Here is a 114275-nt window from a genome sequence, read left to right on the forward strand (position 1 = left end):
TGCGCGCCTTGGGATCGAAGTAGCAGACGTAATGGTCGCTGAGCAGTCGCTTCTGCACGATGTCCACGCCGGATGGCGGCAGCGGCGTGACCAGGAGATCGCAGCGGTTTTCGCGCAGCATCGCGGGCGACGGCGACTGCGAGGGGATCACGCGCAGGTTCAGGCTCCTGACCTGTCCCGCGACATGATCGAAGAACCGCGGCAACAGCAGATCGCGCTGGAAATCATTGGCGGCGACCGTCAGCGAAAGCTGCGCGCGCGCCGGCTCGAAGGTGACGCCGCCGGCAAAGCTGCGCATCTCGTCGATCAGCGCTCGCGCTTTCGCAGCCAAGGCCTGGGCATGGGCGGTGGCGACGATGCCGCGGCCGGATTTGGCAAACAGCGGATCGCCCGCGATCCGCCGCAGCTTGTTCAGCCCGTGACTGACCGCCGATTGCGTCAGACCAAGCCGCGTCGCTGCCGCCGTGACCGAGCCTTCCTCCAGCACGGCAAGGAACAGTTCGAGGGCGTGGCCGTCGAGCGCCAAATGATCGATTTCCTTCATGTAATTCATTATAATCGATCTATTTATCTTGAGAATAGATCGTCCCATTATCTCCCGATAAGCCGCGCCCCCGGACCAGGCGCCACAGGGAGAGACAACGCCGATGAATGTCCAGGCGCCAGCCTTGCAGGATCCCCGCCTCAACCGACCCGAGCCGTTCACGCCGCGCGACGGCGGCTTCTTCCAGCGCGACCATTCGATCCATCCGCCGGCGCATGCGCCCGGCTACAAATCCTCGGTGCTGCGTTCGCCGCGCCAGCCGCTCCTGTCGATCGAGAACTCGGTCTCGGAGATCACGGGTCCGGTGTTCGGCCACAACGATCTCGGCCCGCTCGACAATGATTTGATCCGCAACTACGCCAAGGATGGCGATCCCGTCGGCGAGCGCATCATCGTCCATGGCCGCGTGCTGGACGAGACCGGCCGCGGCGTGCCGAACACGCTGGTCGAGTTCTGGCAGGCCAATGCCGGTGGCCGCTACCGGCACAAGAAGGATACCTATCTCGCCCCGATCGATCCGAATTTCGGCGGCTGCGGCCGCGCGCTGAGCGACGACACCGGCTACTATTATTTCCGCACCGTGAAGCCGGGCCCCTATCCCTGGCGCAATTTCGTCAACAGCTGGCGTCCCGCCCACATCCACTTCTCGGTGTTCGGCTCGGGCTTTGCGCAGCGGCTGATCACCCAGATGTATTTCGAGGGCGATCCCCTGATCCCGGTCTGCCCGATCCTGACGACGATCCCGGACAAGGACGCGCTCGACCGCCTCGTGGCGCCGCTCGACCTCAACGCCTCGACGCCGTTCGACTCGCTCGCCTACCGCTTCGACATCGTGCTGCGCGGCCAGCGTTCCACCTATTTCGAAAATCGCACCGCGGGGAACTGAGCCAATGCCGCAGCCGCTCGACTATCTCAAGGAAACCGCCTCGCAGACCGCCGGGCCCTACGTCCATATCGGCCTGATCCCGGCCATGGCCGGCTTCGACATTTTTGAGAAGAACTTTTCTAACGTGCTGGTGACGCCGAACACGCCAGGCGAGCGCATCACGCTGGAGGGCAAGGTGTTCGACGGCAGCGGCACGCCGCTGCGCGATGTGCTGCTCGAAATCTGGCAGGCCAACGCAACCGGCCGCTATAACCATCCGGCCGATCGCCCGGCCGGCGCGGTGGACGAGGAGTTTCGCGGCTGGGGCCGCGCCGGCTCCGATTTCGAGAGCGGGTTGGTGACGTTCGAGACCATCAAGCCAGGTGCCATCATCGACAAGGCAGGCCGCAAATGCGCGCCGCACGTCAATATCTGGATCGTCGCGCGCGGCATCAACATCGGTCTCAGTACGCGACTCTATTTCTCCGACGAGGAAGCCGCGAATGCCGCCGACCCCGTGCTCAACCTGGTCGAGCCGCCGGTGCGGCGCGCGACGCTGATCGCCACGCGCGGTGAGCGCGCCGGCAAGGTCGTGTACTCCTTCACGATCAATCTGCAGGGGGCGGAGGAGACGGTGTTCTTCGACGTCTGACGATCCGCCGATCGCCCCGCAGGATCATTCCACCTGGTCGCCTCGATTGATCGATCCGCGCGTGGTGGCTTGCGGTGGTTGCGGGCGCATCTCGCGCGATCCCGGCCGCTCGGCCGGGGCGCGCCCCACTCTTGGCTTCAGCTCTGTCAAATCGATGAAGACGTCGGCCTGCCGCCGCAGTTCGTCGGCAACCATGGGAGGCTGGCTCGCAAGCGTGGAGACGACCGTCACGCGGACGCCGCGGCGTTGCACGGCTTCCACCAGTGAACGAAAATCCCCATCGCCCGAGAACAGCACGATCTGATTGACGTGCTCGGCGAGTTCCATGGCGTTCACGGCGAGTTCCACATCCATGCTGCCCCTCATCTTGCGGCGGCCGGTCGTGGCATCAACGAACTCCTTGGCGAGCTTGGTGACGACGGTGTACCCGTTATAGTCGAGCCAATCGATCAATGGGCGGATTGACGAGTATTCCTGATCCTCGCTCACGGTCGTGTAGTAGAAGGCTCGCAGCAGCGTACCTCGGCCGTGAAATTCGCCGAGCAGGCGCCTGTAGTCGATATCGAAACCGAGCGCCTTGGTGGCGGCATAGAGATTGGGGCCATCGATGAAGACCGCAATCTTCTCAAGCGAAGACATTATGCACTAATCCCCAGTTCCGCATTGAAGCCGGCAGGTTCAGCCGCCAGGGCTGTGTGCCGGCCGGAAAACGCCGAAGTCGCCGATGGCCCGCGGAAAAAGGCGGCGCAGACGGCCGGAGGGGGGGCCGTCCCGCGCCAGTTAAGGGAGGTTGCTGCTATCAGCGCCAGGATTCCGAATGCAGTCACGTTAAGGCGTGCACATGCCACACTCAATTGTACGGAGGTAAACGGCGCGTATCCAAAGGGTTGGATGCTCTATACGAAGGTAAGTGGCGCGCCGGTTCGGATCTCGACAGCCCGGCGCGATCACGAATGGCCTCAAGCTTCGCCGCCATGGAGCTGGGCGCGAAAGGCGCGCGGCGACAGGCCCGTGGCTGCGGCATAGACGCGGCTGAAATAGGCGGGATCCTCGAAGCCGAGCGCGTACGCGATCGTCGAGACCGGCAAATTGGTGTAGACGAGGTTGCGACGCGCCTCGCGGATCAGCCGGTTGAGGATCAGGTGCGAGGCGGTGTCGCCGGTCGCCGCCCGCGTCAGCCGGTTGAGATGGGTCGGCGTGATCGACAGCGCGCCTGCATAGTCCGCAACGCTCCAGCGTTCCAGATGATGCTGTTCCAACAGCGCCTCGAAGCGGCGGAACAATCCGCTTTCCGCCGTGCCGTTGCCGCCGCTCTCGCTGGTGAGCGCGCGGGCCACCAGCCCGATCATGGCCGCCGACAGTGCACGCAGCACGTGCGCGCGGCCGAAATCGCGCGCGGCGTGCTCGGCGAAGATCTGCTTCATGGTGGTGCGGATCTGCGGCGTGCCGCGCACCACGGCCGATCGGGACAGGGCGCCGCGCAGTCCTTCCGAGGCAAGCAGTGCCTCGTCCAGAATTTCCGCAGCGATGGTCAGCACCCAGCCCTGGGTATCGGGCTCGAAGCGGAACCCGTGGACATGGCCGACCGGCACATTGACGACCTGCATTGGCCGGAGCGGCACCACGCGCCCGTCGAGCGTCGCCTCGCCACCACCGCGCTCGATCAGCAGCACCTGGTGCAGCCGGGCATGGCGGTGCACGGCCAGCGTCCAGTCGTGCAGCACCGAGCGTGACGCGATCGTCTCGCAATGCACGACGTCGGGCAGATCGCCGGACTCGCCGAAGAGGTTGTAGACCCGGATTGCCGGGGCTGAGGCTGCGGTTTTCATGTTCGAATAGTACAAGACAAAGACGAAACCCTCCATCGGTTTGCGGCGGCGGATCTGCAAAAAACGCAGCGACGGGAGGACGTAAAAATGAAAGTTCAGGTCTGCATCATCGGCGGTGGGCCGTCCGGGCTGCTGTTGTCCCAGCTTCTGCACCTGAAGGGCATCGATACGGTCGTGCTGGAGAAATACAGCCGCGACCACGTGCTTGCCCGCATCCGTGCCGGCGTGCTCGAGCACGGCTTCGCCAGGTTGATGCGCGAGGCGCAGTGCGGCGAGAGGATGGACAGCGAGGGCGAGATCCACAACGGTTTCGAGATCGCGCATGACGGCGTGCTCTCCCACATCGACCTGCACAAGCATTCCGGCGGCAATTCGGTGCTGGTCTACGGCCAGACCGAGCTGACGCGCGACCTCTACGAGGCGCGCGATCGCCTCGGCGGCAAGGTCGTGCACAACGCCGAGGACGTGACGCCACACGATCTGACGTCGGACCGGCCCTACGTGACCTATCGATCAAACGACGAGATCGTCCGCATCGATTGCGATTACGTCGTTGGCGCCGACGGCTTTCACGGCGTCAGCCGCAGGTCCATCCCGAAGGACGTGCTGCGCGAATACGAGAAGGTCTATCCATTCGGCTGGCTCGGCGTGCTGTCGCGCACGAAACCAGTGTCGCCCGAGCTGATCTATGTGAAGCATGAACGCGGATTTGCGCTCTGCTCGCTGCGCTCACAAGTGCTGAGCCGCTACTACGTCCAGGTGCCGTTGACCGACAAGGTGGAGGACTGGAGCGACGATGCGTTCTGGATGGAGCTGAAGCGTCGCCTGCCGGACGAGGTCGCCGGCCACCTGATCACCGGGCCTTCGATCGAGAAGAGCATCGCGCCCCTGCGCAGCTTCGTCGCCGAGCCGATGAGCTACGGCCGCCTGTTCCTCGCCGGCGATGCCGCCCACATCGTGCCACCGACCGGCGCGCGCGGGCTCAACAGCGCCGCCTCCGACATCTACTATCTCTACCACGCCATGCTTGCGCATTATCAGCACGGTGACGATTCCGGCCTTGCGGGCTATTCCGCCAAGGCGCTTGCGCGGATATGGAAAGCGCAGCGTTTTTCGTGGTGGATGACGATGCTGCTGCATCGTTTTCCCGACCGTTCCGAATATGAGGACCGGCTTCAGCAGACGGAGCTCGAGTACCTGCTCTCGTCCGAAATGGCACAGCGGCTGCTCGCGGAGAATTACGTGGGACTGCCGTTTTAGCGACGGTTTGTGACCGCTCAGCTGACGTTGCCGCTCCAAAGGGGAGCTCTCCTCGCGGCACGAGGCGAGTTCGCCCGTCAGGCCGGTTCCCTTTCAATAAGTGGTGACGGACGCCGAAATGCTCTGTTGCCTCGTGCGATCGTTCCTACCTCCTCAACCGAACAGGAGGGCGAAGCGATGACGAACACAGCGCTTGTGGTCGGCGCCAGCGGTATTGTCGGCAGCAATCTCGCCCGCCATCTCAGCGATCGCGGCTGGCAGGTGCTTGGGCTCGCAAGGCGCCCACCAAGCGGCCTCGATGGTGTTCGTCCCATCGCGGCCGATCTGCAGGATCCGGCCTCGCTTCGCGACATCCTGGCGAGCCTTCGTCCCACTCACGTGTTTCTCGCCACATGGCTACGTCAGCCAACCGAGGCGGAAAATATCCGCGTTAACGCTGCGATGGTGCGCAACGTGTTGGGGGCACTTTCCGGCGCAGATACGCTTTCTCATGTCGCGCTGGTCACCGGGCTAAAGCATTACCTGGGACCGTTCGAGTCCTACGGTAAAGGCAGGCTGCCCGCGACGCCATTCCGCGAAGAGCAACCGCGGCTCGATGTCGAGAACTTCTACTACGCTCAGGAGGACGAACTATTCGATGCGGCCAGGCGCGGTGGTTTCAGCTGGAGCATTCACCGCCCGCACACGATCATCGGTTATGCGATAGGCAACGCCATGAACATGGGAACGACGCTTGCCGTCTACGCGACGATCTGTCGAGAAACGGGGCGGCCATTTCTCTTTCCAGGCTCGGCGATGCAATGGACCGGCTTGACGGATATGACGGATGCCAGATTGCTGGCGCGACACCTGGAATGGGCCGCGACGACGACGGTCGCGCGAGACCAGGCATTCAACGTCGTAAATGGCGATGTCTTCCGATGGAACTGGATGTGGGCGCGACTGGCCGGCTGGTTCGGGTTGCAGCCTGCGCCCTTTCCAGAGGAAATTTCGCCGCTTGAGCGTCAGCTTGCCGATTCAGGTCGTATATGGGCTGATATCGCGCTCAAGTATGATCTCGCCGAAAGCGACCTCTCCGTCCTTTCGTCGGCATGGCACACCGATGCCGACTTGGGCCGACCTATCGAAGTCGTCACCGATATGAGCAGGAGCCGTAAGCTCGGTTTCCTTGAATATCAGGCGACGGACGACAGTTTTTTCGATCTCTTCAGCAGGTTGCGTGCCGCGAACGTCATTCCTTGAGCCTTCTGACGAAGAGTAAACAACCGCTACTTTCCTTCCAGCGTATTGACCGGCGTCCACTCTGGCGATGGTGGATTTGCGGCGAGGGCTTTCGCGCGCTTGGCGAACAGCGCCGACGCCGGGTCGATCTTCGCGACGCCGTCGAACGCCTCGGCCGCCTTCGCAAACTCCCTCGCCCGCCAGCACGCCAGCCCCTCCGCATACGCTGTGGCCACCTTCGTCTGCTCGGCGCTCTCCGCGCCCTTGTCCGCCAGCGGCTCGAACACCTTGATTGCCTCGCCGCGGCCGAGCACCCTGATCGCATCGAGTTCACGCCAGGCGAAAGTGTCGCCGGTCTGCGCCATCGTCGTTTCCGAGGCCATGATGGCGGTGCCGTAATATTTGTTGGCGCCCTCGAGGCGCGAGGCGACGTTCACGGTGTCGCTCATCACGGTGTAGTTGAAACGGCGGCGCGAGCCGATATTGCCGACCACGGCTTCGCCGCTGTTGAGCCCGATGCGGTGCGACAGGCCGTGGCCTGCGAAGGCGGGATTGCTGGCATTCAATTCCACGAGCTTCTCGTGGCACTTCAGCGCGGCGTGAACCGCGTTGCGCGCGTGGGCGGGATCGTCGGCCGGCGCGCCGAACATCGCGACGATGGAATCGCCGATATATTTGTCGACATAGCCGCCATGGCTCTCGATGATGTCGGTCATGGCCGAGAGATATTCGTTCATCAGGGTCACCAGCTCGCCCGGCGTCATGGTCTCTGCGATCGAGGAGAAGCCGCTGAGGTCGGAGAAGAACATGGTGACGTTGCGCATCTCGCCGCCGAGCGCCGGCATCTTGCCGGAGGCAACCATGGTGTTGATCACTTCGGGCGCGAGATAGAAGGCAAAGCTCTGGCGCAGGAAGCGCTCGTCGCGATCGGCCAGCACGAAGCGGTAGCCGATCGTCATCGCGAGCGCGGCGAGACTTGCGAGCGCAGGCTCGGTCAGCGGCAGTGCCAGCGCGTGCACGAACGCGGTGACGGCAACGGCTGTGTAAGCGGCAGTGAGGCCGAGCCAGGCGATCATCGCGCCGCCCGGCGCGAGCATGGAGGCCGCGCAGGCGATGATCGCCGCGAACACGATCGTGAGAACGGTCCGCATGGGAAAGCCGAGCTCGGTCACGGCGTCGCGCTCGATCAGGTTTCGCACGACGGTGGCATGCACGAACACGCCGGCGATGTCGCTGCGGGCCTTCTGCGCGGTGCCGGCCGGGGCGGGCAGGGCGCAACGCGGTGCGGGCGAGCCGTCATATCCGCCGGAAAGCCGCATCGAGGTGAGCTTGCGGTCCTCGAAATTGAGGACGGTGCCGAGCAGCACAACCTTGCCGTCGAAGGCGCGGCGGAAGAAATCGCGGTCGCCTTTCTCGACGCAGGCACGCAGGTCGGCGAAAGAATAGGCCGGGACGTCGCGGCCCATGCCACGGTAGTTGAGCGTCAACGTGTTGGGGACCGCGCTCGGGATCGTGTAGCCGGGCAGCTGCATCGCGCCGGATGGTCCGTTCCCGGGCGTCGTGCCGAGCGCACGCGCGGCGAGCTCGACCGCCATCGCAGGGACAGGCTTGCCGTCGATGGCAAAGCTCAGCGGCATCCGCCGGATCACATCATCGGTGTCGGTATGCACGTTGAGGGCGCGGACATTGTTTTTCACCGCAAGTCGTTGTGCGGGGTAGGGTACGTCCGGATGGTCATTGCTGAGGATCTCGCCAAGCACCAGCTTGCCGCCGTCGGAGAGTTGCCGGAGTGCGATGAGGTAGTCCCGGTCAAAGCCCTTCAAGCGGCTGCCGAACGACGCATCGCCGAACGGAATCTCCGATTGCTCGATCGAGCTTGGAAAGATCACGTCGAAGCCGATGACCTTGGCGCCGCCTTCGGTGATGCTTCCGAGCACCCGGCCGATCTCGCGCGTCCAGGTCTGGGTCGGCGATCCCTTGAAAGGGGGAGTGTCGTAGGTCTCCCCGTCGATCGCAACCACGACGACCGGCGATGTTGCGGGATCACGGTGGTCGCCGACCAGCTTGCCGCGCATCGCGGTGAGGATGTCGAGCGAGAGACCTTGTAGCGTCTGAAGCGGCGGGGACGTGAAGACTGCGCCCGCAACGAGCGCAATCAGGATCGCCGCAACGATGTCCCGTCCCCCGATCCGCCGCATCGCCCGGTCGCAGACCGCCTATTCGAGCCGCAGCAGCCGGCCGACGATCGGCGTCGGCGATGAGGTGGCGCTGGCATCGACCTGGAAGGCGTAGCGCTTGGCGCCGAGGATGGCGAGATAGCTGCCGCCCGGGGTCAGTGTCTTTCCGGCCTTGGCAAAGTCGTAGAACTTGCCGCCGACCATCATCTCGCTCTTGAGCGGCACGCTGATCGTGGGCTCCTTGCCGTCGGTGCGTTCGATCACCAGCGTGCTGCCGCTCTTGGCCTGCACGAGCGGCGCGACGCCATAGAGCGTCGGCAGCTTGGCCGGCGGCGCTCCCTTCGCGTCCGATCGCATGGTGCGGAAGGTCGTCGCGGCGCTCTGGTTCGCCTCGCGCTCGGACAGTTTTGCTGCATTGGTATCGCAGGGCACCTTCTCGCGCTTGACCTCGCCGAGTTGCACGGTGCTCTGCTCGGCACCGACCAGGACGACGCCTTCGCTGATGGTCTCGCGCTGGCAGGATTTGAGGTAGCTGAGCGTGACGCTGGCCTTGGGCCCGAGCTTGATGATCTTGCCGGGCGCCACATAGTCCATGAACGCGATGCCGTCGACCTTGCCCTGCACATCCTCGACGATCGCGGCCGGGGTCTCCGCCAAAGCGGGGGCCGCAAGACAGAACGCGCCGATACCAGCGCCGATCAGGCTTCTCATGGGAATTCTCATCCAATTCGACCGATAAATCGCCGGTCCCCGTCCTGGTTCGATGCTTAGCATCGGCGCGTCCAGGTAAGTGTGACCGGAATCACTCTTGGTTATTGGTGCACTCTAGCAGGAACTGGTTCAAACCGGCGACCGGAGAAAAGCGAAGCCGCGGCAAGCGGTTGGCCGCATGGATCATGTCAGGCGGCCGGGACGGGCTCAGCCAACTGGTCCTCGACCGCACGGCTCTCGGCCGCACACTCTATAATGGGCGCGAGCGGCACTTCGGTCTTCTGATACGGCGTCGCCTGTTGACCGGCGGCGATTTCCACGACCTCGTCCCAGCGCGACAGGAAGGCCTCGACGCAGGCCGGGTCGAACTGCCGGCCCTGGTTCTCGACCAGATAGTCGCGCGCCACGTCGAGCGGCATCGGCTCTTTATATGGCCGGCGCGTCGTCAGGGCGTCGAAGACGTCGGCGACCGCGACGACGCGTGCGGCGACCGGGATCTCGTCTGCCTGAAGGCCGTTCGGATAGCCCGCGCCATCCCAGCGTTCGTGATGGCCTGCGGCAATTTGCGCACCGAGCTGGATCAGCTCGCAGCTGGAGTCCGCCAGGATCTTTTCGCCGATCGTCGCATGGGTGCGGATCACCGCCATCTCATCGTCGGTGAGCCTGCCGGGCTTGAGGAGGATATGGTCGGGGATGGCGACCTTGCCGACGTCGTGCAGGGGCGCGGCCAGATAGATGTCGCGGCAGAGCCGGGGTGGCAGGCCGAGCTGCTCGGCGATGATGCGGCTGTAGCGGGCGACCCGCAGCGTGTGCTCGCCGGTGTCGTTGTCGCGGTATTCGACCGCGAGCGCGAGCCGCAGGATGATCTCCTCCTCGCGCTCGCCGAGTTTCTGGGTCGCGGCTGCGACCGCGCTCGCCAGATCGGCGGCACGGTCGTTCTGCTTGCGCACGGCTGCACCAAGGCGCACCAAATTGCGCAGGCGCACCGTCATCTCGACGCTCTGTGGCTGTTTCGGTAAGAAATCGGTTGCACCAGCCTGCAGCGCTTCCATCTTGACGTCATCGGTCTGTCGCGACGTGATCATCGCGATCGGGATGTCGGCGCAGCCGGGCAGGGCGCGGAAGGCGCGGATGAAGCTGATGCCGTCCATATGCGGCATCTCGTAGTCGACCAGCACGAGGTCGAAGACGCGCTCGCGTGCGCAAGCCAGCGCCTCGACGGGATCGAGGAAAGCCGTGGCCTCGACCAGGCCTTCGGCTTCGATATGACGTTTCAGGAAATTGAGGACAGAGCGGCTGTCATCAACGAGAAGCGCTTGGGTCAGCATCGGCGGCCGGTCTCGTTCGGATGCGAGGCGTGATCTCCACGAATAGTCTTTGCGATTTAACGCGGAGCAAACGCCCGGGCTGCGGCGAACTGACTCGAGACTGCGCACAACGCATGAGAATTGAGCGAACCATGCACGCCTGCATGCATGCGCGAAGTTCTTCGGTTTGTGACCCGTAGTTGTACGGTGATGCCCATTAGGGGTTTGCACACTCTCCCAAGCGAATAGTCGTCGCGCGAGATTCGCGTCATGCGTGCAGCGAATCCCGAGGAAATCTGGGGGACGAATGCCGTCTGATGTCACTGAGCCGAAGTGGTCCCTACGGCTGCCTGCGGATTGCAGCATCGCTGCGATCCGCAGTGTCTTTGACCTGATCCGCGAAGCTTTCGGCCGGCAGGACCGGCTCGAGATCGATTGTTCGAGCGTCGACAAGGCCGACGTAACCTCGATCCAGCTTCTGCTGTCGACAGCCAGGACGGGCGAGGCCCAGGGCCGCCCGGTGGTGCTCACATCATTCTCCCAGTCTCTGCGCAACACCCTTCGCCGCGCCGGCTTCGCCAGCGATGCGATGATCGATCAGCACTTCCCGCAAAAGAAAGATGGCACCTGATGGCCACGATTCTCACGGTCGACGATTCCCCCAGCATCCGTCAGATGATCAAGGTCGTGCTCGAGCCGGCCGGTCACAACGTGATCGAGGTCGGCGACGGCGCGCAAGGGCTTGCCAAGGCGCAGGCCGGCAAGCTCGACCTCGTCATCACCGACCTCAATATGCCCGTCATGAACGGGCTGGAGCTGATCCGGGCGCTGCGCAAGCTGCCGAGCGCGGTCGGCATGCCCATCGTGTTCCTGACCACCGAATCCAACGACACGGTGAAGCAGGAAGCCAAGAGCGCCGGCGCCACCGGCTGGATTACCAAGCCGTTCAAGCCGGAGCAGCTGCTCGCCGTGGTCGGCAAGCTGGTGCGTGCATGAACGCGATGGACCCGACAGAGGTCTTTCGCCAGGAAGCCAGCGAGCTGTTCGAGGTCCTGGAAGGGGCCTTGCTCGATCTCGGCCTGCGTCCCGACGACCGCGAGCTGGTCGATTCCGCCTTCCGCGCCCTGCATACGATCAAGGGCTCGGGCGCCATGTTCGGCTTCGACAAGGTTGCCTCCTTTACCCACGAATTCGAGACCGCGTTCGACCGCGTCCGCAAGGGCGAGATCAAGCCGACGCAGGAGCTGATCTCGGTCGCGCTTGCGGCCAAGGACTATATCCGCGCGCTGATCGAGGATCCGCAGTCGACCGACGACATCATCGGCGAGGCCATCCTCGACGACCTCAAGCGCTTCGTGTTTCCTAACCAGCCTGCCGCTCCCGTCGCCGAAATCGCCGAAGCACCGCCGCTGGCCCCCGGTGAAAGCAAGCAGGCCGGCTGGCACCTGTATCTGGAATTTGAATCCCACATCCTGCGCAACGGTTCGAACCCGCTCGATCTGCTGGAAGACCTCTGCAAGCTCGGCCCGTGCTTCGTCGTGCCCGTGACCGACGGCATCCCGTTCCTCGACGAGATGGAGCCGGAAGACTGCTATCTGAAGTGGGACGTCAAGCTGCACGCCGCCTGCGACAAGGACGCGATCGACGACGTCTTCATGTTCGTCCAGGACGAGATGAAGCTGACGCTCTCGCCGCTTGAGCAGGTCGAAGCGCCCGCGCCGCTGCCGCTGTTCCAGCTCCTCGACGAGGAGCCGGCTCCTGCGGCCGAGATGGCCGCGCCGGCGGTCGAGGCTGTTGTTGCGCCTGTCGCCGCGCAGCCCGTCGCAAAGGCGGAGCCGAAGCCGGAAGCCACGCCTGTATCCAAGTCTGAACCGAAACCCGAGGCCAAGCGCGACGATCGCGGCATCGCCACCGTCCGCGTCCAGGCCGAGCGTCTCGACGAGTTGATGGACCGGGTCGGCGAACTCGTCATCGCCCAGGCGCGGCTGACGCAGCTCGCCTCGTCCGGTTCGGATCTCTCGATCAAGATGATCGCCGAGGAAATCGAGCGCCTCGCCTCCTCCTTGCGCGACACCACGATGGGCGCGCGCATGGTACCGATCGGCTCGCTGTTCGGCCGCTTCCGCCGTCTGGTGCATGATTTGTCGCGCGACCTGTCGAAGCCGGTCGAATTCGTCACCACGGGCGAGGACACCGAGCTCGACAAGACCATGATCGAGTGCCTGGCCGATCCGCTGGTTCACCTGATCCGCAACGCCATCGACCATGGCATCGAAGACACCGCGACCCGCTCCGCCAACGGCAAGACGGAGCAAGGCCGGATCGAGCTCGCGGCCGTTCATTCCGGTGCGCAGGTGCTCGTCACCGTGAAGGACAATGGCGGCGGCCTCAACACCGCGCGCATCCGCGCGAAAGCGGAAGAGCAGGGGCTGATCGCCTCCGGCGCCGTGCTGACCGATCACGAGATCCACCAGTTCCTGTTCCACCCGGGCTTCTCGACCGCGCAGACCATCTCGGCGCTGTCGGGCCGCGGCGTCGGCATGGACGTGGTCAAGCGCACCATCGAGAACATGCGCGGCACGATCGACCTGTCGACCCGGCCGGGCCAGGGCACCACGGTGACGCTGCGTCTGCCGCTGACGCTTGCGATCATCGAGGGGCTGCTGATCCGTGTCGGCGAAGGCCGCTATATCATTCCGTTGTCCGCGGTTGAGGAATGCATCGAGCTGACCGCCGAGGACGAGCGCTCCCGCGGCCGCAACTTCCTCAACGTGCGAGGCAATCTCGTGCCCTTCCTCAGGCTGCGCGAAATCATGACTGCGTCGGGCACGCCCGACCGGCACCAGAAGACGATCATCATCTCGACCGGTGAGACGCACGTCGGTCTTGTCGCGGACCAGATCATCGGCAACCACCAGACCGTGATCAAGTCGCTCTCCAAGCTGCACTCCGACGTCACGATCTTCTCCGGCGCGACGATTTTGGGTGACGGCACGGCGGCGCTGATCCTCGATGTAGCGCAGCTCGTCACGCTGGCGCAGTCGAAGGTCGAGAAACAGCATATCAGCGAGGCGGCCTGATGAACGATGGTTTGACGGGCGAGCATCACGCCGACGCGATGCAGGTCGTAATGATCGGCCTCGGCGAGGAGAAGTTCGCGCTCGACGCCGGCCTCGTGCGCGAGATCATCGATCCCGTGCCGGTGACCAAGGTGGCCGGCGCGCGGGCCTTCGTTCCGAGCGTCATCAACGTGCGCGGCAACGTCATTCCGCTTGCGGACCTGCGCATCCGCTTCGGCATGCCGCAGCTCGACAATTCGGCCGACACGCGCATCGTCGTCATCGAGCTCACGCTCGACGGCGAGCCGGTCCTGGTCGGCGTCACTGCCGACAAGGTCTACGAGGTCACCGAGATATCGCAGACCGACGTACAGCAGACGCCGCGCGTCGGCATGCACTGGAAGCCGGAATTCATCCGTTTCATCGCCAAGTGGCGAGAAGAGTTTGTCATCGTTCCCAACATGGAACGCATCCTGAATTGAAATGAGGTCTCGGGGCGAGACTGGGGTAGGGGCTGGAAATGAGATTCACGGTCAAGGCAAAGCTTGCCATCGCGTTCGGTGTGGTCCTGTTGCTGTCGATGGCGGCGGGCGGCCTCGCTTATGTGAAACTGAGCGAGATGATCGACACCGCCGACAGTCTGGTGTCGCGTGCCAACCGGATGGACCGTGCGGCGGAGATCGAGAAGGGTATCCTGCTTCAGGTTCGCGCCGAGAAGAACCTCATTCTCGCGCCTGAAGGCGAGGCGGATCGTTTTATCGCCGAAATCGCCAAGCAGCGCGAGACGCTCTCGAAGTTGAAGGAAGAGATCCAGGCCGCGGCTTCCCCCGAAGGCAAGAAACTCATGGAGAATTTCGGCGTCGCGTACGCGCGGATGAACGCCGTTCAGGACGACGCCCTCAAGACCGCCCGGACCGACAAGGCGAAAGCCGCCGAGCGCTCCATGACCGAGGTCCGCAAGGCGGTCGCCGAGGCCATGGAAGCCGCCAACGTCTGCGTCACCAACGTCAAGAAGAACATGGCCGCTCAGGCGGCCCAGGCTCACGAGGACGGCAACCGGGCCCAGTTCCTGCTGATCTCGGCCGTGCTGGCTTCGCTTGTCATCGGCCTGATCGCCGCGATCTGGATTTCCTTGAGCATCTCCCGCGGTCTCGGCCGCGCCGTCGGGCTCGCCGGCGCGGTTGCCGATGGCGATCTCAGCCAGTCGATCAAGGTCACAAGCAACGACGAGATCGGCGATCTCGTTACCTCGCTGAACTCCATGGTCGAGAAGCTCAAGCAGATCGTCGCCGAAGCACTCACCGCGGCGCAGAACGTCTCGGCCGGCAGCCAGGAGCTTTCGGCCAGTGCCGAGCAGCTCTCGCAGGGCGCGACCGAGCAGGCCTCGTCCGCCGAGGAAGCCTCGTCCTCGATGGAAGAGATGGCCTCGAACGTGAAGCAGAATGCCGACAACGCCAACCAGACCGAGAAGATCGCCGCGCAGTCGGCCAAGGATGCGGAAGCCAGCGGCGTCGCCGTGGGGCGTGCCGTCAACGCGATGCAGACCATCGCCGAGAAGATCACGATCGTGCAGGAGATCGCGCGCCAGACCGACCTGCTTGCCCTCAACGCCGCGGTCGAGGCCGCGCGCGCCGGTGAGCATGGCAAGGGCTTTGCCGTGGTCGCGTCCGAAGTGCGCAAGCTCGCCGAACGCAGCCAGGCGGCCGCGGCCGACATCGGCACGCTGTCGACGGAAACCGTGAAGGTCGCGCGGGAAGCCGGCGACATGTTGTCCAAGCTCGTGCCCGATATCAAGAAGACTGCCGAGCTGGTCCAGGAGATCACGGCGGCCTGCCGCGAGCAGGACGTTGGCTCGGCCCAGATCAATCAGGCGATCCAACAGCTCGACAAGGTCGGCCAGCAGAACGCCAGCGCCTCCGAACAGGTGTCCTCGACCTCAGAGGAGCTCGCCTCGCAGGCCGAGCAACTTCAGTCCACCATTTCGTTCTTCCGCATCGAGCATGCCGGCCGCGGCGAGGCTGCCGCGCCCGCGCCGATCGACCGTGCGGTCACCCAGCTCCGCGCCAAGGCCGCGCACATGGCGGCAGCGGACCGCGGCGTCAAGAAGCCCGCGCCCGCCCGCAAGCTGGCGCGCGCGATGAAGGTCGCCAATGGCGGCGGCTTCGCCTTCGACATGCATGACGGCGAAGACGACCGCGACGCCGAGTTTCAGCGCTGACCGCAACTTGAAAACAATCTGACTCTGGACCGTACCATGGCCGCAACCTCGCAATATCTGACGCTCGGGCTCGCCGGCGAGACGTTCGGCATCAGCATCCGCAATGTCCGGGAAATTCTTGACATGCGGCCGATCTCACGGCTGCCGCATGCGCCGAATTTCCTGCTCGGCATGATCGACGTGCGCGGCAGCGGCTATCCCATCGTCGACCTCCGCACCAAGCTCGGCCTGCCGGCCGTGGAAGCGACTGAAGCGACCCGCATCATCATCCTCGACGTGCCGATGAGGGATCGCCTGGTCGGCGTCGGCTTCGTCGCCGATTGCGTGTTCGAGGTCACCGATATCGACGAGCAGGCGATCGAGCCCATCCCCGAGGTCGGCGGAAAATGGCAGTCCGACTATGCCGCCGGCATCGGCCGCAAGGGCGAGAAATTCGTCGTCATCTTCGATCTCGCCAAGCTGATGGCGAACGACGAGATCCCGGAAGGGCGCGATACCTCTCGCGCCGCCTGAATTTGCAAGCGTGAAGCGTGGTCAAGCGTAAGCACCCCAATTCGAACCAACGAGACTGACATGAGATTCACCGTCAAAGCCAAGCTTGCCAGCGCCTTCGGCGTCGTCATCCTGCTGTCCATGATCGCCGGTGCGGTCGGCTATATGAAGCTGGCGGACATGGTCAGCACCACCGAGCTTCTGGTCAGCCGTGCGGGCCGGATGGAAAAGGCGGCGGAGCTGAAGGAAGGCATCCTGTTCCTCGTGCGCGCGGAGAAGAACGCGATTCTCGCAGCGTCCGATGCAGAGCACGAGCAATTCCAGGCCGACCTCATCAAGAACCGCGACGCGATCACCAAGTCGAAGGACGAGATCTACGCGGCTGCCAGCGAAAGCGGCAAGAAGCTGATGGAGAATTTCAACGTCGCCTTCGCCAAGCTCAACGCCTATCAGGACGAGACGGTCCGGCTCGCGAAGACCGACAAGCCGAAGGCCCTGGACCGCTCCATGCATGACGGCCGCAAGGTCGTTGCGGACGCAATCGAAGCGGCCGACGTCTACATCAAGAACGTCAAGAAGAACATGGCTGAGCAGGCCGAGCAGTCCAAGCAGGACGGTGCGCGCGCCGAGATGCTGCTGATGAGCCTGGTCATTGCCTCGCTCCTGATCGCCGCGGTCGCGGCGACCTGGATTGCGCTGAACATCAGCCGTGCGCTGGCGCAGGCGGTGGGCCTCGCTGATGCGGTGGCGATCGGCGATCTCAGCCACAAGATCGAGTCCTCCAGCAATGACGAGATCGGCGATCTCATCAAGTCGCTGAACGCGATGACGGTCAACCTCAACGCGACGGCGGCGCTCGCCAACCAGATCGCGCAGGGCGATCTCATGGTCGAGGCCAAACCGCTGTCGGACAAGGATACGCTCGGCCTCGCGCTCGAGCGCATGGTGGAGAAGCTCCGTCAGATCGTGTCGGAAGCCCTGACCGCGGCGCAGAACGTCTCCGCCGGCAGCCAGGAGCTCTCCGCCAGCGCCGAGCAGCTCTCGCAGGGCGCGACCGAGCAGGCCTCGTCCGCCGAGGAAGCCTCCTCTTCGATGGAAGAGATGGCCTCGAACGTGAAGCAGAACGCCGACAACGCGAACCAGACCGAGAAGATCGCCGCGCAGTCCGCCAAGGATGCCGAGGCCAGCGGCGCCGCGGTCGGCCGCGCCGTCAACGCGATGCAGACCATCGCAGAGAAGATCACGATCGTGCAGGAGATCGCGCGCCAGACCGACCTGCTCGCGCTCAACGCCGCGGTCGAGGCCGCGCGCGCTGGCGAGCATGGCAAGGGCTTTGCCGTGGTTGCGTCCGAAGTGCGCAAGCTCGCCGAACGCAGCCAGGCGGCCGCCGCCGAGATCGGCACGCTCTCGACTGAAACCGTCAAGGTTGCGCAGGAGGCCGGCAATATGCTCTCCAAGCTCGTTCCTGATATCAAGAGGACGGCGGAGCTCGTCGAGGAAATCACCGCCGCCTGCCGCGAGCAGGACGTCGGCTCGGCCCAGATCAACCAGGCGATCCAGCAGCTCGACAAGGTCGGCCAGCAGAACGCCAGCGCGTCCGAACAGGTCTCCTCGACCTCGGAGGAACTCGCCTCGCAGGCCGAGCAGCTTCAGTCGACGATCGCCTATTTCCGCATCGAGCAGGGACGCAGCCAGGCCGCCGCGCCGATCGACCGGGCGGTTACCCAGCTCCGCGCCAAGGCGGCGACAATGGCGGCCGTCGAGCGTCCGGCCAAGAAGCCGCAGGCGAGGCCGGCGCGCGCGGTGAAGGCTGCCGGTGGCGGCGGCTTCGCCTTCGACATGAACGACGGCGAGGACGATCGGGACGCCGATTTCCAACGCTGAGAGCGGTCAAGAGGTCGGCCCATCCTTCACCGGTGGGCCGATCCGCCGTCAGTGATCGTGTAAACGCGTGGGATTCAAGATGGCCCGTTCGGCCCGACATTCAGTGCAGGCGGCCATCGCGGATCGGGGCATTCAGCCATGATGCCCGCCGTGCAGGATACGGTCGTCCATCTGTCCGACCGCCACTTCCGGACTATCGCCGAACTGATCGAGGGCCAGGTCGGCATCAAGCTGCCGCAGGGCAAGCGGTTGATGCTGGAGGGGCGGCTGCACAAGCGCGTGCGTGCGTTGAACTTCTCCGACCTCAACGAGTATGTCGACAACCTGTTCGAGGCCGATCATTTCGACACCGAGCTGACCCATCTCATCGATGTGGTGACGACCAACAAGACCGACTTCTTCCGGGAGCCCCAGCACTTCACCTTCATGAGGGACGTCGCGATCCCGGCCCTGCTCAAGTCGCACGGGCGGAAAAACGCGAACCTGAAGATCTGGAGCTCGGCGAGCTCCACCGGCATGGAAGCCTACACCACCGCCATGGTGCTCGACGACATGACGCGGAACGGCTCGCGGTTTCAGTACCGCATCCTCGGGACCGACATTTCGACCGCGGTGCTGCGCCTTGCCAAGTCCGCGATCTACACCCGCGACGTGCTCGCGCCGGTGCCGGAGCATTTCCTGAAGCGATATTTCCTGTCGTCACGCGACAAGTCGCGCGGCGAAGTGCGGGTGGTGCCGGAATTGAGGCGCATGACGCATTTCATGAGGATGAACCTCATGGATAAGTCCTACCCCGTCGACCGGGACGTCGACATCATCTTCTGCCGCAACGTCCTGATCTATTTCGAGCGCGAGACCCAGCGCAAGGTGATCGAGCAATTGTGCAGCCATTTGCGGCCCGGCGGCTATCTCCTGGTCGGTCATTCGGAATCGATGATTCACAGTGCAGTGCCGGGTCTGAAGCAAGTTCAGCCAACCATTTTCAAGGTCTAGCCGGAGCGCAACCAGAATGCCGAGGGAGAAAGTTCGCGTACTGATCGTGGACGATTCGGCGTCGGTGCGCCAAATCCTGCAAACGATCCTCAACGACGATCCTGACATCGAGGTGATGGGGGCGGCCTCCGATCCGTTCGCGGCGGCGCGCCGTCTCCAGAACGAAATCCCCGATGTCATGATCCTCGACCTGGAAATGCCGCGCATGGACGGCATGACCTTCCTGCGCAAGATCATGGCGCAGCGCCCGATCCCGGTGATCATCTGCTCCTCGCTCACCGAGGAAGGTTCGAACGTGATGTTCGAGGCGTTCGAGGCGGGCGCGGTCGACATCGTGCCGAAGCCGAAGATCGACACCCGGCAGGCGCTGCTCGAATGCTCGACGCGGCTGCGCGAGTCCGTGAAATCGGCAGCGCGCGCGCGGGTGCGTCCGCGGGCGGAGCGCCGCACGATCGAGAGGAAGCTGACCGCCGACGCCATCATCCCGCCGCCGGTGCAGGGCAAGGTCCGGCCGACCACTGAGCGCATCGTGTGCATCGGCGCATCGACCGGCGGCACCGAAGCGCTCAACGACGTCCTCGAGATGCTGCCGCCGCACTGTCCTCCCATCGTCATCGTCCAGCACATGCCGGCAGGGTTCACCGCGGCCTTCGCCAGGCGTCTCGACAGCGTCTGCCAGGTCCGCGTCAAGGAAGCCGAGGACGGCGAGCCGGTGCTGCTGGGATGCGCCTATATCGCGCCGGGCGCCCGTCACATGCTGCTCCAGCGCATCGGCCTGCGTTACCAGATCGCGATCAAGGACGGCCCGCCGGTGTCGCGGCATCGCCCCTCGGTCGACGTGCTGTTTCGCTCCGCGGCCCAGCATGCCGGCGCCAACGCGCTCGGCGTGATCATGACGGGCATGGGCGACGACGGTGCGCGCGGCATGCTGGAGATGCGCAAGCTCGGCGCCTCGACACGCGCGCAGGACGAGGAGAGCTGCGTGGTGTTCGGCATGCCCAAGGAAGCCATCGCGCATGGCGGTGTCGAGAAGGTCGTCTCGCTGCATCATATCCCGCGCGAGATCATGCTCTGGTATCAGGCCGGACACGTTGCGGTGGCAGGTTGATTGCGATGTCCGCCATTCCGGCCAATACGCTCACCGAGGCGATCGTCGCGATCGAGGATGTCTCGTCGCGGATCGAGGACGTCTTCGCGCGCGTCGGTCACGAGCTCGGTCGCGGTCACCTCATCTTCAAGGAGCTGAACCAGGGCCTCGCGACGCTCTCGGAGGAACTCTCCGGCGCCGAGATCGAGGGCGCCGCCACCGCGCTACAGGAGATCGCCGCGCGGCTCAGCGAGCTGGCAGAGGCGCTGCCGGCCGAGAGCGCCCTGCTTGCGACCATCGGCACCAGCACGGCGGAGGCGTCCTCGCTGCTCAAGCCGCTGTTCAAGCACATCCAGATGATCACCATCATCGCGCGCAGTGCGCGGATCGAGGCGGCTTCGCTGGATGGCGACCGCGAGGGCTTTCTCGCCTTCACGCAGGAAGCCTACGATCTCGGCAAGGCGGTACAAGGTTCGATCGAGGGCTGCGCGCGGGACCAGCAGCGCCTGTCGGAAGCCGTTGCGACCGCGTCCGGCCGGCAGAGGGAATTCGAGAGCCGTTACCGGAATCAATTGGTGTCGGAGAGCGCCGAGCTCGGCGCAGCCTATTCCGGATTGCGCGGCCAGCGCCGCGACAGCAGCCAGCTCGCCGACCTCGCGAGCACCAGCACCAGGAAGATCGCCGAGGCGGTCGGCGGCGCGATCATTTCCTTGCAGGCCGGCGACAGCACGCGCCAGCGCCTCGAACATGTCTGTCATGGCCTCGGCCAGGCGTCGGAAGCTGCGCCGAGCCTCGTTCCCGAACGGGGCGCGAGCGAGGACGGTGCGCGCGCGATCTGCCAGTTGCAGGCGGCCTTGCTCAGGGACGCCCAGCGCGAATTCGGCGGCGACATCGGCCAGATCGTTCGCGCGCTCACCGCCATCCTGCACGATGCAGGCAACGTCGTCGGCCATGGCCGCACGCTGTTCGGCGGCGAGGATGGCGGCTCGTCATCGTTCCTCGCGCGCATCAAGCAGGCACTGGCACATGCCTCGACCCTGATCGCCACCTGCGAGAGCGCCGGCCGCTCGGTCGACGAGGCGCTCGCCATCGTCGAGGACACGCTGGCAAAGTTTCGCCAGGCCATCGCCGGACTTGCCGAGGCGACCGTCGACATCACCCTGATCGGAATGAATGCTGGCCTGAAAGCAAGCCATCTGGGCAGTCGCGGCAGCGCGTTTGTCGTGATCGCCAACGAGCTCAAGGCGACCGCGGACCAGGTTTCGGCGGGCGCGGGGCGCCTGCGGCCCGTGCTCGACGGCATCGAGCGCTCTGCGAACGAGCTGAAGGAGCTCCGCGTCCGGGGCGATCCCACGCAGCTCGCCAAGTTCGAGCCGCAGATCCTCCAGGCGCTGCGCGAGGTCGAGGTCGGCAACGAACGGCTCGGCAAGCTGATGAGCCGGCTCGTCGATGAAGGCGCGGAATTCGAAGGCCTGATGAATTCGGCGCAAGGTCTGATGAGCTCGCTGGGCGAGAGCTCCGCGGCCTTGCCTGCGGTTGCCGCGCGGCTCGAGACCGCGAGCGCGGGCGCGCAGCGGCCGCAGCCGGAGGCGCGGGATCAGGCGATGCTCGACGATCTCTTCGCGCGCTACACGATGGAGCGCGAGCGGGACGTTCACCGCGAATTCCTGCAAACGCTTGGCCTTGCGTCGATCGCCGCCACGCGCCGCATCGAAGCGGTCGAGACCGCGGATGACGGCATAGAGTTGTTCTGACGTTCGCCGCCGGCGTCGCGCGTCGGCGGCAATTCGACGGATTGGGTTTTCGGAGCATTAACCTTGCCCGAAGGGCTGCCCGTTAGGTCATTGTCGCGCCCCAGAGTTGGTCGCAAATACAGGGCGATCTTCACCTCGGAAAATTCCCCATGCTGAGAGACGGTAAATACGCTGCCTGGTTCAGGACCTCACGAGGTCAGGGCACCGGCATCGTGGATCTGGCCGAGGGCCGGATCTCGGGCCGCGACAGCTTCTTTACTTATGGTGGTTCCTACCGGGTCGATGAGCAGCACTTCTCGGCCGTCCTGACCGTGAACCGGCATGCTGACGGCCCGCTGAGCGTGTTTGGGCCTGATGAGGTCGAGGTCAAACTCTCGGGTGTGTGCAACGGCCTGGTGGCGAGCTGTTCGGGAACGGCCAAGGAAGCGCCCGACGTGAAGTTCGAGGCGACGCTGATCTACAGCCAGGAAGATGCGCCGGCAGCCGACGCGAAATGCGCGGTCGTGAAGCTCAACGCCGACAAGCTGCCCAAGGGCCTCGACAACCGTTCCCGGCCGCGTCATCCGTTCACGCCGCCCAAGGCGCCTGTGTCGTAGGGTGCGGGTTTTTAGCTTTGCATTGACGCTGTTGTCGCGAAATCACGGCGCGACTGGACTGCGGCAACACTAGTTTTAGAGGTGAAATCTAGGTTGGGGCCCATAACAAAAGGCGGACAGGGACATGCCTCAGATCTGGATGACATATGACGAACTCGCGACCCTCAGCTGCTGCAGCGCTGCCGAGGCCAGGATGCAGGCGATGCATCTGTCGCTCGATCGCCGCAAGAGCCGCGACGGGAACACCCGCGTCAAGCTGAACCTCGCCTTGATGGCCCGGTTCTTCGAGACCGTTCGCGAAGCCGAATTCGACCTCGATAACGCGATCACGGCGCTGCGCGATGCCCATCGCCAGATGTCCGGGGTTCTTTCGACCAGTCAGCCGTGCTTGCGACGCGGAGTGGCGTAAGTTCTCGCGGCGCCGGCGGCCGCCTCAGGACGGCGGCCTCGGCAGGAAAGCCAGGATGGTCTGGGCCAGAAGGACGCCGACGGTGCCGCCGGCGGCCTTTTGCAGCACATCGATGAATCGTGGATCACGATCCGGCGTCACCGCCTGCAAGACCTCTAACCCGACTGCGACGGAGCTATGGCGGAATCTGGGTGATGACGGTGTGAGGAAGGCGGCGTATCGAGGCGGGTGACGAGCCTGCCAGAACCTCTCGAGGAGAGCGATACGCCATGACCGAGACTACCAATGTTCTTGCTTTCCGTCAGCCGTCCGCGGTTGATGATCCACTGACCGATATCGTTCGTGCCGGCGCGCGGGACCTGCTTGCCAGGGCGATCGAGATCGAGGTTGGCGCGTTTCTGGCCAGCACGGCCAATCTGACGCTGCCCGACGGTCGAGCGCGCCTGGTCCGACATGGGCACGGTCCGGTGCGCGAGATTGCGACCGGCATCGGTCCGGTGGAGGTCGCTCGTCCCAAGGTCCGCGACCGCGGAGCGAGCGGGCCAGGCGACCGCCTCCGCTTCAGTTCGGCAATCCTGCCGCTATGGGCGCGGCGGACGAAGAGCCTGGATGCCTTGATCCCGGTCCTCTATTTGCGCGGCATCTCGACCGGCGACTTCCAGGAGGCGCTCTCGGCGCTGCTCGGCAAGGATGCGCCGAACCTGTCGCCTTCGGTGATCGCCGGCCTGAAGGCCGATTGGCAGGTCGAGTACGAACGCTGGCAGAGACGCGATCTGTCGGCGCGTCGCTATGTCTACATCTGGGCCGATGGCGTGTACCTGCAGGCCCGCATGGAAGATCACAGCGAATGCATGCTGGTGCTGATTGGCACCACGCCGGAAGGCAAGAAGGAGCTGATCGGCTTCCAGGTCGGCGTGCGCGAGAGCGCGCAGAGCTGGCGCGAACTCCTGATCGACCTGCGGCAACGCGGGTTACGGATTGCCCCGCAACTCGCCATCGGCGACGGCGCCCTCGGCTTCTGGAAGGCACTGGACGAGGCCTTTCCCGGCACGCGGCACCAACGATGCTGGTGCCATAAAGTGAGCAACGTACTCGACAAGGTCGCCAAATCCGTGCAGGGCCCCATGAAGAACGACCTGCGGAACATCTATCTGGCCCCACACCGGGCCGAAGCTGAAACCGCGATCGACGTCTTCGTCGAGAAATACCACGTCAAATACGGACGTGCGGTGGAGTGCCTGATCAAGGATCGCCATGCGCTGCTCGCCTTCTTCGACTTCCCTGCTGAGCACTGGATCCACCTACGCAGCTCGAACCCGATCGAGAGCGTCTTCGCCACGGTGCGCCACCGAACGGTGCGGACCAAGGGATCGCTGTCGCAACAAACTGCGAAGCTGATGGTGTTCAAGCTCATCGACGCCGCATCGAAGACCTGGCGGCGATTGAAGAGCACGAACCAGTTGCCGAAAGTCATCGCCGGTGTAAAGTTCATCGACGGAATCGAAGTCATTCCGAACACTGAAAGCCACGCCGCCTGATCAGGCCGCGTCACCCAAAATCAGCCATAGCTCACTGCGACGGCGACCACGAACGCGCAAGCCAGCTTGACGCGCCCCGGTAGCAGGAAGGACAGCAGGAAGCCTAGCAGGCCGTAGGCGCTGAAGCGCTCGATCACGACGACCCAGTAGGCCTCCGCGTGGCCCATGAGTGCCGGCCGGCCCGCGAGCTTGGCCAGCGTCGCATAGACGATGAGCACGAGACAGATAACCGCGGCTGCGATGAGATGGTTGCGACGCATTGCGCCAACATAGCCGGTCGACCGGCTGGCCGCTTTCGAAAGCCAAGAACATCGTTAAGGTTCAAAAACCTCGAGGGCATGAACCAAGGTTCACGGGCGAGCCGCGGAGCCGTGGCTACGGCCCAATCCGCATGCATTCAGTTGACGTCAAACGCGGCGGTGCTGTTGCGATGTCACGCGGACGGCGCTGAGTTGGCAAGGACGGGCATTCATCTGCCAGTTCTTCGGCCTGGTGACCCAAAGCCGGACTGCCAAGAACAGAATGTTGATGCCGAACCAGATCGACATCACGATAAGGAAGGAGCATGCCATGACGGCTCCGCCTCCCGCTTTCTTTCGAAAGCAATGCGGAGCGCGGCTGAGAGTTCCGCCGTCAGGGGAACGGGCAGGCGATCGCACCTGCCCAAATTCTCGTCATCGACAAAACCAGGCCACCCCGGTCAGGCACAAAGCAACGCGCCTGGCCGCATGACCAAGCCGTTCGCAGGGACCGACGTTCAACGCCGATTGTAGGACCAGCCCTTGTCGACATTGGTCGGGTAGTGGGCTGCGAAGTACGGATTCTTGAGGCAGTTGCGCGCGGGATCGAAAATCCAGTCGGCGCATTCCCGGTAATTCAGGAATCGGCAATCGAAACCGAAGGCGCACCACGGCGCGCCGTTTGGAAATCCGAACCCCACGGGGACTTGCGCCGACGCTACTGAGGGCAGAGCCAGGAGCAGAGCTACGGCGAGCGCGCGGGACAACATGGTGCGTTCCTCCAACAATCCATCAAACTGAGACCGAAGCCGGTCCGGCGACCGTTCTGCGCCGAAAAGGGACGATGTTCAATCTTCATCGCTGGATAGTCTAACATCCGGGTGCGGAGAGATCGAGAGTGCTGAAGCGATCGGCCCATGTCGACTGGCGGCTGCCATTCATCGATCGATGAGGCGGACGCGCCCGTCCATGACGTGTCGCGCGCGGCCGACGCTAGCCCTTCTTGGCGCCCTTGGATTTCAGCGACAGGCCGAGGCGCAAGGCCATACGCTTGATCGCATCGGGCGAGCGCCCGAGAAGTTTTGCTGCTTCTTCCAGCGAAGTCGAAGACTTGGCCAATTCCATCAGCCGGCGGTCTTCCTTGAACGACCAGGGCCTGCGCGCCATAACCGAAATCATCCTCTCGTCGACACAAAGACAAAGCCGCCAAGCGGACCCACGTTCGCTCGACGGCTTTGCTTGGGTGGGGCCGGGCCTGGGGGAGCCCGGTGAGAAGATGGATATGCGATCCACTAAGGTTCGCAACAAACAACGCGGATTAAGCTAACTGCTCAACCTTACCGCGATGAAATCGGCGCGTTGCGCTCCGTATAACCACGGAGTTTCGCTAACCAAGATCGATCTGCACGCTGTGATGGTGGGGATCGGGGATGTTCTGCCACCACGTCCGGTTGTCGCAGAACCGGTGCACCGTCTTCGCAAGTCCGCACTCGAAATCCTCGCGGGGGGCGCCTGCCGATATCCGAGACCCGACTTCGCGTCTCGACGCTGCGGCAAGACTCAGCAGCTCCGCCAATCCGCGCGGACTGTTCTGATGAGCATGGAAGAAGTGCCGATCCCCGAGCCGTCGCCGAGCAGCCGTCGAAACAGCGACCGGTCTTGCCGCGTGGTGGTGATGAGGATTCTCCTGAGGTCGGCGTACGTCAGGTCGGACCGCAGACACTGGATCATCGGCTTGCCGAAGACAGGCAGGAGCTGCTTGGACGCCATGCTGACGATGGAGGCGAGCAGGGAACTTGTTCCCTGCGATGTGGCCCTCAATGTCCTCCAAGCTCAGGCCGGCAACCTCCACTTGACAATGGATGGCACGGCGTTTCGGCGTCAGCATTTGTGCGCGATCAGGAATTAGATGCTTCGAGATCACGACATTGTTTGCTTCGAAATCACGACGTCGATTCGAGCGATCAACTTGAATTGAAACGGCGGCGGTTGGTCGCAACGGCTTCGAACGAGAAAAAATCCAATCGCGATGCATGCGGCAGCGGTTTGACGAGCAGTATTATGCTTCTCTCGGTTGAGTCGTCACGAGATCGTCGAATTCGTTCGGCTATGGTGCGCGCGCACGAACAAATCAAAATCAACAAAATCAAGAAGACCGAGATGCTTCAAAAGGCGCGAGCGGCACTTCCTCTCACCAAGCTCAGAGAGCGGGCGTTTGAAGGCGCGTTTTTCAGCGTTGCGCTGATCGCGATGGCGGGCTGGGTGTATTTCATCACGCTGTTGCTGGTGCGATTGTTCCTCTGGTTCTTCGGTTGACGCACGAGCCCGATCACTTCGCATGCAGGGCGCTGCCCAAAAAATCCCTGGCATGACGAGAAAATCAGCGGCGGTGATCATGATCTCGACACAACTCGAGGATGAGACTGCCAGCGTCACTGGAACGAATTACGAATGATGCTGCTTGCGATCCTGGTCTCGCTCCTCGTTGGCTTTGGCGCAGGCTATGCGACGCGCGCGCTGCGGCCTCGCGAGCGCGCGGAGCGTCATCCGTTCCACCGTCCCTACAGTCCCACCGCGTTCCGGCAGAACAGTTCATTGGCGAGGGCACGGCGTGCATTCTGAGGATTTACAACCGGCGTGCGGTTCTCGCGTTGCGGCTCGCATGGTGGCGGAGGGGAGTGAATCATGACGGGATTTCGGGGAGACGCCATGACGAGCCCGACGTACAACGCACCACGGCGGTACTTCGTCGACGGGGGAGGTCGCCGCGTCCTGATCGGCCTGACGCCCGAGGAGACGTTCGAGTTCGAACGGCTCGACAGCGAGCAGGCGCAGGTCGCGCCCGATGCCGGCGAGCAGCAGGCTCGAGCTCTATGAGAAGCATGAGGGGGCCTGGAGGGCCTGGATGGCGCAAAGCCGCACCGAGCGGCGCGAAGGATTCAACCTTTATTAACCATCGCGGGCCCATTTTCTGGTCTGGCGCCTCGAACCGGAAAATGCACGCATGTTTCAGCTCTTCCTGCGGGCCCGCACCCATAACTTCCTGAAAGACCGTTTCGGCGGAGAGCAGGTGTTCCGCGCGCGCTCGCCCGAGCGCGACGCCGAAACCGATCGCACCCGCATCGAAGCCATCATGATCGCGATCGATGACGCCCTGCATGCGGCGGAGCGCGAGCAGTCGGGTCTCAACCGCCGGGTCGAGGACGTGCTGGCGCGCGCCGCCGTGACGATCGGGAACGGCGACGACGAATATCTCGAGCGCGAGGCGCTCGACAATCACCACCAGGATCTGTTCGACAAGGAAATCCTGAACGGCCAGCGCCGGCTCAAGGAGCTCGGCGCCTCGATCGCCCATTTCAAGTTCCTGAAGGCGGCGATGCTGAGCCGTTTCCCGGACTACCGGCCTCCCGCGAGCCCCGCCAACTGACGCCTGATACGGCGCGCGAGCGAGACCGCTAGATCGCGAGCATGCTGTTGCCCTGAATGGACAGCAGCGTCAGGTTTCCGGTGGCATAGGCCCCGGTATCGATGTTGGCCCGGTTCTCGAGCAGCTCGGCCTGCTTCACCGGCGTATGGCCGTGCACGACGTATTTGCCGAAGCGCCTATTGCTTTGCAGGAACTCGTCCCTGATCCACAACAGATCCTGCTCGCGCTGCTCGGAGAGCGGAATTCCCGGACGCACCCCTGCATGGACGAAGAAGAAGTCGCCGCAAGTGAAGGTCGGCCGCAACTGGCGCAGGAACGCGATGTGCTCCGGCGGCATCACGGATGTGAGCTCGCGAACCAGATCGGGCAACTCGTCCTTGCCAAGGCCGGGCGCGGCCGACACGCCGTACGACATCAGGGTCTGGAGCCCGCCGAACTGAAACCATTCGGCGGCGCGGGCGGGATCTTCCAGCACCGAGGTGAAATAGGCCTCGTGATTGCCCTTGAGAAAGACGGTGTTGCGGCGGCGGCTGCGGTTGATCAGGAGATCGAGGGTATGACGCGAGTCCGGTCCGCGATCGATGTAGTCGCCGAGGAAGACCTCGATCGCGCGATATGGCCGGCTGTTCGCCATGTCCGCATCGATCACGGCGAACATCTGCTCGAGCAGATGCGCGCAACCGTGGATATCGCTGATCGCATAGATGCGCACGCCGTTCGGTAGCTTCGGCCGGGGCGAATTTCGGGGCGCAATCATGGACATGGGGTGCAACTCTTTCAGAGAGCTTCGCCCGGGATGTCAATATGCTATCGGTGAATTTGGGTGTCCGAACAGGTTTTTTCCACCCCTGCCGGCAAGCCTGCGCCTGCCCGATCATTCACCCGCGCTGCGAATCACCCGTCCCCAAGCTTGCGCGAGGCTGGCCGAGTTGCCGCTGTCGAACGATGATGCGGCCTTGCCGCGATAGGCGGCCGCTCGCGCGCGGACCAGAACCGCGCCGCAGAAATAGCCAAGCTGGAGCACCGACGCGAAGACGAGGATCGTCACAACGATGTGAGCTGAATCATGTCCCTGCCAGGCGGAGCCCACGCCGAGGATCGTGGCGCCGAGAACGATGGCGGGCGGCAGGATGAAGATCCGGAATCGGCCTCCCAACAACGATCCGATCAGCAGACTGAAAATGGCAACCGTACTCACGACGCAACTCCTCGAATTGGTCACGAGTGTTAATGGCCGCGGCCTAATAACGGCTTAAGCGGCATGGTTGAACAGCCGTTCAAATGCGCGCGACAATGCTGTGCGAAAATGACGCGATTTGGTGTGAAACGCGGCGTGATGCCTGCTTAATTGTCACGTGTGTGACAGTAGTTTGAGCATTGTTTTGCTGCGACGCTGCATTGCATGAAAATCGATTTGATTTTTTCGGTGCACTGCCGCAATGTCGCTTTGTTTAGTTAAGATATACTTCGGCGCACATCGAAAAAATTAGATCGATTTGCTCGCAATTCTGATTGCAAGTGGTGACGAGGCAGCGAGGTTCGGATGGCTGTAGCAACTTACGGTTCGGAAAACTATTATTCGGTTATCTCGAGCCGACGCGGTGCCCTCCAAAGACCCCTGCAAGTGGCTTTGATCGCCGGAGACTTCGTCGCCGTACTGCTCAGCTATTTCGTGGCGAGCGGCCTGTATCGCGTGCTCGTGATCGAGCAGGACTCATCCGTCGGAGCAGGCCTGGTCGTCGGCGCGGTGTTCGTGACGATCGCTTACTTCCAGGGCGTCTACGATCACCATCGTCTGCTGAACACGGTCTGGCAGCTGCGCAAGGCCCTGGCGGTCTGGCTGATCTCGCTGACCATTCTCGCCGTCGAGGCGTTCCTGCTCAAGTCGTCCGCGGACCTGTCGCGCGGAACCACGCTGCTGTTCGCGGCGACCGGCGGCGTCGCCTTGGGCGGTCTGCGCGTGCTGTGGCGCCTGGCGCTGACCTCGAGCTACGCCAAGGGCCGTCTGGTGGACCGCAAGGTCGTGCTGCTCAGCCTCAAGCCTCTCGATTTCACCTCGACCCGGTTCAAGGATCTGCGCAAGCACGGCTTCAACGTCGTGCGACATTTCGTGCTCGATCCGTCTGAAGAGGGCGCGGGCTGGGATCACGAGATTCGCGACATCACGCGTCAGGCGCGCACGGCGGATGTGGAAGAATATCTCCTGGTCATCGACTGGGACGAGATGCCGCTTCTCCAGAAGCTGAGCCAGCATCTGCGCGTTGTCCCCCAGCCGATCCGCCTTCTGCCAGATTTCCCGATCGCCGATCTGGTCTCGCGTCCGTTCCAGCCCGTCAGCGGCACGGTCGCGATCGAGATCCAGCGCGCGCCGCTCAGCGTGTTCGAGCAGGCGCAGAAGCGCTGCCTCGACATCGGCCTTGCCTCGTTCGCGCTTCTGCTGCTGGCGCCGCTGCTGATCACGGCTGCGATCATGATCAAGCTCGATTCCAAGGGCAAAGTGATCTTCAAGCAGGCCCGGCGCGGCTTCAACGGCAAGCAATTCGATATCTGGAAGTTCCGCTCGATGACGGTGGCGGAAAACGGTCATGTCGTCACGCAAGCGACGAAGACCGACGCGCGGGTGACCCGTGTCGGCCGTGCGCTGCGGCGGACCAGCATCGACGAGCTGCCGCAGCTCTGGAACGTTCTGCGCGGCGAGATGTCGCTGGTCGGGCCGCGCCCGCATGCGCTCGCGCACGACAATTACTACGATCCGATCATCAGCAACTACGTGTACCGGCATCACATGAAGCCGGGCCTGACCGGTTGGGCCCAGGTCAACGGCTTCCGCGGCGAGACGCCGACCATCGATCTGATGGAAAAGCGGGTCGAGTACGACATCTGGTACGTCAGCAATTGGAGCATCTGGCTCGACATCAGGATCATCCTGAAGACCGCGCTGGCGCTGATCCATCAGGAAGCCTACTGAGCCAGGCTGACGTCGGGCGCGCGTTGCCGCGCCCGACCCGCGCGCCGCCCGTGCAGAGGGGAAACGGCCTGCATTTTGCAGCATGTGATTCGTTGCTGCCCCTTTGACGATTTGCCCCCCCCCAAAAAACGCCGAGCCTTGCAGATTGAGCCATCGCCTCGCCAAGTTCGTCGCCTTGCCGTTGCTCGTCACCTGGGCGATCGCTGCCGCCTGTTCTCATGCGAACGCGTTGGAGTGGGGGGTCGGCGGACCGCCGCAAAAGCGCAGGGATCTCGCGCCGATCTTTCAGCTCATGAGGGAGCGCGGGCTCACGCAATACAGGACCGGTCTCAATCTGACGCAAGATGCCGAGCCGGGCGAAGCCGCGATGTTCCGGCAAACCATTGCGCTTGCCAGAAAATACTCGATCACGCTTCACCCTTTGGTCAACTTCCCTTTCCGCTACGGTGACCGCACCGACAAGGGGCGGTACCCCAAAGGAGACCGGGACGCGCTCTACAGGCAGGGCTACGACCGCACCTACGCGTTCGTCCGGCAATTCAAGGACGATGTGTCCGACTGGGAGCTTGAGAACGAGATCAACCTGTTCGCGGTCGATTCCGACGGGAAGAAGCTGTTCGGGCGCGGCATGACCGCGGCAGACTTCGAAATGCCGCTGATGGAAGACTGGGCCCAGGTGTTGCACGGCGCGTCCGATGCCATCGACCAGATAAACCGCGAGACCGGAAGTCGTCTGCGCAAGGTGCTGAACACGACGTCGACGATGCTGGGTTTCCTCGACTTCATGGAGTCCCGGGGCGTGAAATACGACGTGATCTCCTACCACTATTACGAGGTGGCGGGGCAGAATCCGCATCGGCACTGGAATGGACGCAATCCGCCCTTCGACCTCTTCAAGAAGCTGGCGTCCTATCACCGCCCGGTGACGTTCAACGAGGTCAATTGCGCCGAGATCTACAAGCCGGCCTATGGAAATCGGCCTGGCGATCCCCTGACGGAGCAATGCCTCCGGTCACTGCGGGACACCTTCCAATATCTGAAGAACCAGAAAGACGTCGAGATCGAGAGCGTGATGGTCTACGAGCTGTTCGACGAGCCGCAGAAGAAGCCGCCGGAGAACAGGTTTGGGCTGATGTACGAGATCGACAGGCCCAAGGTTGCGCTCTTCCTTCTTTCGGAATTTGCCGGCGGCCGCCTGTCGGCTGAAGAATCGACTGAGTTGAGAACCAGGGGACTGTAGCTTTCGGTCTCCGTGCGAAGAAAAGAACCTGCAATGCCTTTACCTGGATCTGAGCGCGTCAACACCGAGAAGTCGGGCAGCATCTTGGGATTCAACGGGCTGCGCGGTCTCTCGGTCGTCCTGGTCTATCTCAATCACAAGTGCGGACTGCAGTTCTACTCGGGCAGCGTCGGCGTCTGGATATTCTTCATCCTGAGCGGCTTCCTGATCATCGGCGAGCTCAACAGGCAGCGAGGCAAGGTCGGGACGGCCGCATCCCGGCCCGCGGCGGAAATCGTCACCTTCTGGGTCAAGCGGGCGACGCGCATCTTTCCCGCATATTATGCGCTTCTCGCCATCCTGTTCCTGACCCGGTCCTATTTTCAGCACGCGGGGCCCGATCTCGGCTTCCGCTATCACGTCGTGTACCTGTCCAACTACTGGATCGGCAGCGTCATCGGCGGGACCGCTGGTCCCTTCGGCGTGCTCTGGACGCTCTCGGTCGAGCAGCAGTTCTACGTGATCGCGCCCTTCCTGTTCATCCTGCTTCCTCTGGAGCGCCATTTCGTCACCTGCATGAGCGTCGTCGTTCTCGGTGTGATCAGCCATTTCCTGATGTATTCGTCGGGCTTCAATCACACGGCCATCCATACCCTGTCGCCGTGGAATTTCAGCCTCATCGCGTTCGGCGGCGCGCTGACGATCTTGCATCTCCAGAGACGGGAATGGGCTCCGAACGGCAACGGCACGTTCGTCTGCCTTCTCATCGTCGGGTTCATGCTGTGCTCGAACGGCGTGATTTACGACGCCCCTTCGTATCTTTCCCCCGCGATCGACATTGCGATCGGGCTGTGCCTGGTCGCGCTGATCTGGTGGGTTCGCGCCAACCAGGACAGTATCTTTGTTCAAGCGCTGGAGTGGAAGCCGCTCGAGCATCTCGGGAAGATCAGCTACGGCTTCTATCTCGTTCACAACTTCATCCCGAACCCGCTCGGCAAGGCGCTCACGCTCTATGGCGGGATGTCGGTGCCCGACAGCGTGAAGATTACCGCGGGCGCAGCCATCGGCTTCGTCATCTCGTACGCTGTCGCGCATGTGTCCTGGAAGTACTTCGAATCGCCGATCCTGCGCAGCCGTCGCGGCCTGACCAAATTCTTCCTGCAATACCTGCCCGAAAATCCCTCGCAGGGCGTGCCGCGAACCGAGCTGAAATAGCCTAGCGGCTCATCCGAAAGCCATCGCCATCGACTGGATAACAGCGATGGCGAATTCGCAGACCCTTCTCCGCGACGAAATGCGAGAACAATTCCCGATCGGCTTCGGGCGCGGTGCAGGTACGTTCGAGCAGAGCGACGCGCGCCTCGGCGCCGGCCGCCTGATAGAACGTAGCTGCGCTTGGGAACAGGCGGGCCTGGAAGATATCGGCGAAGTCCTGGGTGGCGTAATCCCTGAGCTCGGGCGAGGCCGCATTGAAGGCGCGAAGCGCCAGTGGCGCGCGGATGAGTTGGAGCCAGGCCTCGTGTGGCGCGAAGCGATAGGAAAGACTCAGCAGTTCCGCTGTTCGCGGCCCAAAGCCGGCCTGGCGAATTTCGGCCCAGTAGCTGCCGAACCAGCCCAGTGCTTCAGTCGGCGCGCATGCCAGCAAGGCACGGCTCGTCGACGCGACGGCGTCTGCATCGAGATCGATCTGCTTCAGGTCGCCTGCGCGTGTCGATTCGTCGGCGATTGCGAGCTGGAGCAGCAGGAGCTCGCGCAGCGTCTTGGCGCTGCATAGGCGACGGGCGGATGGCAAATTGTCCGATACGATCCGTCTCAGGCGATCGACTTCATACCGCTCGCCGCGCGCGACGCGTCCTGCAATCTGCGGAACCGCGGGATTGGTCACATCCGGGGCGATAGCCGCGATCCACGCTAGCGCGGCTGCGGCAAGCGCGATGGTCGAGCCGCGCAGAAGCCAGCGATAGGCGATCCCCGTTGCCTGTGCCGCCGGCTCGGTGGCGCTAGGCTCCCTCGACATAGTAGCTGTTGTAGTGCGAGCCCTTATACGCCTCGATCCTCTTGAGCATCTTCGGATTGGCGCGATTGAGCACGGCGCCCAGAAGCTTCTTCTGAATGCCTTCGGAGCTCGCCATCGACTCCTGGAGCGCGTTGCGGGTCGTACGGCCCCACTCGATGACGTAAACCATCGCATCGACGAGATGGCTGACAGCCTTGGCGTCGGTGACCGGCATCACCGGCGCCAGATCGATGACGATGTATTCGTATTCCTCTCGCACCACTGCAAGCAGGTCAGCCATCGCCTTGGAGGCGATGACATCTGCCGAGTTCACCATGCGCGATGCGACGACGGAGGGCAGGAAGTCGAGCCCGCTCTCCTTGCTGCGCTGGATATGATAGCCGAACGAGCGCGGATCCTTGAGGGCTTCGACCAGGCCGGTCTTGGAATGGGGGGCCAGCGCCCTGGTCAGCGAGCGGGTATGGAGGTCGCCGTCGATCAGTAGCGTGCGATGTCCGGTCAACGCGGTCAGATGACCGAAATTGGCGGCAACCGTCGTTTTTCCCTCTTTCGGCAAGGACGACAGGATTCCAATGATCTTGACCTCGCGCGACAGGCGCGCGACGTCGATTGACACCTTGATGTTCCGCAGCGTCTCCGCGAACCGCGAGAACGGGTGCTCGACGACGTAGCTGGATATGTTTCCTTCCGGATGATCTGCCGAAGCCCTCGCCGCGCGGATGTCGGGAAGAACGCCGAGGCATTTCACCCCGAGCTGATCCTCGACGTCGCTCGGAGATCGCAGCACGTCGCTCATCAGTTCCTTCGTGAAGGCCGCCCCGAAGCCGAAACAGAGACCGCCGAGCAGGCCGCCGACCAGCGCCAGCAGCGTCTTGGGCGAGCTCTTCTTGTCGGGTTTGACCGCCGTGCCGATGATGCGCGCTTCGCTGATCGGGAAGCTCTGGTTCTGCGTCGCGTTCTGCAGCTTCTCGAGGAAGTTGTTGTAGAGGTTACGATAAGTATCCGCCGCGCTTTCGAGGTCGCGCAGCTTGACCTGCGCCTGACTCGTGCTGCCGGCCTGGGATACGAGATTCTTGAGATTCTCCTCAAGCGCCGTCTCGCGGCTCTTGGCGATCTCGTACTCGCTGCGATATGCGTCCGCGATACGACGGACCTCGTCCGCGATCGCCTTGCGCAGCTCTTCCATGCGGTTGGCGAGGTTGACGGCCGCCTGGTGGGTCTTGCCGTAACGGCTCGACCAGTCGGCATATTGCGCCGCCAGGTCGAGATATTGGGCGCGCAGGCGCGTGATCACCGTGTTGTTGAGTGCGTCCGTCACGGTCGGCTGGACGAGATCCTTGTCGAGCAGCGCCTCGATCCGATCAAGGCGGGCCTTGGCCTCGGCGGTCGCGGCATGAGCGGCAATAAGCTGAGAGTTGACGTCCGCAAGCTGTTGCTCGCTCATCAGACCCCGGCTGGTGCCCACGATGTTGTTTTGCGCCTTGAACGTCTGCACGGCGCGGTCGCTCGCCGTCGCCTGTTCACGCAGCTCGGCGCTGCGTTGCTGGAGCCACTCGCCGGCGCGCTTGGTCGACTGGTATTTCGCCTCCAGTGCGCCGACGATGTATGCGTCCGCAATCGCGTTGGCGATCTGCGCAGCCTTGTTCGGATCGATCGAGCGGTAGTTCATCGAGAGGACATAGGTCGTCAGCACGCGCTCGACCTTCAGGTTCTTCTGGAGAAGCTCGACCGCGCCGCGCTCGACCCGCTCCTTGCTCGGAGGACCGTCCGACCCGAACATCGAGATGACCTTGCCGATGACCAGCGGAATCAACCCGGGATCCGAGCCGTTGAACTCCGGATCCTCGGTGAGCTTCAGCTTACGGACGATCGACAGGAGCAGGTCGTCAGACTGGAGAATCTCGACCTGGCTGTCGACGAAGCCCGGGTCGATCAGCGCGTTGGCGGTTCCGCTGTCCTTGTCCAGTACCTGGGTTTGGCGCGTGTCCATCAGGATGCGCGCATTTGCCGTGTACATCGGCGTTGCCACGATCAGGTAGACGAGAACGATCGCGAGCGTACCGGCCACGATGGCGACGATCAGCGGCCATTGGCGGCGTACGATGTCCAGAGCGCGCTCGGCGCTGAGCGTCGTGCCACCGACCTCGATGGCATATCTCGGGCGTTGCGGAAACTGATCTCGTGGCTGAAACATCTCTGGGAATCTTGAGGTTGTCACTCGGGAAGGGGAACGGGTTTGAACGGGTCGGCGAGTTCGGTCTTCCACTCACCCGACATCAGACCGGCGCTCGCACCCGGACCCGCCGGTGCATTGCTGGCCGTGGCCGGGCTTCCCGGAACGGGGGCAGCCGCCGCGTCCTGATCCGTGAGATATCCTTTGAGGACGGACCCGTCGTGCAGCTTGGCAACGAATTCGCTGATCCGGCGCGCGACGTCGGGCTTGGTCGCGATGCAGCGCTCTTCGGCACGGTGAAGCCCGGCGCCGATTGCGACACGGTCGGCCTGGCTCGCCTGGCGCAGCATGTCCCGAACCGGATCGAGCGCGGCTATGTCGGTCACCAGCAATCCGGTGAGCCGGCCCGAAAGCTTGTCCCTGTCGTTCTTCGACTGTCGCAACAAAACCGAGGGGTCCGAGACGAATGCGCTGACCGCGGACGACGGCGCTCGTTCGGCGCGATCGACGCATTGAGCCTGTGCCGGCGCCGACAGCGTCGCAGACACGGCAACGGCGATCATTGCTGCGATCCGTAAAACCGGCAGGGAGCGACGCAACAAGCTATCGAGTTTGATTAGGATCGCGCTCATATCTCGTTGCAAACTAGCGATGACGTATGGATTTAGGCCCTAGGTCCTTGATGACCCAAAACTATGTCAAATTCTTGTGCGGCGCAAAATATAAACCAGTACGGACCAAATTGCCATCCTTGCCCGCTCTGCATCCCCGTTTCGCATGAACGAAATTCTTGCTGCGATCAGGCGCGGATTCGGCGAATGGTTGCGCGCGCTCGTATGCGATAAGCACGAATTTTAGGCAAGCACCATGCCAAGGCAAAGGCGCGAGGGACGGTCTGGCAGACCATCGCCTCGCGCCTGTCGCAACCTGCGATTGAGGGCGGTAGAGCGAAACTTCGCGCGGTCTATTCGGAGGTCCGCAACATCGCGAGACGCGTGGCGCGCAGGCGCTCGCCATGCTCGCCGATCGCGACCCAGAAGCGCGGATTTCCGCCGGACTGCATCGAGATCCACTCGTAATCCGCGGCGTTCCAGGGGCGCACCGAAGCGGAAAGATTGTCCAGGACGAAGTCGCCGTCGGCAAGTCGCGCCACCAGCACGAGATGGCCCTGGCCGCCATTTGTCAGGACCACTGCGAGGCGCAGTGCCGACTTGGGCCAGCCCATCTCGATCAGTTGATGACGCTTGGTGACCGCGTAGTCGTTGCAATCGCCGGCGGACGGCGAAAGGCTCCAGCGCGCCACCATCGGATTGGTCGATTTCTGCATCGGTGTGATCGACGCGTTGACCGAGCTGTTTACCTCGCGCAGCATGCTCATCGCCCGGTCGCCCGAAGGCAGTGTCCGGTCGGCGGCGTCGCTCGCGCATTCGCCGTCGTTGTTCATGCAGAACTTGACGAATTGCAGCGGCGCGAGCGCATTGTCGTACTCGCGGATGAACGCGCTCTTCGCCTGATTGAGCGAACTGTCGTTCAACATCTCGGCCTTGGCGGCGGTGCCGGTCGACGCGATCCCGATCGCGACCAGCGATTTGATAATCCAGCTCATGACATCCCCGTCTCGCGTTTTCTTTTTTGACGCTACGGGTATCTCACAAACGATTTGAGCTTTGGTTCCGCGGAAATTTACAATTGTAGCTAAATAGGCCGGTCACGGGACCGGCCTGGGAGGGGTGGTTAACGGTTCCAGCCGTCAGCGCGACGGGCTTACCGAGGTCAGAACGGCGGTCGACGTCGCCGCAAACAGCGTCTGCGTCTGTGACGCCGCACCCGGCCCGCTCTGGTTCACGACCGTGGGTGCGGTCGAGCTTGCTCCGCCACCGCGTGCCTCCGCCGCGGTCGAACCAGGTCCGCCGCCGGCTGTGGTCTCGCCCGTCGGATCGGCGCCGTTGGTCGCTTCGGTCGGGATATCGCCGGTGATGCTGGTGAACGATTGGATCAGGTCGGGATTCTCGGTCTTGAGAACCGCCTCCTGGATCAGCTGGGCAACGCCGGGCTGCGACAGAACGCAAACCGATGCGGCGGTGCCGAGACCAGCGCCAATGGCGCGGCTTTGATCGGTGCTGCTGGCCTTCGCCAGCGAGACAATGCCATCGACTGTCTCGGGACGCGCGGTCAGAAGGTCGCGCACAGCCGAGGCGAGGCCGCCTTGTCCGTCCTTGAACTGGTCGAGCAGCCCGCCGGGATTGGCCAGAAAGTCGGTGGCGCGCTCGGCTGAAACAACGCCGGTGTTGGCAACGCAGCCCGAGCTGACGCCCGTTGCGCCGAATGCTGCCGGCATTCCGGCGAAAATTGCCAGCGCTCCGACGATCACGGTGAAGCGCCTACCAGAATTCCAGCTCATTGCCCTGCCCACTTCAATCAATTTGGCTTTAAACTTCAATTAATTTGACTTTAGCTCGACTTGCACGGATTTGCCACGTTCTTTTCGCATCTGTGATGGTAGCGATTGCGCGAGGCCGCACCCGACGATGGCTGCGAAAAACACGCCGTAACCGGGTATCTGCAACGAGAAATCGATGCAGCTATGTGCAACTCCCAATACAGCGACGCTGGCGCCGATCACGGGTATGTAGCGGTCGCGCTTTCGGCGCAAGCTTCCGGTAAACAGATGGTAAAGATACCAGAGGCAGGCCAGCGCGATGACGGCGAAGGCGGGGATGCCTAATTCGACGGCAATTTCCAGCGGCGTGCTGTGAGCGCGGTCCCAGATGCCGAGACTGCCGAGCGTTGCAGGTCTGATGGCGGGAAAAACAGCTTCGAAATTGCCCAGCCCGACACCGAGCAGCCGATGATCAGCGATGATCCCCAATGATGCCTGGTACGCAGCAAGCCGCTGCGGATCGATCAGCCCGTGTTCGACGATTCGCCCCGCCACGAGGCCGCCTACGAGCTGCAAGAGCACGAGCCCTGCTGCCGCTGAGCCGCCGAGGACCAGCCACTTCCGCGATCTGCCGAGCTCGAGCGGCACGAGATAAAGGATGATGGCCAGCACGAACGTGCCAACCGACAGCAGCAGACCCGCCCGCGATCCGGTCATGGCAAGCGCGATCGTGCAGATCGCGAATCCCGCACCGAGCGCCACCGGCGCGGAGAGGATTTGCTCGAGCTGCGATCGCCAATCCGGTTGTTCCGGCGGCCCGCCTTCCTGGCGGTGCATGGTGCGCAGAAGCGGCACCAGAAACAGCAGGGCGCAGCTGCCCCAGAACGTCGCCGCCGTGTTTCGATTGACGAAGGTGCCCGTGGCAAAGCCCAGATAGGCTTCCTTCTGCCTGAACAGCACCATGTCCGGTGCGATCAGCTCCGCCAGAATTCCGTACAATGCATACAGGCAACCCGCCCATGCCAGTATGCGTAGCAGCGAACGTGCGGCTCCCGCATCGCTTGCAAGAATCACGGCGCGCGTGAAGGCGAGCGACAGCAGCAAGACCGATCCGAACGCTAGCCACGTTCCGCGCGCGGTGACCGAGAGACGGTCAGGCAGTACGAGGCCGAAAAAACGCCGCGGCAGTTCCCAGACCGCTGCTGATTCACTGGACGGATCGCTCCACGTTTGCAACGCCACGATGACAACCACCGCTGCGATCGCCACTGCCAATGGAATGAGCAACATGGCATTGCGACGGCTCACGGCCGAAAGATCGGCGGTCAGCAGGCTGCAGACCAGCAGAAAATTCCAGAAGCAAATCCACGCGAGGTCGAGGGATCCGAGCGGAAGTGGCGCCAGCACAAACACGGCTGTGGCGAAAAATCGCGATATCGCGCCCAAAGGCCCCTCTGTGGTTCAGCTCAGCCACGATGGAGCTATCAGAACTTCGCGCGAGATCAAGTTAATGCGAGGCTGGGTCGTTGATGGCCATTCGCAACATTGCAAACAAGGCCGCAGCTCGCGCGTGCAGCCCTGATCTGTTCCAAACGCAATGCCCGTTGCCTCACGAAAGCTGAATTGAAGTTTATGAGCATGTCGTCGGAGCAAAGATGCCGGCCGGCGTCTTGCTGCCGCATCTGTCGTGCACTGTCCTGGTCGAGATCGGCGCTTCGCGGCTCTTTTCAGTTGAATAAACCACCCGGTGGAGGCATTATATTGCACCGCAGCATTTCGCTTTGGTCGAATCGTAGAGCCTCTATCAAGTGCTAGCTCATCAAACAAAGGCGCACTACGTTCCGCTGGACAGCGTTCGTGGCCTCGCCGCCCTCTGCGTGGTCGTCCATCACTTCGTCGGATCGGATCCGCTCGCCGCTGCGCTGCCTCATCGCGCCTGGATCGACGTCGCGTTTTTTCACAATTCCTGGCTCTTCGTCGACTTGTTCTTCGTGTTGAGCGGCATCGTGATCTCGATGAGCTACGTGCAGTCGGAGTTCAGCGGGTTCGACTTCCGAACGTTCACCTTGCGTCGTATCGCGCGCATCTATCCGCTGCACATCGTCATGCTGTTCGCCTTTCTGGCGTTTCGGCTGATGCGGCTCACGCTCACCGAACTGGACCTGCTGCACTTCTCGACCAACGAGACGGCGGATCTCCAGGTTAACAATGTGTACTCGTTTGTCGCGAATGTGTTCTTGCTCCATGCTATGGGCGTGCTCGATTATCTGAGCTGGAACGGCCCGAGTTGGAGCATCAGCGCGGAGTTCTACACCTATCTCGTGTTTGGCGCCGTCGTCGTCCTGTCGCAGCGCCTTGGCTACATCAAGCTCGTCTATGTTTTCAGCGCCGTGCTGGCCGTGATGGGTGCAGCTCTCATTATCTTCGTGCTCAAGAATGAAACGCTCGATTTCCAGACCAACGCCTTCACCCGATGCTTCCTGGGCTTCTTCGTCGGCGTGCTCACGCTTCGTTTCGTCTCGGGAAAAGGTCGTTCAGTGAGCCCCTTCGTTCAGTCGGCCTGCCAGATCGGCGCAGCCGTCGTCGCCATTGTGCTGGTTTCAGTCGTCGGCTTCGACGAACGGCTCAGCTTCGTGGCGCCGATCGTTTTCGGCGCCCTGCTGGGCTCGCTGATGGCGTTTCCGGAGCGGCTCCTGCCGAAGTTGCTCTCCGTTCGTCCGCTGGTCTGGCTGGGCAAACGCTCCTATTCGATCTACATGACGCATGCGCTGATACTTGTCCTCATCCAGTACTTCGCGCGTGGCGTGGGCACCGGGCGCCTGCAAATCGTGGACAACATTCTTCCCGGACTGGCAGCCTCGCTGCTGCTCGCCGTCTTCGTGGCCGCCGTGCTCGTGCTCTCCAACCTCACCTACCTCTGGGTCGAGATGCCGGGCTCGCGGTTCGTGCTTCGGCTTTTCAATCGCCGCGCCGTTCCCGCTGTGGTCGCGGCGGAGTGACGGGCATGTCCAGCAACTCTTCGGCTCTACCGAAGTCGGACTGGCGCATGGTCGATCCGGTGGCCTTGCCCCGGCATCACCAGCAGGAGGGCAGTGCATTCTTCAGTCTCGAGGCAATCGCGCTCTTGCTTTATTTCTACCGCGATGCGCTCGCAGGCGCGCTGCGCTATTATCTGGCCGTTCTCAAGATCAGTCCGCTGTGGTTCCTGCCCGACATTTTCGCGCTGGTCTGTATTTTTGCCTTCGTGCAGCGCTACGTCCTGATGGGACGTAACCTCGTCGCGATCCTCACGCTGTTCTACATCTGCTTTGCGCTTTACCTCGGATACGTGTTCCTGGGCTATTTCAGCGGCATGATGTCGTCGTTCAAGATGATCGCGCCGGTGTTCGTCGGCTTCTGCTTCTGCGGGCGCAATTTCGGCGACTACGATCGACTGTTGCGATGGCTTCACCCGATCTTCTACCTGACGATCGTCGGGATCATATTGTCGTCCCGCATGCAGTTGCCTTGGGTGGGATATGCCTACGAGACTTTCGGCACGACGCGGCAGGCGACGCGGCTGTGGTGGTCGGCGTCCGAGACGCGCCTCGCCGGACTTGCCGCCGACAGCACGATGGCCGCATTCTTCGTGTTCATTTCGTTCACGATCAGCTCGGTGCGCCGGAGCCTGCTGTGGTGCCTGTTTTGGGCCCCCATCGGTCTCTACGCCATCAAATTGACCACGAACAAGACGTCGCTCGGCGTGATGGTGATCTACATCGCTTGCCTGATCATCGTTCGCCTCGTTCCCGAGCGTGAGAAGTTTCCCATGCTCCGGCGCATGGCGCTGCTGTCGTTCCTGTCGATCCTCGTGCCTGCGGTGCTGATCGCCCTGTTCTCCGGCAACGGGCTTGTCAGCATGTCGCGCGGTCTGTTCAGCCTGCAGGACCGCGTCAACAACAGCTGGCAGTTGCCGTTCGTCTACATGGCTGAGCTTATGCCGGTCGGCTTCTTCACCGGCTGCGGCCTCGGTTGCTTCAACTATCCGCAGCTGCTGTTCTCGAACAAGCTCAGCTATTACGTTCCGGTGGATAATTTCTACCTCGGCACCTACCTGATGTTCGGGCCGATCTTCGTGTTGTTCATGGTCATGGTCATCCTCGCGGTCGCAAGGACCAGGGACATCTACAAGCTGTCTTTCGCGGTCGCCATGAACCTCTTCACCATCACGGTTCTGGCCTATGGTCCCGCAAGCGGCCTGATCATGCTCGGCGTCGCCTTCAGCGAAGTCTTCGCCCGAGAGAGACGTGACGAGACCGTCGCGGACGCGGTGCCACTCGCGCCTGACGTCGACGATCTGGTCTCTCGGCCGGCATGATTGCGATGTTGCCGTACGCAATGAGCTGCAATGCGCAGCACGGGCTCTGGTCCGCAACTTTCCTTCGTCTTGATATCGGATCGCGGCGGTGAGCGCAGACAGCAAGAATTTCGTGGAGGCGATCCAGGGGCTGCGCGGCGTCGCCGCGCTCACCGTGCTGATCGTCCATCTTCAGGACATGCCGCTTCTGGCGGGCTTCCTGCCTCCGATCTGGCCGTGGCTGGAAGCGACGGTCAACATGGGCGGGCACGGGGTCGAGCTGTTCTTCATGATCAGCGGCTTCCTGATTCCGGCGAGCCTGATGCGTCACCGCAGCGTCGGGAAGTTCTTTCTCGATCGCGCCCTGCGAATCCTGCCCGTGTTCGTGATCCTGCACCTGATCCTGTTCACGGCAGGCCCCCTGGTTGGCTACAAGTTCTTCAAGGGGATCGATCTGCCGACCTATCTCAAGCTGTTCTTCGTCAATCTGGCGTTCCTGCCGGACGCGCTGGGATTGCCGATCGGCCAGCAGAATGCGTGGACGCTGAGCTACGAATGGGCGTTCTACATTCTGTTCGCTGTGATCTTCGTGATGTTGGTGCGGCGGAGGAACTGGCTGCTGGCGGCGCCGTTCATCCTGCTCGGTCTCGCGGGAATCGCCTTTCGGCCGATCGCCGCGTTCTTTCTGGTCGGGCTGTTGTTCAGCCTGATCGATTTGCGGATCCGCGTCGTCGGCTGGCCCGGATTGCTGGCGGGCATCCTTTGCGGGATCGCGATGTACGTGTCGATCGAATATGTGCATCCGCTGGTCGGGCTGCTGCCGGGCGCGCTGCTGTTTGGAATGGTCCTTGCTCCGGACTCCGGTATTGCCGCCGCTTTGAGCGGCAAATTCCTGCAGTTCCTCGGAAAGATCAGCTATAGCCTCTATTTGGTCCATCCTTTTGCGCTATTTCCGTTGCAGGTCATCGGAGTGAAGCTGGCCGCGCATGGCGTCAATATCTGGCTCCTCTGGGCCGGGTTCGCGGGCCTCGGCCTGATTGCCGCACTGATAGCGGGGACGGTCAGTTACGAGCTGATCGAAGTGAGACTCCGCCGCTTGCTCGATCCGGCGCTGCGGGGCCTGTTGTTCGGAGTGCACCGTGAAGCTCGCTATGTCGCCTGAGCGCATCCCTTCGCAATCGTTTCAGCCGGATCACTTACGAGAGACGTCATGATCATCAAGAATCTGCTCTCGATGTCGAGCGTGAACGTCGTGAAGTCGGCCGTTCAGTTCCTCATCACGCTGCTGATCACCTATTTCGTGACGCCCACGGAATTCGGGCTCGTGGCGTTTTCGCTGCCGTTCATCGCCTTCATCTCCATGCTGACCGACCTTGGGCTGTCGAGCGCGATGATCCAGCGGACGTCGCTCACCAGGGAGGAAGCCGGCGCGGCGACGACTCTGATGGTCGCGATCGGGATTGGTTGTGCCCTGGTGCTGGCCGCCGCCTCGAAACCGCTGGGGGCTGCCGTCGACATGCAGGGGCTGCCGTCCGTGCTGGCTGCTCTTTCCGGTTCGGTCGTCTTGTCCATTTCCGCGATGGGGCCGCGCGCGGTCCTGGAGCGCTCCCTGCAATATAAGACCATCGCCTTGATCGAAGCCGGCGCGGCTCTGGCTTCCGCGACGGTGGGCGTGGCCGGAGCCCTGCTCGGATGGGGGATCTGGGCGCTGATCGCATACTATGTCCTGATGCAGGCGGTGCGCGCCGTCGCCTTCTATGTGAACACCAGGCGCCATATCCATCTGTCCTTCAAATGGCGCGGCGTCGCGCTGATGCTGTCGTTCGGCGGTTGGGTGCTGGCCTCGAACGTGCTCAACTTCACTGCGAGAAACGTCGGCAATCTCATGATCGGCGCCAAGCTGGGCGCGGCGGCGGTCGGCCTGTTCGGTCTCGCCTTCCAGTTCATGACGCTTCCGCTGATGATCCTGTCGTGGCCGGGCGGCGGAGTTCTGATGGCCACCCTGAGCCGGATGAACGGCGAGCGGGAACAGGAACGCCGCCGGTCGGCGATCTGCGCGGTGCTCGGCATGACCGCGATGATCACATTCCCGGCGATGATCTATCTGACATTCGGACTGAAATATCCCGTTGCGACGTTCCTCTCACCGCATTGGCAGGAAGTCCTGCCGCTGATTGCTATCCTCGCGCCCGCAGGCGCGGCACAGTCGATTGCGGCCTATGCCGGGCCGATTCTGCTCGCTCACAACAAGGCCCGGCTCCAGTTCTGGGTGAGCACCGCCAATAGTGCCAGCATGATCCTTGCCTTTGTCGTGGCGTTGCCGTTCGGGCTCACGGCCGTGGCGGTCGTGTACCTGATCGTATCGATCCTCGTTTGCGTCCTGATGCTGATGATTGGCGCCCGCAACTGCGCGATCTCCTATGCCTCTTTGTTGGGCGCCCTGATGCCGGCCACCGTCGCCACCGCGCTCGGCGCATTGTGTGCGGTCGTCGCCACGAAGGGAGACGTCGCAAGCCTGTCACATTGGCTGTTGGCGACGGCCGTCTATGCGCTGATCGTGCTCGGCAGCTACGTGATATTCAGGCGTCGTATCTGGAACAGCATGCAGTCGCTGCTCGGCGGCTCGGTTCCGTCGATCCAGGCGAATGTTTCCTCGGCAGGTTAGTAGAGAACGTTTGATGTCATCAGTTGAGGGAATGAGCGGCAAGTCCCAGGCGGGATTTCCGTGGCGCGAGGACCTGATGGCAAACACCGGCAGGTCCGGTGTTGGTGCCGCTTTCGTCGCCATGCTGACGAGCCCGGGCTTCGCCGTGATCACGACCTGGCGCATCGCCAGGATGCTGCGATTCCAGACCCGCTGGGGACACCAGATCACCTGGCTGCTCGTGCGGTCGCTGATGCGGCGCGGCTGCTACATCTCGGTTCTCGCGGAGATCGGTCCAGGGCTGATCTTGCCGCATCCGACCGGCGTCGTGATCGGCGAGGGGGCGCGGATCGGTCGTTCCGTGATGCTTTATCACAACGTCACGCTCGGCCGGCGTGCCTGGGATGAACCGGGTTGCCCGACCATCGGCGACGGCGCCGTCATCTACACCGGTGCCGTGATCGTTGGCCCGACTTCGATTGGTGCGGGAGCAAACGTTGCCGCCAACGCGGTCGTGACGCGTGACGTCCCGCCGCATTCCGTCGCCGCGGGAGCACCTGCGCGGATCGTGCGCTCGGAAGCACCAGGTCGCCTGCGCGCCTGACGGACCGCGAACCGACAGCGAGGTTCCGGCGATCCGCGGTTGGTCCGCCGGTTCAGCCCGGTCACAATTCTGATTGCTTGCCATGTATAGTTGTGTCCGGAAACGTCTCGGACACAGGAAGCAAGCCCATGTCGTCGATCATTACCGATTTTTCGCAGGTCTATCCCTATCTCGACGGCTCGAAGTTCAAAGACACCATCGTCGTGCAGTATCGGGGCGACGGCGACGTCAGATACAGATGCGACGTCCTCGTGGACATCTGTCGGGGCAAGCGAGTCCTGCATGTCGGATGCTGTGATCATCTGCCGCTCATCAAACGAAAGATCGACAACCGGGACTGGCTGCACGGCCTGATCACCGAGTGTTCCGAATACACCGTCGGCGTCGACATCGATGCGGATGCGGTGCGGGAGGCGTCGCGGATTTCCGGGCTCGACAACATGGTCGCGGGCGACGTGACGTCCGGCCAGAAGATCGAGGCAATATCCGGCCGGAAGTTCGACATCGCCGTGTTTGGCGAAGTCGTCGAGCACATTCCGAATCCGGTCTCGTTCCTGTCGCGCTTCAGGGAGAATTACGGCGACGTCGTCGATCAGATCGTGATCACCGTTCCGAACGCCTTCAGGGGTGGCAACATCAAGGGCATCTTGAAGAACGTCGAGACGATCAACAGCGATCACCGTTTCTTCTTCACGCCCTATACGATCGCCAAGGTCGCAATCGACGCCGGCTATGCGCCGGTCGAGGTGAAGATGGCCACCTTCATGCGCGCCGGAAAGCTGAAGTCGATGCTGCTGCGGCGGCTTCCGCTGCTGGCCGAGGATATCATCTTCATCGGTGCGGCCACACCCGCGCGGCCGCACTGACCTTGCTTCCCCCGTCGTCCCGTTCAGCTGGCAGGGGGACCTGCCAGCTGGTTCGGCGTCAGACGAACAGGAAGTTGCCGTGATCCAGGTTGGCCGAATTCACATTCTTCAACAGGATGGAATCGGCCGAGGTGAGCTGGATCAGCGTGTCGGAACCTGATTGCGAAATCTGCAGGTGGCTGTAGTCGGCCACCAGTGATTTCAGGATTTCGATCGTGTCGTGGTTCGCCGCGGCTCCGGCGTGGAAGCTCTTGATCTGGTCGTTGCCGCCGTCGAACATGACGGTGGTCGTGCCCGGCGCCGCGGAGAAGACGTCGTTGCCGCTGCCGCCGGCCAGTGTCAGTCCCGCAGTCACCGCCGTGACAGCGTGGGTGCCATCGGTGTTGAGGACGTCGATCGAGAGCAGCGAGCCGCTGGTATTGTAGCTGTCGTGCTCGACGGCGCCCGGCAGGCCGGCGACCTTGAACTTGAAGACGTCGGACGTTCCATCGGCGTTGTTGATGGTTTCGGTCGTCTTGACCCCGGTGCTGTCGTAGACGTCGGAGACCTTGCTGCCGTCCGACTTGACGACCTGCGTGTAATCGAGCGTACCGTCCGCGTGCGACCGGGTGATCGAGGTCATCTTGCCCGCGGCGTCGATGTGCTGCTGCTCCGTGACGTAGCTCTTGCCGGTGATGTTGTAGATCGTGTTGTCGTGCGAGCCGTCGGCGTTATTGGCGTAGACCGCGGTCTTGACGCCCGACGTGAACACGGTGGTCGAGTTGGAGCCGTCCTTGTTCAGCACGTAGTCGCTGGTGAGGCTGCCGCTGCCGTCAAACAGCTTCGTTTCCTTGGTGCCGTCGGCGTTGACGACGTAGATCGACGAGTTCAATCCGTTCGCGTAGTTCGTCGTCGTCACGTCGCCGCCCGCCGTCTTGTGAACGTCCTGGACCAGAGCTCCCGACGAGTTGTACGTGTCCGTCGTGGTCGATCCATCGGCGGCATTCAGGATCTCGCTCATCTTGTGGCCGGTGCTGTCGTAGAGGTCGGTGACCTTGCTGCCGTCGCTGTTGATCACCTGCTTGTAGGCAAGCGTATCATCGGCATGAAGGCGGGTCAGGGCCGTAAGCGCGCCGGCGGCGGTGAGGTGTTGGATCTCGGTCGTATAGCTCTGGCCCGTGATGTTGTAGAAGGTGTTGTCATGGCTGCCGTCGGCATGGGTGACATAGAGCTTCGTCTTGACGCCGGCGGAGTAGACCGTGTTCGAGGACGAACCGTCCTTGTTCTGGATGAGGTCGCTGGCGATGATCCCGCTGGAATCGTACAGCTTGGTGTCCTTTGACCCGTCGGCGTTGACCACGTAGACCGACGCCAGCTTTGCGCCGTTGTAGTTCGTCGTCGTGGTGTCGCCGGAGCTCGTCTTGGAGACCTCCTGCTTCAATGCGCCGGTCGATGCATCGTAGATGTCGGTCGTCGTACCCGACGACGTGACGGTGATGACCGAGATCTTGTGGCCTGTGGAATCGTACTGGGTCGTGACCTTGCTGCCGTCGCTGTTGACCACCTGGCTATAGGCCATCGAGCCGTCGGCATGGGTACGGCTGACCAGAAGCAGCTTTCCGCTCGGATCGATGTGGTCGTGCTCGTTGGTATAGGACTGGCCGGTGATGTTGTAATAGTAGTTGTCGTGGCTGCCGTCGGCATTGGTGCCATAGACCTTGGTCTTGACGCCGGCCGTGTAGAGCGTGTTCGAGGACGAGCCGTCCTTGTTCTGGATCAGGTCGCTCGCGATGATGCCGTTGGAATCGTACAGCTTCGACTCCTTCGACCCGTCGGCGTTGACCACGTAGACCGACGCCAGCAGCGAGCCGTTGTAGTTGGTCGTGGTCACGTTGCCGGAGGTCGTCTGCACGACCTGCTGCTTGAGCGCGCCCGCGGTGGTATAGAAATTGGTCGTGGTGGCCGTCGACGTTATGGTGACGGCCGAGGTCTTGTGGCCGGTCGAGTCGTACTGGGTCGTGACCTTGCTGCCATCGCTGTTGAACACCTGGCTGTAGGCCATGGTGCCGTCCGCATGGGTGCGGCTGACCGACAGCAGCTTGCCGCTCGCGTCGAGGTGATCGTGCTCGCCGGTATAGGACTGGCCGGTGATGTTGAAATAATAGTTATCGCGGCTGCCGTCCGCGTTGGTGACGTAGGCCTTGGTCTTGACGCCTGCCGTATAGAGCGTGGTCGACGACGAGCCGTCCGCGTTCTGGACCACGTCGCTCGCGATGACGCCCTTGGCGTCGTACAGCTTGGAGTCCTTCGAGCCGTCGGCGTTGACGACGTAGACGGACACCAGCAGCGAACCATTGTAGTTCGTGGTGGTCACGTTGCCGGAGGTCGTCTGCACGACGGTCTGCTTGAGAACGCCGGCTGTGGTGTAGAAATCGGTGCTGGTCGCCGTCGATGTCACGGTGACGACAGAGGTCTTGTGGCCCGTGGCGTCGTACTGGGTCGTGACCTTGCTGCCGTCGCTGTTGTAGACCTGGCTGTAGGCCATCGAGCCGTCGGCATGCATCCGGACGACTGATAGAAGCCTCCCGCCCGCGTCGAGCTGGTCGTGCTCGGTGGTATAGGACTGACCGGTGATGTTGTAATAGTAGTTGTCGTGGGTGCGGTCCGCATTGGTGACGTAGACCTTGGTCTTGACGCCGTTCGAATAGAGCGTGTTCGAGGACGAGCCGTCCTTGTTCTGGACGAGGTCCGCGATGAGATTGCCGCTCGTATCGTAGGTCTTGGTGTCCTTGTCGCCGATCGCCGAGACGGTGACGTCACGCACCATCTTGCCGCCGGTATAGGCGATGTTCTCCGATGAGCCGTCGGTATTGAGCGTCACCTTGCTGGTGATGACGCCGTCGGTGAAGTTGGACGTGCTGGTCGACAGAAGCTTTGCAGAGGAGTCGTAGACCCTGGTCACGCTCCAGGTGTCGGTCGAGTTGGTGATGGAGAACTGGTAGCCGCCCTGGATGGCTGCGAGCGCCTTCCCGTAATGCGAGATCATGTACGCCATGGTGGCATCGGAGGCGACCGGAAGCACGTGGGTGTCGGTGAGCGTGATGGTCTTAAGCGAATCCGAGGCGTTCAGGTCGGACATCTGCGACACGATGTCGGCGGCGGTTCCGCTGACGTCGGTCACGGCGGGCGGTGCAGTGCCGCCTCCTGCCGGAGCGTCGATCTCGATGATGAGCGGGTGGTCCGTGATCGGAACCACGATCTGGCTGACGTCGGTGTAGGTCGCGATCGGCGAGCTGCCCTTCAGCGGGTCATAGACGTTGATCAGGTGGTGGACGCTGCCCAGGTTGACGGTAACCGATGTCGTCGGATTCGCGATCTCGGTATCGGTGGCGTCGTTCCAGACCTTGGGTTCCGCCCAGACCACGAGCTCATAGGCGCCGTTGCTCTTGCCGAGAACCATGCTGTTCCCGCTCGCCGGCATGTTGTCGAGCGTATAGTTCAGCGAGGCACTCGGCGTGTGGCCGCCCTTGCCGTCGTCGGCCAGGATCGTCGTCAGATTGTGGACCGCGGTCGCCGCGAGCTTCGGGGTTCCGTCGGCGTTGAACAGGCCCCAGTGTGATTCGGGATCCGTAGGGTCGTTGCTCGCCGAGGCGTCGAGCAATTGATAGAGATAGGTGGTGCTGACGCCGTCCTTGTAGGCATCGACCAGCGTGTTCAGGATCGATTTCGCCTGTACGTTCTCGCTGGCGCCGACATACGGGGTATCGCTCTTGGTCGTATAGCCGGTCTCGGTGATCACGACCGGTTTGCCGCCGGTGACCGACGTGGCGTTACCGAGCAATTGCTCGAGGGCGGTTTCGGGTGTCAGGCCGGTGCTGACATAGGCGTGAGAGTTGGCGTAGTCGGTCGACCCCGACATGTTTCCGAGATTGGCGTAGTCGGCCGAGTCATTATAGCCGATCGACAAATTGTAGACGGGGATGTCCTTGAGCGCGGCGTCCGCCTTGATGGCGCTGTAATAGACAGCCTGAAACTGCGCTGCAGCCGAGACGCTCGAGCTCCCATTATAGCTGAAGCCCTGGATGTTGACCTCGTTGAGGCCTTCCAGCGCGATGACGCTGCCGGGATGGCTGGCCGCGAACTCTTTTACGGATTCCAGATAAGACTGGAGCGCAGCCGCGCCGCCGGCCGGAACGCCCGACGGAACCACGAGGTCGAATTTGTAACCGTCCTTCGCAAGTCCCTCGACGATCGGTTGCGCTTCCGGGCTCGTGGCGAGTCCGCCCCGCAGTTTCGTCACCCCGAGATATCTAAGATTGTCCTCGACGAGGGCGAGGTTGTCGTAGGCGCCCCAGGAATATCCAACGTGAACATTGACGCCGATGGAACTGACAAAGGTGCTCGCCGACAGGATCGTCTGATCTGGTGATGAGGTAGTCATCGGTATTTCGGAGCCTTTTCTGAAACGCGAGAGTTCGGTGCCGCCTGCGTCTGTCGTATCGGCCAATCTCTGTTTTTCGAGTTGGTGAGATTGGTAAAAATGGAAGCACCCGGAGATTTTCTCACCGACGCTTCCTGCGCGACGCCCACAGCGCACGAATCTGCGTGGACTGAGATTGATCGATGAAGACCACGGCAATGTGCTTGCAGCGTGACGTTCGAATGGCGATGCAACGACGATGTTCGATCGATGTTGTGCCGGTGCCTAATCGAACCGCATTTGCTTGTCGCGCGAGCAGCCTTGCTTCGAATCTATTGTGTTAAGCGCTGTTAAGCCTGTGGCGTGGGCGGATCGAGTTGCCTGCGAGTCACGACCGCAAAAAATTTCGATCGAACTGCGAATGTGACAGTTGTTCGGGCGCGGAAGGCTTGCAGCGCGCTTCCGAATTTTCCCGCGTGCAGTCGGGAAGCGAGAAAGTAAATCTATGGAACTCGCTACCAGAGTTTTGTTTTCTCTCCTGGTCGCTGCGACATTCGTGTCGACGTCAATGCAGAAGGATATCGAGTCCGTCTTTGGCCGATGAAGAAACGCCTCGTTGATGTGCAGGGTCAGTCGAACGAACGACGCCGACCGGATGAGAGGTCCAATCTGTGTGCACGAGGGCAGCGATCGGTGCGTTGACGGCGGGACAATCGGTCGCGGACCCGGCGGGCAAGGGGCCGGGGGACGTTTCAACCGGGCGTTGCTTGCGGAATTTGAAGGGAACACCGACTTCGGGCGGAAGGCGCCGAACCCGAGAAGCGGACTTCGGACGTCGCCCGCGGTGCCGGTGCGGAGTGTCGCAGATCCGCAACGTCAATATGTTAGGCGCGCAACGCTGTTGCGGGCAAACCGCTGGCACGGCATGGAATTTGCCGCTAAGCACTGACCGAAATGTCGTCGATTGAACGGAGTAAGGCCATTCCCATGCAAGATCCCGCCCCGAATGTCATGTTTCTGGTTGAGGTCGTGAATTGCAATGACGGGATTGCATCCTATTGCGAGACCCTGGCCACGGGATTGCATGGCCGGGGCGTGCAGATCCACCTGGTCTCCGGCGCTGTGCGCTCGGACGAGAAGTCCGAATACAAGCGTCAGAAGCTGGCGGCGGCCGTCAAGGAATGGCACGTCATTCCGGGACTTCGGAAGTTGCCCTCGCTGTCGATCTTCATGCAGCTGTTGAAGCTGATCCGGAAGAACAACATCACCGTGATCAACGTCCACGGGCTGGGCATGCTGATGTGGGGCAGGCTGCTCGCGCTGCTCACCGGCGCGCGCTGTGTTGCGACCTATCATCCCTCGGTGCTCGGGAACATCGAGAAGGTGCAGAATGCGCCGCAATCGACCTTCAGCCCGGTCCAGGTCCTGTTCTTCAACCTCTTCTTTCCCCACACCCTCATCCTGATGTCGGAGGAATCGCTCCGGCATCTGCGCCGCTACGTGCTGTTCGGCAAGAACCGGATCGCCAAGGTCTATGGCGGCGTCGACACGGTTCATTTCCGCCCGCCCTCGGATGCCGAGCGCCGCGATGCGCGCACGAAATTCGGCGTTGGCGACGGTGAGTTCATGTGCCTGTTGGCGGCCCGTCTCGCCTGGGTGAAGGGCCACGACCTCCTCATCAAGGCGGCGCGCAAGATCCGCGACGGCGCCAGTTCTCCGCCGATCGACATCAAATGCTACTTTGTCGGCAGCGGCGGAGCCGAGCGCGAGAAGGAAATCAAGTCGTTCGCTTATGCTGGCGAGAAGGACAAGGACACCTTCAAGTTCCTCGGGTTCATGGGCGACGTCCGCGAAATCCTCTGGGCCGCCGACGTGTTCGCGCTGCCGAGCCGGTTCGAGGGATTTCCGCTCGGCGTTGCCGAAGCCATGGCGACAGGCCTCGTTCCGGTCCGGACTCCGGCGGGCGGCGCGACTGATCAGATCATCCAGGGCCAGACCGGCTTCATCGTCCCGTTCGAGGACGTCGACGCGCTCGTCGGCGCGCTCGAGAAGGTGGCCGACCCCGCGATGCGCGCCGCGCTGTCGCGCAATGCTCTTGCGCGCGCCCAGCAATATTTCGGTGTCGGGCCGATGGTCGACGAGACCCTCAGGATCTACGGTTTGACCGGCGATACCTGCGGCAACGCGCTGGCTCACGCGGTGAAGGCCTGATCTTAACTGCGTGCCGAGGCCAGCAGATCGCCTCGCCACGTCACCAGAACGACGGCGAGGCCGGCGAAGACGATCTTTCCCGCGAGCCAGGTCAGGGAGTCCGATGGAGCTGCCGCGAGCATCGCGATCGCGGCGGCCGCGACGGTCGCTTCCAGGATCAGCAGCGCCCTTGGCGCCGCCCTGAACCGGATCAGCGGACCGCTGGCGAAGAGGATGATGAGCGCGGTGGCCAATGCCGCGCTCGCGATCTGTCCCGCCACCGATATGTGCAGCAACGCGCCGATCGAGGATGCCGCCGACACCAGCAGCAGCTGGCACGCCGCGACGACCACCAGCCTCGTCGCCGATTTGGTCAGATGCGGCACGATCGCGAGCGTGGCCTGAAGGTGGGTGTGGAGGAAGTAGAAGATCGCCGCGACCGGCGCCGCGTTGAGGAAATCGACCAGCAGATCGGCGGGCACGAACAGATGCGCCGCGTCGGGCAGGAGGCCGATCAGCCCGCCCAGCATCACGATCGTCGCGCAGAGGATGAATTCGAGCATGCGGGCGGTGGCCTTGCGCGCTTCGCCGTCGACGGCGCGCTCGAACTGGACCACGACATTGGGATAGCAGACGGTGTGAATGGCGGCCACCAGGACCGAGAACGGGCGTTGCAGAAGGTCGATCGCCATCGAGAAGCCGGCCGCTCCGGTCGACGCCCGGCCGAGCGTGGCGATCACGATCAGGCGCAAGGTGACGGGTACGGAGAGATGAATGACGGAGGCGGCCGCAGCCATGATGCCGTAGCGGCAGAAATTGCCCCAGTCGATCAGCATGGCGTGTCGCGACGCGCGCCGTAGCGAGGTGCGATGCACGACCAGGCTCAGGAGAAGCACCGCGCCGTAGCTCGCGGCCATGCCGCACAGCGTCGCTGCAGCCGTGCCGTGGAGCAGCGCGCCCGTGACGGCGCCGGCCAGAAGCACGCTGGCACGCAGGATCAGGAGGACCGACGCGGCCCCCAGCCGGTCGGACACGCGGACGATCATGAAATAGAGGTCGGTGGCGCCTTGCAGCACGGCCATCGCCAGCGCGAGGGCGACGACGCTCGTCTCGAGCGTGCCCAGCAGTCCCGCCACGCCGCCGACGAGCAGCAGCACCAGCGCGCTGAGCAGCCCGGCGCTGAACAGCGAGAACCGTAGGCGCGCGGCCTCTTCGCCGGAAGCTGCGGCGAGGAAACGAACGCCGGCCAGTTGCAGCCATTCGAACACGAAGACGCAGAACAATTGGCTCGTCGCCAGCGCCAGCGAGAACGAGGTGTACTGGGCCGGCGAGAGGATATGGCTGACGGCGAAGATCAGAATGATCGCGGACGCACTCTGGTAGATATAGCTGCCGAATGCGAGCAGGCTGATCATGTCTGGCAATGCGTGAGAAAGAACATGGCGGGATGGTTGGGGGCCATTGGCGGCATCTGCGTCAGACTCGGCTATGTGCGAGGCGTGCCGCGGCCGCGCGTGAGCTCGTCGTAGACGTTGCGATAGCCGGCGACGACGTCGTCAAAAACCCATTTGTCGATGCCGGACTTCAATCGCTCGCTCATCTCCACGATCTGCTGCGGCGCTTCGATGATCGCCGAAATGCTCTTGGCGATCGAGGCGGGATCGGGCGACGTCAGCCAGCCGGTCACGCCGGGCTTGATCGCTTCCTGAATGCCGCCGAACGGCGTGCCGAGCAGGGGTTTGCAGGCGGCCTGCGCGTCGGCGACGACGAGCGGGCAGGGATCTTCCCACACCGAGGGTACGACCACGACGTTCACCTGTTCGTAAAACTGCTTCGGCTGTACGAAGCCGAGAAATTCGATCCGTGCATTCGGAGCGAGCGCCTTGAGCTGCTTCTGCTGGCTCTCGGTTGTGTGGCCTGCGATGACGAGCCGAAACCGGTCAGGCGGAATCGTCGCGATGGCGCGGACGAGATTGTAGATGCCCTTCTCTTCGGTCAGGCGTCCGATGAAGCCGAACGTGACGGTGCCGTCGACCATCGCGGCGTCTGCGTTGCCGACGTCGGCGGTCGAGGCGTTTCGAATGACGATCTTCAGCGGCGTCTGCGTGAACAGGCCGAGCTGGGTATGGATGTCAAGAATGCGCTGGCTGACGCCGACGACGGCGTCCAGATGTCGCGTCGCCCCGCGACGGCGAAGGGTCAGGATCTGACAGCTCATGCAGCTCGACTCGCAGGCATGTCCGTCCGAGAAGCGCGAGCAGCGCGGGCAGGTGAGATAATAGTCGTGAAGCGTGTGCAGGACCGGAATGCCGAGCTCGGCGGCGGTCCGCCACACCGCGGTCGTCAGGCCGGAGAGATTGTTCGAGTGCAGGATGTCAGGCTTGAAGGCCTTGATGCGAGCCGCAACGAGCTCCGACATTGTCTGCCAGTCCTCGATCGCGTGCCAGATGCCGCGCACCGGCGAGCTGTGCTGCTTGGCGAAAGGGAAATAGATGTTGTGTACGGGCGCCGAATACACGTCGATGCCGTTGCAGGTCTCCATCTGCTGGTTCGATGCGGACGCGGCACGTATCACTTCCACGCCGTCGTTCTGCCCGACCAGGGTCTCGGCGAGGCGGCGGACGAACGTTTCCGCGCCCCCGACCACCTTCGGTGCCAATGGCGTTGGATAGAGGGATGACGTGATAAGGATCTTCATCGAAAAGGTCTGTCCAGCTATCCTGCCAAATGGCTTTGCTGAAATCTCCGTTTCGGCTTATTGCCGGTTGGTTCGATTGTTGTTCAAATAGACGTCCAAATATTGTCCTGTCACTGAATCCGCCGAAAACCTCTCGGCAAATCCTGGCTGCGGAGGCCGCGAGACTTTCCAGTGTGACCTCTCGTTGACGGCCTTCAGCATCAATTCTCCCAGTCGCCTATGATCGCTGGGTTCGTAGGACCCAACCATATTGGAAAACCCCGCGATCTCGGGAATCCCGCCAGCCGTCGAGCAAATCGTCGCCCGGCCGGCGTTGATGCTTTCGATCAACGTACGCGGCAGCGGCTCCGGCCAGACCGAACTCACCAGGCAGACGTCGATGCTGGCATAGAATTCGGCTGCCTTGGCAAAGCCAAGCCATTCGACCTTCCTTCCGCTGCGGCCTTTTAGCCCCCGCACGTAATCCTCAAGCCCTTTTCCGGCGATTTTCAGTTGCCAGCCTTCGTCGGGAAGCTGCTCGGCCGCCCTGAGGACTACCTCGATACCTTTTTCAGCCTCGAGCCGCCCGATGAACCCGAATATCAGATCATCCGAGCTCGAAGCTGGTGACGGCACCACGGAGCTTGGATCGGCGATGTTGAAGATGACGCGGCCATCGGTGCCGGGGAAATATTTCAGCCTGGTGTGCTGGTCGAGCACGAATTGGCTGTTCGAGACCACCGCATCGACCATACGCGAGGCCAGCAGATAAGGCGACGTCATGGCAGCGCAGACGGTGCAGCGCTGCGCGCATGTCGCATCGCCCCGAAACAGCGTCGAGCGTTTGCAGAGCAGGGAATAGTCGCGCAGGGTGTGCACGATCCTGATGTTGCGCCGCCTGGCTTCCGACCACAGCGAGACCGAGAAGCCCGTGAGGTTGTTGGTGTGGACGACGTCGGGCTTCTCGATCTCGAGAATTTCGGCGAACCGCGCCGCGGATTTGCGATTCCATGTGTCCTTGAGATGCCACTTCAGGCGCTGGACCGAGGAGGGCTTCCTGTCGTTGCCGAACGGCCAGTAATCGTTGTCCATCGGCACGCGGTATACGCGCACGCCCTTGAGTTCGTCGATCGTGCGTTCCTGCTTGTTCTGAAGGCAGACCACCGACACCTGATGGCCGCGCTGGACGAACGCCTCCGCGAGCAGCGACACAGACACTTCGGCGCCCCCGATGATCTCGGGCGGATAGAGCGTGTTAACGATCAGTATTTTCAAGGATAGCCTCGGATTAGCAGCCCGCCGCAGCGTCAGTTCGATGGCCGGATCTCGAAATCCGGCACGGCCGTGCCCTTGACGCTGACAAGCAACGGCGTTGTCGATAACGCCGTCCAGGCGCCGGCGGCGGGGCCCGGCGCTTGCTGACATACATATCTGATCTCGGCATTCGGTTCCGCATTTTTTAATCGAACTTCGAAGCGCTTCGACGCAGTCTCCGACCAAAGCGCGAGTTTCGTTTCCGATCCACTGTCACTGCGAATCTGCACGACGCCGGGCGCCGGCGTGGTTCGCGTTGCCTTCAGGCTGGTGCGGATGAAGGCCCAGCTTTCGCGAATGGAACACACGGCAGGCTTCGGCGAATTGTCGAAATGATAAATGCCGAAATTGTCCTCCAGTTCACCAGGCTTCGTCCCACTGTCCTTCAGCTCGTAGAGCCATATCCCCTTGAGCCAGGGACCGGCGGTCGAGGCCCAGAGGATGATCTGCGCCATGTTGTCGGCGGCAAGCTGCTCGGTCACGCCGCATTTCGCGCTTGGTGTCGGCCAGCCCGTTTCGGTCAGATAGATCGGATAGTCGGGATTGCCGGTCGCCTGTGCGACGCGTTGATGAAGATTTTGCAGCCGTTCGATCGCCTCGGCTGCGGTCCGCCCGGCCGGTGGTAAGCAATGGTTGTAGATGTGAATGGACATCCCGTCCGCGATACGAAGCAGGTCGGTCTTCAGCAGGGCGTCGGTCCATTTCCAGCCGGGATCGTCGCCCAGTGCTCCGACCACGAATGGCGCGGACGGCGCCGCCTGCTTGACCGCGGGCTGCACCGATCGGGCGAGCGTCACATAATTTTCGACGGTGAACAGCGGCTCCGCGCGCGCTCTGAGATTGTACTCGTTCCACAATTCGAAGATCGGCTGCCGTGATGCGACCGCTTGCGCGGCTGCCGCGGCATAGGTGACGAATCTTTGGCGCGCTTCGTCGGTCGTCGGCGGATCGGAATTCGGGACGAGATGATGGCCGGTCCCGAGAATGAGCAGCGGGATTCCGACGCCGGACCTGATCTGGGTCTCGAGGCGGCCGTTCAGGGCATTGAAGCCGAGCCGCTTGCCGGGCAGCTCGAAATCCGACCAGGGGAAGTCGTCGCGGAACGAGGTAACCCCCAGCTCCTTCATCTGCTTGACGGCGGTCGCGGGCACATAGCCGCGGGCGCTGGTGACGCCGCCGAGGCCCTGGTGCGTGCCGACGCCCAGCAGGAAGCGCTGATCGAGCGGCTGCGCATTCTGTGCGTCTGCAGGATATGAGAGGCCGGCCGCGACGCAGAGCCCGCACATCAACATCCGGAAACGACGCAGGGCGCGTTTCCTGTTTTGCTCGGTCACGCTCGTGTCCACTCCTGCTCGCGTCAACCCGACAAGGCTAATACTCTTCTGTGGCCCCAATGGGGTAGGGCCGCCTTGTCTGCACGCTCGTCATTGAGCGCGCTGAGTTGGGCTATTTGGAGTTCACGACCACCGAGCTGATGTTGTCCGCGTTGGCGGTTGCCGCGTTCAGCGGGGCCATGAGCTTGATGAATTCGATCGACGGCGATTCCGCCACCGAGATCACGTCGTGATCGCGCATCCTGAACGTATCCGCCTGGAACCAGCCGTCCGGTTTGCTCATGTCGAACTTGTAGACGGCAGGGACCGACTTGGTCGGGAACTGGGATACGGCGATGCCGATCCTCTCCAGCAGCGGCTTGGGCTCGAAACGGTAGACGTAGATCGACTTGGAGTCCGCACGGGCGCCGTCGAGACCGCCTGCCTTCGCGATGGCTTCAGCCAGCGACATGTTGTCGTTCTCGAACGTGAAACGACGGTTGTTGGTGCCGCCGATCGATCCCGGAGACGGCGTCGAACCGAACACCATGTAGACGCGCGGAATGCGGGTCAAGAAGACGACGTCGCCTGGAGCGAGCAGCGCGTCCTCGTTGGGGTTGTGCACGACCGAGGACATCGTCTCGCTGTAGGTGCGGCCCTCGCGCTTGATCGTGATCGTGCTCTCGTAGGACGGATATTTCGGGCCGCCGGCGCGCGCGATCGCGCCCATCAGGCGAATCCCGCCCGGATCGACCGGGAAGCGGAGCGGCGAGTTGACTTCGCCGAGCACGCTGATCTGGTTGCCGCGCTGTTCCGCCACGCTCACGACGGCCTGCGGGTCGATGGCGCGGTCCTTGAGACGCTCGCGGATGATGTTCGACACGGCGCGCGGCGTCAGCCCTGCGACCTTGATCGATCCAGCGTAGGGGATGTTGATGTTGCCGGACTGGTCGACCTGCTGGCGCGGAATGTCGACGAAGTTGCCCGGTCGCACGCCTGCTTCGCGCGGAATGAACAGGCCGCCTGCCTGCGCTTCATATACGGTCACGGTGACGATGTCGCCGATGCCGATGGTGACGTCGCGGTAGTTGCCGCCGGGGAGGCGGGAGAACACCATTCCAGCGGAGTCCGTGAACGCGTTGGTCGCCTGCAGGATCGCCGGATTGACCGGCATCAGGGCATAGGCGAGCGGCGCGGTCGGCTCGGTGATCAGCGCTGCATTTGTTTGCGTCGCGACGGCATCAGGAGCGTCTAACGGAATGAAGCCACCGCAACCCGTCAAGGAGAAGTTGATCGCAGCAGCGGCCAGGATTCGGCTAATACCGAAATCAAAATCAAAACGTTCGGTCTTAGCCACCACTATTCCCTCGCACTCATCTAAAATCGGAATCACCGTACAAATCCCGTGCTGCGGAGTCACTGCTACGTCTTCGACTTTATGGTAAAGCACTTGTGGCTGTGACCTTATTGCCACTTGTGAACGTGGATACACGCCGAAATCTCTGTCCAAAATTTGTGCGGAACATCCTCTTAAATAAGCAGTTCGCAAACCATACATACACGTGTCAGATCGATGTCACGATTGAGACTGCGATCGAACCAATGAGCAGCGCGCGGCGACGGACATGCAGATGCGACGGCATTGTCGCGAGATGACATCGCCATGAACTTCAAGTGTTGGATCCCGTCCTGAGTGATCCTGCGTTGTGTTTTCGTCGTCCTGCGGCGGGCATGGCGCCAGACCGGACGTTCTCGCCGGGTCATCGGACCAATGTTTCTGCGACGGGATTCCACCTCCGTTAACGCTTAGATTTGGAAGCTGGCGTCACGCTGGCGTCCGTAAGGTCTTCCTAATCCTGATCCGGCTAGTGGTCGGCCAAACAAAAGGAAGGCGAAGACGATGTTGCACACCGGATCACTGCTGTTCGCGGCCGGCTTTCTCACCTGCGCGATGATCGTCGCATCGGCCATTGCGTGGTCGTTCTCCGATAAACGCGTGAATGACGGCGAGTTCGCGCAGGGCGATGCCCGCCGGCTGGCCTGATCAGCCGGTCGCTACGATCGCAGATTGTTCGGGAAATCGGACTGCAGCTTCGCTTGCTGCCCGGATTCGCTCATCCGCACATGCACGACGTCGGCATAAACCTGACTGAGCGTGCGGTGGGTCTGTTCGATGTCGTAGAGGCGGGTGAAACGCTCATATCCGGCACGGCCGACCGCAGCCAGGTCGAGCCTGGTTGCGCGTTGAAAACCTTCAACCAGCTTTTCGGCCGAGACTTCGTCGCACAGCACGCCCGTCGCATTGTCTTCGACGATTTCGGGTAGGGCGCCGATGCGGAAGGCAATGATCGGCTTACCCGCCCGCATCGCCTCGATTGCGACCAGGCCAAACGCCTCCCAGCGCGAGGGAATCGCGACCATGTCGGCCTGGTCGAGCTCGGCCTCTATCTGGTTGCGGTTCATCCAGCCCAGAAAAGAGACGTTGGAGGGCAGATCGCTTCTGCGGAATTTGCTGACGACCGAGGCGCCGATCAGGCGCACGTCGAGCTTGTCTCCGAGCGCGCGCGCCGCCTCGATCAGGAGATCGTAGCCCTTCTGACGGTCGAGGCGCCCGATGAAGAGGACCTTGATCTTCTCCGACCGCCATTGCGCTGCGCCCTTGTCGAGCGCAGGACGCTGCTTGGAAATCCCGTTGTGCACAAGAACCAGGCGATTCGCCGCGATTCCGACCTGCTTGGCGTCGGCCTGCTCGCTTTCCGAGATGCAGACGATGCGATGGGTGAATTTCGACAGCGCGAGCTCGGTGAACTTCGTCACCTCGCGGCTGAGGCGGCCGGTTTCGCGGCCGAAGGCCCAGCCGTGCGGGCAATAGACGATGCGCGAGCGCCGATAGGTGAGCCAGAGCACCGGGCGCACCACGAGCCCGGCGAACGACGAGTGCAAGTGGATGATGTCAGGACGAAGCTGCCTGACCGCGCGCATGGTCGCAAACAGCATGCGAAACAGGCCGACCGCGTTGCGTCCGTCGCGCGGAAACGTGGTGACCGCGTCGTCCTCGATGTTCACCAGGTCGCTGCGATGGTCGGAGGGAACGACATAGTTGACGTTGCCGGGACCGAAGCTCGCGCTCTGGTGCGGATGCAGCTCGTTGAGGTAGGTCGCGATGCCGCCACGGACCGTTTCGGCGACATGCAGAATCTTCAGGCCGCTGGACAACGGTCATTCCTTCCTTGTCTTGAAGGCGCCAGATACTGGAGACGCCGGATCTTGCAGACGCACGTCTAACCTCGCTAAGCAGCAATAATCGGGCCGCGTCATTGTTTCGCACGGACGGATGTGGATCGGGATGCCGGTTTGGCGAGGAATTCGAGCATCGCTGCGGCGGACTTGGCCCAGGAATATGTCATAAGGCGCTGCCGCTGCTTCTCCTGTTCCACCGGTGAGATCCTGCCGAGTTCAATTCTTTCGCGCATCCGCGCCGACAGCTCGTCCGCGTCGAGCGGATCGAAATAGACGGCGGCATCGTTGCAGGTCTCGCGCACGGCATCGGCGGAACTCGCGATCACCGGACAGGCGAAGAACATCGCCTCAAGGGGAGGCACGCCGAATCCCTCATAAAGGCTCGGAAACACGAATGCGGCGGCCTGGGAGAACAGCGCTGCAATCTCCTCGTCCTTCAGGCGCCCGGCGATGACGACGCCGGACCTCGATTCCGTGGCCGCGCCTCCGAACACTTTGCTGTTATCGCCTCCGACCACGACCAGCGGAAAGTCGGCGCGGCCAAGCTGCTCGGCGGCGCGAATGGCCGTATCGACATTCTTGTTCTTCGTCATCGAGCCGACGAAGAGGAAGAATTGATGGGGCGCAAGACGCAGCTTGTCGATGATCGAGAAGTCGGGCGCGACGGTCGCGAAATGTTCCGCGCTGTTCGCAATGACGGGGATCGAAGCCGGATCCAGCGACAGCACCTCGGCAAGTTCGTTGCGTGAAAACGCCGAAACTGTTGCGATCGTTGCCGTGCGCGCCAGCAGATGGCCGAGCGTCCGGTGCAGGGCGAGGTAGCGCCAGCTGAAGAAGTCCGGCCGCCGGAAAACCTGCGCGTCGTGAATCACGACGAGATGGTCGCGGTGGAGTACAGGGCCGGAATTGGCGAGGCTGACGAGACGGGTGCCGGCCGCAGCGCGCGCCAGATCGATCTGGTCCCACGCGTGCCCCTGCAAAGATCCGATCTGCTTGATGGCGATGCGGCGAAGACCTGGAAGCGTCTGCGCATTCGGCGGCGCAAGGATTTGCCACTCTGCATCCAGCAGTTGCTGCGGAGCCTCTCCGCTCGCGAGCAAGCGGTCCATCGCCTTGACGATCTCGGCGGCGTAGCGCTGCACGCCCGTGAGCGATTGTGACAGGAACCTGCCGTTGATGGAGAGTTTCAAAGTCGATCTTTTTCTTTGCGGGTTCTTGCGCGAACAATGCCCGAAGACTGAGCATCAGGCGCCGAATATACGTCCTATGACGTCTAGCACATGTGGCGCTATCGTCCGAGCATCCTTGCAGGCGGATAGCATGCGATGGTGCATGACGCCATCATGTTTCCTACACATTTCGATGCGCTTACATGGGCCGACTGATTTGATGATTGTCGTGACTGTCCAAACCTTGCCTCTCATGTCCTGGTCTGGCAATGCTCCGCGGAATGAACGAGATGACAACCTTGCGGCCAGTGATCGTTACCGGCGCTGCCGGCTTTATCGGAATGCATGTTTGTGAACGGCTGTTGGCACGTGGCGAGCAGGTCGTCGGCATCGATGCAATCACTCCGTATTACGATCCCGCGCTGAAGCGTGCGCGTCTCGCAACGCTCGAACACCATCCAGGGTTCAAATTCCACAAGATCGATCTCGCAGACTTCGCCGCTGTGACGCGCGTCTTCGACGAGGTCTCGCCCGATCGCGTCGTGCATCTGGCGGCGCAGCCCGGCGTGCGCGCGTCGATCGACGATCCCATCACCAGCATCCGGGCCAATTGTGACGGCTTTGTCACCGTGCTCGAAGCCGGCCGGCGCCATGGTCTGGCGCATCTCGTCTACGCCTCGTCGAGTTCGGTGTATGGCGCCAACCGCACCTTGCCTTATTCGACCGAGCATTCGGTGAACCATCCGGTCAGCCTTTACGCCGCAAGCAAGAAAGCCAACGAGCTGATGGCGCATACCTTTGCGCATGTTCACAAGCTGCCGGTGACCGGGCTTCGCTTCTTCACCGTCTACGGCCCGTGGGGCCGGCCCGACATGGCCGCCTATCTGTTCACGCGCGCGATCTTCGCGAATGAGCCGATCAGGATTTTCAATAAAGGCGACATGTGGCGCGACTTCACCTATGTCGACGACATCGTCGAAGGGGTGATCCGCACCCTCGATCGGCCTGCGGCGCCGAATCTCGCGTGGAATGCCGAGCGGCCGGAAAATTCTTCGAGCTATGCGCCGTATCGCGTCTACAACATCGGCAACAACAGGTCGGTCAACCTGATGGAGTTCGTCGAGACGCTCGAGAAGATCATCGGCAAGCCGGCGATCCGCCAGCTGTTGCCGATGCAGGCCGGCGACGTCCTGGAGACGCGCGCCGACATTTCCGCGCTCCAGCGCGACGTCGGCTTCTCGCCGTCCACGTCGATCGCGGATGGCCTCGGCCGCTTCGTCGAATGGTATCGGAAGTACCACGGCGTCTGATTCCGCGGGCGACGGCACCTGTGTGTCGCCCGGGAATGCCGGCTCTTAAGCCGGTTCTTGCGCTGGTTCTTGCGCTTTTGACCGCCGGCGGCCTTGTCAGCGGGCGCGAACGGTGGTTATCCCGTCCCTCTGAACCTCTTTGACCCCGAACCAGGCGCGGGCCCATGGCTGAGCGGATCGCTCTCATCACCGGCGTGACCGGTCAGGACGGCGCCTATCTCGCCGAATATTTGCTGTCGCTCGGCTATGTCGTGCACGGCGTCAAGCGGCGCTCGTCCTCGTTCAACACCGCGCGCGTCGATCACCTCTACCAGGACCCGCACGTCGGCAACGTGCCGTTCCTGATGCATTACGGCGACATGACGGACTCGACCAATCTGATCCGCCTGGTGCAGCAGATCCGGCCGACCGAGATCTACAATCTCGCCGCCCAGAGCCATGTCGCCGTCAGCTTCGAGAGCCCGGAATACACCGCCAACGCCGACGCCATCGGCGTGCTGCGCCTGCTGGAAGCGGTCCGCATCCTCGGCATGGAGAAGGAGACGCGGTTCTACCAGGCCTCGACCTCCGAGCTCTACGGCCTGGTGCAGGAGATCCCGCAGAAGGAGACCACGCCGTTCTATCCGCGCTCGCCCTACGGCGTTGCAAAACTCTACGGCTACTGGATCACGGTGAACTACCGCGAAGCCTACGGCATGTTCGCCAGCAACGGCATCCTGTTCAACCATGAGAGCCCGATCCGCGGCGAGACCTTTGTGACCCGCAAGATCACCCGCGGCGTCGCGCGTATCGAGGTCGGGCTGGAACAGACGCTCTATCTCGGCAATCTCGAAGCCAAGCGCGACTGGGGTCATGCCAGGGACTATGTCGAGGGCATGCACAGGATCCTGCAGGCCGACAAGCCCGACGACTTTGTGCTCGCCACCGGTGAGATGCGCTCGGTGCGCGAGATGGTCGAGCTGTCCTTTGCGCATGTCGGCCGCCGCATCGCCTGGCGCGGCAAGGGTGTCGAGGAGACCGGCGTCGACGAGACGAGCGGCAAGACCGTGGTGAAGATCGATCCGACCTATTTCCGTCCGACCGAGGTCGATCTCCTCGTCGGCGACGCCAGCAAGGCGCGCGAGGTGCTCGGCTGGACGCCGAAGCGCAGCTTCGCCCAGCTCGTCGAGGAGATGATGACGAGCGACCTGGCGGAGGCAAAACGGGATGCGGCCAGTGGCAAACGCACCGTTTGAGCTGAGGGGCAAGACCGTCTATGTCGCCGGCCATCGCGGCATGGTCGGAGCCGCGCTGCTGCGCCGGCTGGCGCGGGAGGACGTGCAGCTCGTCACGGTCGACCGGCGCGAGGTCGATCTCTGCAACCAGGCCGCCGTGTTCGACTGGTTCGCCAAGACGCGGCCGCAAGTGATCTTCCTCGCCGCGGCCAAGGTCGGCGGCATCGTCGCCAACGACACGCTGCGGGCCGAGTTCATCTACGACAACATCGCGATTGCCGCCAACGTGATCCAGGCCGCGCATCTCAACGGCGCCGAGAAGCTGATGTTTCTGGGCTCGTCCTGCATCTATCCGAAGCTGGCGCCGCAGCCGCTGCGCGAGGACTCGGTGCTATCAGGTCCGCTGGAGCCGACCAACGAGCCCTATGCGATTGCCAAGATCGCCGGCATCAAGATGGCGGAGGCCTATCGCAGCCAGTATGGCAGCGACTTCATCAGCGTGATGCCGACCAATCTGTACGGCCCCGGCGATAATTATCATCCTGAATTGAGCCACGTCGTCGCCGCGCTGATCCGCCGCTTCCATGAGGCAAAAGTCGCAGGCGCGAAGAGCGTCGTCGTGTGGGGCACCGGCACGCCCCGGCGCGAGTTCCTCTATGTCGACGACATGGCGGATGCCTGCGTGCACCTGATGAAGACCTATTCGAGCGCGGAGCTGGTCAACATCGGCACCGGCGAGGACATCACCATCGCCGAGTTCGCGCGCGTCGTGGCCGCCATCGTCGGCTACGGCGGCGAAATCAGTTTCGACACCTCGCGTCCCGACGGAACGCCGCGCAAGCTGCTCGACGTCAGCCGTCTCGCAAAGCTCGGCTGGCGCGCGACGACCTCGCTCGAGGACGGCGTGAGGCGTGCATACGAGGCGTATCTGTCGCATACGTAGAATGCAACCAATGCATGTCGCGTATTTCAGGAGATGACCGCAACGCCTGTCACGCGCGGCGGTTAAGGTTTATTCGGTTCGCGAAGCAACCTGCCCTAATGTTGGGCGTGCGGCCGGATACAGAAATGGTCTAGGGTGTTCAGTGGAACATCCGTCTTCAACGGAAAGAGTTTTTCATGCGAATCGCGATGATCGGAACGGGCTATGTGGGACTGGTGTCCGGAGCCTGCTTTGCGGATTTCGGTCACGACGTCACCTGCGTCGACAAGGACGAGAAGAAGATCGCGGCGCTTCATCGCGGCGAGATTCCGATCTACGAGCCCGGCCTCGACGAGCTGGTCGCCACCAATGTGAAGGCCAAGCGGCTCGACTTCACCACCGATTTGTCGAAGCCGGTCGCGGACGCCGATGCCGTCTTCATCGCGGTCGGCACGCCCTCGCGCCGCGGCGACGGTCACGCCGATCTGTCCTATGTCTACGCCGCCGCGCGCGAGATCGCGCAGTCGCTATTGGGCTTCACCGTCGTCGTGACCAAGTCCACCGTCCCGGTCGGCACCGGCGACGAGGTCGAGCGTATCATCCGCGAGACCAACCCTTCGGCCGACGTCGTCGTCGCCTCCAACCCCGAATTCCTGCGCGAGGGCGCGGCGATCCGCGACTTCAAGTATCCCGACCGCGTCGTCGTCGGCACCTCCGACGAGCGCGGCCGCAAGGTGATGGGCGACGTCTATCGTCCGCTGTCGCTGAACCAGGCCCCGCTGATGTTCACGGCGCGCCGCACCGCCGAGATGATCAAATACGCCGCGAACGCGTTCCTCGCGACCAAGATCACCTTCATCAACGAGATCGCCGATCTCTCGGAAAAGGTCGGCGCCAACGTGCAGGAGGTCGCGCGCGGCATCGGCCTCGACAACCGCATCGGCACCAAGTTCCTGCACGCGGGTCCGGGCTTCGGCGGCTCCTGCTTCCCGAAGGACACCAAGGCGCTGATCAAGATCGCGCAGGACTATGACGTGAGCTTGCGCATCGTCGAATCCGTGCTGGCCGTCAACGAGAACCGCAAGCGCGCGATGGCGCGCAAGGTCAGCCAGGCGCTCGGCGGTAGCTTGCGCGGCAAGACCATCGCCGTGCTCGGCCTCACCTTCAAGCCCGACACCGACGATATGCGCGATGCGCCGTCGATCCCGCTCGTCACCGGCCTGATCGACATGGGCGCGACGGTCAAGGCCTTCGATCCCGTCGGCATGGAGCAGGCCAAGGGCGAGCTGCCGAACATCACCTATTGCGAGGACGCCTATTCCTGCACGCAAGGCGCCGATGCGCTCGTCATCGTCACCGAATGGGTGCAGTTCCGCGCGCTCGATCTCGGCCGGCTGAAGGCGACCATGACCCAGCCCGTCGTCGTCGATCTCCGCAACATCTACCCGCCCGAAGAGATGCAAGCCGCCGGCTTCACCTACGAGAGCATCGGGCGATCGTCCCAGGCCTAAGCTGGTCGTTTGAAGTTCGGGTTCGCCCGCCTCATCCTGGGGCGGGCGAAATCGTTTCTGATGCGATATGATCCGGTCGCATCAGGTCGCCGCGTTTGGCCTCGTTGCCGCGATGGAGATTGTCATGACCGACGACACGCACACGATCCGCAGTGGCGGGCTCACCGCGACCATCAAGGCACACGGCGCCGAGCTGTGCTCGTTGAAGAACGGCAGCGGTGTCGAATTTGTCTGGCAGGCGGGGCCGGCCTGGCCACGCCACGCGCCGCTGCTGTTTCCGATCGTCGGGCGTCTCGCCAATGACGAAATGCGGCACCGAGGCAAGACCTACCGGATGACCCAGCACGGTTTTGCGCGCGACAGCCGGTTCGCGTGGGTAGAGCGCGGCGAGAACCGTTGCACCCTGGCGCTCGAAGACAGCGAGACAACGCGCGCGCTCTATCCGTTCGCATTTCGCCTGACGGCCACCTATGCGATCGACGACGCCGGTCTCGATCTCTCGCTCACGGTCGTGAACACCGGCAAGGAGACATTGCCGGTGTCGCTCGGTGGCCATCCCGCCTTCAACTGGCCGCTTCAGCCTGGAATGTCGAAGGAGAGCTACGCGCTGACGTTCACGAACGAGGAGCCGTCTCCGGTTCGCCGTGTCGAGGGCGGACTCCTGCTCGCGGCAACGGATCCGAGCCCCGTCAGAGGCACCGTGCTTCCTTTGTCGGAATCCCTGTTCACCAATGACGCCGTCATCCTCGACCCCGTCAACAGCCATGCGGTCCGCTATGCGGCCGGGCAGGGGGCCGGGCCCTGGCTCAAAATGTCATGGCGCGGCTTTCGCGAGCTCGGCGTCTGGTCGAAACCGACAGGCGCGCCGTTCCTCTGCATCGAGCCCTGGCGCGGCTATGCCAGTCCCGTCGGTTTCGAAGGCAAGTTCAGCGACAAGCCGGGTCTGATGCACATCGCGGCCGGCGCGAACGAAGAACTGTCGTACCGGATCGAGGTCGGGTCGTCCTGAGGCAGGCCTTCGCGTGCCTGTGGCTCTCAGACCTCGATCCGCGTGAGGTCCTCGCCGAGCACGACAGGACCTGCGTAGTCTCGGCGGACGTCCTCGAGAAGTGCGTTCAGCATGGCATCGTCGGTGCGCGGACGGTGATGGGTCAGCGCAAGCTTCTTGACGCCGGCCTTGGCGGCGATCTTGCCGACCGTATCTCCGCAGGCGATCGTGTATTTCGCGAGCCGGCGAAGATGGTCGTTGTTGATTTCAGGCGTTGTGAGAAAGCAGCACTGCACCAGTAGGTCGGCTCCTTCAGCCAGCCGCTCGAGACCGGGGCAGGGCACCGTGTCGCCGGAGATCGCTATGACCTTGCCCTCGGCTTCGAAGCGAAAGCCGAGACACATCCAGCGCGCGAGAAACGCCGGCGACATGTCGAGACCGTCGCCATGTGAGACGAGCTCGGCGCTGATCTTCCAGCGACCGGTGTCGAGGATGGGGCCGGGAATGATGTCCGTCGCGACGACCGGCTTCCAGCCGCCAAAGGTCGGCTCGCCCTGATCCCGCCAGGCGATGTCCTTGTCGTAGACCTGTGTGATCAGCGTGTTGACGAGCCGTTCGGTATCGGGCGGACCGTAGATGCGCAGATCGTCCTTGCGTCCATGCATCCACGAATTCAACATCACGTCGTAGAGGTCGCCGATGTGGTCGAAGTGGTGATGGGTGAGAAAGACCGTGTCGATGGCGCCGAGCGGCTCGTCGGCTTTGTGGAGCTGCACCATGACGCCGCGGCCCGCGTCGAACAGGATATTCTCCTCGCCGAGCCTGATCAGCGTGGTCGTCGCCATGCGGCGCGGGTCCGGGCGTGGGCCGCCGGTGCCGAGCAGTATGACTTCCATGGCGCCTACTCCAGCGTGAAGCCGGTCGACCTGATCACGCCGCCCCGGCGTGTCTGAGGATCTTTCGTTGCGTACTTTAGATTCGAGCGCGTCAGCTAGACAAGTCGCGCGTCAGTGCAGACCGGCCGCAGTGGCGGCGATGGTCGGTCGGATCGTCGAGCGGCCCGATCCCGCGGACGTCAGGCGATGCGCAAACTCCTGCGCGCGCCGTTCGACCAGATGCCAGGTCGCGCGTGCGACGAGATAGCTGAGCGCGGCGGTGACGGCATAGGCGATCAGCAGCGAGACCAGTCCGTCCGTAAGCGGCCAGATCTGGCGCAGGCCGTAGATCACCGCGAAGTGCGACAGGTACATCGAATAGGAGTTGCGGCCGATCGCCTCGATCGGCCGGCAGCGGATCGCGAGGCGGATGCAACCTGCAACCAGCGCGCCGAGCACGAGGTTGATCATCAGGTAGTTGAATTCATGCGAGCCGGTCGCGCGGTCGGCGATGAAGGACAGTACGATGAAGGCGGCGAAGATCGCTGCGTCCGACTTCGCAAAGCCGTCGCGCAGCGAGAAGAACAGCGCGCATCCCACGAGGAAGACCGGCAGCTGGTTCAGGAAGCTGATGTGCAATGCGTTCCACACGAACGCTTCGTGGCCCGGACCATAATAGGCCGAGAACAGTGCGAAGGCCCACGGCTTGAACAGGCAGACATTGAAGAGATGCAGCGCGATCGCGAGCGCAAGATAGAGGCGGCGGCGAGATCCGAAGGCCGTGATCACGAAGGGGAAGGCGAGATAGAACGTCATTTCCGCCGCAATCGACCAGTCGCCCGGCACGACGCTGTTGACGCTGTCCGGCCAGAAGCCGTGCAGGAACGTCGCGGTCAGGATCACCTGGAGCGGCCCGACGCCGTTGGGCGCGTTGTAGCTGGGACCCGTGCCGTTGACGGCGAGGTAAACCGGGATCGCGAGCCAGAACAGCGGCGCGATGCGCAGGAAGCGCCGGATGTAGAATTTGCGCGTCGGGTCGGTTTCGGTGCGCTGCGTCCACATCAGGCACATCGTCATGGCGCTGACGAAGTAGAACACGTTGACGCCGGTCCAGCCGCACATGAAGTCGAAGTCGACGGCGTGGATCTTTGAAGGAAAGGATTGTGAGACGTGGATCGCCATCACGCCGACGATGGCGAGGCCGCGCAGGACGTCGAGCGTGTGAGAACGGCCGAAAGGCGTTGCACCTTGCGCGGTTCGTTCGGCGGCCAACCGGGCCTGCCCCTGCATCACGCCTGCTCCGTGGTTTCGCATCTGCAAGCGGAGACTATAGAGGCGCGGCCGACTGTTTCGAAGCCGAAGCCTTTCTTTACGTTAACCAGCGGTTGAGTCCGATGCCGAATGTGCGGGATCGGCGGTGTCGAGGGGCCTAGTCGGCGCTCGCACGAGCCACGCCGGCATGATGATGCGCGCGATGAGAACTGTGGGGCAATTCATACTTAATACGCCAATACCATGACCAATATTGTTCGGGCAGCACAACACGCCTAGTATTCCAGCAGGCAAATTTCGGGGGCTCGAATAAGTCGTGAATGTTCGTTCACAGGACAGTGCGCTGCGCGACGACTTGAACTTTCAAGCCGCGCCACAAGCACACAGGACATCCAACAACGTGGTTGATTCCGCACGTCAGGAATTAAGGCCTGCCGGCCGCGAACGGCTGATCGTCGTCGAAGACGATCCCGTGACGCGGACGATGCTGGTCGGCTATTTCAGCGAGAACAATTTCGACGTGGTCGGCGCCGGCTCCTGCGCGGAATGCCGCCAGGCGCTGCGCTCGCGCACCGATCTCGTCTTCCTCGACGTGCAGTTGCCCGATGGCGACGGCTTCGAGCTCGCCAAGGAGATCCAGGCGATCAGCAACGCCGGCATCATCTTCGTGACGCGCCGCGACACCGACGTCGATCGCATCCTCGGGCTCGAGATCGCCGGCGACCATTACGTCACCAAGCCGATCAATCTGCGCGACCTGCTGGCGCGCGCGCGCAGCGTGCTGCGGCGGCGCTCGATTGACCGCAAGGCGGCGCGCAACCACAATTCGATCGCCTTCGGCGGCTGGATCATCGACCTGACCCGGCGCGAGCTGCTCGCCAGCGACGGCAAGCCGGTGGCGTTGACGCGCGCCGAGTTCGACCTGCTCGCGGCGCTGGTCGGCGCCGACGGCCGGCCGCTCAGCCGCGATTATCTGATCGAGGTCGTCAGCAACCGCCAGGCCGAGGTCGATATCCGCACGGTCGATGCGCTGGTGGCGCGGCTGCGCCGCAAGCTCGTCGGCAGCGGCACGCCCGTGATCGCGACCGTCACCGGCGTCGGCTACAAGCTCGCGCTCAGCGAGCGGCTCTAGCCTCAACCGTCGAAAGCTCCGATCACCCTCGCGCCTATCGCGCGCGGGCGCTCTGGTCCGTCGATGTCCTTTGCGCCGCCAAGGCCAGCTGGTCATCGACCGCATACAGCGTGCAGGTCGGCGACCATTTCATGCAGGCGCTAAGCGAATCGCGCCGGGCGTCGTCGGCGGTGGTGCGCCCCGAGCGCCAGCCGTAACCGCCGTTCGGCGACACCGCAAAAGCCTTGTGTGGCATGGTGCTGGCGAGGTAGCGCGAGAATTCGGCGCGCGCGGCCTCGTTGAGCTGGCCCGGCGGCGGCAGCGGATCGGGAAGGCTCAGGATGTCATGGCCGAGCCCGCGCTCGCGCAGGAAGGCGTCGAGATAGGGCGTCCATTGCGGGCGGCCCACCACCGAATAGAGATAGTGGCCGTCGTCGCCGTAAGGCGACGCCGCAATGAATTTCGCGTGACCGCCATTGCCGCGAAATCCGTCATAGAGGCGGCGCGCGAGATCGGGACCGAAGAACGAATCATTGGCCGCATAGACCCACAGCATCGGCACGCGCGATGTCTTGCCGAACGTGGCGAAGGCCTGCACCAGCCCATTCTCGTTGCAGACGTCGTCGTCATCGCGCGAGCCGCGGCCGCCGGCAAAGCTGATCGCGGCGATTAGACCCGGCGGTGCCTGCGCGGTCAGCGCGACGGTGGCAAGCCCGCCGGCGGAATGGCCGGCCGCGATCATGCCCGATGTCGTGACGTCGGCCCTGCGCCCCATCGCATCGATCGCCGCGCGCAAATCCGCGACCGCAACCGCCGCCGCCGGCAGATAGGCGGCATTCGCGCAACCGCCGACGCTGTCGACGCGCCCGCCGGGCGAGGTGCCATAGCCGCGCCGCATCACGATCAGCGCGGCAAAGCCGCGCCGGGCATATTCGAGCGCAATCCCGTAATATTTGTGCGCCGACATGGTCGCGCGATCGTCGAAACTGCGCGGCGAGCCGTGGCTGAGCAGCGCGAGCGGATAGCGCTTCGTTCCGGCGGGCCGGACCAGAAAGGCCTCCAGCCCCTGCGGCCCGGCCTCCGTCATCGGAATGCGCAGGTCTTCCGTGTAGAACTCCGCGGCCATCGCATTGGGCACGATACCAGCCGTCGCAAGCCAGGCCATCAGAACAACCAAGAGCCTGTGAAACAGCGTCATGCCCCGACTCGAAAAAGCCCCGATCGGAAGGACCATAGCATGATCTCAGGAACGGCCAGCCCGCCGCGGGTGTTGTGCCCTTGGCGGGGGCCCGGCCGATGCTATGGTATTCCACAAACTCTGCACGACAGGACGAGGATATTTCAGTGGCTGATGTTGATCCCGCGGCGGGCAAGCTGGTCTCGCCGGACGCGCTCACCAATGTTCCGCGGCTGGTGACGGCCTATTTCGCCGGCAAGCCCGATGTCGGCGATCCCGCGCAGCGGGTGGCGTTCGGAACCTCCGGCCATCGCGGCACGTCGTTCAAGAACAGCTTCAACGAGGGCCACATCCTCGCGACCACGCAGGCGATTTGTGACTACAGAACTGAAAAGGGCCTGACCGGCCCGCTCTTCATCGGCATCGACACCCATGCGCTGGCCGAGCCGGCGCTGGTCAGCGCCGTCGAGGTGTTCGCCGCCAACGGCGTCGACATCATGATCGACAAGGACGGCGGCTACAGCCCGACGCCTGTCATCTCGCACGCGATCCTGACCTACAACAAGGGCCGCACTAGCGGCCTTGCCGACGGCGTCGTCGTCACGCCCTCGCACAATCCCCCCGAGGACGGTGGCTACAAATACAATCCGCCGCATGGCGGCCCGGCCGACACCGACGCGACCTCCGTCGTCGAGAAGCGCGCCAACGCCTATCTCGCCGACGGCCTGAAGGGCGTGAAGCGCATCGACTACGACAAGGCACGCAAATCCGCGAACGTGCACGCCTACGACTTCATCACGCCCTACGTCGCCGATCTCGGCAATGTCGTCGATCTCGATCTGGTCAAATCCGCCGGAATCAATATCGGGATCGATCCGCTCGGCGGCGCCGCCGTGCATTACTGGCATCCGATCATCGAGCGCTACGGCCTGAAGGCCACCGTCGTGAACGAGGCGATCGATCCGACCTTCCGCTTCATGACCGTCGACTGGGACGGCAAGATCCGCATGGATTGCTCCTCGCCCTACGCGATGGCGAGCCTGATCGCGATGCGCGACCGCTTCGACGTCGCCTTTGCCAACGACACCGATGCCGACCGCCACGGCATCGTGACGCGCACCGGCGGCCTGATGAATCCGAACCATTACCTTGCGACCGCGATCTCCTATCTGTTCGCGAACCGGCCGAACTGGGGCAAGGATGCCGCGATCGGCAAGACCGTGGTGTCGAGCTCGATCATCGACCGCGTCGCCAAGAAGCTCGGCCGCAGGCTGGTCGAAACGCCGGTCGGCTTCAAATGGTTCGTCGACGGCCTCCTCACGGGTGGCTTCGGCTTCGGCGGCGAGGAGAGTGCAGGGGCCTCGTTCCTGCGCCGCGACGGCGGGGTGTGGACCACCGACAAGGACGGCATCATCCTCGGCCTGCTCGCAGCCGAGATCATGGCGAAGACCGGCCGCGATCCCAGCCAGCTCTTCGGCGATCTCACTGCCGAACTTGGCGTGCCCCACTACGCGCGTATCGACGTCGCCGCCACCGCGCCCCAGAAGAACATCCTCAAGTCCGTCACGCCCGAGCAGCTCGGCCTCAAGGACCTCGCCGGCGATCCTGTCCGCGCCACGCTGAGCAAGGCGCCGGGCAACGGCCAGCCGTTCGGCGGCATCAAGGTCGAAACCGATTTCGGCTGGTTCGCCGCAAGGCCCTCCGGCACGGAGGACGTCTACAAGATCTACGCGGAAAGTTTCCGCAGCACCGAGCACCTGAAGCGGATTCAGGAAGAGGCCCAGGCGGGGTTGAAGAAGGTGTTCGGGGCGTAGGGCACCAAGCCCAGGACGACTCTTCGGTTGCTGCTCCGAGGAGTGTTTTCCGGATTCTCCGCTGTCATCACCCGCGAAAGCGGGTGATCCGGTACGCCGCGGCCGTGCCGTGATGCGGAGGAGCCGCGGCGTACTGGATTCCCCGCCTTCGCGGGGAATGACTTCCGGTATAGTTGTATACAATATCAAGATAATAGGTATCCAATACGCCACATTTAGCCTTGAACGATTCTACCTCTCCTCTATTGTATACATAGAGCATACATAAGCCTTGGGAGAGCGACCCGTGACAAAACCCTTCCCGATGAACGCCTGGTACGCCGCGGCCTGGGACGCTGACGTCAAGCCGGCGCTGTTGCCGCGGACGATCTGCGGCAAGCATGTCGTGATGTACCGCAAGGCCGATGGCTCGGTGGCCGCGCTGGAGGATGCCTGCTGGCACCGCCTGGTGCCGCTGTCCAAGGGCCGCCTGGAAGGCGACACCGTCGTCTGCGGCTATCACGGTCTGAAATACAATGCGCAGGGGCGCTGTACCTTCATGCCCTCGCAGGAGACCATCAATCCGTCGGCCTGCGTCCGCGCCTATCCCGTGGTCGAGCGTCATCGTTACATCTGGCTCTGGATGGGCGATCCCGCGCTGGCCGATCCCGCGCTGGTGCCGGACATGCACTGGAATCACGATCCGGCCTGGGCCGGCGACGGCAAGACCATCCGCGTCAATTGCGACTACCGCCTCGTGCTCGACAATCTCATGGACCTTACCCATGAGACTTTCGTGCACGGCTCCTCGATTGGGAACGACGCGGTCGCCGAGGCGCCGTTCGACGTCACCCATGGCGAGAAGACTGTGACGGTGACGCGCTGGATGCGCGGCATCGAGGCGCCGCCGTTCTGGGCCAAGCAGCTCGGCAAGCCCGGCCTCGTCGACCGCTGGCAGATCATCCGCTTCGAAGCCCCGTGCACGATCGCGATCGATGTCGGCGTGGCGCCGACAGGCACCGGCGCGCCGGAAGGCGACCGCTCGCAGGGCGTCAACGGTTTCGTGCTCAACACCATCACGCCGGAGACCGAGAAGACCTGCTACTATTTCTGGGCGTTCGTGCGCAACTATCAGATCGGCGAGCAGCGCATCACCTCCGAGATCCGCGAAGGCGTCTCCGGCATCTTCCACGAAGACGAGCTGATCCTCGAGGCGCAGCAGCGCGCCATGGACGAGAACCCCGATCGGATCTTCTACAACCTCAACATCGACGCGGGTGCGATGTGGACGCGCAAGCTGATCGACAGGATGGTGGCGAAGGAAAACCCGCCGCAGCAGCTCCAGGCCGCGGAGTAGGCCAGGTGAAAGCAGCGCCCGAGCGAGAGGTCGACCGCTCCGTCTCGCAGACCGTGAAGGCGCAGCTCGCGCTGCGCGACCAGATTCTGTCGGGTCGCTTACGGCCCGGCGAGCGCATCTCCGAGCTCCAGGCGGTGGAGACGACCGGCGCCTCGCGCACGCCGGTGCGCATGGCGCTGGTGCGGCTGGAGGAGGAAGGCCTGCTGGAGGCGATTCCCTCAGGCGGCTTCATGGTGAAGGCGTTTTCCGAGCGCGACATCTCCGATTCCATCGAGCTGCGTGGCACGCTCGAAGGGCTGGCCGCGCGCTTCGCAGCCGAGCGCGGCGTTTCCGCGCGCGAGCTTGAGCCGCTGAAGGAGTGCCTTGCCGCGATCGACGAGTTGCTGCGCCAGGTGCCGATCTCGGTCGACGCGTTCTCCTCCTATGTCACGCTGAACGCGCGTTTCCACGCACTGCTCACCGAATTGTCGCGCAGCGCGCCGCTGATCCGGCAGATCGACCGCGCTTCCGCGCTGCCATTTGCTTCCCCAAGCGGGTTCGTGATGGCGCAATCGGCGCTGCCCGAGGCGCAGCAGATTCTGATCATCGGGCAGGAGCACCATCGCGTCGTGATCGACGCCATCGAGAACCGCGAAGGCGCCCGCGCCGAAGCCGTGATGCGCGAGCACGCGCGCCTCGCGGTGCGAAACTTGCGGCTTGCGCTGCGCAACCGCACCCATCTCGACCTCTTGCCGGCGCTCGCGCTGATCAGGACCGCAACCGACTAAGGCAATCGCCATGCGCTTCATCGAAACCTGGATTCCGGCAACGCTGGTCGCGACGCGCGATCTTGCGCCGGGCATCCGCGAGTTCCTGATCCTGCCGGATCAGTTCGACGGCACGGCCTATCCGGTCGGCAGCCACATCAATATCAGCGTGACCATCGACGGCCTGCCGGAGACGCGATCCTATTCGCTGGTCGGCGAGGCGTCCTCGCGCGGTTTCAAGATCGCGGTGCGCCGTGCCGAGGATTCCCGCGGCGGCTCGCGCTATATGTGGCAGCTCGCACCAGGCGCCCGGCTCGACATCACGCGGCCGGCTTCGCTGCTCGCGGTCGACTGGGCCCGCGAAAACTATTGCCTGATCGCCGGCGGCATCGGCATCACGCCGATCCTTGGCGCCGCACAGGCGCTGGCGCGTCGCGGCGCTGATGTCACGCTGCATTATGCCGTGCGCTCGCGCACCGATGCCGCCTATCTCGAGGATCTCGCCAAAATGCTCGGTGAGCGCCTGCTCGTTCACGCGAGCGACGAGGGCCGGCGACTCGACCTCGATGCGCTGTTCGGATCATTGCCGCAAGGTGCGCTGGCGCTGTTCTGTGGCCCGATGAGGATGCTGGATGCCGCGCGCCACGCCTGGATCGGCGCCGGCCATCCGCTTCCCGATCTCCGCTACGAGACCTTCGGCTCCAGCGGCACGCTGCCGACCGAGACGTTTCGCGTGCGCCTGAAGGGGACCGATGTCGAGCTCGAAATCCCGCGCGAGCGCTCGATGCTTGATGTGCTCAATGCCAGCGGACACGACGTGATGTACGATTGCAAGCGCGGCGAATGCGGCCTGTGCGCGATCGACGTGGTCGAGGTCGACGGCGAGATCGATCATCGCGACGTCTTCTTCAGCGATCACCAGAAGCAAAGCAACCAGAAGATCTGCGCCTGCGTCTCCCGCGCCCGCGGTACCATCACCGTGGACACGCTGCTCCGGGAAGATGCGGTCTGACCGGAGCTGGAAGGCGTACTCGGAAACCGCGATCAGCCTGAAGGCTCGCGCATCCGCCCTACTTTCGGAGCGGGCGGGTGCAGGTCGTCCTGGCGAGGCAGCTAAGGGCGGTGACGAAGCGGGCTTTGCAGCGTCAATGGGCCGGCAAGAGCGCTTCGTGCGGTCCACCAATCATGATAGGTTTGCTCTCGGCAATAAATGCGTTCAGCCGGTCTTGGACAGCAAGGGTGGAGGTTCTGCCATGAAATCCAATTCTGTCTCGCTGGCAGTCGATGCGTTCGCCACAGGGCGAGCTGACGCGCTGATTTTAATCGGCCGCATTCTCCTCGCGTGGGTATTCGTCGGAAGCGCGTATGGAGCAATATCCAACTTCAGCGGCTCTGTGGGGTATTTCAGGTCCCTGAATCTTCCAGCACCCGAGCTGTTCACCATGACGAACATCGTACTGGAAGTATTGATATCCGTTGGTTTGATATTGGGCGTCGGTACGCGCTACTGCGCAATTCTGACGTTTGTGTTCGTATTGGCGGCAACGGCTATTGCGCACCGCTACTGGGAGTATCCCGCGGGTGCGCAGCAGATCGGTCAATACAACCACTTCCTGAAGAATGTCTCGATCATGGGAGGCGCGATGTTGATCTTCGTCACCGGGGCGGGCCGGTTCAGTTTCGATCGGGCATCGTAGCCGAGATCACTTCAAGTCGGGCTTGAAAGCTTCCTCTATCGCGCGGCGGATGCTCTTTGAGAGCTGTTTCAGGGTCTTGCTCACGAGGGCGAAGAGAAGCATCAACCATGTCGCAAGCGCGGCACACCACAGCACGACTTCAAATATCTCAGGCATGATGATGCCCCTCAAAAATAATTACTTTGAAATGCGGCAAGTGTTGCTTAATGGGGCCGACACGGCAAGCCGTCTTGAGAGTGGTAGCGCGCCGAAACACTCGGAAACGCTCTCAAAACAGCGGGCAGCCTTAGGTCAGGGATGCAGACCAACCCTATGACCGCGAAGACTGGCGCGGGATGCAGAACTGCCTGGCAGCGATTCATTTGCGAAGGGTGGCTTGAAGAAATTCTGCCCTGCGCGAGTCTGCTTCACCCCTGGAAGCGGACCGCCTCACATTTGTGAGTATTTCCCTACGCCGCGTAAGTCGCCCGCAGCTTCTTCGTGTTCAACAGCGCCAGAACGCCATCGGCCGACACCGGCCGGCTGATCAGATAGCCCTGCGCTTCGTCGCAACCGAACTGGCGCAGAAACTCGAGCTGGTCGGCGGTCTCGACGCCTTCCGCAACCACGCCGATGCGCAGGTCGCGCGCCAGCGAGATCACAGACTTCACGATCGCGGCGCAGTCGGGCTGCACCAGCATGTCGCGGATGAAGGACTGGTCGATCTTGATACGGCTGAACGGCAGCTTGCGCAGATAGGTGAGGGAGGAGAAGCCGGTGCCGAAATCGTCCAGTGCCACCGTGGTGCCGAGCTCGAGCAGCGCGTTGAGGACTGACGCCGCCGAGCCGTATTTCGACAGCAGCATCGATTCCGTGATCTCGATCTCGAGCCGGTGCGGGGCGACCTTCGCGTCCGCGAGCGCCTGCACGATGGTCTGGAGGATGCCGGTGCTGTGAAACTGCGCGGCAGAGAAGTTCACGGCGACCCGGATGTCCTCCGGCCAGTCCGAAAGCGTCGCGCAGGCGCGCCGGATCACCCATTCACCGATCTCGTGGATCAGCCCGGTCTCCTCGGCGATCGGGATGAATTCGCTCGGCGGCACGAGTCCGCGCCGGGGATGCTGCCAGCGCAGCAGCGCCTCGAAGCCGGTGATGCGGTTCTCGCCGAGATCGAGGAACGGCTGGAACACCAGGAACAGCTCGTCCCTGGCGATGGCGCCTTCGAGGTCCGCTTGCAGCGCCTTGCGATCGCGTGACACCCTTTCATCGGCTTCCTCGAAGAAGCAGACCGTGCCGGGGCCGGCTTTCTTGGCGCGATACAGTGCGGCGTCGGCATTCTTCATGATGTCGAGCTGCGTGGTGCCGTCGCGCGGCGCCAGCACGATGCCGACGCTGGTCGCGCCGGCGATCTGGCGGCCCTCGATCTGGAACGGTTCGTCGAAGGCCGCGACGAAGCGTTCGGCGATCTCGAGCGCATCCTCGGGCCGCGCCAGATTGGCCATCACCAGCGCGAACTCGTCGCCGCCGATTCGCGCGACGTGCTCGGCCGCGCGCGTGCAGCGTTGTAGCCGGCTTGCGACCTGGACCAGGAATTCGTCGCCGGCGGGGTGGCCGAACTTGTCGTTGACCTCCTTGAAGCGGTCGAGGTCGAGCAGGAGCACCGCGAATTCCTCTCCGGACAGGGCCATCCGCCGCAGCGGGGCTTCGAGCGTCTCGTTGAAGGCGAAGCGGTTGGGCAACAGCGTGAGGGGATCCTGCCGGACCGTGCGCTCGGCCTCGATCTGCCGGATCACGCGCCGCGCGAACGCGAATGAATTGACGAACACCGCGCGCAGCAGCACGCTGCCGTAGACCACCACCAGGATGGCCATCAGCACATAGGCGGGATCGCCGTCGCGGCCGAGGCAGATGGCGATGCCGACGAAGATGGGGCTCGTGAAGGCGATGGCCGCAATCGGGATCGTGGCGAAGGCCCGCGCGCCGCCGGCCAGCATTCCCGAGCAAAGGCAGGTGATGACGAGCTGGCCGCCGGTTGCGGCATTCGCGAAGAAGGCGACCGGGACGATGCCCCAGGCAACGCCGAGCACGAAGGCGTTGCGCACCAGCCGATGCATCGCCCGGCGCGAAACGAATTGGGGTTTTGTGATCCGGCGCGAGGCGTGGGATTGCAGGCCGAACGCAATCGCGGCGCCGGCCACGATCGCGGCCCAGGCCAACGCAAACTTCCAGTCCGGCGAATGCCAGAGCGCGATGGCGAGCACGGCCGCGTTGCAGGCATTGGCAAGCATGATGCCGACGGAGTAGCCGAGCACCAGTGACATCTGATCGGCGCGGATATGTCCGGCGACGGCTTCGTCGGTTGCAGGACCGCCAAAGGCCGACAGATCGCCGGCGAACAGCCGCGCGAAATAGCTGGTCGTTTGAGTCCGCATTCCAGGGCCTAGCAGCATGGGCCGTTTGTCCGGCTCGATCAGGAGGATTCGCTGCAAACCTTTGACGAAATATGAATTATCCCCGCTGGCCACGATCGCCATGGCCACTTCTGCGTGTTCAAGCGAGGGTATCGATAACAAATCGATACAAATGCGGCGCCCCGCGTTACGGTTGTAACAGTGGGCCGATCGCAGAACGCGCTCGGCCTTCATGGTTCGAGACGCGCCGCAAGGCGGCGCTCCTCACCATGAGGGTCTAAGATGTTGCCGCGGAGCAGACCTCATCCTGAGGAGCCCGCTGAAGGCGGGCGTCTCGAAGGATGGCCGCGAGGAGGCTGCCAGCCCGCTCTGTTGCCAAATGTGCCGAACGTCACCGCCCGAGCTGCTTCGGATCATAATAGAACCGTTCTTCGATCAGCTGATCGCCCCGCCAGGTCTGCCACGCGATCTCATCCAGCGTTCGGACGACGCCTTCGGCATTGGTGAAGCTGAACCGCCAGCGGGTCGCGACGTGATCGCCCTCGATCAGGCTCGGCCCGATGCGGACGGCCTTGACCTCCCTGGAGGCCGCCAGCACGCCGCGCTCCTTGGCGACGAGCTTGTCGCGGCCGACTGTCGGGGCGGCGTTGTTCTCATAGGTCGCGGCATCGGACGTGTAGTACTGCTCGATCGCTTCGACAAACTCCCCGTTCTCCAGCCGCTTGGCAAAGGCTTCAACGACATCACGGCTCGGCATGGATCACCTCACGATTAAAACCGACTGATAGTCGGTAAATACCGACCGGTAGTCGAAAAGTCAACTGGCCGGGTGCGACGAATTGGACTAGACGGGAGCCATGGCAAAGCAGGCGGAGCGGCGGGCGGCGACATCGGAGGCGATCCTGACGGCGGCGCGCCGCCTGTTCGGGATGCAGGGCTTTGCCGCGACCACCATGGACGACATCGCGGAGGCCGCGGGCGTCGCCAAGGGCGCGGTCTATCATCACTTCAAGACCAAGGAGGCGGTGTTCGAAGCGGTGTTCGATTCTGTCTCGCGCGATCTCGTCGCCGAGATCGACCGGACCGCGCGCGCCGAGAAGGACGTGCTCGCCGCGATGGTCGCCGGCACCCAGCATTACTTTGCGGCGACCGCCAAGGGCCCGACAGGTCAGATCATCCTGCGCGACGGCCCGGCCGTGCTCGGCTGGGAGCGCTGGCGCGAGATCGACGCGCAGCATTTTGGCGGTAAGATGCCGCGCGCGCTGTCGGTGGCGATGGAGGCCGGCCTCATCGCAAAGCAACCGGTCGAGCCGCTGGCGCGGCTGCTGCTCGGCGCGGTGACGGAGGCGGCGGTCGCCTGCGCCGGGCGCGCGGATATCGCAAGGGCAGGGGCGGAATATGCCCGTGCGTTCAAGTCACTGGTCGAGGCGCTGCGTCTACGCGCATGATTGTGCTAGTGACGAACCGGAAACGCCCACCAACAAGAAGAACAGTAGCGCATGAACGCAAATTCCTCCCTCGCGCCGTCCGATCCTGAGTTCGACTACATCATCGTCGGCGCCGGCTCCGCCGGCTGCGTGCTCGCCAACAGGCTCTCTGCGAACGGCAAGCACAGCGTGCTGCTGCTCGAGGCGGGACCTAGGGATTCCAACATCTGGATCCACGTGCCGCTCGGCTACGGAAAGCTGTTCAAGGAGAAGACGGTCAACTGGATGTACCAGACCGAGCCGGAGCCTGAACTGAAGGGGCGGCAGGTGTTCCAGCCGCGCGGCAAGACGCTGGGCGGATCGAGCTCGATCAACGGCCTGCTTTATGTCCGCGGCCAGCACGAGGATTACGATCGCTGGCGCCAGCACGGCAATGCCGGCTGGGGCTATGACGACGTGCTGCCCTATTTCAAGAAAGCCGAGAACCAGGCGCGGGGCGCCGATCAATATCACGGCGCCGGCGGGCCGCTGCCGGTCTCCAACATGGTCGTGACCGATCCGCTGTCGAAAGCCTTCATGGACGCCGCGGTCGAGACCGGTCTACCCTACAATCCTGACTTCAACGGCGCCACGCAGGAAGGCGTCGGCCTGTTCCAGACCACGACGCGCAACGGCCGCCGTGCCTCGACGGCGGTGGCCTATCTCGGACCCGCGAAGACGCGCAGCAATCTCAAGGTCGAGACCGAGGCGCTCGGCCAGCGCGTGCTGTTCGAGGGACGCCGCGCGGTCGGCGTCGAATATCGGCAAGGCACAACCGTGCGCCGGGCCCGCGCGCGCAAGGAGGTCGTGCTGTCGAGCGGCGCCTACAACTCGCCGCAGCTCCTTCAGCTCTCCGGCGTCGGCCCTGCCGATCTCTTGCGCAAGCACGGCATCGATGTCGTGCTGGACGCGCCGGGCGTCGGCCACGATCTCCAGGACCACATGCAGGTCCGCATCGTGATGCGCTGCTCGCAGAAGATCACGCTCAACGACACCGTCAATAATCCGTTCCGCCGCACGCTGGCCGGCGCGCGCTATGCGCTGTTCCGGAAGGGCTGGCTGACCATCGCGGCCGGCACCGCGGGCGCGTTCTTCAAGACCAGTCCGCGGCTCGCTTCGCCCGACATCCAGGTGCACTTTCTGCCGTTCTCGACCGACAAGATGGGGGAGAAGCTGCATGATTTTTCCGGATTCACGGCGTCGGTGTGCCAGCTCCGGCCGGAAAGCCGCGGGACCTTGCGCATCAAAAGCGCGGACCCGACCGTGCCGCCGGAAATCCGCATCAACTACATGTCGACCGAGACCGACCGCACCACCAATGTCGAAGGCCTGAAGATCCTGCGCAAGATCCTGAATGCGCCGGCGCTGAAGCCGTTCGTGGTCAGCGAGTACGATCCCGGCGCGAAGGTATCCACGGATGGAGAGCTGCTCGATTATTGCCGCGAGCGCGGCAGCACCATCTACCATCCGACCTCGACCTGTCGTATGGGCAATGACGCGCTGGCGGTGGTGGACCAGCGGCTGAAGGTGAGGGGGCTCGAAGGCCTTCGCATCGTCGACGGTTCGATCATGCCGGACCTCGTGTCGGGGAATACCAACGCGCCGATCATCATGATCGCCGAAAAGGCCTCCGACATGATATTGGAGGATGCGCGATAAACATTGCGCTGAAAGGACATTCGACTTGGCTACGCGACTGAAGATCGGCACACGCAAGAGCGCGATGGCGCTGGCGCAGACGGAAGAGATTGCGCGCCGCCTGACCGCCGCCATGCCCGATCTCGATGTCGAGATCGTCAAGTTCGACACCACGGGCGATCTCGACCAGACCAGCAAGCTGCTGCCGCATGGCGGCAAGGGCGGCGCGTTCGTGGCGCAGATCCGCGTTGCCGTGCTCTCCGGCGAATTGCAGGCCGCGATGCATTCGCTGAAGGACATGCCCGGCAATGAGGACACGCCCGGCCTCGTCATCGGCGCTACGCTATCGCGCGATCCCCCGAGTGACGCACTGGTGCTGCGCGATGGCGTGACGCTGGAAGCGCTGCGCCAGTCCCGCGGCAAGGGTTTCAAGATCGGCACCAACGCCGTGCGTCGCGCCGCCTATGCGCGGCGGCTGTTTCCTGATGTCGAAGTGATCCACTTCCGCGGCGCCGCTGACACCCGCGTCCGAAAACTCGACAATGGCGAGAAGCAGAAGTTGCCGGATGGCGGCGCGGTTGGTCCCGCCGATGCGCTGATCATGGCGCGTTCGGGCCTCGACCGCGTCGGCCTCTCGCACCGTATCGCCTATGAATTCTCCGCGGCGGAGATGCTGCCCGCGGCAGGCCAGGGCATCGTCGCCGTGGAATGCGCCGCGCAGGACTGGCAGACGCGGCAGATCCTGTCATCGATCGACGATCCCTCTGCGCACGCTTCTGCCGATGCGGAGCGCGAGGTGCTGTGGGTGCTCAACGGCCATTGCAATTCGCCGGTGGCGGGTTTTTCGACCATCGCAGGCGATCAGATGTCGCTGACGGCGTCCGTGCTCGACCTCTCCGGTAACACCATCATCGAAGCCTCGCACACGGGCCCCGCCAACCGCCCGCGCGAGCTCGGCCGTGCTGTGGGACTGGATCTGCTGGCGAAGGGCGCCGCCGAGATCATCGAGCGCAGCCGGCCGCGCTAAATTTTGAGAGCGCAGTACGTGCAGCATCCGTCATTGCGAGCGTAGCGAAGCAATCCAGGCTGTCACCGCCGAGAGATTCTGGATTGCTTCGCTGCGCTCGCAATGACGGCGCGGAGCCTCAGCCCCGCACGCGCTTCAGCATCTGCTCGACATGGGCGATCGGCGTTTCCGGCTGGATGCCGTGACCGAGATTGAAAATGAAGCGCCCTTGCGCAAAGTTCGCCAGCACGTTGTCCACCGCGCGGTCGAGCGCCGCGCCGCCCGTGATCAGCACCAGCGGATCGAGATTGCCCTGCACGGCGACCTTGCTCTGCACGCGCTCGCGGATGAAGGCCGGCTCGGCAGTCCAGTCGATGCTGACGGCATTCACGCCGGTCGCTTCGACATAACCCGGCAATTGCGCGCCGGCCCCGCGCGGGAAGCCGATGATCTTCGCGTCGGGCACTTTTGCGCGCACGCCTTCGACGATGCGCCGCGTCGGCTCGACCGACCAGCGCGCGAACTCGGCCGGCGGCAGCACGCCGGCCCAGGTGTCGAAGATCTGCAACGCATCGGCACCGGCCGCGAGCTGTGCCAGCAGATATTCGATCGAGTTCTCCACGAGCACGTCGATGATTGTCGCAAACGCCTCCGGATGCCGGTAGGCCATCATGCGCGCCGGCGCCTGGTCGGGCGTGCCCTGGCCTGCGACCATGTAGGTGGCCACCGTCCACGGCGCCCCGCAGAAGCCGATCAGCGCGGTCTTGGGATCGAGCGCACCGCGCACGATTCCGAGCGCCTCGAACACCGGCTTGAGCTTGCCGAAGTCGGCGCGTGCGGCGAGTGTCGCGACTTTTGCGGGATCATCCAGCGGCTCCAGCCGTGGACCCTCGCCAACCTCGAACCGCACGGAACGGCCGAGCGCATAGGGGATCACCAGGATGTCGGAGAAGATGATCGCTGCATCGAAGCCGAACCTGCGGATCGGCTGCTGCGTCACTTCGGCGGCAAGCTCCGGGTTGAAGCAGAGATCGAGGAAGCCGCCGGCCTTGGCCCGCACCTCGCGATATTCCGGCAGATAGCGCCCGGCCTGCCGCATCATCCACATGGGCGGGGTAGCCTGGCGCTGGCCGGAGAGCACGTCGATGAAGGGCTTTGTCGCAGACTGGGGCACGGACGGTCCTATCAAGATTGAGGTTCCTGATACACTGCCGGAAGCCGGAGCGGAACAGTGGAACCAGCGCAAATGCGCCGCGTTGACCTCCCAATCGAGGAGGACTCAATGGCTGAGACGTTCAATCCCGCGCCGCACGACAAGCACGCTGATGATCTTGGCAAGGCGCTGGCCGCCGATCGCCATACCAAGCTTGAAGCCGGGCTGGAGGACAGTTTCCCTGCGTCCGATCCGGTCAGCGCTGCGCAGCCGACACCGTCGAAGGCCGATGCGGACGCCGACAGTCCCTCGCTCTGGGACAAGGTTAAGTCGATCTTCAGCTAAGGCCGACGTTCAGCGAGCGCCGGGGCGCTCGGTTTCCGATAGGGTCGCTAACGCATTGTTAGCGATCCAGCGACGCTCCAGTCCGTAGGAGTACGGGAAAACCCGCTTAACGCTGCGAATGTCGGCAAGCGTTTCAGGGTTCAATAACAGAAGCGGTGGAAGTTCCGGCGATCGGAGATTTCTGCCGCATGACCGTCGCCTCACAAAGAGCCGGATGGAGCCGCCTGCCGTTGCGCGCGGCGGCGTTCGTCGTGCTCACTTGTGCGACCATCCTCGGCGTCAGCGGCTGGCGCGAATGGGCCGCGCGGGATGCCGTGCTCAAGGGCGCCGAGACCGAGATGGCGAATGTTGCGCGCTCGCTGACGCAGCATGCGGAGGACAGCCTCGACCTGCTGGATTCCGGCGTCGTGGGCGTCGTCAGCCGGCTGGAGATGGACGGTGCCGAACCCGCCACGATCGCCAAGCTCAGGAATCTGCTGGAGGCACGCAAGAAGGCGATCGCGCGCATTCACAGCCTCGCCGTCATCGACGACCAGGGCAACTGGCTGACCTCGCCGGGCACGATCGGCTCGACGCTCAGCGACGACGCCTTCTTTCGTCATCACCAGCTGTCCTCGAAACGGGAGCCTCATGTCGGCCATCCGGTGCGGAGCCAGCTCGATGGCGAATGGGTCGTCACCCTGTCGCGCCGCTTCAACAAGCAGGACGGCAGCTTCGGCGGTGTCGTGCTTGCGACCATCAGCGCGAACTATCTCGCGCATTTCTACGAGCAGTTCGAGCTCGGCCGCAACAGCTCCGTGTCGCTCGTGCATGGCGACGGCATGATCATCGCGCGCAATCCAAGCAACGACAGGTTCGTCGGCCGCAGCGTCGCCGACACCCCGCTATTCCGCGACGCGAGCCTGCAGCAGCCGGGCGGCGCATACCATTTCAGGTCGCCGCTGGACGGCGCCGAGCGCGTCAGCTTCTTCAAGCGCTCTGGCCGTTATCCGCTCGTCCTGCTTGCCATGGTCGACAAGGCCGAGCTGCTGGCGCCCTTGCGAGCCGCGGCGATCTCTCGCATGCTCTACGTGCTCGCCCTGGTCGTGCTGATCGCGGTCATCGGCGCGGTGCTGGTGCGGCAGTTGCAGCGGGGCCAGCGCATGGCCGCGGCCCTGGTCGAGAAAGAGGCGCATTTCCGCCTGCTCGCCGAAGGCTCCAGCGACATGGTGACCCGCATCGGGCTCGACGAGCGGCTGCGCTATGTCTCGCCCTCGTCGGTCCGCGTCGTTGGCTGGCGGCCCAATCAGCTGATCGGAACGCCGGCGCTCGCCGGCATCCATGCGGATGATCGGCCGCAGGTCCAGGCGCTCGTCGATGCCATGAAGCGTGGCGAAAAGGACGAGGCGCGCGTCACCTATCGCAACGCGCATCGGCAAAACTCGGAAGTCTGGCTCGAATCGACCATGCGGGTGACGCGCAAGGAAAACGGCAACGTCGACGGGGTGGTCGCGATCTCGCGCGACATCACCGAGCAGAAGAAGCTGGAAACCAGGCTCGAGACGCTCGCGATCGAGGACAGCCTCACCGGGCTCGCCAACCGCCGCCGCTTCGACGAACGGTTGAAGGAGGAATGGGCGCGCGCCTATCGCGACCGCTCCAGCCTGGCTTTGCTGATGATCGACGTCGATCACTTCAAGGCCTACAACGACGAATACGGCCACCCCGCAGGCGATGCCTGTCTGCGCGTGGTGGCGAAGGTCATCGCGGCCGAGATGCAGCGCGCCGGAGATCTGGCTGCGCGCTATGGCGGTGAGGAATTCGCCATGCTGCTGCCGAACACCGATGCCGCCGGCTGCGCGCGGATCGGCGAGCGGATCCGCCGGGCGATCCGTGAGGCGGGCCTCGTCCACAGCACCAATCACGCGTCGGGCTGCGTCACCGCTTCGCTCGGCGGCGCGGCCTGCCGGCCCGCGCTGGAACGCACCGCCGGCGTGGGCTCGCTCGTCGAGACAGCCGATCAGGCGCTCTATGCGTCGAAGCAGGGTGGGCGCGACCGCCTGATGATGTCGGTCGAGGTGGCGAGCCTGCTGCCGAAGGCGTCAGGGCTGTAGCTCATCATCCTTAATAATGCGGCGGGGGCTCGTTGGCGGGGCCCGGCGCATTCGTCTCGGCTTCCTGAAGTCGCTCGCCGAGCTCCGCGATCTTCCGCGTCAGCGCGTCGATCTGCTTCCATTGCGCGGTGATCGTCTGGTTGAGCGTCTCGATCGTATCGTCCTGATAGGCGATGCGTGTCTCCAGCGTGTCGATGCGGTCGCCCAGCGTCTTGATGTCACTCGTCACGGTCGTGCCCCAATTCCTGTTCGCGTAGGCCCCGTTCGCGCAAGCCATGACCGAGTGCGACGCGCTCGTCGAATACAAAACATTCGCCGCGCCAGCGGCTCTGCGCCTCCGGCACCTCTTCCAGATATTTGAGAATACCGCCCTTGAGGTGATAGACCTCGGCAAAGCCGCGCGCGAGCAGATGCGCGCTCGCCTTCTCGCAGCGGATGCCGCCGGTGCAGAACATCGCGATCCTGCGATGCTTCGCCGGATCGAGCTGCTCGGCGGCAAAATCCTTGAACTGGCCAAAGCTCTTGATCTCAGGATCGACCGCACCCTCGAACGTGCCCATCGCCACCTCGAAGGCGTTGCGGGTGTCGAGCACCAGCGTGTCGGGTGCCGCGATCAGCGCGTTCCATTCGGCGGCCTCGACGTAGGTGCCGACCTGCCGCGTGGGATCGGCGGCCTCGTCGCCGAGCGTGACGATCTCCTTCTTCAGCCGGACCTTGAGCCGGCCGAACGGCATCGCCTCGGCGGTCGAGAATTTCAGCTCGAGATTGTTCAGCCGGCCGCCGAACAGGGCGCCGTGCGCGAGCTCGTGGACGAAGGCGTCGATCGCCTCGGGCGCACCCGCAATCGTGCCATTGATGCCTTCCTGGGCGAGCAGCACGCTGCCCTTGAGCGCGAGGCCTGCGCAGAACGCGCGCAACGGCTCGCGCAGCGCGCGATAATCGGGCAGGGCGGCGAATTGGTAAAAGGCAGCGACCTTGTGGATCATGGCGGCTCGTTTAGCAGGCGGCCGCCGCCCAGAAAACCCGCATGGCCCCGGACGGCAAAAGGTCTATACGCCCAGCGGATGGCAGCTATTTCGCTGGTATGCCAGCATTGCCCCGGCGGGCCGGAATGTGTCATGTAGGCCCGGTTTTTCCGAGACGGCGCGCCCTCCGCGCCGACGGCCCAAGAGAGCCCCCCAAGAGAGCCCTGAGAGAGCAGAACTTCGATGAGAAACTTCCATTTCCCCGGCAGGTCCACCGTCCACGCCACCAACGCGATGGTCGCGACCTCGCATCCGCAGGCCTCCCTGGCCGCGATCGAGGTGCTGCGCGAGGGCGGTACGGCGGTGGACGCGGCGGTGGCGGGTTCGGCGCTTCTCGGCGTGATCGAGCCGCAATCGACCGGCATCGGCGGCGACTGCTTTGCGCTGATCCAGCCGCGCGGCGAGGGCAAGATCATCGCCTATAACGGCTCCGGCCGGGCCCCGAAGGCGGCGAACGCCGATTGGTATCTCGAGCGCAAGATCAATTCCGTGCCGCTGACCTCGGCGCATGCGGTCTCGATCCCCGGCGTGATCGACGCCTTCGCGACCGCGCTGCGCGATCACGGCAAGTTCGGCTTCGACCGCCTGCTCCAGCCCGCGATCAAGGCGGCGGAAGAGGGCTACGTCGTCGCCCCGCGCATCGCCTTCGACTGGAAGAACCAGTTCGAGAAGCTGAAGGGTGGCACCAACACGGTGCGTTACCTGTTGCCCGGCGGCAAGCCGCCGGTCGCCGGCGACATCATCCGCCAGGCCGAGCTCGGCAAGACGCTGCGCGCGATCGCCAAGGACGGCCGCGACGCCTTCTACAAGGGCGCGATCGCGGAGGATATGGTCGAGACCCTCAGGGAGATCGGCGGCCTGCACACGCTCGACGATTTCGCCGCCCACACCACCGAGACGACGACGCCGATCGGTACCAACTACAAGGGTTACGACGTCTGGCAGTGCCCGCCGAACGGCCCGGGCGTCACCGCGCTCTTGATGCTCAACATCCTGTCGCGGTTCGATCTGACCAAGTACGCGCCGCTCAGCATCGAGCGCTTCCATCTCGAAGCCGAAGCCGCGCGCATCGCCTACATGAATCGCGAGATGCATGTCGCCGATCCCGAGCATATGAAGATCGACGTCGCCGAAATGCTCGCGAAGGGCTTTGCCGACGAGTACATCAGCAAGATCCGCATGGACGGTATGCTCGACCTGCCGAACGTCGCGCCGCCGATGAATCCCTCGACCATCTACATCACGGTCGTGGACAAGGATCGCAACGTCTGCTCGTTCATCAATTCGATCGCGCATTCGTTCGGCTCGGCGATCGTCTCGAACAAGACCGGCGTGCTGTTCCAGAACCGCGCCGGCGGCTTCCGCATCCAGCCCGGCCATCCCAATTGCATCGCCGGCGGCAAGCGCCCGCTGCACACGATCATGCCGAGCCTTCTCACGAAGGGTGGCCGCTCCGTGATGCCGTTCGCGGTGATGGGCGGACAGTACCAGCCGGTCGGCCAGACCCACGTCGTGACCAACATCCTCGACTATGGCTGCGACGTGCAGGAGGCGATCGACATGCCGCGCGGTCTGCACTACGAGGGCCAGTACCAGCTCGAGGACAGCGTACCTGCCGATATCGTCGAAGGCCTGAAAAAGCTCGGCCACAAGACCACCAGCGTGGTCGGCCCGCTCGGCGGCGCCCAGGCGATCTGGATCGACTGGGACAAGGGCACGCTCACCGGCGGTTCCGATCCGCGCAAGGACGGCTGCGCGCTGGGCTATTAAGGGCCGAGGGCTGGAAACGATTGCGTCGTTGCGCTAGACACCTTCCGCCTCAAACGGAAGGTCTCTTATGCAGCGTTTCCAACGCGCACTCCTAGCCATCATGTCGGCACTTGCGATCACCGTGATCGGCAGCGTGTCGACATTCGTTTACACCACGGCCTCGGCCCAGACCGCAGGAAAGACCATGACCACAGCTTCAGGCTTGCAGACCATTGATAGCGTTGTCGGCACCGGCGCCTCGCCGAAGCCCGGCCAGATCTGCGTGATGCACTACACCGGCTGGCTCTACGAGAACGGCCAGAAGGGCAAGAAATTCGACTCGTCGGTCGACCGTAACGAGCCGTTCGAGTTTCCGATCGGCAAGGGCCGCGTCATCGCCGGCTGGGACGAGGGCGTTGCCACGATGAAGGTCGGCGGCAAGCGTACGCTGATCATCCCGCCGCAACTCGGCTACGGCGCCCGCGGCGCCGGCGGCGTGATCCCGCCGAACGCGACTTTGATGTTCGACGTGGAATTGCTCGCGGTGAAGTGAGCCTACGTCGTCATGCCCGGGCTTGTCCCGGGCATCCACGTTCTTTCCTTCGTGCAGCCAAGACGTGGATGGCCGGGACAGGCCCGGCCATGACGGATAGAGATCAGCGCAAAACAAAAAGACCGGCCTCGCGGCCGGTCTTTTCGCTTTCAGATTGACGCGCGTCACTCCGCCGCGCGCTTTGCCGCAGCCGCGGCGCGATCGATTGCTTCCTTCGCGGCGTCCTTGGCGTCGCCCATGGCCTGCTGGCCCTTGCCCTTCACTTCCTGGACCACGCCTTCGCCCTTCAGGCGATCGGAACCGGTGGCTTCACCGATGCCCTGCTTGGCCTTGCCGATGGCCTCGTTGGCGGTGCCCTTGATCTTGTCGCTCGTGCTACCCATGAAACTCTCCTTCCAGTTGGCTCGCGAAAACAACGCCTGCCGACTACGAGAGTTCCGATTTTGGGTATGGCTTGATAGGCCCGCTTTGGTTAGCTTGCCGCGCACGGAACCAAAAACAGAAAGCAAGTCCCATGACCGGCCATGACCACACGCATTCCCACCATGACCACGATCATGACGATCGCTGGAAACATGACGGTGTGCGCGTCATTCCCGGCAATCAGCTCGATACCAACGTGCCGTCGACGGCCGGCATGGACCGCGCGGCCGCAATCAATTTCGCGCGCGTCGGCGCGCAGAAATTGTGGGCGGGCACGGTCAGCATCAAGCCGGACGCCAAGACCGGTGCGCATCACCACGGCCATCTCGAAAGCGTCATCTACGTGGTGAAGGGCAAGGCGCGGATGCGCTGGGGCGAGAGCCTGCAATTCACCGCGGAGGCCGGCCCCGGCGATTTCATCTTCGTCCCGCCCTACGTGCCGCATCAGGAGATCAACGCCAGCCGGGACGAGGTGCTGGAATGCGTGCTGGTGCGCAGCGACGGCGAGGCGGTCGCGATCAACCTCGACATCGAGCCGGTCGAGAAGCCCGAGACCGTGCTGTGGATCGACCCCGTCCACCGGGATCCCAACGAGAAGAAGTAAGGGCCTGAAAACCTGCTGGTTCTGTGCGACAGAACCACGCAGGCACAGCCTTCAAAAAATATTCGGAAGCCGTGTCGGATGGCCGTCGGGCCATCCGTCCTTGGGCAGAACCCCGCCCAAGGAGCCTCCGATGCCCAAAATGATTTTCGTCAATCTGCCGGTGACCGACCTCAAGCGCGCGACGGCCTTTTACGAGGCGGTCGGTGCGGTCAGGAACCCGCAATTCAGCGACGAGACGGCGAGCTGCATGGTCTTCTCCGAGACCATCTTCGCCATGCTCCTGACCCACGACAAATTCCGCAAGTTCACGCCGAAGCCGATCGCGGATGCCAAGACCTCGAACCAGGTGCTGCTCTGCCTCTCGGCCGACAGCCGCGTCGAGGTCGATGACGTCGTCGGCAAGGCCGAGGCCGCGGGCGGTGTGGCCGATCCAAGCCCGAAGGACGAATACAGCTTCATGTACGGCCGCAGCTTCGAGGATCCGGACGGTCATATGTGGGGCGTGAACTGGATGGACATGGCAGCCTTCGCCGCGCAGTCCGACATGGCGAACGCCTGACCGAAGCCAACGAACATCGACCATCTGAAGAGGAGCATTCACGATGTCCAAGCTCGTGCCCTGCATGTGGTTCAACGGCGATGCCGAGGAAGCCGCGAAGTTCTACGTGTCGCTCGTTCCGAACTCGGAAATCACGCACGTCCAGCGCAACGTTTCGGACGGCCCGTCCGGCAAGACAGGCTCCGTGCTCGTCGTCGAGTTCACGGTGGCCGGGCAGCCCCTGGTCGCGCTCAACGGCGGCATGAAGGTGGAATATACCCACGCAATCTCGCTGATGATCCATTGCGACGATCAAGTTCAGGTCAACAGCGTCTGGAGCGCGTTCCTTGCTCATGGCGGCAAGGAGCAGCAGTGCGGCTGGATCAGCGATCGCTGGGGCGTATCCTGGCAGGTGGTGCCGAAGGTGATGTTCGAATTCCTGTCGAGCCCCGACAAGGCAGCGGCTGCGCGCGCGATGCAAGCCATGATGAAGATGGTGAAGCTGGACGTGGATGTCTTACGTCGCGCGTTCGAGGGCAAGTCGGCGGCGTGAGGCCTATGGCCTTGCCACATGCTCACGGTCATCGCCCGGCTTGACCGGGCGATCCAATATTTCAGAGACGTTTGAGTGATGCGGAGAAGCTGCGGCGTACTGGATGCCCCGCCCCCCGTGCGCAATTGCGCACTAGGCGGGGCATGACAGCGGAATTTGGGGCGAGATCCCGCCCTAGTAATTAATCCTTAGCCCCACGCCGCCGTGGATGGTGTTCCCCACCGGCTGCGGGCCCAGCGTACCGTTGGCGAACAGGTCGACGATCCAGCCCTTCTGCACGCAGAAGCCGAGGCGGCCGCCATATTCGAACCAACCCTGGTTGCCCATCGTCGGCACCACCAGGCCGTCGCCGGTCACGGTGGCGACGATGCCGCCATGGCTGGCGAAGGACTGCACCCAGCCGCCATTGATGTTGGTCTCGATGTTGCTGCCGAAGAGGTGCGTCCACTGGCCGCCGATCTTGACCAGGCTGGTGCGGTCGGTGCCGGTCGCAATGGAGGCGTCGAACGGATTGAACGCCACGGCGCTGTCCGAATAGCCGGAGACGCGCTGCCAGAGCTGCCAGACTTCGATCGAGGCCGCGAATTCGTCGCGCGGGGACACGCGGCTCATCCAGCCGGCACGGCCATAGACGGCGTAGTTCGACGCGTTGGTCGAGCCCGTGACGCTCACCGGCCCGAGGCTGGTGTTGTAGCTGCGGGTGTAGCGCGCCTTCTCCCACGGCGTCAGGATGGTGCCGACGTCGAAGAACGGGCGCGACGAGCCCCAGTCGGTGAAATCATAGCGCAGAGCGAAGGCGCCGATCGGCGCGCTGGTGATGTTGTAGCCGCCCTCGCTGTATTGCGTGTAGGCGATGCCGGCGAGCAGCGAGAGGTTGATGGTCAGCTCCTTGCGGCCGTGAATACCGGCCGAGAACGAGCCGGCGGAGCCGAATGCGCTGATGCAGTCGCTGCAATTGACCTGCTCGTTGACGCCGAGCAGCACCGTGCCGAGTACTCGGTTGGTGATCATCTGGTTGAAGCGCTGGTTGGCGAGGCCGCCGATCGAATTGCCGCTGGAGTCCGCGCCGGTCGGGCCCGAAGGTGGAGGCGGTGGATACGGGCTCGGCGAGGACGACGGATAGGGGCTCGGCGAAGGCGAGGGGGTCGGTGTGGGTGTCGGCGACGGTGAATAGGTCGGCGATGGAGAGGGCGTCGGCCCACCGCATCCGGACTCGCAAGACGCCTGCGCTGCCGCCGGTCGCGCATTGAACGCGAAGAACGCAAACGCAGCGGTTGCGGTCAGCGCGGCGGCGAGGACGAGGCGTCTGACGTCGAGTTTCGCCATCATCACCGCCCGCACAGCATGCCGTCGTCGTGGACGGCAGGCGTGATGGTCGGCGAGGCGTCCGCATACTGGTTGACCGAGCACAGCCCGGCGCTTGCGGCGCAATTGGCGGCAAAGGTCCAGGGCGGCGTGTTGGTCTTGGTGATGCTGACCTTGCCGCCGGCCGAGGTGATGATTGCGGTGTCGCCGGGCTGGGTGAGCTGCACGCACTGGGAGCTCGTCGTGCAGACGCTGGCGGCACCGTCCTGGAGCACGACGACGGAGCGGCCGCGCTGGGAGAGGATGTCGAGCGTGGTGCCGCGAACGCCGATGGTCGCGAGCGGTGTCGTGATCTTGTAGGCGGTCTTTTCCGAATGTCCGGTGACGAAACGGAATGCGCCTGTGGTCATGCGGATCGCGACGTCGCGATAGCTGTGCTCGTCGTTGAAGACGGTGCGGTCGAGCTTCAGCGTGGCGCTCGGGCCCAGCGAGAGGTTGGTGCTGTCGGCCATGACGAAGCGCGCGGCGCTGTCGGCACCGGTGCGCACGGTCTCGTCGCGCAGCATGCTGTCGCCGACACTGATCGGCGTCGTGGTCGTGGCCACGCGCACCACGTCGTTCTGGATCACGACGGCTTCGCCGACGCGCGTCTGCGCCTGCGCGCAAGGCGCCGCGCAGACGAGTGCCGACAACAGAGTTGGGAAAAGCCAGAAACGCAAATTCATTTCGCAACCGATCGATATGTCCCTGATCGTACCGGATCGCGCGCGCTTCTGATGTGGCGAAATTATCACAAGCGGCGCTGGACGTGCGTTATGCTTAGTGACAGTTGCGGCAGAATGCGTTCAATGAAAAGTGCCGTCTTTGTTTTTCTCCGCGGTGAAGCAGATTTGCCACGCAAAATAGCCCCACAGCAGCCGTTCGAATTGCCCGCGGTTCCGAAGGTGTCGCAGAGCGCAGTGATCGCTGTCGCGATTTTCCTGGTCGCGCATCTTGCGTTGCTGATCGGCCTGACGGCGCCGGAGAAGTTCGTCTTCGACGAGGTGCACTACGTGCCGGCGGCACGGCAGATGCTGGCACCCACGCTATCGCAACCGATGCTCAACCCGATGCATCCGCCGCTGGCCAAGGAGCTGATCGCGGCATCGATCGCAGCCTTCGGCGACAATGCGCTGGGCTGGCGCTATCCGTCGACCTTGTTCGGCGCGCTCGCGATCGTCGCGATCTATCTGTGCGGGCTCGCGCTGTTCTCCGCGCAAGGCCCGGCGATCGCCGCCGCGGCGATCGCGGGCTTCAACCAGATGCTTTACGTGCAGGCGCGTATCGCCATGCTGGACATTTACGCGCTCGGATTCGGCCTGCTCGCGATTGCCGCCTTCATGCACGGCTTTCGAAGAGAGCGCCCGCATGCGTTGTTCGCGCTCGCGGGCGCCTTGTTTGGTCTCGCCGCGGTTTGCAAATGGAGCGGCCTGTTTCCGCTCGGCATCTGCATCGTTGTGGTTGCGGTGATCCGGCTGATGCAGGGCTGGCGCACGCTGTTCGCCGACGCGAAGCCGAGTGACTGGTATCGGCCCGATCTCTGGCCCGATCTTCGCGTGCAGCATGTCGCGCTCTGCTTCGCCGTGCTGCCGGCGCTGACATATCTTGCCGCCTTCGTGCCGCTCTACGGAGCGTCGCTGCCGGATCTGATCGAGGCGCAGCGCCGGATATTCGCCGACAACACCACGACCGCGATCGCCGGCCATACCTATATGAGCGCGTGGCCATCCTGGCCGCTGCTCGCGCGCCCGGTGTGGTTCCTGTTCGACAAGACCTCGGAGAACAATGTCTCCGCGATCGTCTTCCTCGGCAATCCGCTGGTCGCGTGGCCGGCGCTGCTCGCGCTCGCCGTCGTGCTGCGCGACTTCATCGTCGCGCGGCGCTGGGATGCGTTCCTGATCGCGGCGTTCTATTTCGGCTCCTGGCTCGCCTGGGCTTTGCTACCGCGCACGCTCGGCTTCCTCTACTATTATCTGCCGGCCGCAACGGTGGCGTCGCTTGCGCTGGTCTATGTGCTGCGACGGGAGGGGCTGCCGCGCTGGCTGCTGTGGGCCTATGTCGGGGGCGCGGCGATCGGCTTTGCGGTGATGCTGCCGATCTCGGCGGCCTTCATCGGCACGTCCATGCAGACGTTCAACCGGTTGATGCTGTTCCAGAGCTGGATATGAAATCGCCGCCTGTCACGATCGTGGCAGGCGGCGTGTTTCACGCGGCGATGACTTGAATTTCACTTGGACAATTTTACTTGGACGCCGTCGTCTTGGCTTCCATGTTCACGACCTGAACGCGGCGGTTGATCGGGTCGGCGCCGTTGGCGGTGTCCTTCAATTTGGTCTTGCCATAGCCGACGGTGACGAGATCGGTGCCGTTGAGACTATAGTTCTGCACTAGGTACTTCTTGATGGTGTCGGCGCGACGTTCGGAGAGCCCTTGATTGTACTCCTCGCCGCCGACCGCATCGGTGTGGCCGGCGACCACGAAGGTCGAGCCCTTCAGCGACGGATCGGACAGCGCCTTGCCGAGCGCCTGCACCGACGGCACCGACGTCTTGGCGATGTCGGCCGAGTTGTAGTCGAACTGGATCTCCAGATCGATCCTCGGCTTGGTGGCGGCGAGCTCGGCGATCTGCTCGCGCTCGCCCATCGAGAGCGACCGGGTCGAGCGGTTGCGCACCGTGTTAAGGAACGTCGCTTCCTTGGCCTGCGCGGTCGGATCGGCCTGCGGACCGACGGACAGGCCGCGGGTTGCCGGCTTCGGCTTCAGCGCATCCAGGATCTGGTTGGCGGAGACGTTATCGCCGGCGAAAGCCAGGCCCGCCGTCATCGACAGCGCGGCCGTGAGGGTAATCGCCTTCAGTCCAAAAAACCTATCAAAACGGGTCATTGTCGTATCCTCGCTGTTACGCCTGATGGCGATTTGATGTTGCGAGCGTAGGGAAGGTTCAACAGCCTCGATGTGATGCGGGTCACATTCCAGATGGCCGAAATGACCCGTGCATCCTGGCGCCGGCGCCGATCGGCATCCATGGCGTGTCGGGCCAGCGGCGGTGCCCTGCCACCGGGAAGAACCGTTGTCTCGTTCGGCGTCGACAGCGGATTGCTGAACCGGTTGGACTCGCTGACCGCGCAGGTACAATCTTTCGGTCATTGTTCGTCGCCAGCCGTATTGCCCGCTGCGTCAGCAGCCCAAAAAGCGACCGTCGCAGCGACTCTCAGCTCGGTTCGAGCAGCAGAAATCCCCGAGTGATCCAGATCACAGTGCGTCGTCGTGAACTGGATCAGATTGCTCTCATCGGATCGGCTCAGGCCGAACCGAGAGCAGCGAGGAAGTTTGGATCAGGGGAGAATGATCATGCGCTTCTTGATCGCAGCAATTTCAATCGCAGTATTTCTCGTCAGCGGCAACGCGGCCTTCGCGGACAAGCGCGTCGCCTTCGTGGTCGGCAATGCCGCCTACAAGAATGTCCCGCAGCTTCCCAACCCCGCGATCGACTCCAAGGCGATGGCCAGGGTGCTGCGCAATGTCGGCTTCGACGTCGTCGAGGGCGCCAACCTCACCCGCGACGCCATGACCGCGAAGCTTCTGGAGTTCGGCAAGAAGAGCGAAGGCGCCGACGTCGCTGTGTTCTTCTATGCCGGCCACGGGATCGCCGTGAACGGCGTCAACTATCTGCTGCCGGTCGACGCAGACCTGAAATCCGAGATGGACGTCAAGCTGGGCGCGGCGATCAATGTCGACCTCACGCTCGATCAGACCATGTCGGACGCGAAGGTGAAGCTCGTATTCCTGGACGCCTGCCGCGACAATCCGTTCGCGGCAAAGATCCGCTCGGCCAAGGCCACTCGCTCCGTCAACGTCCAGACCGGTCTTGCCGAGATGAAGTCGGGCGAGGGCACGCTGATTGCCTTTGCCACTGGCCCCGGCCAGACCGCGCTCGACGGCGAGGCCGGCACCAACAGCCCGTTCACCCGCGCGCTCGTCGCCAACATTGCCCAGCCCGGGATCGAGATCCAGCAGGCGATGACCAAGGTCCGTGCCCAGGTCAGTGACGAGACCAGCAAGGGGCAATTGCCCTGGGGGCACACCAACCTGACGACGTCTATCTCAATCCGGTTGGCGTGCCGGCTGCGGCCACGACCGATTCGTCGAACGCACCGGTGTTGGCCGCGAGCAAGCAAGGCTCCGACGTCGAGCTCGAGTTCTGGCGCTCGATCAGGGACTCCAACAAGGTCGAGGAGCTCAACGCCTATCTCACCAGCTATCCCAACGGCACGTTCAAATCGATCGCGCTCGCCCGCATCGCGGCGTTGCAGGATGGTCCATCCATCACCACCCGCAACCTCTCGGCCGGGATCGATCCTGCGACCTTTACGGAAGAAGCCAACCAGGTGTCTGAAGACCAGATCGGGCTGGACAAGAACCAGCGCCGCGACGTGCAGCGCCGCCTCACCGGGCTCGGCTTCGACGTCAAGGCAACGGGCAAGTTCGACGATGAGACCCGTTCCGTGATGAGACGGTGGCAGGCTGCCCGTGGCTATCCTGCGACCGGTTATCTCAACAAGCTCCAGCACAAGGCCCTGCTGTCGGAGATTGTCTCGACCCGCGCAGCCTCCTCCGAACAGGCAGACGACGAGCCGGCGCGTCGCCGGTCCTCCGGCGGTGGCGGCCGGCGCCATTACGGCGGTGGCGGTGCCGGTCCGCCAGGCGGCCCCGGCGGTCTGTTCGGCGGTATGATGGGCGGGTTGTTCGGCCGCCGCTGAGCCGGCAGGCAAGCAACAGGCGGCCCGGTTCGGGCCGCCAATTTTGTTCCGGAAACCCTTGCTCACCGATCGTCGCAAAGCCGTCGCGTGATGGCCTGCGTGCGAACAAGAATTCGGCCAGTTGGGCGCCTAGCAGGACTCCGCGTCCAATAACCGCCGAGGAACGGAGCCGAGTTCAGTCCAGTGCCCAGGCCGAGTGATTACCAGTTCTATCGTGGCGGGCCGCCGGATCGGACAGTCTTTCTGAGCTCAATGCCCATCTATGTCGGTGCGGCGATGATCGCGGTGGCGATCCTGCTGTCCACGCTGATCACCGGGCTGACCAGCCGCTATGTCGGCCTCGACGGTCCGAACGACGAGAACATGTGGCTGGTCGACCGCCTCACCGGCAGCGTCTATCGTTGCCAGGCGGACGGGCGTGGCAAGGCGTCCTGCGAACCTGACGTTGCCACCGGCAGCCTCGGTGACCGGCCCAAGGTGCAAAAGAACGGCAATTGAGGCCTTGCACCTTCGCAGCGCAGCCATGGCCAACACCGTTATGAGCAACGGCAAGATGAAGAGCGCCTGCATGCATTAAATGAAGGCGCAGAAGGCCATGTCGATGAAGTAAGGCGCGAGGCGCGCACGGTTCGGCCGCGCTGTCAGCAGTTGGCAGCGCGGCTTTTTCTTGAGAAAGCTTCTTTGGCGTCTCTCTTTTTCCTGGCGCGAATCCGGCTACATTGCCTCCTGCAATGTCACGCGCGCCCAAACCCTTTCCGATCCCCACGACACAGGCCCGGCAGATCTGGCTGCATGCCCAGCGGCTGGACGAGCGCGCGCCGTTCGGGGAGGGGGCGCGCGCGGTGGCGGATGCGATCGACCATCTCGGTTATGTGCAGATCGACACCATCAACGTCATCGAGCGCAGCCACCACCACATCCTGTTCAGCCGCATTCCGTCCTACCGGCGTGCCGATTTGCGCCAGGCCCAGAGCGTCGACCGGAGCGTGTTCGAATACTGGACCCATGCGCTGTCCTATGTGCCGGCGAACGATTTTCGCTTCTTCCTGCCGGCGATGCGCGAGCACCGGCGCGAGGGGCACAAATGGTACGCCTCGGTCAAGCCGGCCGATACGCGCAAGGTGATGCGGCTCCTGCGCGCCGGTCCGCTGACGATCCGCGACATCGAGGACGACGTGCTCACCGAGAAGGAGCATCTCTGGCAGAGCCGAAAACCCTCGAAGCGGGCTTTGCAGCTCGCCTTCTACACCGGCGTCGCGACCGTCAGCGCGCGCCAGGGCATGCTCAAGACCTATGAGCTGATGACGCGGCACTTCGGCTGGGACAAGCTGCCGAAGCCGGCGTCGGCGAGAGACATCACGGCCTATCTGCTCGACCGCGCACTGCGGTCGCAGGGCGTGGTCAGTCTGGATTCGATCTGCCACCTCGATGCGCCGAGCAAGAAGGCGATCGCGCAGTTGGTCGCCTCGCGCGTCCGCCGCGGCGAGCTCGTGCCCGTTGCGATCGAGGGCGCGGGCAAGCAGGAGCATTGGGCCGCGCCTGCGGCGCTGGAGCCGGGTGAGGGCGCTGCGCCCGATCTCGTTCACATCCTCTCGCCGTTCGATCCCCTGATCATCCAGCGCAAGCGCACCAATCTGTTCTTCGGCTACAACCACCTGTTCGAAGCCTATGTGCCGAAGGCCAAGCGCAAGCTCGGCTATTTCGCGTTGCCCGTGCTGGTCGGCGACGAGATCGTCGCGGCGCTTGACCTCAAGACCGATAGGCAGGCGAAAAAGCTGCTGATGCAGAAATGGACCTGGGTTGGGCAGGGGAAGAAGACGGCGGGGCGCAAGGAGCTGAAGCGCGTGATCGAGGAGGAGCTCGATCGCTTCGAGCGGTTTCAATTGGCGGAGTGAGTGGCGCTCGCCGTGGCTTCGGTCTCGTAGGGTGGGCAAAGCGACTTGTCCGCCGTAGCTCGAAGAGCGAAGGCGGAAGCGTGCCGACCATCGTGGTCCGCGAAGGAGAATGGTGGGCACGGCGCTAACGCGCCTTTGCCCACCCTACAAGACCATCAATCCAAACGCCAAACGCAATCCCGACCGCATAAGCCACCAGATTCCACAGCGAGAAGATCCGGCCGAGCAGCAGCGCGCCCGCGGTGGTGAGCCGAAACGCATCGAGCCAGGGCGCATGCACCAGCCGGGAGAACTCGACGACGATCGCGATCGCCACGGCGATGGCTGCAAGTCGGCTCCGAGTCAGGCGCGGCAGCAAAACCCCGACCAGCAGAAACACCATCGTCGCCCACAGCAGCGAGCCGCCGTACTTCACGACGAAGGCGGGAAGGCCAAGCGGAAAGCCGTACCAGCGCAAGGACAGCCCGCAGGCGATCACGAACAGCGCGAGGGCGGCGCGGATCAATGATTTCTGTCGCAGCGCAACGGTGTTGACCGGTTGCGCCCCGTGCATTGCTCGCTCCATTGACTCTTTGCCCGCGATGCTCAAAACCGCAACCAGCCCATAAAAGCAACAACCCCGGGGGGAAGCCATGAGCCAGACCACGACCTATGCCGGTTCCGCCGGCTCAGCCAAGTCGGAAATCGAGACCTCGACGATCCGCGCCATCTCCTGGCGCCTGATTCCGTTCCTGGTGCTGGGCTACTTCTTCTCATATCTCGACCGCGTCAATCTCGGCTTCGCCGCGCTGACCATGAACGCGGAGCTGAAGTTCACGCCGCTGATCTTCTCCTGGGGCGCCGGCATCTTCTTCATCGGCTATTTCATTTTCGAGGTGCCGAGCAATCTGGCGCTGGAGAAGTTCGGCGCGAGCCGCTGGATCGCCCGCATCATGGTGACCTGGGGCATCATCTCGGCGCTGATGGCGCTGGTCAGCGGGGTGACGAGCTTCTACGTCCTGCGCTTCCTGCTTGGCGTCGCCGAGGCCGGCTTCTTCCCCGGCATCATCCTCTATCTCACCTACTGGTACCCGGCCGAGTATCGCGCCCGCTTCCTCGCCGCCTTCGCCATCGCCGTGCCGGTCTCCACCGTGATCGGCGCGCCGGTCTCGGGCCTGCTGCTCGGGCTCGACGGCGCGATGGGGCTGAAGGGCTGGCAGTGGCTGTTCATCATCGAGGGCATCCCCTCGGTGCTGCTGGGCATCGTCACCTGGTTCTATCTCACCGACAAGCCGGAGAAGGCGGACTGGCTCTCGGCCGATCAGAAGGCCTGGCTCAAGTCCAGGCTCGATTCGGAAATCGCGGCCAAGCAGGCGGTGAAGCATCTTTCGCTCGGCGAAGCGCTGTCGTCGCCGAAGGTGATCATGCTGAGCCTGGTCTATTTCGGTTTCGTCGGCGCGCTCTATGGCATGCAGTTCTGGCTGCCGCAGATCGTCAAGGCGTTCGGCCTCACCAACGCCCAGACCGGCTTTGTCACAGCGATCCCGTATCTGTTCGGCACCATCGCCATGATCCTGTGGGCGCGGCATTCCGATGCGACGCGCGAGCGCGTGATGCATGTCGGCGCGCCGCTGCTGCTCACCGCCGTTGCGCTTGCCGTCTCCTCCTATCTCACCGATCCCACCATGACGATGGTGGTGCTCACCGTCGCGGCGATCGGCGTGTTCTGCTGCTTCGGCGTGTTCTGGACCCTGCCGACCGCCTGGCTCTCCGGCACGGCGGCGGCCGGCGCCATCGCGCTGATCAACTCGATCGGCAACCTCGCCGGCTTCGGCGGGCCCTACCTGATCGGCTGGGTCAAGGAAGCCACCGGCCAGACCTCGACCGGCTTGCTGGTGCTGGCCGTCCTGCCCCTGATCGCCGGCATTTTGGTTTTTGTCGGCGGCCACGAGAGCAAGCACGAGTTCGCCGGGCAGGGGCGGTAGGCCGCCAGCACCGCTGCGTAGCCCGGATGGAGCGAAGCGAAATCCGGGACTGCTCGAGCTACAACCTGCAGGCCCCGGATTGCGCTGCGCTCCATCCGGGCTACGGACTCTCGTAGGGTGGACAAAGGCGCGCTTTGCGCCGTGCCTACCATTTTCCTGATTCCGGCAGGCATGGTGGGCACGCTTCGCTTTGCCCACCCTACAATCGCACCCTCCCGGCAACCGCCATCCAAATCCTTACCACCCCTTAACGATCACGCTTTCCTGATGGCTGACGATTATTGACTTTTATCAGTGATTAGTCGACATTCCTCTCATCGCAGTCGCGGGAGTGTCCTCCGATGTTCGTTCGGTCAGTTTTGTCCAGCTATTCCAAGCTCTTGGCGGGTGTCTCGCTGGCCCTGATGGCCGCTGCGCTGGCCGGGTGCAATGATACCGTTGCTGAAAAGGCCGAGCCGCCGCGGCCGGTTCTGGTCGCGACCGCCCATTATGATGCCGAGACGCCGGAGCGCAGCTTTGTCGGCACCGTCAGGCCCCGGATCGAGAGCGATCTCGGTTTCCGCGTGGCCGGCAAGGTTGCCAAGCGCCTGGTCGAGGTCGGCCAGACCGTCGAAATCGGCCAGCCGCTCGCGACGCTCGACGAGGTCGATCTGAAGCTCCAGGCTGAACAGTCCGTCGCCGAGCAGACCGCTGCGACCGGCGTGCTGGCCCAGGCCGCCGCGGCCGAGCAGCGCGCCAAGGATCTGAAGGCCAAGGGCTGGACTACGGATGCGGCGATGGATTCGAGCCGCGCCGCCGCCGATGAGGCCCGCGCGCGTCTGGACCGAGCCGTGCGCTCAGTCGAGCTGACCAAGAATTCTCTTTCCTACGCGACGCTCAACGCCGACGCCCGTGGCGTCGTCACCGCAACGCTGATCGAGCCCGGCCAGGTGGTTGCCGCAGGCCAGACTTCGATCCGTGTCGCCCGCTTTGCCGAGAAGGAAGCGGTCGTCGCGATCCCTGAGACGCTGGTCGGACGTGCCAAGTCGGGCGCCGCCAGCGTCACTCTTTGGTCGGAGCCGGACAAGAAATATGCGGCCAAGCTGCGCGAGATCGCGCCGACGGCCGATCCGTCGACGCGCACCTATCTTGCAAAGTTCTCGCTGCCCGAGGCCGACGACAAGGTTTCGCTCGGCATGACCGCGACGTTGACGCTGTCGGATGCCGCGACCGAGCGCGTCGCGCGGCTGCCGCTGTCGGCGCTGTTCAACGAAGGCGGCAAGCCCTCCTTCTACGTCGTCGACGACAATGGCGCCGTCACGCTCAAGCCGGTCGTGGTGAAGTCCTACGAGAGCAACGACGTCATCATCACCAGCGGTGTCGACGAGGGCGCCAAGATCGTGGCCCTCGGCGTGCAGAAGCTCGATCCAAGCCAGCGGGTGCGGATCGTCTCGTCGCTGTCCTTCTAGAGTTTACGAGTCACGTCGTGTGAGGTGAGTTCGGCCCAAGCGCAAATGCCGGGGCTGAAGCGGCGAAGCGATCCAGAACCTGCCCAGCCCCCTGGATTGCTTCGCTGCCTCGCGACGACGGTTTGAACAGAGTGGCTGTGGTTTTTTTGCAATTGGACCATCTTTGGAGAGTGCGATGAAGCGCTTCAACCTTTCGGCCTGGGCCGTCAGCCATCCGACGCTGGTCCTGTTCCTGATGATCATACTCGGCGTCGCCGGCTTCTTCTCCTATCAGAAGCTCGGGCGGGCCGAGGATCCGTTCTTCACGGTGAAGGTGGTCAACGTCTCCGTGATCTGGCCGGGCGCGACTGCGCAGGAGATGCAGACGCAGGTCGCCGACCCCATCGAGAAGAAGATCCAGGAGCTGCCCTATTTCGAGAAGGTGCAGACCTATTCCAAGCCGGCCTTCACCGCGCTCCAGGTGACCTTCCGCGATTCCACGCCGCCAAAGGACGTGCCGTATCTCTTCTATCTCTTGCGCAAGAAGCTCGCCGACGTGCAGGGCCAGTTGCCTTCGGGCATTCTGGGACCCGTCGTCAACGACGAGTTCTCCGACGTCGATTCCATCCTCTACATGATGACCGGCGACGGCGCCGACTATGCCCAGCTCAAGAAGGTCTCGGAAGGCTTCCGCCAGCGCCTGTTGAAGGTGCCTGGTGTGACCAAGGTCGACGTCTACGGCAACCAGGACGAGCGCATCTTCGTCGAATTCTCGCACGCCAAGCTCGCCACCCTCGGCATCACGCCGCAGGCCCTGTTCGATTCGCTCGCCAAGCAGAACAACGTCGTGCCCGCCGGCACGGTCGAGACCTCGTCGCAGCGCGTGCCGCTGCGCGTCACCGGCGCGCTCGATGGCGCCAAGGCCGTCGCCGAGACGCCGGTCGAGAGCAACGGCCGCGTGTTCCGTTTAGGTGATATCGCCACCGTCACCCACGGCTATGTCGACCCGCCGAGCTTCATCGTGCGCCAGGAAGGCAAGGCCGCGATCGGCATCGGTGTCGTCACCGCCAAGGGCGCCAACATCCTCGATCTCGGCAAGGAGGTCGAGAAGGCCACCGCCGAGTTCATGAAGGCGGTGCCGCAGGGCATCGACGTCAAGCTCATCGCCGACCAGCCCAAGGTGGTCGAGCACGCCGTCGGCGAGTTCGTGCATTCCTTCATGGAAGCCCTCGTCATCGTGCTGTTCGTGTCGTTCCTGGCACTCGGCTGGCGCACCGGCATCGTGGTCGCGCTGTCGGTGCCGCTGGTGCTCGGCATCGTCTTCGTCGTCATGAACACGATGTCGCTCGATCTGCACCGCATCACGCTCGGTGCGCTGATCATCGCGCTCGGCCTGCTGGTGGATGACGCCATCATCGCGGTCGAGATGATGGTGGTGAAGATGGAGCAGGGCTGGGACCGTTTCCGCGCGGCCTCCTTTGCCTGGGAATCCACTGCGTTTCCGATGCTCACGGGGACGCTGGTCACGGCCGCTGGCTTCCTCCCCATCGGCTTTGCCAATTCCGCGGTCGGCGAATATGCCGGCAGCATCTTCTGGATCGTGGCGATCGCGCTGGTCGCCTCCTGGTTCGTGGCGGTGATCTTCACGCCCTATATCGGTGTCATGCTGCTGCCCAACATCAAGGTGCACCACAATCACGATCCGCACGCGGTGTACGAGACCCGCATGTACCGCGGCCTGCGCGCCATCGTGCAATGGTGCGTCAACCACCGCATCACCGTGGTGGCCGCGACCGTCGGCGTCTTCATCGCCTCGATCGTCGGCTTCGGTCATGTCCAGCAGCAGTTCTTCCCGCTGTCGGAGCGGCCCGAGCTGTTCCTCCAGCTCCGCCTGCCCGAGGGCACCGCCTTCAACGTCACCGAGAAGGCGGTGAAGAAGGCCGAGACGCTGCTCAAGGACGACAAGGACATCGAGACCTATACGTCCTATGTCGGCCAGGGCTCGCCGCGCTTCTGGCTCGGCCTCAATCCGCAGCTTCCGAACGAGGCCTTTGCCGAGATCGTCATCGTCGCCAAGGGCGTCGAGGCGCGCGAGCGCATCAAGGCCAAGATCGAGAACGCGGCTGCGGAGGGCATGCTGACCGAGGCGCGCGTGCGCGTCGACCGCTTCAACTTCGGTCCGCCGGTCGGCTTCCCCGTCCAGTTCCGCGTGATCGGCCCCGACGCCAACAAGGTGCGCGAGATCGCCTATCAGGTCCGCGACGTCATGCGGCAGAACAAGAGCGTCAAGGACGTCCAGCTCGACTGGAACGAGCAGTCGCCCTACCTCAAGCTCGTCGTCGACCAGGATCGTGCCCGCGCCATGGGCCTGACGCCGCAGGACGTCTCGCAGGCGCTGTCGATGCTGATCTCGGGTGCGCAGGTCACGACCATTCGCGACGGCATCGAGAAGGTGGCCGTGGTCGCTCGTGCGGTCCCGTCCGAACGTCTCGATCTCGGCGGCGTCGGCGATCTGACCATCACCTCGAAGAACGGCGTTGCCGTGCCGCTCCAGCAGATCGCCAAGATCGAGTATGCCCATGAGGAGCCGATCATGTGGCGGCGTAACCGCGACATGGCGATCACCGTGCGCTCCGACGTCGTCGACGGCGTGCAGGCGCCCGACGTCACCAGCCAGATCACGCCGAAGCTGAAGGCGATCAAGGACAATCTCGAGCCGGCCTACCGTATCGAGCCGGGTGGGGCGTTCGAGGAATCCGCCAAGGGCAACGCCTCGATCTTCATCCTCTTCCCGCTGATGGTCATGGTGATGCTGACGCTGCTGATGTTCCAGCTGCAGAGCTTCTCGCGCCTGATCCTGGTGTTCCTCACCGCGCCGCTCGGCATCGTCGGTGCCTCGTTCGGCCTCAACGTCGCCAATGCCCCGTTCGGCTTCGTGGCGCTGCTCGGCCTGATCGCACTCGCCGGCATGATCATGCGCAACACCGTCATCCTGGTCGACCAGATCGAGACCGACGTCTCCCACGGCCTGACCCGCCGTGAGGCGATCGTGGAGGCAACCGTCCGCCGCGCCCGGCCGGTGGTGCTGACGGCGCTCGCCGCGATCCTGGCCATGATCCCGTTGTCGCGCTCGGCCTTCTGGGGCCCGATGGCGATCACGATCATGGGAGGCCTGTTCGTCGCGACCTTCCTGACGCTGCTGTACCTGCCGGGCCTCTACGCCCTGTGGTTCAGGAAGAGCCTGGACGAGGCGGGCACCCCCGAGCAGCCTGCCGCGCCGCAGCATGGGAGCGATGACCAGCACGCAATTCCGCTTGCTGAAGCGGCTGAATAAATGAGAAGACTGCTGATGGACGAGTCCTGACACATGACACTGGTTGCGGAACATATCGAAGGTGACACCCGGGATCGTATCCTCGAGGTGGCTGAGCGGCTGTTCCGCCAGATCGGTTACCAGAAGACCACGGTCGGGGACATCGCCAAGGAGCTCAGGATGAGCCCCGCCAATGTCTATCGCTTCTTCGAATCGAAGAAGGCGATCCACCAGTCAGTGGCGCGGGCCTTGATGGGCGAGGTCGAGATCGAAGCGCAGCGGATCGTGGCGAGGCCTGGTCCGGTGCTCCCGCGCTTCCGCGAGCTGCTCACCACCATCCAACGCATGAACACCGAGCGCTATGTCGGTGATAACAAGCTGCATGAGATGGTCGAGATCGCGATGCAGGAGGACTGGGACGTCTGCGTCGCCCATATGGAGTGCATTGCCGGCGTCATCGGCCAGGTGATCGCGCAAGGTACCGCGTCCGGCGAGTTCGAGGCGCCGGACCTGCAACTGGCCTCGATGTGCGCCTGCACCGCGATGATGCGCTTTTTCCATCCCCAGATGATCGCCCAGTGCGCCACCAAGCCGGGCCCGACTATCGACCAGATGATCGATTTCGTCATCGCGGGTCTGTCGCCGCGCCACTGACGGGCGCTGGAATTTCCCCTATAAACTGCTTGGCGCCGCCCTTAACGGGTGGATGGCGGGCAATGACGGACCAACAAACTCCGTCATTTCGAGCGCAGCGAAGCAATCCAGACTGTCTCCGCGGAGGGATTCTGGATTGCTTCGCTGCGCTCGCAATGACGAAAAGGAAGCAGCGCGTGACCGACAAAGACCTCTACTTCTACGAGCCCTCCAAGGGCCACGGCCTCAAGCACGATCCCTTCAACGCCATCATCGCGCCGCGGCCGATCGGCTGGATTTCGTCGCGTGACACCAAGGGCCACGTCAACCTCGCGCCCTACAGCTTCTTCAACGCCTTTTGCTACGTGCCGCCGATCATCGGGTTTTCCTCCACCAACTGGAAGGACACGGTCTCGAACATGGAGCAGACCCGGGAGTTCGTCTGGAATCTGACGACCATGGATCTCGCCAAGCACATGAACGCGACCGCCGCGCATGTCGGCCCCGAGGTCGACGAGTTCAAGCTCGCGGGGCTGACCGCCGTCCCCGGCAAGCTCGTCAACGTGCCGCGCGTGGCCGAGAGCCCGGTTGCCTTCGAGTGCAAGGTGTCCGACATCGTCCGCCTCAAGGGTGCCGACGGCAAGGAGGCCGATGCCTGGCTGACGCTGGGCGAGGTCGTCGCCGTCCATATCGACAAGGCCATGATCAAGGACGGCGTCTACCAGACCGCCGCCGCCCGCCCCATCGTCCGCGCCGGCCGTCGCGGCGACTACTTCGAGATCAAGCCGGAAAACATGTTCGAGATGGTGCGGCCGGACTGATCCGGGCTACCGCTCTCTCCACCGTCATTCCGGGGCGCGCCGTCAGGCGCGAGCCCGGAATCCATACTCCCGATGGTGGTTATGGATTCCGGGCTCGACGCTTGCGCGTCGCCCCGGAATGACGACGGGGCATTCAGCCCGATTCCCCTCCCCGGAACTGCCCCCACGCCCCGGCCGTTATGGCCCCCGGGGCGGCCGCCTAGCCGCGTCAATTCGCATCTTTTTGCTTGCGAAGTGTTCACTTACCCCGGCCACTTTCCGCTAAAATGCCGATAACCGCGCCGATGCATGAGGTCCGCCATGAGCTTCCGCCGCGACACCATCACAAAGCCGATCTTCTCCTGGGCGCGCGGCGTGCTGCCGGCGATGTCCGACACCGAGCGCGAGGCGCTGGAGGCCGGTGACGTCTGGTGGGATGCCGATCTCTTCACCGGCAATCCCGACTGGTCGAAATTGCTGAAGGTGCCTCAGGCGACGCTCACCGACGAAGAGAAAGCCTTTCTCATCGGTCCGGTCGACGCGCTCTGCGCCATGCTCGACGAGTGGAAGATCTTCTGGGAATGGCGCGACCTGCCGCAGGAGGTCTGGCATTTCGTCAAGCGCGAAAAATTCTTCGGTATGATCATTCCGAAGGAGTTTGGCGGCCTCGGCTTTTCGCCCTATGCGCATTCGGAAGTGGTGCGCAAGATCTCGACCCGCTCGATTGCGGCGGCCGTCACCGTGATGGTGCCGAACTCGCTCGGGCCCGGCGAGCTCCTGATGCGCTTCGGCACGAAAGAGCAGCAGGAGCGCTGGTTGCCGCGCCTCGCCGACGGTCGCGACATTCCCTGCTTCGGCCTGACCAGCCCCGAAGCCGGCTCCGACGCCGCCTCGATGGTCGACACCGGCATCATCTGCAAGGGCGATTTCGAGGGCCGCGAGGTCATTGGCCTAAGGCTCAACTGGCACAAGCGCTACATCACGCTCGGCCCGGTCGCGACGCTGCTGGGCCTCGCCTTCAAGGCCTATGACCCCGACCACCTCGTCGGGAGCCAGGAAGAGCTCGGCATCACCGTCGCGCTGATCCCGACCAATCTGCCCAGCGTCAAGATCGGCCATCGTCATCTGCCGTCGATGCAGGTGTTCCAGAATGGCCCGAACTGGGGCCACGACGTCTTCATCCCGCTCGACTATGTCATCGGCGGCAAGGAGAGACTCGGGCAGGGCTGGAAGATGCTGATGACGGCGCTCGCCGCCGGCCGCGGCATCTCGCTGCCGTCGCTGTCGGCGGCCGGTGCCGCCTATGCCGCCCGCACCACCGGCGCCTATGCCCGCATCCGCGAGCAGTTCGGTATCTCGATCTCCAAATTCGAGGGCGTCGAGGAGCCGCTCGCGCGCATCGTCGCGACCGCCTACCAGCTCGACGCGGCGCGCCGGCTGACCTGCGCGGCGCTGAATGCCGGCATCCATCCCGCCGTCATCTCCGGCATCATGAAGCTGCACGCGACCGAGCGGATGCGCACCGCGGTCGACGACGCCATGGACATCCATGGCGGCAAGGCCGTGATCGACGGTCCGCAAAACTATCTCGGCAATCTGCACCGCGCCGTGCCTGTCGGTATCACCGTCGAGGGCGCCAACATCCTGACCCGCAACCTCATCGTGTTCGGGCAGGGCGCGATACGCGCGCATCCCTATCTGCTCGACGAGATGAACGCGTTGGCCGACACCGACCGCGAGCGCGGGCTCACCGCGTTCGACAAGGCGTTCTGGAAACATGCCGGCCACAGCTTCCAGACGCTGTTGCGTGCGTTCGGCCGGAGCTGGACCTTCGGCGCCTTTGCGCTTGCGCCGGATGCGGGCGATGCCACGCCATTCTACCGCCAGCTCGCGCGCTACTCCGCGGCCTTTGCGCTCTGCGCCGATATGGCGCTGCTCACGCTCGGCGGCGCGCTCAAGCGCAAGGAGATGCTGTCGGCGCGCTTTGGCGACATCCTCTCCGAGCTCTATCTGCTCTCGGCCGCGCTGAAGCGCTGGCAGGACGAGGGCCGGCAGAAGGAAGACTTCGCTGCGCTGGAATGGTGCATGGCGACCGGCTTCAAGACCATCGAGAACCGGCTTGCCGAAATCCTTGCCAATCTGCCAAATCGTTTTGTCGCTGTCATCCTCAAGCTCGTGGTCCAGCCGTTCGGTGCGCGCGTGCTCGGCCCGTCCGACCGTGTCGTGCACCAATGCGCCAGCCTCGTGCTGGAGCCGTCGGCGGCCCGCGAGCGCCTCACGCCGGATCTCGCCCATGTCGATGACGACGGCGGCTTTGCCCGGCTGGAGCGCGCGTTCAAGCTCGTTGCGGCCACCGATGCCATCGCAAAGCGCATGCGCGCCGCGCACATCCGCGACTGGAAGGACGCCGTCACCAAGGGCGTGATCACGCAGGCCGAAGGCGAGCAGCTTGCGGCCGCTCATGAAGCCGTCACAAAAGTGATCGAGGTCGACGATTTTGCGCCCGAAGCGCTGTCGCCGATTTACAAGAAAACCGGAGATGTGCATCAGTTCTTCCAGGAACTCGGTGAACAGAGGGCGGCGAGCTGATGGCACGACCGGTTTTCATCGTCGACGGCAGCCGGACGCCGTTTCTCAAAGCGCGTTCGGGGCCGGGGCCGTTCACGCCGGTCGATCTCGCCGTCCAATGCGGCCGACCGTTGCTGGCGCGCCAGCCGTTTTCACCCGATGATTTCGACCAGGTCATCCTCGGCTGCGTCAACGTGATCGCGGACGAGATGAATCCGGCCCGCGTCGCCGCGCTCCGGCTCGGCATGGGCGAGGACATGGTCGCCTTCACGGTGCAGATCAATTGCGGCT

Annotated in this window: 102 protein-coding genes and 3 pseudogenes (2 of these 105 cut by a window edge); 64 read left to right on the top strand and 41 right to left on the bottom strand. The window is 63.5% G+C overall.

Annotation, left to right across the window (positions count from 1 at the left end):
* Positions 1 to 553, bottom strand: partial view of a LysR family transcriptional regulator gene (locus tag J4G43_RS12770; protein ID WP_208085010.1) — the 5' portion only. The gene continues 377 nt to the left of window position 1, outside the view; 553 of the gene's 930 nt are visible here — the first part of the coding sequence; the start codon lies at positions 551 to 553; the stop codon falls past the left edge of the window.
* 94 nt (positions 554 to 647) lie between these two features.
* Here J4G43_RS12770 and pcaH point away from each other — a divergent pair, with 94 nt between their 5' ends.
* Both pcaH and pcaG read left to right on the top strand, forming a co-directional pair.
* Positions 648 to 1430, top strand: coding sequence for a protocatechuate 3,4-dioxygenase subunit beta (pcaH, locus tag J4G43_RS12775; RefSeq protein WP_041955084.1), 783 nt, complete (start codon positions 648 to 650; stop codon positions 1428 to 1430).
* Between the two features lie 4 nt (positions 1431 to 1434).
* The gene (gene pcaG / locus J4G43_RS12780) at positions 1435 to 2061 is read left to right on the top strand and encodes a protocatechuate 3,4-dioxygenase subunit alpha (RefSeq protein ID WP_208085011.1); all 627 of its coding nucleotides are present in this window, start codon (positions 1435 to 1437) and stop codon (positions 2059 to 2061) included.
* Between the two features lie 24 nt (positions 2062 to 2085).
* Here pcaG and J4G43_RS12785 read toward each other — a convergent pair whose 3' ends face one another.
* Positions 2086 to 2700 (bottom strand): LabA-like NYN domain-containing protein, encoded by a 615-nt coding sequence (locus tag J4G43_RS12785; protein ID WP_166350011.1) that lies wholly within the window; start codon positions 2698 to 2700, stop codon positions 2086 to 2088.
* Positions 2701 to 3020: 320 nt separating this feature from the next.
* Positions 3021 to 3926, bottom strand: a complete 906-nt coding sequence (locus J4G43_RS12790) for a helix-turn-helix domain-containing protein (RefSeq protein WP_135215516.1) — start codon at positions 3924 to 3926, stop codon at positions 3021 to 3023.
* 51 nt (positions 3927 to 3977) lie between these two features.
* On the opposite strand from J4G43_RS12790, the gene pobA reads away from it, so the two are divergent.
* Positions 3978 to 5150: a 4-hydroxybenzoate 3-monooxygenase gene (pobA, locus tag J4G43_RS12795; RefSeq protein WP_208085012.1), complete on the top strand. Its 1173-nt coding sequence runs from the start codon at positions 3978 to 3980 to the stop codon at positions 5148 to 5150.
* A gap of 177 nt (positions 5151 to 5327) precedes the next feature.
* Positions 5328 to 6392: an SDR family oxidoreductase gene (locus J4G43_RS12800; protein ID WP_071916281.1), complete on the top strand. Its 1065-nt coding sequence runs from the start codon at positions 5328 to 5330 to the stop codon at positions 6390 to 6392.
* 26 nt (positions 6393 to 6418) lie between these two features.
* On the opposite strand, the gene J4G43_RS12805 is transcribed toward J4G43_RS12800, so the two are convergent.
* The 3 genes from J4G43_RS12805 to J4G43_RS12815 all read right to left on the bottom strand — a co-directional run bounded on the left by J4G43_RS12805 (position 6419) and on the right by J4G43_RS12815 (position 10587).
* Entirely contained in the window at positions 6419 to 8569 is a 2151-nt protein-coding gene (locus J4G43_RS12805) for an adenylate/guanylate cyclase domain-containing protein (protein ID WP_208085013.1), read from the bottom strand.
* 18 nt (positions 8570 to 8587) lie between these two features.
* The gene (locus J4G43_RS12810; protein WP_208085014.1) at positions 8588 to 9259 is read right to left on the bottom strand and encodes a hypothetical protein; all 672 of its coding nucleotides are present in this window, start codon (positions 9257 to 9259) and stop codon (positions 8588 to 8590) included.
* 188 nt (positions 9260 to 9447) lie between these two features.
* Complete coding sequence (locus tag J4G43_RS12815; RefSeq protein WP_208085015.1) at positions 9448 to 10587, bottom strand: response regulator; 1140 nt, start codon at positions 10585 to 10587, stop codon at positions 9448 to 9450.
* Between the two features lie 286 nt (positions 10588 to 10873).
* Here J4G43_RS12815 and J4G43_RS12820 point away from each other — a divergent pair, with 286 nt between their 5' ends.
* From J4G43_RS12820 to J4G43_RS12875, 12 genes are all read left to right on the top strand, one after another.
* Positions 10874 to 11197: an STAS domain-containing protein gene (locus tag J4G43_RS12820; RefSeq protein WP_208089306.1), complete on the top strand. Its 324-nt coding sequence runs from the start codon at positions 10874 to 10876 to the stop codon at positions 11195 to 11197.
* Positions 11197 to 11562, top strand: a complete 366-nt coding sequence (locus J4G43_RS12825; RefSeq protein WP_208085016.1) for a response regulator — start codon at positions 11197 to 11199, stop codon at positions 11560 to 11562. The genes J4G43_RS12820 and J4G43_RS12825 overlap by 1 nt, the downstream gene beginning before the upstream one ends.
* A complete protein-coding gene (locus J4G43_RS12830) occupies positions 11559 to 13646 on the top strand; it encodes a chemotaxis protein CheA (RefSeq protein ID WP_208085017.1) in 2088 nt (695 codons plus the stop codon). The genes J4G43_RS12825 and J4G43_RS12830 overlap by 4 nt, the downstream gene beginning before the upstream one ends.
* Positions 13646 to 14107: a chemotaxis protein CheW gene (locus tag J4G43_RS12835; protein ID WP_166350025.1), complete on the top strand. Its 462-nt coding sequence runs from the start codon at positions 13646 to 13648 to the stop codon at positions 14105 to 14107. Before J4G43_RS12830 ends, J4G43_RS12835 begins: the two co-directional genes overlap by 1 nt.
* Before the next feature lie 38 nt (positions 14108 to 14145).
* The gene (locus tag J4G43_RS12840; RefSeq protein ID WP_208085018.1) at positions 14146 to 15843 is read left to right on the top strand and encodes a methyl-accepting chemotaxis protein; all 1698 of its coding nucleotides are present in this window, start codon (positions 14146 to 14148) and stop codon (positions 15841 to 15843) included.
* Between the two features lie 36 nt (positions 15844 to 15879).
* Entirely contained in the window at positions 15880 to 16356 is a 477-nt protein-coding gene (locus J4G43_RS12845; protein WP_208085019.1) for a chemotaxis protein CheW, read from the top strand.
* 60 nt (positions 16357 to 16416) lie between these two features.
* On the top strand, positions 16417 to 18219 hold the full coding sequence (locus tag J4G43_RS12850) for a methyl-accepting chemotaxis protein (RefSeq protein ID WP_208085020.1): 1803 nt from the start codon (positions 16417 to 16419) through the stop codon (positions 18217 to 18219).
* A 138-nt stretch (positions 18220 to 18357) separates the two neighbouring features.
* Positions 18358 to 19212, top strand: a complete 855-nt coding sequence (locus J4G43_RS12855; RefSeq protein ID WP_208085021.1) for a CheR family methyltransferase — start codon at positions 18358 to 18360, stop codon at positions 19210 to 19212.
* 16 nt (positions 19213 to 19228) lie between these two features.
* Complete coding sequence (locus J4G43_RS12860) at positions 19229 to 20320, top strand: protein-glutamate methylesterase/protein-glutamine glutaminase (RefSeq protein ID WP_208085022.1); 1092 nt, start codon at positions 19229 to 19231, stop codon at positions 20318 to 20320.
* A 5-nt stretch (positions 20321 to 20325) separates the two neighbouring features.
* Entirely contained in the window at positions 20326 to 22053 is a 1728-nt protein-coding gene (locus tag J4G43_RS12865; RefSeq protein ID WP_208085023.1) for a chemotaxis protein, read from the top strand.
* 149 nt (positions 22054 to 22202) lie between these two features.
* Entirely contained in the window at positions 22203 to 22649 is a 447-nt protein-coding gene (locus J4G43_RS12870; protein ID WP_014497533.1) for a hypothetical protein, read from the top strand.
* A 124-nt stretch (positions 22650 to 22773) separates the two neighbouring features.
* Positions 22774 to 23058, top strand: a complete 285-nt coding sequence (locus J4G43_RS12875; RefSeq protein WP_208085024.1) for a hypothetical protein — start codon at positions 22774 to 22776, stop codon at positions 23056 to 23058.
* A 24-nt stretch (positions 23059 to 23082) separates the two neighbouring features.
* Here J4G43_RS12875 and J4G43_RS55305 read toward each other — a convergent pair.
* Positions 23083 to 23232: pseudogene (locus tag J4G43_RS55305) on the bottom strand (VanZ family protein); the annotation flags it as partial.
* Positions 23233 to 23327: 95 nt separating this feature from the next.
* Here J4G43_RS55305 and J4G43_RS12880 point away from each other — a divergent pair.
* A complete protein-coding gene (locus J4G43_RS12880) occupies positions 23328 to 24596 on the top strand; it encodes an IS256 family transposase (protein WP_038952271.1) in 1269 nt (422 codons plus the stop codon).
* 32 nt (positions 24597 to 24628) lie between these two features.
* Here J4G43_RS12880 and J4G43_RS12885 read toward each other — a convergent pair.
* From J4G43_RS12885 to J4G43_RS12900, 4 genes and pseudogenes are all read right to left on the bottom strand, one after another.
* Positions 24629 to 24856 (bottom strand): annotated as a pseudogene (locus tag J4G43_RS12885) (VanZ family protein); the annotation flags it as partial.
* A 497-nt stretch (positions 24857 to 25353) separates the two neighbouring features.
* On the bottom strand, positions 25354 to 25605 hold the full coding sequence (locus J4G43_RS12890; protein ID WP_014497530.1) for a hypothetical protein: 252 nt from the start codon (positions 25603 to 25605) through the stop codon (positions 25354 to 25356).
* 223 nt (positions 25606 to 25828) lie between these two features.
* Positions 25829 to 26002 (bottom strand): hypothetical protein, encoded by a 174-nt coding sequence (locus tag J4G43_RS12895; RefSeq protein WP_166103634.1) that lies wholly within the window; start codon positions 26000 to 26002, stop codon positions 25829 to 25831.
* Positions 26003 to 26395: 393 nt separating this feature from the next.
* Positions 26396 to 26605 (bottom strand): sugar phosphate nucleotidyltransferase, encoded by a 210-nt coding sequence (locus J4G43_RS12900; RefSeq protein WP_208085025.1) that lies wholly within the window; start codon positions 26603 to 26605, stop codon positions 26396 to 26398.
* Between the two features lie 120 nt (positions 26606 to 26725).
* Here J4G43_RS12900 and J4G43_RS12905 point away from each other — a divergent pair, with 120 nt between their 5' ends.
* The 4 genes from J4G43_RS12905 to J4G43_RS12920 all read left to right on the top strand — a co-directional run bounded on the left by J4G43_RS12905 (position 26726) and on the right by J4G43_RS12920 (position 28262).
* Positions 26726 to 27151, top strand: coding sequence for a hypothetical protein (locus J4G43_RS12905; protein ID WP_208089611.1), 426 nt, complete (start codon positions 26726 to 26728; stop codon positions 27149 to 27151).
* 135 nt (positions 27152 to 27286) lie between these two features.
* The gene (locus tag J4G43_RS12910; RefSeq protein ID WP_208085026.1) at positions 27287 to 27457 is read left to right on the top strand and encodes a hypothetical protein; all 171 of its coding nucleotides are present in this window, start codon (positions 27287 to 27289) and stop codon (positions 27455 to 27457) included.
* A gap of 87 nt (positions 27458 to 27544) precedes the next feature.
* The gene (locus J4G43_RS55600; protein WP_321576326.1) at positions 27545 to 27712 is read left to right on the top strand and encodes a hypothetical protein; all 168 of its coding nucleotides are present in this window, start codon (positions 27545 to 27547) and stop codon (positions 27710 to 27712) included.
* A gap of 127 nt (positions 27713 to 27839) precedes the next feature.
* Entirely contained in the window at positions 27840 to 28262 is a 423-nt protein-coding gene (locus J4G43_RS12920) for a hypothetical protein (protein WP_208085027.1), read from the top strand.
* A gap of 28 nt (positions 28263 to 28290) precedes the next feature.
* On the opposite strand, the gene J4G43_RS12925 is transcribed toward J4G43_RS12920, so the two are convergent.
* Both J4G43_RS12925 and J4G43_RS12930 read right to left on the bottom strand, forming a co-directional pair.
* Positions 28291 to 29025, bottom strand: coding sequence for a metallophosphoesterase family protein (locus tag J4G43_RS12925; RefSeq protein ID WP_028154250.1), 735 nt, complete (start codon positions 29023 to 29025; stop codon positions 28291 to 28293).
* Positions 29026 to 29136: 111 nt separating this feature from the next.
* Positions 29137 to 29460, bottom strand: a complete 324-nt coding sequence (locus J4G43_RS12930) for a hypothetical protein (RefSeq protein ID WP_208085028.1) — start codon at positions 29458 to 29460, stop codon at positions 29137 to 29139.
* A 345-nt stretch (positions 29461 to 29805) separates the two neighbouring features.
* Here J4G43_RS12930 and J4G43_RS12935 point away from each other — a divergent pair, with 345 nt between their 5' ends.
* The 3 genes from J4G43_RS12935 to J4G43_RS12945 all read left to right on the top strand — a co-directional run bounded on the left by J4G43_RS12935 (position 29806) and on the right by J4G43_RS12945 (position 33664).
* Entirely contained in the window at positions 29806 to 31230 is a 1425-nt protein-coding gene (locus tag J4G43_RS12935; RefSeq protein WP_321576327.1) for an undecaprenyl-phosphate glucose phosphotransferase, read from the top strand.
* A gap of 145 nt (positions 31231 to 31375) precedes the next feature.
* Positions 31376 to 32470, top strand: a complete 1095-nt coding sequence (locus J4G43_RS12940; RefSeq protein WP_208085029.1) for a glycoside hydrolase family protein — start codon at positions 31376 to 31378, stop codon at positions 32468 to 32470.
* 33 nt (positions 32471 to 32503) lie between these two features.
* Positions 32504 to 33664: an acyltransferase family protein gene (locus J4G43_RS12945; RefSeq protein WP_085402142.1), complete on the top strand. Its 1161-nt coding sequence runs from the start codon at positions 32504 to 32506 to the stop codon at positions 33662 to 33664.
* A gap of 1 nt (position 33665) precedes the next feature.
* Here the strand turns inward: J4G43_RS12945 and J4G43_RS12950 are convergent, their stop codons facing one another.
* The 6 genes from J4G43_RS12950 to J4G43_RS12975 form a co-directional block, all read right to left on the bottom strand.
* Positions 33666 to 34466 (bottom strand): hypothetical protein, encoded by an 801-nt coding sequence (locus tag J4G43_RS12950; protein WP_085402141.1) that lies wholly within the window; start codon positions 34464 to 34466, stop codon positions 33666 to 33668.
* Positions 34450 to 36660, bottom strand: a complete 2211-nt coding sequence (locus J4G43_RS12955; RefSeq protein WP_208085030.1) for a GNVR domain-containing protein — start codon at positions 36658 to 36660, stop codon at positions 34450 to 34452. The genes J4G43_RS12950 and J4G43_RS12955 overlap by 17 nt, the downstream gene beginning before the upstream one ends.
* 20 nt (positions 36661 to 36680) lie before the next feature.
* Positions 36681 to 37202: a hypothetical protein gene (locus J4G43_RS12960; protein ID WP_225004847.1), complete on the bottom strand. Its 522-nt coding sequence runs from the start codon at positions 37200 to 37202 to the stop codon at positions 36681 to 36683.
* Between the two features lie 401 nt (positions 37203 to 37603).
* Complete coding sequence (locus J4G43_RS12965; RefSeq protein WP_063985225.1) at positions 37604 to 38245, bottom strand: transglutaminase-like cysteine peptidase; 642 nt, start codon at positions 38243 to 38245, stop codon at positions 37604 to 37606.
* 144 nt (positions 38246 to 38389) lie between these two features.
* Complete coding sequence (locus J4G43_RS12970) at positions 38390 to 39040, bottom strand: hypothetical protein (RefSeq protein ID WP_071916260.1); 651 nt, start codon at positions 39038 to 39040, stop codon at positions 38390 to 38392.
* 39 nt (positions 39041 to 39079) lie between these two features.
* Entirely contained in the window at positions 39080 to 40465 is a 1386-nt protein-coding gene (locus J4G43_RS12975) for an O-antigen ligase family protein (RefSeq protein ID WP_208085032.1), read from the bottom strand.
* A gap of 362 nt (positions 40466 to 40827) precedes the next feature.
* Here J4G43_RS12975 and J4G43_RS12980 point away from each other — a divergent pair, with 362 nt between their 5' ends.
* From J4G43_RS12980 to J4G43_RS13005, 6 genes are all read left to right on the top strand, one after another.
* A complete protein-coding gene (locus tag J4G43_RS12980) occupies positions 40828 to 42018 on the top strand; it encodes an acyltransferase family protein (RefSeq protein ID WP_208085033.1) in 1191 nt (396 codons plus the stop codon).
* A gap of 5 nt (positions 42019 to 42023) precedes the next feature.
* On the top strand, positions 42024 to 43376 hold the full coding sequence (locus J4G43_RS12985) for a hypothetical protein (RefSeq protein WP_208085034.1): 1353 nt from the start codon (positions 42024 to 42026) through the stop codon (positions 43374 to 43376).
* 88 nt (positions 43377 to 43464) lie between these two features.
* Positions 43465 to 44517 carry an acyltransferase family protein gene (locus J4G43_RS12990; RefSeq protein WP_208085035.1) on the top strand — a complete coding sequence of 351 codons (1053 nt, stop codon included), beginning with the start codon at positions 43465 to 43467 and terminating at the stop codon, positions 44515 to 44517.
* Between the two features lie 48 nt (positions 44518 to 44565).
* Positions 44566 to 46020, top strand: a complete 1455-nt coding sequence (locus J4G43_RS12995) for a lipopolysaccharide biosynthesis protein (RefSeq protein WP_208085036.1) — start codon at positions 44566 to 44568, stop codon at positions 46018 to 46020.
* 31 nt (positions 46021 to 46051) lie between these two features.
* A complete protein-coding gene (locus J4G43_RS13000) occupies positions 46052 to 46603 on the top strand; it encodes a serine O-acetyltransferase (protein ID WP_208089308.1) in 552 nt (183 codons plus the stop codon).
* Positions 46604 to 46731: 128 nt separating this feature from the next.
* A complete protein-coding gene (locus J4G43_RS13005; RefSeq protein ID WP_063985219.1) occupies positions 46732 to 47469 on the top strand; it encodes a class I SAM-dependent methyltransferase in 738 nt (245 codons plus the stop codon).
* Between the two features lie 58 nt (positions 47470 to 47527).
* Here the strand turns inward: J4G43_RS13005 and J4G43_RS13010 are convergent, their stop codons facing one another.
* Entirely contained in the window at positions 47528 to 51889 is a 4362-nt protein-coding gene (locus J4G43_RS13010) for a lipocalin/fatty acid-binding family protein (RefSeq protein WP_208085037.1), read from the bottom strand.
* Between the two features lie 966 nt (positions 51890 to 52855).
* Here J4G43_RS13010 and J4G43_RS13015 point away from each other — a divergent pair.
* Positions 52856 to 54079 carry a glycosyltransferase family 4 protein gene (locus J4G43_RS13015; protein ID WP_208085038.1) on the top strand — a complete coding sequence of 408 codons (1224 nt, stop codon included), beginning with the start codon at positions 52856 to 52858 and terminating at the stop codon, positions 54077 to 54079.
* Between the two features lie 2 nt (positions 54080 to 54081).
* On the opposite strand, the gene J4G43_RS13020 is transcribed toward J4G43_RS13015, so the two are convergent.
* The 5 genes from J4G43_RS13020 to J4G43_RS13040 form a co-directional block, all read right to left on the bottom strand.
* Complete coding sequence (locus tag J4G43_RS13020; protein ID WP_208085039.1) at positions 54082 to 55473, bottom strand: hypothetical protein; 1392 nt, start codon at positions 55471 to 55473, stop codon at positions 54082 to 54084.
* Between the two features lie 71 nt (positions 55474 to 55544).
* A complete protein-coding gene (locus J4G43_RS13025) occupies positions 55545 to 56756 on the bottom strand; it encodes a glycosyltransferase family 4 protein (protein WP_028152407.1) in 1212 nt (403 codons plus the stop codon).
* Between the two features lie 57 nt (positions 56757 to 56813).
* A complete protein-coding gene (locus J4G43_RS13030) occupies positions 56814 to 58010 on the bottom strand; it encodes a glycosyltransferase family 4 protein (RefSeq protein WP_208089309.1) in 1197 nt (398 codons plus the stop codon).
* A 32-nt stretch (positions 58011 to 58042) separates the two neighbouring features.
* A complete protein-coding gene (locus J4G43_RS13035; RefSeq protein WP_208089310.1) occupies positions 58043 to 59335 on the bottom strand; it encodes a glycoside hydrolase 5 family protein in 1293 nt (430 codons plus the stop codon).
* Between the two features lie 160 nt (positions 59336 to 59495).
* Positions 59496 to 60719, bottom strand: coding sequence for a polysaccharide biosynthesis/export family protein (locus J4G43_RS13040; RefSeq protein WP_225004849.1), 1224 nt, complete (start codon positions 60717 to 60719; stop codon positions 59496 to 59498).
* A gap of 543 nt (positions 60720 to 61262) precedes the next feature.
* On the opposite strand from J4G43_RS13040, the gene J4G43_RS13045 reads away from it, so the two are divergent.
* Positions 61263 to 61406: a hypothetical protein gene (locus tag J4G43_RS13045; protein ID WP_166084269.1), complete on the top strand. Its 144-nt coding sequence runs from the start codon at positions 61263 to 61265 to the stop codon at positions 61404 to 61406.
* An 11-nt stretch (positions 61407 to 61417) separates the two neighbouring features.
* Here the strand turns inward: J4G43_RS13045 and J4G43_RS13050 are convergent, their stop codons facing one another.
* The gene (locus J4G43_RS13050) at positions 61418 to 62578 is read right to left on the bottom strand and encodes a glycosyltransferase (protein WP_208085040.1); all 1161 of its coding nucleotides are present in this window, start codon (positions 62576 to 62578) and stop codon (positions 61418 to 61420) included.
* Positions 62579 to 62676: 98 nt separating this feature from the next.
* Complete coding sequence (locus tag J4G43_RS13055) at positions 62677 to 63792, bottom strand: glycosyltransferase family 4 protein (RefSeq protein ID WP_166350079.1); 1116 nt, start codon at positions 63790 to 63792, stop codon at positions 62677 to 62679.
* Positions 63793 to 64061: 269 nt separating this feature from the next.
* Between J4G43_RS13055 and J4G43_RS13060 the strand changes: the two genes are divergently transcribed.
* The 5 genes from J4G43_RS13060 (at position 64062) to J4G43_RS13080 (ending at position 69737) form a co-directional block, all read left to right on the top strand.
* Complete coding sequence (locus J4G43_RS13060; RefSeq protein ID WP_208089312.1) at positions 64062 to 65081, top strand: NAD-dependent epimerase; 1020 nt, start codon at positions 64062 to 64064, stop codon at positions 65079 to 65081.
* A gap of 164 nt (positions 65082 to 65245) precedes the next feature.
* Positions 65246 to 66316: a GDP-mannose 4,6-dehydratase gene (gene gmd, locus J4G43_RS13065; protein ID WP_208085041.1), complete on the top strand. Its 1071-nt coding sequence runs from the start codon at positions 65246 to 65248 to the stop codon at positions 66314 to 66316.
* The gene (gene fcl, locus J4G43_RS13070) at positions 66297 to 67238 is read left to right on the top strand and encodes a GDP-L-fucose synthase (RefSeq protein WP_408581423.1); all 942 of its coding nucleotides are present in this window, start codon (positions 66297 to 66299) and stop codon (positions 67236 to 67238) included. The genes gmd and fcl overlap by 20 nt, the downstream gene beginning before the upstream one ends.
* A gap of 176 nt (positions 67239 to 67414) precedes the next feature.
* The gene (locus J4G43_RS13075) at positions 67415 to 68728 is read left to right on the top strand and encodes a UDP-glucose dehydrogenase family protein (protein WP_208085042.1); all 1314 of its coding nucleotides are present in this window, start codon (positions 67415 to 67417) and stop codon (positions 68726 to 68728) included.
* Positions 68729 to 68852: 124 nt separating this feature from the next.
* Positions 68853 to 69737, top strand: a complete 885-nt coding sequence (locus J4G43_RS13080) for an aldose 1-epimerase family protein (RefSeq protein WP_208085043.1) — start codon at positions 68853 to 68855, stop codon at positions 69735 to 69737.
* Positions 69738 to 69763: 26 nt separating this feature from the next.
* On the opposite strand, the gene J4G43_RS13085 is transcribed toward J4G43_RS13080, so the two are convergent.
* Both J4G43_RS13085 and J4G43_RS13090 read right to left on the bottom strand, forming a co-directional pair.
* On the bottom strand, positions 69764 to 70612 hold the full coding sequence (locus J4G43_RS13085) for an MBL fold metallo-hydrolase (RefSeq protein WP_208085044.1): 849 nt from the start codon (positions 70610 to 70612) through the stop codon (positions 69764 to 69766).
* A 111-nt stretch (positions 70613 to 70723) separates the two neighbouring features.
* Positions 70724 to 71881: an acyltransferase family protein gene (locus J4G43_RS13090; protein ID WP_208085045.1), complete on the bottom strand. Its 1158-nt coding sequence runs from the start codon at positions 71879 to 71881 to the stop codon at positions 70724 to 70726.
* A gap of 298 nt (positions 71882 to 72179) precedes the next feature.
* Here J4G43_RS13090 and J4G43_RS13095 point away from each other — a divergent pair, with 298 nt between their 5' ends.
* Positions 72180 to 72995 carry a response regulator transcription factor gene (locus J4G43_RS13095; protein ID WP_208085046.1) on the top strand — a complete coding sequence of 272 codons (816 nt, stop codon included), beginning with the start codon at positions 72180 to 72182 and terminating at the stop codon, positions 72993 to 72995.
* A 34-nt stretch (positions 72996 to 73029) separates the two neighbouring features.
* Here J4G43_RS13095 and J4G43_RS13100 read toward each other — a convergent pair whose 3' ends face one another.
* Positions 73030 to 74172 (bottom strand): alpha/beta hydrolase family protein, encoded by a 1143-nt coding sequence (locus J4G43_RS13100; RefSeq protein ID WP_208085047.1) that lies wholly within the window; start codon positions 74170 to 74172, stop codon positions 73030 to 73032.
* Between the two features lie 146 nt (positions 74173 to 74318).
* On the opposite strand from J4G43_RS13100, the gene pgm reads away from it, so the two are divergent.
* From pgm to J4G43_RS13125, 5 genes are all read left to right on the top strand, one after another.
* The gene (pgm, locus tag J4G43_RS13105) at positions 74319 to 75965 is read left to right on the top strand and encodes a phosphoglucomutase (alpha-D-glucose-1,6-bisphosphate-dependent) (protein ID WP_208085048.1); all 1647 of its coding nucleotides are present in this window, start codon (positions 74319 to 74321) and stop codon (positions 75963 to 75965) included.
* A gap of 286 nt (positions 75966 to 76251) precedes the next feature.
* Positions 76252 to 77301 carry an aromatic ring-hydroxylating dioxygenase subunit alpha gene (locus tag J4G43_RS13110; RefSeq protein ID WP_208085049.1) on the top strand — a complete coding sequence of 350 codons (1050 nt, stop codon included), beginning with the start codon at positions 76252 to 76254 and terminating at the stop codon, positions 77299 to 77301.
* 5 nt (positions 77302 to 77306) lie between these two features.
* The gene (locus J4G43_RS13115; RefSeq protein WP_208085050.1) at positions 77307 to 78068 is read left to right on the top strand and encodes a GntR family transcriptional regulator; all 762 of its coding nucleotides are present in this window, start codon (positions 77307 to 77309) and stop codon (positions 78066 to 78068) included.
* Positions 78069 to 78078: 10 nt separating this feature from the next.
* Positions 78079 to 79059 (top strand): PDR/VanB family oxidoreductase, encoded by a 981-nt coding sequence (locus J4G43_RS13120; protein WP_208085051.1) that lies wholly within the window; start codon positions 78079 to 78081, stop codon positions 79057 to 79059.
* 241 nt (positions 79060 to 79300) lie between these two features.
* The gene (locus tag J4G43_RS13125) at positions 79301 to 79744 is read left to right on the top strand and encodes a DoxX family protein (protein WP_071917677.1); all 444 of its coding nucleotides are present in this window, start codon (positions 79301 to 79303) and stop codon (positions 79742 to 79744) included.
* Positions 79745 to 79750: 6 nt separating this feature from the next.
* On the opposite strand, the gene J4G43_RS13130 is transcribed toward J4G43_RS13125, so the two are convergent.
* The 3 genes from J4G43_RS13130 to J4G43_RS13140 all read right to left on the bottom strand — a co-directional run bounded on the left by J4G43_RS13130 (position 79751) and on the right by J4G43_RS13140 (position 82891).
* Positions 79751 to 79900: a hypothetical protein gene (locus J4G43_RS13130; RefSeq protein WP_166084486.1), complete on the bottom strand. Its 150-nt coding sequence runs from the start codon at positions 79898 to 79900 to the stop codon at positions 79751 to 79753.
* A gap of 293 nt (positions 79901 to 80193) precedes the next feature.
* Positions 80194 to 82155, bottom strand: a complete 1962-nt coding sequence (locus J4G43_RS13135) for a putative bifunctional diguanylate cyclase/phosphodiesterase (RefSeq protein ID WP_208085052.1) — start codon at positions 82153 to 82155, stop codon at positions 80194 to 80196.
* Positions 82156 to 82525: 370 nt separating this feature from the next.
* Entirely contained in the window at positions 82526 to 82891 is a 366-nt protein-coding gene (locus J4G43_RS13140; RefSeq protein WP_208085053.1) for a nuclear transport factor 2 family protein, read from the bottom strand.
* A gap of 100 nt (positions 82892 to 82991) precedes the next feature.
* On the opposite strand from J4G43_RS13140, the gene J4G43_RS13145 reads away from it, so the two are divergent.
* The 3 genes from J4G43_RS13145 to hemC are packed head-to-tail and all read left to right on the top strand — an operon-like array spanning position 82992 to position 86265.
* Positions 82992 to 83582, top strand: a complete 591-nt coding sequence (locus tag J4G43_RS13145) for a TetR/AcrR family transcriptional regulator (RefSeq protein WP_208085054.1) — start codon at positions 82992 to 82994, stop codon at positions 83580 to 83582.
* 51 nt (positions 83583 to 83633) lie between these two features.
* Entirely contained in the window at positions 83634 to 85259 is a 1626-nt protein-coding gene (locus J4G43_RS13150) for a GMC family oxidoreductase (RefSeq protein WP_208085055.1), read from the top strand.
* A gap of 25 nt (positions 85260 to 85284) precedes the next feature.
* Entirely contained in the window at positions 85285 to 86265 is a 981-nt protein-coding gene (gene hemC, locus J4G43_RS13155; RefSeq protein WP_208085056.1) for a hydroxymethylbilane synthase, read from the top strand.
* 118 nt (positions 86266 to 86383) lie between these two features.
* Here hemC and hemE read toward each other — a convergent pair whose 3' ends face one another.
* Positions 86384 to 87418, bottom strand: coding sequence for a uroporphyrinogen decarboxylase (hemE, locus tag J4G43_RS13160; protein ID WP_208085057.1), 1035 nt, complete (start codon positions 87416 to 87418; stop codon positions 86384 to 86386).
* 108 nt (positions 87419 to 87526) lie between these two features.
* Here hemE and J4G43_RS13165 point away from each other — a divergent pair, with 108 nt between their 5' ends.
* On the top strand, positions 87527 to 87742 hold the full coding sequence (locus tag J4G43_RS13165) for a hypothetical protein (protein WP_014497480.1): 216 nt from the start codon (positions 87527 to 87529) through the stop codon (positions 87740 to 87742).
* Between the two features lie 188 nt (positions 87743 to 87930).
* Positions 87931 to 89835, top strand: coding sequence for a diguanylate cyclase domain-containing protein (locus J4G43_RS13170; protein ID WP_208085058.1), 1905 nt, complete (start codon positions 87931 to 87933; stop codon positions 89833 to 89835).
* Between the two features lie 10 nt (positions 89836 to 89845).
* On the opposite strand, the gene J4G43_RS13175 is transcribed toward J4G43_RS13170, so the two are convergent.
* Together J4G43_RS13175 and trhO are read right to left on the bottom strand one after the other, a co-directional pair.
* A complete protein-coding gene (locus J4G43_RS13175; RefSeq protein WP_166084628.1) occupies positions 89846 to 90064 on the bottom strand; it encodes a SlyX family protein in 219 nt (72 codons plus the stop codon).
* A complete protein-coding gene (gene trhO / locus J4G43_RS13180) occupies positions 90054 to 90821 on the bottom strand; it encodes an oxygen-dependent tRNA uridine(34) hydroxylase TrhO (RefSeq protein WP_208085059.1) in 768 nt (255 codons plus the stop codon). Before trhO ends, J4G43_RS13175 begins: the two co-directional genes overlap by 11 nt.
* Before the next feature lie 222 nt (positions 90822 to 91043).
* Between trhO and ggt the strand changes: the two genes are divergently transcribed.
* Complete coding sequence (ggt, locus tag J4G43_RS13185; protein ID WP_208085060.1) at positions 91044 to 92630, top strand: gamma-glutamyltransferase; 1587 nt, start codon at positions 91044 to 91046, stop codon at positions 92628 to 92630.
* Between the two features lie 67 nt (positions 92631 to 92697).
* On the top strand, positions 92698 to 93162 hold the full coding sequence (locus J4G43_RS13190; RefSeq protein ID WP_208085061.1) for an FKBP-type peptidyl-prolyl cis-trans isomerase: 465 nt from the start codon (positions 92698 to 92700) through the stop codon (positions 93160 to 93162).
* 164 nt (positions 93163 to 93326) lie between these two features.
* On the opposite strand, the gene J4G43_RS13195 is transcribed toward J4G43_RS13190, so the two are convergent.
* Entirely contained in the window at positions 93327 to 93545 is a 219-nt protein-coding gene (locus J4G43_RS13195) for a CsbD family protein (protein WP_028148583.1), read from the bottom strand.
* Between the two features lie 131 nt (positions 93546 to 93676).
* Between J4G43_RS13195 and J4G43_RS13200 the strand changes: the two genes are divergently transcribed.
* From J4G43_RS13200 to J4G43_RS13210, 3 genes are all read left to right on the top strand, one after another.
* Entirely contained in the window at positions 93677 to 94189 is a 513-nt protein-coding gene (locus J4G43_RS13200) for a cupin domain-containing protein (RefSeq protein WP_028148584.1), read from the top strand.
* 130 nt (positions 94190 to 94319) lie between these two features.
* A complete protein-coding gene (locus J4G43_RS13205) occupies positions 94320 to 94748 on the top strand; it encodes a VOC family protein (protein WP_085399112.1) in 429 nt (142 codons plus the stop codon).
* Positions 94749 to 94791: 43 nt separating this feature from the next.
* Positions 94792 to 95280, top strand: a complete 489-nt coding sequence (locus tag J4G43_RS13210) for a VOC family protein (RefSeq protein WP_208085062.1) — start codon at positions 94792 to 94794, stop codon at positions 95278 to 95280.
* Positions 95281 to 95454: 174 nt separating this feature from the next.
* Here J4G43_RS13210 and J4G43_RS13215 read toward each other — a convergent pair whose 3' ends face one another.
* Both J4G43_RS13215 and J4G43_RS13220 read right to left on the bottom strand, forming a co-directional pair.
* Positions 95455 to 96606, bottom strand: a complete 1152-nt coding sequence (locus J4G43_RS13215) for a hypothetical protein (protein ID WP_208085063.1) — start codon at positions 96604 to 96606, stop codon at positions 95455 to 95457.
* A 2-nt stretch (positions 96607 to 96608) separates the two neighbouring features.
* Positions 96609 to 97310, bottom strand: coding sequence for a FecR family protein (locus J4G43_RS13220; RefSeq protein WP_063985207.1), 702 nt, complete (start codon positions 97308 to 97310; stop codon positions 96609 to 96611).
* Positions 97311 to 97361: 51 nt separating this feature from the next.
* Between J4G43_RS13220 and J4G43_RS13225 the strand changes: the two genes are divergently transcribed.
* Positions 97362 to 98792: a phospholipid carrier-dependent glycosyltransferase gene (locus tag J4G43_RS13225; RefSeq protein WP_208085064.1), complete on the top strand. Its 1431-nt coding sequence runs from the start codon at positions 97362 to 97364 to the stop codon at positions 98790 to 98792.
* Between the two features lie 73 nt (positions 98793 to 98865).
* On the opposite strand, the gene J4G43_RS13230 is transcribed toward J4G43_RS13225, so the two are convergent.
* Positions 98866 to 99507 carry an OmpA family protein gene (locus tag J4G43_RS13230; RefSeq protein ID WP_208085065.1) on the bottom strand — a complete coding sequence of 214 codons (642 nt, stop codon included), beginning with the start codon at positions 99505 to 99507 and terminating at the stop codon, positions 98866 to 98868.
* 468 nt (positions 99508 to 99975) lie between these two features.
* Here J4G43_RS13230 and J4G43_RS13235 point away from each other — a divergent pair.
* From J4G43_RS13235 to J4G43_RS13245, 3 genes and pseudogenes are all read left to right on the top strand, one after another.
* A pseudogene (locus J4G43_RS13235) lies at positions 99976 to 101384 on the top strand (caspase family protein).
* A 252-nt stretch (positions 101385 to 101636) separates the two neighbouring features.
* Positions 101637 to 101882 carry a hypothetical protein gene (locus J4G43_RS13240; RefSeq protein WP_208085066.1) on the top strand — a complete coding sequence of 82 codons (246 nt, stop codon included), beginning with the start codon at positions 101637 to 101639 and terminating at the stop codon, positions 101880 to 101882.
* 233 nt (positions 101883 to 102115) lie between these two features.
* On the top strand, positions 102116 to 103279 hold the full coding sequence (locus J4G43_RS13245; RefSeq protein ID WP_208085067.1) for a winged helix-turn-helix domain-containing protein: 1164 nt from the start codon (positions 102116 to 102118) through the stop codon (positions 103277 to 103279).
* A 124-nt stretch (positions 103280 to 103403) separates the two neighbouring features.
* On the opposite strand, the gene J4G43_RS13250 is transcribed toward J4G43_RS13245, so the two are convergent.
* Entirely contained in the window at positions 103404 to 103832 is a 429-nt protein-coding gene (locus J4G43_RS13250; protein ID WP_208089313.1) for a ribosomal maturation YjgA family protein, read from the bottom strand.
* Positions 103833 to 103911: 79 nt separating this feature from the next.
* Here J4G43_RS13250 and J4G43_RS13255 point away from each other — a divergent pair, with 79 nt between their 5' ends.
* The 7 genes from J4G43_RS13255 to J4G43_RS13285 form a co-directional block, all read left to right on the top strand.
* Positions 103912 to 105243 carry an MFS transporter gene (locus J4G43_RS13255; RefSeq protein WP_208085068.1) on the top strand — a complete coding sequence of 444 codons (1332 nt, stop codon included), beginning with the start codon at positions 103912 to 103914 and terminating at the stop codon, positions 105241 to 105243.
* Positions 105244 to 105584: 341 nt separating this feature from the next.
* On the top strand, positions 105585 to 106691 hold the full coding sequence (locus tag J4G43_RS13260; protein ID WP_135216330.1) for an efflux RND transporter periplasmic adaptor subunit: 1107 nt from the start codon (positions 105585 to 105587) through the stop codon (positions 106689 to 106691).
* 175 nt (positions 106692 to 106866) lie between these two features.
* Positions 106867 to 110004 (top strand): efflux RND transporter permease subunit, encoded by a 3138-nt coding sequence (locus tag J4G43_RS13265; RefSeq protein WP_063985198.1) that lies wholly within the window; start codon positions 106867 to 106869, stop codon positions 110002 to 110004.
* Positions 110005 to 110037: 33 nt separating this feature from the next.
* A complete protein-coding gene (locus J4G43_RS13270) occupies positions 110038 to 110637 on the top strand; it encodes a TetR/AcrR family transcriptional regulator (RefSeq protein WP_208085069.1) in 600 nt (199 codons plus the stop codon).
* Positions 110638 to 110813: 176 nt separating this feature from the next.
* Positions 110814 to 111437 (top strand): flavin reductase family protein, encoded by a 624-nt coding sequence (locus J4G43_RS13275; RefSeq protein WP_028148599.1) that lies wholly within the window; start codon positions 110814 to 110816, stop codon positions 111435 to 111437.
* 300 nt (positions 111438 to 111737) lie between these two features.
* Positions 111738 to 114005 carry an acyl-CoA dehydrogenase gene (locus J4G43_RS13280; protein ID WP_208085070.1) on the top strand — a complete coding sequence of 756 codons (2268 nt, stop codon included), beginning with the start codon at positions 111738 to 111740 and terminating at the stop codon, positions 114003 to 114005.
* Positions 114005 to 114275, top strand: partial view of an acetyl-CoA C-acetyltransferase gene (locus J4G43_RS13285; RefSeq protein ID WP_208085071.1) — the start only. It continues 1013 nt past the right edge of the window; only the first 271 of its 1284 coding nucleotides appear in the window; it begins with the start codon at positions 114005 to 114007; the stop codon falls past the right edge of the window. Before J4G43_RS13280 ends, J4G43_RS13285 begins: the two co-directional genes overlap by 1 nt.

Origin of the sequence: Bradyrhizobium barranii subsp. barranii (genome assembly GCF_017565645.3) — a bacterium.
In the GTDB taxonomy this organism is placed as follows: domain Bacteria; phylum Pseudomonadota; class Alphaproteobacteria; order Rhizobiales; family Xanthobacteraceae; genus Bradyrhizobium; species Bradyrhizobium barranii.

What these genes read in the sequence shown, in the direction of transcription:
- J4G43_RS13100 (WP_208085047.1), bottom strand. Translation starts at nt 74,172, where the DNA reads ATGACGCTGTTTCACAGGCTCTTGGTTGTTCTGATGGCCTGGCTTGCG.
- J4G43_RS13245 (WP_208085067.1), top strand. Translation starts at nt 102,116, where the DNA reads ATGTCACGCGCGCCCAAACCCTTTCCGATCCCCACGACACAGGCCCGG.
- J4G43_RS13210 (WP_208085062.1), top strand. Translation starts at nt 94,792, where the DNA reads ATGTCCAAGCTCGTGCCCTGCATGTGGTTCAACGGCGATGCCGAGGAA.
- J4G43_RS13230 (WP_208085065.1), bottom strand. Translation starts at nt 99,507, where the DNA reads ATGACCCGTTTTGATAGGTTTTTTGGACTGAAGGCGATTACCCTCACG.
- J4G43_RS12970 (WP_071916260.1), bottom strand. Translation starts at nt 39,040, where the DNA reads ATGAGCTGGAATTCTGGTAGGCGCTTCACCGTGATCGTCGGAGCGCTG.
- J4G43_RS13090 (WP_208085045.1), bottom strand. Translation starts at nt 71,881, where the DNA reads ATGCAGGGGCAGGCCCGGTTGGCCGCCGAACGAACCGCGCAAGGTGCA.
- J4G43_RS12945 (WP_085402142.1), top strand. Translation starts at nt 32,504, where the DNA reads ATGCCTTTACCTGGATCTGAGCGCGTCAACACCGAGAAGTCGGGCAGC.
- J4G43_RS13225 (WP_208085064.1), top strand. Translation starts at nt 97,362, where the DNA reads ATGTGGCGAAATTATCACAAGCGGCGCTGGACGTGCGTTATGCTTAGT.
- J4G43_RS13020 (WP_208085039.1), bottom strand. Translation starts at nt 55,473, where the DNA reads ATGATCAGCCTGCTCGCATTCGGCAGCTATATCTACCAGAGTGCGTCC.
- J4G43_RS13265 (WP_063985198.1), top strand. Translation starts at nt 106,867, where the DNA reads ATGAAGCGCTTCAACCTTTCGGCCTGGGCCGTCAGCCATCCGACGCTG.
- J4G43_RS13190 (WP_208085061.1), top strand. Translation starts at nt 92,698, where the DNA reads ATGCAGCGTTTCCAACGCGCACTCCTAGCCATCATGTCGGCACTTGCG.
- pcaH (WP_041955084.1), top strand. Translation starts at nt 648, where the DNA reads ATGAATGTCCAGGCGCCAGCCTTGCAGGATCCCCGCCTCAACCGACCC.
- J4G43_RS13000 (WP_208089308.1), top strand. Translation starts at nt 46,052, where the DNA reads ATGAGCGGCAAGTCCCAGGCGGGATTTCCGTGGCGCGAGGACCTGATG.
- J4G43_RS13120 (WP_208085051.1), top strand. Translation starts at nt 78,079, where the DNA reads ATGCGCTTCATCGAAACCTGGATTCCGGCAACGCTGGTCGCGACGCGC.
- J4G43_RS13150 (WP_208085055.1), top strand. Translation starts at nt 83,634, where the DNA reads ATGAACGCAAATTCCTCCCTCGCGCCGTCCGATCCTGAGTTCGACTAC.
- J4G43_RS13015 (WP_208085038.1), top strand. Translation starts at nt 52,856, where the DNA reads ATGCAAGATCCCGCCCCGAATGTCATGTTTCTGGTTGAGGTCGTGAAT.
- J4G43_RS12890 (WP_014497530.1), bottom strand. Translation starts at nt 25,605, where the DNA reads ATGTTGTCCCGCGCGCTCGCCGTAGCTCTGCTCCTGGCTCTGCCCTCA.
- J4G43_RS12790 (WP_135215516.1), bottom strand. Translation starts at nt 3,926, where the DNA reads ATGGAGGGTTTCGTCTTTGTCTTGTACTATTCGAACATGAAAACCGCA.
- J4G43_RS12800 (WP_071916281.1), top strand. Translation starts at nt 5,328, where the DNA reads ATGACGAACACAGCGCTTGTGGTCGGCGCCAGCGGTATTGTCGGCAGC.
- J4G43_RS12910 (WP_208085026.1), top strand. Translation starts at nt 27,287, where the DNA reads ATGATGCTGCTTGCGATCCTGGTCTCGCTCCTCGTTGGCTTTGGCGCA.
- J4G43_RS12965 (WP_063985225.1), bottom strand. Translation starts at nt 38,245, where the DNA reads ATGAGCTGGATTATCAAATCGCTGGTCGCGATCGGGATCGCGTCGACC.
- J4G43_RS12865 (WP_208085023.1), top strand. Translation starts at nt 20,326, where the DNA reads ATGTCCGCCATTCCGGCCAATACGCTCACCGAGGCGATCGTCGCGATC.
- J4G43_RS13140 (WP_208085053.1), bottom strand. Translation starts at nt 82,891, where the DNA reads ATGCCGAGCCGTGATGTCGTTGAAGCCTTTGCCAAGCGGCTGGAGAAC.
- J4G43_RS12875 (WP_208085024.1), top strand. Translation starts at nt 22,774, where the DNA reads ATGCCTCAGATCTGGATGACATATGACGAACTCGCGACCCTCAGCTGC.
- J4G43_RS13270 (WP_208085069.1), top strand. Translation starts at nt 110,038, where the DNA reads ATGACACTGGTTGCGGAACATATCGAAGGTGACACCCGGGATCGTATC.
- J4G43_RS12985 (WP_208085034.1), top strand. Translation starts at nt 42,024, where the DNA reads ATGTCCAGCAACTCTTCGGCTCTACCGAAGTCGGACTGGCGCATGGTC.
- J4G43_RS12805 (WP_208085013.1), bottom strand. Translation starts at nt 8,569, where the DNA reads ATGCGGCGGATCGGGGGACGGGACATCGTTGCGGCGATCCTGATTGCG.
- J4G43_RS13010 (WP_208085037.1), bottom strand. Translation starts at nt 51,889, where the DNA reads ATGACTACCTCATCACCAGATCAGACGATCCTGTCGGCGAGCACCTTT.
- J4G43_RS13280 (WP_208085070.1), top strand. Translation starts at nt 111,738, where the DNA reads ATGAGCTTCCGCCGCGACACCATCACAAAGCCGATCTTCTCCTGGGCG.
- J4G43_RS13255 (WP_208085068.1), top strand. Translation starts at nt 103,912, where the DNA reads ATGAGCCAGACCACGACCTATGCCGGTTCCGCCGGCTCAGCCAAGTCG.
- J4G43_RS55600 (WP_321576326.1), top strand. Translation starts at nt 27,545, where the DNA reads ATGACGAGCCCGACGTACAACGCACCACGGCGGTACTTCGTCGACGGG.
- J4G43_RS12825 (WP_208085016.1), top strand. Translation starts at nt 11,197, where the DNA reads ATGGCCACGATTCTCACGGTCGACGATTCCCCCAGCATCCGTCAGATG.
- gmd (WP_208085041.1), top strand. Translation starts at nt 65,246, where the DNA reads ATGGCTGAGCGGATCGCTCTCATCACCGGCGTGACCGGTCAGGACGGC.
- J4G43_RS12850 (WP_208085020.1), top strand. Translation starts at nt 16,417, where the DNA reads ATGAGATTCACCGTCAAAGCCAAGCTTGCCAGCGCCTTCGGCGTCGTC.
- J4G43_RS13215 (WP_208085063.1), bottom strand. Translation starts at nt 96,606, where the DNA reads ATGGCGAAACTCGACGTCAGACGCCTCGTCCTCGCCGCCGCGCTGACC.
- J4G43_RS13080 (WP_208085043.1), top strand. Translation starts at nt 68,853, where the DNA reads ATGACCGACGACACGCACACGATCCGCAGTGGCGGGCTCACCGCGACC.
- J4G43_RS12820 (WP_208089306.1), top strand. Translation starts at nt 10,874, where the DNA reads ATGCCGTCTGATGTCACTGAGCCGAAGTGGTCCCTACGGCTGCCTGCG.
- J4G43_RS13200 (WP_028148584.1), top strand. Translation starts at nt 93,677, where the DNA reads ATGACCGGCCATGACCACACGCATTCCCACCATGACCACGATCATGAC.
- J4G43_RS13170 (WP_208085058.1), top strand. Translation starts at nt 87,931, where the DNA reads ATGACCGTCGCCTCACAAAGAGCCGGATGGAGCCGCCTGCCGTTGCGC.
- J4G43_RS13025 (WP_028152407.1), bottom strand. Translation starts at nt 56,756, where the DNA reads ATGAAGATCCTTATCACGTCATCCCTCTATCCAACGCCATTGGCACCG.
- J4G43_RS12960 (WP_225004847.1), bottom strand. Translation starts at nt 37,202, where the DNA reads ATGATCGCCGTTGCCGTGTCTGCGACGCTGTCGGCGCCGGCACAGGCT.
- J4G43_RS12950 (WP_085402141.1), bottom strand. Translation starts at nt 34,466, where the DNA reads ATGTCGAGGGAGCCTAGCGCCACCGAGCCGGCGGCACAGGCAACGGGG.
- J4G43_RS13260 (WP_135216330.1), top strand. Translation starts at nt 105,585, where the DNA reads ATGTTCGTTCGGTCAGTTTTGTCCAGCTATTCCAAGCTCTTGGCGGGT.
- J4G43_RS12830 (WP_208085017.1), top strand. Translation starts at nt 11,559, where the DNA reads ATGAACGCGATGGACCCGACAGAGGTCTTTCGCCAGGAAGCCAGCGAG.
- J4G43_RS12855 (WP_208085021.1), top strand. Translation starts at nt 18,358, where the DNA reads ATGATGCCCGCCGTGCAGGATACGGTCGTCCATCTGTCCGACCGCCAC.
- J4G43_RS12995 (WP_208085036.1), top strand. Translation starts at nt 44,566, where the DNA reads ATGATCATCAAGAATCTGCTCTCGATGTCGAGCGTGAACGTCGTGAAG.
- J4G43_RS13135 (WP_208085052.1), bottom strand. Translation starts at nt 82,155, where the DNA reads ATGCGGACTCAAACGACCAGCTATTTCGCGCGGCTGTTCGCCGGCGAT.
- J4G43_RS12870 (WP_014497533.1), top strand. Translation starts at nt 22,203, where the DNA reads ATGCTGAGAGACGGTAAATACGCTGCCTGGTTCAGGACCTCACGAGGT.
- J4G43_RS12785 (WP_166350011.1), bottom strand. Translation starts at nt 2,700, where the DNA reads ATGTCTTCGCTTGAGAAGATTGCGGTCTTCATCGATGGCCCCAATCTC.
- J4G43_RS13085 (WP_208085044.1), bottom strand. Translation starts at nt 70,612, where the DNA reads ATGGAAGTCATACTGCTCGGCACCGGCGGCCCACGCCCGGACCCGCGC.
- J4G43_RS13125 (WP_071917677.1), top strand. Translation starts at nt 79,301, where the DNA reads ATGAAATCCAATTCTGTCTCGCTGGCAGTCGATGCGTTCGCCACAGGG.
- J4G43_RS13075 (WP_208085042.1), top strand. Translation starts at nt 67,415, where the DNA reads ATGCGAATCGCGATGATCGGAACGGGCTATGTGGGACTGGTGTCCGGA.
- J4G43_RS13195 (WP_028148583.1), bottom strand. Translation starts at nt 93,545, where the DNA reads ATGGGTAGCACGAGCGACAAGATCAAGGGCACCGCCAACGAGGCCATC.
- J4G43_RS13240 (WP_208085066.1), top strand. Translation starts at nt 101,637, where the DNA reads ATGCCCATCTATGTCGGTGCGGCGATGATCGCGGTGGCGATCCTGCTG.
- J4G43_RS12955 (WP_208085030.1), bottom strand. Translation starts at nt 36,660, where the DNA reads ATGTTTCAGCCACGAGATCAGTTTCCGCAACGCCCGAGATATGCCATC.
- J4G43_RS12860 (WP_208085022.1), top strand. Translation starts at nt 19,229, where the DNA reads ATGCCGAGGGAGAAAGTTCGCGTACTGATCGTGGACGATTCGGCGTCG.
- J4G43_RS12810 (WP_208085014.1), bottom strand. Translation starts at nt 9,259, where the DNA reads ATGAGAAGCCTGATCGGCGCTGGTATCGGCGCGTTCTGTCTTGCGGCC.
- J4G43_RS12925 (WP_028154250.1), bottom strand. Translation starts at nt 29,025, where the DNA reads ATGTCCATGATTGCGCCCCGAAATTCGCCCCGGCCGAAGCTACCGAAC.
- J4G43_RS12845 (WP_208085019.1), top strand. Translation starts at nt 15,880, where the DNA reads ATGGCCGCAACCTCGCAATATCTGACGCTCGGGCTCGCCGGCGAGACG.
- J4G43_RS12900 (WP_208085025.1), bottom strand. Translation starts at nt 26,605, where the DNA reads ATGGCGTCCAAGCAGCTCCTGCCTGTCTTCGGCAAGCCGATGATCCAG.
- J4G43_RS12815 (WP_208085015.1), bottom strand. Translation starts at nt 10,587, where the DNA reads ATGCTGACCCAAGCGCTTCTCGTTGATGACAGCCGCTCTGTCCTCAAT.
- J4G43_RS13130 (WP_166084486.1), bottom strand. Translation starts at nt 79,900, where the DNA reads ATGCCTGAGATATTTGAAGTCGTGCTGTGGTGTGCCGCGCTTGCGACA.
- trhO (WP_208085059.1), bottom strand. Translation starts at nt 90,821, where the DNA reads ATGATCCACAAGGTCGCTGCCTTTTACCAATTCGCCGCCCTGCCCGAT.
- ggt (WP_208085060.1), top strand. Translation starts at nt 91,044, where the DNA reads ATGAGAAACTTCCATTTCCCCGGCAGGTCCACCGTCCACGCCACCAAC.
- J4G43_RS13005 (WP_063985219.1), top strand. Translation starts at nt 46,732, where the DNA reads ATGTCGTCGATCATTACCGATTTTTCGCAGGTCTATCCCTATCTCGAC.
- pobA (WP_208085012.1), top strand. Translation starts at nt 3,978, where the DNA reads ATGAAAGTTCAGGTCTGCATCATCGGCGGTGGGCCGTCCGGGCTGCTG.
- J4G43_RS12920 (WP_208085027.1), top strand. Translation starts at nt 27,840, where the DNA reads ATGTTTCAGCTCTTCCTGCGGGCCCGCACCCATAACTTCCTGAAAGAC.
- J4G43_RS13250 (WP_208089313.1), bottom strand. Translation starts at nt 103,832, where the DNA reads ATGCACGGGGCGCAACCGGTCAACACCGTTGCGCTGCGACAGAAATCA.
- J4G43_RS12895 (WP_166103634.1), bottom strand. Translation starts at nt 26,002, where the DNA reads ATGGCGCGCAGGCCCTGGTCGTTCAAGGAAGACCGCCGGCTGATGGAA.
- J4G43_RS13045 (WP_166084269.1), top strand. Translation starts at nt 61,263, where the DNA reads ATGTTGCACACCGGATCACTGCTGTTCGCGGCCGGCTTTCTCACCTGC.
- J4G43_RS13060 (WP_208089312.1), top strand. Translation starts at nt 64,062, where the DNA reads ATGACAACCTTGCGGCCAGTGATCGTTACCGGCGCTGCCGGCTTTATC.
- J4G43_RS12840 (WP_208085018.1), top strand. Translation starts at nt 14,146, where the DNA reads ATGAGATTCACGGTCAAGGCAAAGCTTGCCATCGCGTTCGGTGTGGTC.
- J4G43_RS13035 (WP_208089310.1), bottom strand. Translation starts at nt 59,335, where the DNA reads ATGTGCGGGCTCTGCGTCGCGGCCGGCCTCTCATATCCTGCAGACGCA.
- pcaG (WP_208085011.1), top strand. Translation starts at nt 1,435, where the DNA reads ATGCCGCAGCCGCTCGACTATCTCAAGGAAACCGCCTCGCAGACCGCC.
- J4G43_RS13205 (WP_085399112.1), top strand. Translation starts at nt 94,320, where the DNA reads ATGCCCAAAATGATTTTCGTCAATCTGCCGGTGACCGACCTCAAGCGC.
- J4G43_RS13220 (WP_063985207.1), bottom strand. Translation starts at nt 97,310, where the DNA reads ATGAATTTGCGTTTCTGGCTTTTCCCAACTCTGTTGTCGGCACTCGTC.
- J4G43_RS12835 (WP_166350025.1), top strand. Translation starts at nt 13,646, where the DNA reads ATGAACGATGGTTTGACGGGCGAGCATCACGCCGACGCGATGCAGGTC.
- J4G43_RS12880 (WP_038952271.1), top strand. Translation starts at nt 23,328, where the DNA reads ATGACCGAGACTACCAATGTTCTTGCTTTCCGTCAGCCGTCCGCGGTT.
- J4G43_RS13165 (WP_014497480.1), top strand. Translation starts at nt 87,527, where the DNA reads ATGGCTGAGACGTTCAATCCCGCGCCGCACGACAAGCACGCTGATGAT.
- J4G43_RS12935 (WP_321576327.1), top strand. Translation starts at nt 29,806, where the DNA reads ATGGCTGTAGCAACTTACGGTTCGGAAAACTATTATTCGGTTATCTCG.
- J4G43_RS13145 (WP_208085054.1), top strand. Translation starts at nt 82,992, where the DNA reads ATGGCAAAGCAGGCGGAGCGGCGGGCGGCGACATCGGAGGCGATCCTG.